Annotated in this window: 92 protein-coding genes and 1 CRISPR repeat array (2 of these 93 only partly in view); of the genes, 60 read left to right on the top strand and 32 right to left on the bottom strand. The window is 50.1% G+C overall.

All coding sequences use genetic code 11. The features are described from left to right. From M0L20_RS22190 to M0L20_RS22175, 4 genes are all read left to right on the top strand, one after another. On the top strand, positions 1 to 1,157 hold the final stretch of the coding sequence (locus tag M0L20_RS22190) for a PA14 domain-containing protein (protein ID WP_248479099.1). The gene continues 3,706 nt to the left of window position 1, outside the view; 1,157 of the gene's 4,863 nt are visible here — the last part of the coding sequence; its start codon lies off the left edge, out of view; its stop codon occupies positions 1,155 to 1,157. 309 nt (positions 1,158 to 1,466) lie between these two features. Further along, positions 1,467 to 1,883 (top strand): hypothetical protein, encoded by a 417-nt coding sequence (locus M0L20_RS22185; RefSeq protein ID WP_248479098.1) that lies wholly within the window; start codon positions 1,467 to 1,469, stop codon positions 1,881 to 1,883. 147 nt (positions 1,884 to 2,030) lie between these two features. Then, positions 2,031 to 2,465, top strand: coding sequence for an energy transducer TonB (locus tag M0L20_RS22180; protein ID WP_232558779.1), 435 nt, complete (start codon positions 2,031 to 2,033; stop codon positions 2,463 to 2,465). A 101-nt stretch (positions 2,466 to 2,566) separates the two neighbouring features. Then, on the top strand, positions 2,567 to 3,298 hold the full coding sequence (locus M0L20_RS22175; RefSeq protein ID WP_248479097.1) for a hypothetical protein: 732 nt from the start codon (positions 2,567 to 2,569) through the stop codon (positions 3,296 to 3,298). A gap of 115 nt (positions 3,299 to 3,413) precedes the next feature. Here M0L20_RS22175 and M0L20_RS22170 read toward each other — a convergent pair whose 3' ends face one another. Then, positions 3,414 to 3,692, bottom strand: a complete 279-nt coding sequence (locus M0L20_RS22170) for a hypothetical protein (protein WP_232558777.1) — start codon at positions 3,690 to 3,692, stop codon at positions 3,414 to 3,416. 449 nt (positions 3,693 to 4,141) lie between these two features. On the opposite strand from M0L20_RS22170, the gene M0L20_RS22165 reads away from it, so the two are divergent. Together M0L20_RS22165 and M0L20_RS22160 are read left to right on the top strand one after the other, a co-directional pair. Then, the gene (locus tag M0L20_RS22165) at positions 4,142 to 4,405 is read left to right on the top strand and encodes a hypothetical protein (RefSeq protein ID WP_248479096.1); all 264 of its coding nucleotides are present in this window, start codon (positions 4,142 to 4,144) and stop codon (positions 4,403 to 4,405) included. A gap of 33 nt (positions 4,406 to 4,438) precedes the next feature. After that, on the top strand, positions 4,439 to 4,585 hold the full coding sequence (locus tag M0L20_RS22160; protein ID WP_248479095.1) for a hypothetical protein: 147 nt from the start codon (positions 4,439 to 4,441) through the stop codon (positions 4,583 to 4,585). Positions 4,586 to 4,588: 3 nt separating this feature from the next. On the opposite strand, the gene M0L20_RS22155 is transcribed toward M0L20_RS22160, so the two are convergent. Continuing rightward, a complete protein-coding gene (locus M0L20_RS22155) occupies positions 4,589 to 4,792 on the bottom strand; it encodes a hypothetical protein (RefSeq protein WP_248479094.1) in 204 nt (67 codons plus the stop codon). Between the two features lie 266 nt (positions 4,793 to 5,058). Between M0L20_RS22155 and M0L20_RS22150 the strand changes: the two genes are divergently transcribed. Together M0L20_RS22150 and M0L20_RS22145 are read left to right on the top strand one after the other, a co-directional pair. Beyond that, complete coding sequence (locus M0L20_RS22150; protein WP_232558774.1) at positions 5,059 to 5,571, top strand: pyridoxamine 5'-phosphate oxidase family protein; 513 nt, start codon at positions 5,059 to 5,061, stop codon at positions 5,569 to 5,571. A gap of 287 nt (positions 5,572 to 5,858) precedes the next feature. Further along, positions 5,859 to 6,176, top strand: a complete 318-nt coding sequence (locus M0L20_RS22145; RefSeq protein WP_248479092.1) for a cupin domain-containing protein — start codon at positions 5,859 to 5,861, stop codon at positions 6,174 to 6,176. 132 nt (positions 6,177 to 6,308) lie between these two features. Here M0L20_RS22145 and M0L20_RS22140 read toward each other — a convergent pair whose 3' ends face one another. Beyond that, the gene (locus M0L20_RS22140; RefSeq protein ID WP_248479091.1) at positions 6,309 to 6,722 is read right to left on the bottom strand and encodes a nuclear transport factor 2 family protein; all 414 of its coding nucleotides are present in this window, start codon (positions 6,720 to 6,722) and stop codon (positions 6,309 to 6,311) included. A gap of 93 nt (positions 6,723 to 6,815) precedes the next feature. Between M0L20_RS22140 and M0L20_RS22135 the strand changes: the two genes are divergently transcribed. After that, complete coding sequence (locus M0L20_RS22135) at positions 6,816 to 7,613, top strand: AraC family transcriptional regulator (protein WP_248479090.1); 798 nt, start codon at positions 6,816 to 6,818, stop codon at positions 7,611 to 7,613. Between the two features lie 49 nt (positions 7,614 to 7,662). Here the strand turns inward: M0L20_RS22135 and M0L20_RS22130 are convergent, their stop codons facing one another. Further along, entirely contained in the window at positions 7,663 to 8,208 is a 546-nt protein-coding gene (locus M0L20_RS22130) for a hypothetical protein (RefSeq protein WP_248479089.1), read from the bottom strand. Positions 8,209 to 8,494: 286 nt separating this feature from the next. Between M0L20_RS22130 and M0L20_RS22125 the strand changes: the two genes are divergently transcribed. After that, positions 8,495 to 8,887 (top strand): VOC family protein, encoded by a 393-nt coding sequence (locus tag M0L20_RS22125; RefSeq protein ID WP_248479088.1) that lies wholly within the window; start codon positions 8,495 to 8,497, stop codon positions 8,885 to 8,887. A 25-nt stretch (positions 8,888 to 8,912) separates the two neighbouring features. Here M0L20_RS22125 and M0L20_RS22120 read toward each other — a convergent pair whose 3' ends face one another. Both M0L20_RS22120 and M0L20_RS22115 read right to left on the bottom strand, forming a co-directional pair. Next, entirely contained in the window at positions 8,913 to 9,245 is a 333-nt protein-coding gene (locus tag M0L20_RS22120) for a hypothetical protein (protein ID WP_232558768.1), read from the bottom strand. Between the two features lie 118 nt (positions 9,246 to 9,363). Further along, entirely contained in the window at positions 9,364 to 9,696 is a 333-nt protein-coding gene (locus M0L20_RS22115; RefSeq protein ID WP_248479087.1) for a hypothetical protein, read from the bottom strand. Positions 9,697 to 10,066: 370 nt separating this feature from the next. Between M0L20_RS22115 and M0L20_RS22110 the strand changes: the two genes are divergently transcribed. The 6 genes from M0L20_RS22110 to M0L20_RS22085 all read left to right on the top strand — a co-directional run bounded on the left by M0L20_RS22110 (position 10,067) and on the right by M0L20_RS22085 (position 21,815). Continuing rightward, positions 10,067 to 12,826 carry a substrate-binding domain-containing protein gene (locus tag M0L20_RS22110; RefSeq protein ID WP_248479086.1) on the top strand — a complete coding sequence of 920 codons (2,760 nt, stop codon included), beginning with the start codon at positions 10,067 to 10,069 and terminating at the stop codon, positions 12,824 to 12,826. A gap of 241 nt (positions 12,827 to 13,067) precedes the next feature. After that, positions 13,068 to 14,387 carry a sugar porter family MFS transporter gene (locus tag M0L20_RS22105; protein WP_248479170.1) on the top strand — a complete coding sequence of 440 codons (1,320 nt, stop codon included), beginning with the start codon at positions 13,068 to 13,070 and terminating at the stop codon, positions 14,385 to 14,387. Between the two features lie 12 nt (positions 14,388 to 14,399). Continuing rightward, positions 14,400 to 15,293 carry a carbohydrate kinase family protein gene (locus M0L20_RS22100; RefSeq protein WP_248479085.1) on the top strand — a complete coding sequence of 298 codons (894 nt, stop codon included), beginning with the start codon at positions 14,400 to 14,402 and terminating at the stop codon, positions 15,291 to 15,293. Positions 15,294 to 15,335: 42 nt separating this feature from the next. After that, on the top strand, positions 15,336 to 18,494 hold the full coding sequence (locus tag M0L20_RS22095) for a SusC/RagA family TonB-linked outer membrane protein (RefSeq protein WP_248479084.1): 3,159 nt from the start codon (positions 15,336 to 15,338) through the stop codon (positions 18,492 to 18,494). Positions 18,495 to 18,511: 17 nt separating this feature from the next. Further along, positions 18,512 to 20,230, top strand: coding sequence for a RagB/SusD family nutrient uptake outer membrane protein (locus M0L20_RS22090; RefSeq protein WP_248479082.1), 1,719 nt, complete (start codon positions 18,512 to 18,514; stop codon positions 20,228 to 20,230). A 73-nt stretch (positions 20,231 to 20,303) separates the two neighbouring features. Next, complete coding sequence (locus tag M0L20_RS22085; protein WP_248479080.1) at positions 20,304 to 21,815, top strand: glycoside hydrolase family 32 protein; 1,512 nt, start codon at positions 20,304 to 20,306, stop codon at positions 21,813 to 21,815. A 179-nt stretch (positions 21,816 to 21,994) separates the two neighbouring features. Here the strand turns inward: M0L20_RS22085 and M0L20_RS22080 are convergent, their stop codons facing one another. Beyond that, entirely contained in the window at positions 21,995 to 23,113 is a 1,119-nt protein-coding gene (locus M0L20_RS22080) for a helix-turn-helix transcriptional regulator (RefSeq protein ID WP_248479078.1), read from the bottom strand. Between the two features lie 114 nt (positions 23,114 to 23,227). Between M0L20_RS22080 and cas6 the strand changes: the two genes are divergently transcribed. From cas6 to M0L20_RS30340, 12 genes are all read left to right on the top strand, one after another. Next, on the top strand, positions 23,228 to 24,034 hold the full coding sequence (gene cas6 / locus M0L20_RS22075; protein ID WP_248479076.1) for a CRISPR-associated endoribonuclease Cas6: 807 nt from the start codon (positions 23,228 to 23,230) through the stop codon (positions 24,032 to 24,034). Between the two features lie 416 nt (positions 24,035 to 24,450). After that, complete coding sequence (gene cas8a1 / locus M0L20_RS22070) at positions 24,451 to 25,866, top strand: type I-B CRISPR-associated protein Cas8b1/Cst1 (RefSeq protein WP_248479074.1); 1,416 nt, start codon at positions 24,451 to 24,453, stop codon at positions 25,864 to 25,866. Positions 25,867 to 25,868: 2 nt separating this feature from the next. Next, positions 25,869 to 26,942 carry a type I-B CRISPR-associated protein Cas7/Cst2/DevR gene (gene cas7i, locus M0L20_RS22065; protein ID WP_248479073.1) on the top strand — a complete coding sequence of 358 codons (1,074 nt, stop codon included), beginning with the start codon at positions 25,869 to 25,871 and terminating at the stop codon, positions 26,940 to 26,942. Beyond that, complete coding sequence (gene cas5b, locus M0L20_RS22060) at positions 26,942 to 27,616, top strand: type I-B CRISPR-associated protein Cas5b (RefSeq protein ID WP_248479072.1); 675 nt, start codon at positions 26,942 to 26,944, stop codon at positions 27,614 to 27,616. The genes cas7i and cas5b overlap by 1 nt, the downstream gene beginning before the upstream one ends. Then, positions 27,609 to 29,945 carry a CRISPR-associated helicase Cas3' gene (cas3, locus tag M0L20_RS22055; protein WP_248479071.1) on the top strand — a complete coding sequence of 779 codons (2,337 nt, stop codon included), beginning with the start codon at positions 27,609 to 27,611 and terminating at the stop codon, positions 29,943 to 29,945. The genes cas5b and cas3 overlap by 8 nt, the downstream gene beginning before the upstream one ends. Next, complete coding sequence (gene cas4, locus M0L20_RS22050) at positions 29,942 to 30,454, top strand: CRISPR-associated protein Cas4 (RefSeq protein WP_248479070.1); 513 nt, start codon at positions 29,942 to 29,944, stop codon at positions 30,452 to 30,454. Before cas3 ends, cas4 begins: the two co-directional genes overlap by 4 nt. A 65-nt stretch (positions 30,455 to 30,519) precedes the next feature. Beyond that, complete coding sequence (locus M0L20_RS22045; RefSeq protein WP_248479069.1) at positions 30,520 to 30,924, top strand: GxxExxY protein; 405 nt, start codon at positions 30,520 to 30,522, stop codon at positions 30,922 to 30,924. 124 nt (positions 30,925 to 31,048) lie between these two features. Next, entirely contained in the window at positions 31,049 to 32,080 is a 1,032-nt protein-coding gene (gene cas1b, locus M0L20_RS22040; RefSeq protein ID WP_248479068.1) for a type I-B CRISPR-associated endonuclease Cas1b, read from the top strand. 67 nt (positions 32,081 to 32,147) lie between these two features. Next, the gene (cas2, locus tag M0L20_RS22035; protein ID WP_248479067.1) at positions 32,148 to 32,411 is read left to right on the top strand and encodes a CRISPR-associated endonuclease Cas2; all 264 of its coding nucleotides are present in this window, start codon (positions 32,148 to 32,150) and stop codon (positions 32,409 to 32,411) included. A gap of 217 nt (positions 32,412 to 32,628) precedes the next feature. Then, positions 32,629 to 36,800: direct repeats of the CRISPR family, unit length 30 nt; unit sequence CTTCTAATCGTACCTGAGTGGAATTGAAAT. Positions 36,801 to 37,102: 302 nt separating this feature from the next. Next, complete coding sequence (locus M0L20_RS22030; RefSeq protein ID WP_232558760.1) at positions 37,103 to 37,423, top strand: hypothetical protein; 321 nt, start codon at positions 37,103 to 37,105, stop codon at positions 37,421 to 37,423. 378 nt (positions 37,424 to 37,801) lie between these two features. Beyond that, positions 37,802 to 38,164, top strand: a complete 363-nt coding sequence (locus M0L20_RS30345) for an alpha/beta hydrolase-fold protein (protein WP_354004251.1) — start codon at positions 37,802 to 37,804, stop codon at positions 38,162 to 38,164. 45 nt (positions 38,165 to 38,209) lie between these two features. After that, positions 38,210 to 38,914 (top strand): alpha/beta hydrolase, encoded by a 705-nt coding sequence (locus M0L20_RS30340; RefSeq protein ID WP_354004250.1) that lies wholly within the window; start codon positions 38,210 to 38,212, stop codon positions 38,912 to 38,914. 75 nt (positions 38,915 to 38,989) lie between these two features. On the opposite strand, the gene M0L20_RS22020 is transcribed toward M0L20_RS30340, so the two are convergent. The 3 genes from M0L20_RS22020 to M0L20_RS22010 form a co-directional block, all read right to left on the bottom strand. Beyond that, positions 38,990 to 39,394, bottom strand: a complete 405-nt coding sequence (locus M0L20_RS22020; protein WP_248479066.1) for a response regulator — start codon at positions 39,392 to 39,394, stop codon at positions 38,990 to 38,992. Between the two features lie 817 nt (positions 39,395 to 40,211). Further along, positions 40,212 to 41,897: a RagB/SusD family nutrient uptake outer membrane protein gene (locus M0L20_RS22015; RefSeq protein ID WP_248479065.1), complete on the bottom strand. Its 1,686-nt coding sequence runs from the start codon at positions 41,895 to 41,897 to the stop codon at positions 40,212 to 40,214. 101 nt (positions 41,898 to 41,998) lie between these two features. Then, positions 41,999 to 44,947 (bottom strand): SusC/RagA family TonB-linked outer membrane protein, encoded by a 2,949-nt coding sequence (locus tag M0L20_RS22010; protein ID WP_248479064.1) that lies wholly within the window; start codon positions 44,945 to 44,947, stop codon positions 41,999 to 42,001. 672 nt (positions 44,948 to 45,619) lie between these two features. Here M0L20_RS22010 and M0L20_RS22005 point away from each other — a divergent pair. Further along, entirely contained in the window at positions 45,620 to 47,446 is a 1,827-nt protein-coding gene (locus M0L20_RS22005; RefSeq protein WP_248479063.1) for an alkaline phosphatase, read from the top strand. A gap of 154 nt (positions 47,447 to 47,600) precedes the next feature. Beyond that, complete coding sequence (locus tag M0L20_RS22000; protein ID WP_248479062.1) at positions 47,601 to 47,819, top strand: hypothetical protein; 219 nt, start codon at positions 47,601 to 47,603, stop codon at positions 47,817 to 47,819. A gap of 25 nt (positions 47,820 to 47,844) precedes the next feature. Here the strand turns inward: M0L20_RS22000 and M0L20_RS21995 are convergent, their stop codons facing one another. After that, positions 47,845 to 48,579 carry a DUF72 domain-containing protein gene (locus tag M0L20_RS21995; protein WP_232558753.1) on the bottom strand — a complete coding sequence of 245 codons (735 nt, stop codon included), beginning with the start codon at positions 48,577 to 48,579 and terminating at the stop codon, positions 47,845 to 47,847. A gap of 106 nt (positions 48,580 to 48,685) precedes the next feature. After that, positions 48,686 to 48,877 carry a hypothetical protein gene (locus tag M0L20_RS21990; protein WP_248479061.1) on the bottom strand — a complete coding sequence of 64 codons (192 nt, stop codon included), beginning with the start codon at positions 48,875 to 48,877 and terminating at the stop codon, positions 48,686 to 48,688. A 443-nt stretch (positions 48,878 to 49,320) separates the two neighbouring features. Between M0L20_RS21990 and M0L20_RS21985 the strand changes: the two genes are divergently transcribed. Next, entirely contained in the window at positions 49,321 to 49,752 is a 432-nt protein-coding gene (locus M0L20_RS21985) for a response regulator (protein ID WP_232558751.1), read from the top strand. A 16-nt stretch (positions 49,753 to 49,768) separates the two neighbouring features. On the opposite strand, the gene M0L20_RS21980 is transcribed toward M0L20_RS21985, so the two are convergent. Beyond that, positions 49,769 to 50,725: an alpha/beta hydrolase gene (locus M0L20_RS21980; protein ID WP_248479060.1), complete on the bottom strand. Its 957-nt coding sequence runs from the start codon at positions 50,723 to 50,725 to the stop codon at positions 49,769 to 49,771. A 435-nt stretch (positions 50,726 to 51,160) separates the two neighbouring features. Between M0L20_RS21980 and M0L20_RS21975 the strand changes: the two genes are divergently transcribed. Both M0L20_RS21975 and M0L20_RS21970 read left to right on the top strand, forming a co-directional pair. Further along, the gene (locus tag M0L20_RS21975) at positions 51,161 to 51,763 is read left to right on the top strand and encodes a DUF3244 domain-containing protein (protein WP_248479059.1); all 603 of its coding nucleotides are present in this window, start codon (positions 51,161 to 51,163) and stop codon (positions 51,761 to 51,763) included. A 227-nt stretch (positions 51,764 to 51,990) separates the two neighbouring features. Next, positions 51,991 to 52,341 (top strand): hypothetical protein, encoded by a 351-nt coding sequence (locus tag M0L20_RS21970; RefSeq protein ID WP_248479058.1) that lies wholly within the window; start codon positions 51,991 to 51,993, stop codon positions 52,339 to 52,341. A gap of 295 nt (positions 52,342 to 52,636) precedes the next feature. On the opposite strand, the gene M0L20_RS21965 is transcribed toward M0L20_RS21970, so the two are convergent. Continuing rightward, the gene (locus M0L20_RS21965) at positions 52,637 to 53,092 is read right to left on the bottom strand and encodes a DUF2147 domain-containing protein (RefSeq protein ID WP_248479057.1); all 456 of its coding nucleotides are present in this window, start codon (positions 53,090 to 53,092) and stop codon (positions 52,637 to 52,639) included. Between the two features lie 337 nt (positions 53,093 to 53,429). Between M0L20_RS21965 and M0L20_RS21960 the strand changes: the two genes are divergently transcribed. The 3 genes from M0L20_RS21960 (at position 53,430) to M0L20_RS21950 (ending at position 57,406) form a co-directional block, all read left to right on the top strand. Beyond that, entirely contained in the window at positions 53,430 to 53,639 is a 210-nt protein-coding gene (locus M0L20_RS21960) for a hypothetical protein (RefSeq protein WP_232558745.1), read from the top strand. Positions 53,640 to 53,731: 92 nt separating this feature from the next. Beyond that, positions 53,732 to 56,761, top strand: a complete 3,030-nt coding sequence (locus M0L20_RS21955) for a sensor histidine kinase (protein ID WP_248479056.1) — start codon at positions 53,732 to 53,734, stop codon at positions 56,759 to 56,761. A 6-nt stretch (positions 56,762 to 56,767) separates the two neighbouring features. Then, complete coding sequence (locus tag M0L20_RS21950) at positions 56,768 to 57,406, top strand: response regulator (protein WP_232558743.1); 639 nt, start codon at positions 56,768 to 56,770, stop codon at positions 57,404 to 57,406. A gap of 48 nt (positions 57,407 to 57,454) precedes the next feature. On the opposite strand, the gene M0L20_RS21945 is transcribed toward M0L20_RS21950, so the two are convergent. Together M0L20_RS21945 and M0L20_RS21940 are read right to left on the bottom strand one after the other, a co-directional pair. Beyond that, on the bottom strand, positions 57,455 to 57,844 hold the full coding sequence (locus tag M0L20_RS21945) for a DUF779 domain-containing protein (RefSeq protein ID WP_248479055.1): 390 nt from the start codon (positions 57,842 to 57,844) through the stop codon (positions 57,455 to 57,457). Positions 57,845 to 57,952: 108 nt separating this feature from the next. Further along, positions 57,953 to 59,479 (bottom strand): aldehyde dehydrogenase family protein, encoded by a 1,527-nt coding sequence (locus tag M0L20_RS21940; protein ID WP_248479053.1) that lies wholly within the window; start codon positions 59,477 to 59,479, stop codon positions 57,953 to 57,955. 283 nt (positions 59,480 to 59,762) lie between these two features. Here M0L20_RS21940 and M0L20_RS21935 point away from each other — a divergent pair, with 283 nt between their 5' ends. Beyond that, positions 59,763 to 60,692 (top strand): AraC family transcriptional regulator, encoded by a 930-nt coding sequence (locus M0L20_RS21935; RefSeq protein WP_248479051.1) that lies wholly within the window; start codon positions 59,763 to 59,765, stop codon positions 60,690 to 60,692. 89 nt (positions 60,693 to 60,781) lie between these two features. Next, positions 60,782 to 63,250: a TonB-dependent receptor domain-containing protein gene (locus M0L20_RS21930; RefSeq protein ID WP_248479049.1), complete on the top strand. Its 2,469-nt coding sequence runs from the start codon at positions 60,782 to 60,784 to the stop codon at positions 63,248 to 63,250. 42 nt (positions 63,251 to 63,292) lie between these two features. Here M0L20_RS21930 and M0L20_RS21925 read toward each other — a convergent pair whose 3' ends face one another. The 4 genes from M0L20_RS21925 to M0L20_RS21910 all read right to left on the bottom strand — a co-directional run bounded on the left by M0L20_RS21925 (position 63,293) and on the right by M0L20_RS21910 (position 70,499). After that, complete coding sequence (locus M0L20_RS21925; protein ID WP_248479047.1) at positions 63,293 to 64,432, bottom strand: efflux RND transporter periplasmic adaptor subunit; 1,140 nt, start codon at positions 64,430 to 64,432, stop codon at positions 63,293 to 63,295. Continuing rightward, entirely contained in the window at positions 64,429 to 67,671 is a 3,243-nt protein-coding gene (locus M0L20_RS21920) for an efflux RND transporter permease subunit (RefSeq protein ID WP_248479045.1), read from the bottom strand. Before M0L20_RS21920 ends, M0L20_RS21925 begins: the two co-directional genes overlap by 4 nt. 119 nt (positions 67,672 to 67,790) lie before the next feature. Further along, a complete protein-coding gene (locus M0L20_RS21915; RefSeq protein ID WP_248479042.1) occupies positions 67,791 to 69,227 on the bottom strand; it encodes a TolC family protein in 1,437 nt (478 codons plus the stop codon). 183 nt (positions 69,228 to 69,410) lie between these two features. Continuing rightward, on the bottom strand, positions 69,411 to 70,499 hold the full coding sequence (locus M0L20_RS21910; RefSeq protein WP_248479040.1) for a TlpA disulfide reductase family protein: 1,089 nt from the start codon (positions 70,497 to 70,499) through the stop codon (positions 69,411 to 69,413). A 100-nt stretch (positions 70,500 to 70,599) separates the two neighbouring features. Here M0L20_RS21910 and M0L20_RS21905 point away from each other — a divergent pair, with 100 nt between their 5' ends. The 5 genes from M0L20_RS21905 to hemF all read left to right on the top strand — a co-directional run bounded on the left by M0L20_RS21905 (position 70,600) and on the right by hemF (position 75,528). Next, complete coding sequence (locus M0L20_RS21905; protein WP_248479038.1) at positions 70,600 to 71,277, top strand: response regulator transcription factor; 678 nt, start codon at positions 70,600 to 70,602, stop codon at positions 71,275 to 71,277. Continuing rightward, positions 71,274 to 72,569, top strand: a complete 1,296-nt coding sequence (locus M0L20_RS21900; RefSeq protein ID WP_248479036.1) for a sensor histidine kinase — start codon at positions 71,274 to 71,276, stop codon at positions 72,567 to 72,569. The genes M0L20_RS21905 and M0L20_RS21900 overlap by 4 nt, the downstream gene beginning before the upstream one ends. 570 nt (positions 72,570 to 73,139) lie before the next feature. Beyond that, positions 73,140 to 73,610, top strand: coding sequence for a hypothetical protein (locus tag M0L20_RS21895; protein ID WP_232558732.1), 471 nt, complete (start codon positions 73,140 to 73,142; stop codon positions 73,608 to 73,610). Positions 73,611 to 73,962: 352 nt separating this feature from the next. Beyond that, positions 73,963 to 74,592: an AlbA family DNA-binding domain-containing protein gene (locus M0L20_RS21890; RefSeq protein ID WP_248479034.1), complete on the top strand. Its 630-nt coding sequence runs from the start codon at positions 73,963 to 73,965 to the stop codon at positions 74,590 to 74,592. A 24-nt stretch (positions 74,593 to 74,616) separates the two neighbouring features. Next, complete coding sequence (hemF, locus tag M0L20_RS21885; protein WP_248479032.1) at positions 74,617 to 75,528, top strand: oxygen-dependent coproporphyrinogen oxidase; 912 nt, start codon at positions 74,617 to 74,619, stop codon at positions 75,526 to 75,528. A 52-nt stretch (positions 75,529 to 75,580) separates the two neighbouring features. Here hemF and M0L20_RS21880 read toward each other — a convergent pair whose 3' ends face one another. Continuing rightward, positions 75,581 to 76,687, bottom strand: coding sequence for an o-succinylbenzoate synthase (locus M0L20_RS21880; RefSeq protein WP_248479030.1), 1,107 nt, complete (start codon positions 76,685 to 76,687; stop codon positions 75,581 to 75,583). 93 nt (positions 76,688 to 76,780) lie between these two features. On the opposite strand from M0L20_RS21880, the gene lpxK reads away from it, so the two are divergent. The 4 genes from lpxK (at position 76,781) to M0L20_RS21860 (ending at position 82,372) form a co-directional block, all read left to right on the top strand. Beyond that, on the top strand, positions 76,781 to 77,836 hold the full coding sequence (gene lpxK / locus M0L20_RS21875; RefSeq protein ID WP_262923974.1) for a tetraacyldisaccharide 4'-kinase: 1,056 nt from the start codon (positions 76,781 to 76,783) through the stop codon (positions 77,834 to 77,836). A 52-nt stretch (positions 77,837 to 77,888) separates the two neighbouring features. Then, positions 77,889 to 79,883: a putative porin gene (locus tag M0L20_RS21870; RefSeq protein ID WP_248479026.1), complete on the top strand. Its 1,995-nt coding sequence runs from the start codon at positions 77,889 to 77,891 to the stop codon at positions 79,881 to 79,883. A 93-nt stretch (positions 79,884 to 79,976) separates the two neighbouring features. Beyond that, a complete protein-coding gene (locus M0L20_RS21865) occupies positions 79,977 to 81,722 on the top strand; it encodes a GMC family oxidoreductase (RefSeq protein WP_248479025.1) in 1,746 nt (581 codons plus the stop codon). 11 nt (positions 81,723 to 81,733) lie between these two features. After that, entirely contained in the window at positions 81,734 to 82,372 is a 639-nt protein-coding gene (locus M0L20_RS21860; RefSeq protein WP_232558725.1) for a gluconate 2-dehydrogenase subunit 3 family protein, read from the top strand. Positions 82,373 to 82,481: 109 nt separating this feature from the next. Here the strand turns inward: M0L20_RS21860 and M0L20_RS21855 are convergent, their stop codons facing one another. From M0L20_RS21855 to M0L20_RS21830, 6 genes are all read right to left on the bottom strand, one after another. After that, a complete protein-coding gene (locus M0L20_RS21855) occupies positions 82,482 to 82,880 on the bottom strand; it encodes a VOC family protein (protein ID WP_248479024.1) in 399 nt (132 codons plus the stop codon). Next, positions 82,877 to 84,193: a tRNA (N(6)-L-threonylcarbamoyladenosine(37)-C(2))-methylthiotransferase MtaB gene (gene mtaB, locus M0L20_RS21850; RefSeq protein WP_248479023.1), complete on the bottom strand. Its 1,317-nt coding sequence runs from the start codon at positions 84,191 to 84,193 to the stop codon at positions 82,877 to 82,879. The genes M0L20_RS21855 and mtaB overlap by 4 nt, the downstream gene beginning before the upstream one ends. 67 nt (positions 84,194 to 84,260) lie before the next feature. Continuing rightward, positions 84,261 to 85,040 (bottom strand): ethanolamine ammonia-lyase subunit EutC, encoded by a 780-nt coding sequence (eutC, locus tag M0L20_RS21845; protein ID WP_232558722.1) that lies wholly within the window; start codon positions 85,038 to 85,040, stop codon positions 84,261 to 84,263. Then, positions 85,037 to 86,419, bottom strand: a complete 1,383-nt coding sequence (locus M0L20_RS21840; protein ID WP_248479022.1) for an ethanolamine ammonia-lyase subunit EutB — start codon at positions 86,417 to 86,419, stop codon at positions 85,037 to 85,039. Before M0L20_RS21840 ends, eutC begins: the two co-directional genes overlap by 4 nt. Before the next feature lie 36 nt (positions 86,420 to 86,455). Next, positions 86,456 to 87,781 carry an ethanolamine permease gene (gene eat / locus M0L20_RS21835; RefSeq protein WP_248479021.1) on the bottom strand — a complete coding sequence of 442 codons (1,326 nt, stop codon included), beginning with the start codon at positions 87,779 to 87,781 and terminating at the stop codon, positions 86,456 to 86,458. Positions 87,782 to 87,800: 19 nt separating this feature from the next. Then, positions 87,801 to 90,317 (bottom strand): phosphocholine-specific phospholipase C, encoded by a 2,517-nt coding sequence (locus tag M0L20_RS21830; RefSeq protein ID WP_248479020.1) that lies wholly within the window; start codon positions 90,315 to 90,317, stop codon positions 87,801 to 87,803. A 500-nt stretch (positions 90,318 to 90,817) separates the two neighbouring features. Here M0L20_RS21830 and M0L20_RS21825 point away from each other — a divergent pair, with 500 nt between their 5' ends. Both M0L20_RS21825 and M0L20_RS21820 read left to right on the top strand, forming a co-directional pair. Beyond that, on the top strand, positions 90,818 to 91,852 hold the full coding sequence (locus M0L20_RS21825) for a glutamine synthetase beta-grasp domain-containing protein (RefSeq protein ID WP_232558718.1): 1,035 nt from the start codon (positions 90,818 to 90,820) through the stop codon (positions 91,850 to 91,852). Between the two features lie 183 nt (positions 91,853 to 92,035). Then, positions 92,036 to 94,225, top strand: coding sequence for a glutamine synthetase III family protein (locus tag M0L20_RS21820; RefSeq protein ID WP_248479019.1), 2,190 nt, complete (start codon positions 92,036 to 92,038; stop codon positions 94,223 to 94,225). A gap of 29 nt (positions 94,226 to 94,254) precedes the next feature. On the opposite strand, the gene M0L20_RS21815 is transcribed toward M0L20_RS21820, so the two are convergent. Beyond that, positions 94,255 to 95,487 carry an ROK family transcriptional regulator gene (locus M0L20_RS21815; RefSeq protein WP_232558716.1) on the bottom strand — a complete coding sequence of 411 codons (1,233 nt, stop codon included), beginning with the start codon at positions 95,485 to 95,487 and terminating at the stop codon, positions 94,255 to 94,257. Between the two features lie 256 nt (positions 95,488 to 95,743). Between M0L20_RS21815 and M0L20_RS21810 the strand changes: the two genes are divergently transcribed. From M0L20_RS21810 to M0L20_RS21790, 5 genes are all read left to right on the top strand, one after another. Beyond that, positions 95,744 to 99,046 (top strand): SusC/RagA family TonB-linked outer membrane protein, encoded by a 3,303-nt coding sequence (locus M0L20_RS21810; RefSeq protein ID WP_248479018.1) that lies wholly within the window; start codon positions 95,744 to 95,746, stop codon positions 99,044 to 99,046. A gap of 30 nt (positions 99,047 to 99,076) precedes the next feature. Further along, on the top strand, positions 99,077 to 100,786 hold the full coding sequence (locus tag M0L20_RS21805; RefSeq protein ID WP_248479016.1) for a SusD/RagB family nutrient-binding outer membrane lipoprotein: 1,710 nt from the start codon (positions 99,077 to 99,079) through the stop codon (positions 100,784 to 100,786). A 95-nt stretch (positions 100,787 to 100,881) separates the two neighbouring features. Continuing rightward, positions 100,882 to 102,210, top strand: coding sequence for a c-type cytochrome (locus tag M0L20_RS21800; protein WP_248479014.1), 1,329 nt, complete (start codon positions 100,882 to 100,884; stop codon positions 102,208 to 102,210). Between the two features lie 6 nt (positions 102,211 to 102,216). Then, entirely contained in the window at positions 102,217 to 105,600 is a 3,384-nt protein-coding gene (locus M0L20_RS21795; RefSeq protein WP_248479013.1) for a VCBS repeat-containing protein, read from the top strand. Next, entirely contained in the window at positions 105,597 to 106,934 is a 1,338-nt protein-coding gene (locus tag M0L20_RS21790; protein WP_248479012.1) for a vanadium-dependent haloperoxidase, read from the top strand. The genes M0L20_RS21795 and M0L20_RS21790 overlap by 4 nt, the downstream gene beginning before the upstream one ends. Here M0L20_RS21790 and M0L20_RS21785 read toward each other — a convergent pair. Both M0L20_RS21785 and M0L20_RS21780 read right to left on the bottom strand, forming a co-directional pair. Continuing rightward, a complete protein-coding gene (locus M0L20_RS21785) occupies positions 106,922 to 107,854 on the bottom strand; it encodes a hypothetical protein (RefSeq protein ID WP_248479011.1) in 933 nt (310 codons plus the stop codon). The genes M0L20_RS21790 and M0L20_RS21785 overlap by 13 nt on opposite strands. Positions 107,855 to 108,011: 157 nt before the next feature. Further along, positions 108,012 to 108,695: an SDR family NAD(P)-dependent oxidoreductase gene (locus M0L20_RS21780; RefSeq protein ID WP_248479010.1), complete on the bottom strand. Its 684-nt coding sequence runs from the start codon at positions 108,693 to 108,695 to the stop codon at positions 108,012 to 108,014. A 284-nt stretch (positions 108,696 to 108,979) separates the two neighbouring features. Between M0L20_RS21780 and M0L20_RS21775 the strand changes: the two genes are divergently transcribed. The 6 genes from M0L20_RS21775 to M0L20_RS21750 all read left to right on the top strand — a co-directional run bounded on the left by M0L20_RS21775 (position 108,980) and on the right by M0L20_RS21750 (position 114,124). Continuing rightward, the gene (locus M0L20_RS21775; protein WP_232558708.1) at positions 108,980 to 109,543 is read left to right on the top strand and encodes a hypothetical protein; all 564 of its coding nucleotides are present in this window, start codon (positions 108,980 to 108,982) and stop codon (positions 109,541 to 109,543) included. A gap of 78 nt (positions 109,544 to 109,621) precedes the next feature. Next, the gene (locus tag M0L20_RS21770) at positions 109,622 to 110,482 is read left to right on the top strand and encodes an AAA family ATPase (protein WP_232558707.1); all 861 of its coding nucleotides are present in this window, start codon (positions 109,622 to 109,624) and stop codon (positions 110,480 to 110,482) included. A gap of 45 nt (positions 110,483 to 110,527) precedes the next feature. Continuing rightward, positions 110,528 to 111,742 carry a vWA domain-containing protein gene (locus M0L20_RS21765; RefSeq protein WP_248479009.1) on the top strand — a complete coding sequence of 405 codons (1,215 nt, stop codon included), beginning with the start codon at positions 110,528 to 110,530 and terminating at the stop codon, positions 111,740 to 111,742. Between the two features lie 48 nt (positions 111,743 to 111,790). Beyond that, positions 111,791 to 112,498, top strand: coding sequence for a 16S rRNA (uracil(1498)-N(3))-methyltransferase (locus M0L20_RS21760; protein ID WP_248479008.1), 708 nt, complete (start codon positions 111,791 to 111,793; stop codon positions 112,496 to 112,498). Next, positions 112,495 to 113,154 carry a DUF4159 domain-containing protein gene (locus tag M0L20_RS21755; protein WP_248479007.1) on the top strand — a complete coding sequence of 220 codons (660 nt, stop codon included), beginning with the start codon at positions 112,495 to 112,497 and terminating at the stop codon, positions 113,152 to 113,154. Before M0L20_RS21760 ends, M0L20_RS21755 begins: the two co-directional genes overlap by 4 nt. Before the next feature lie 163 nt (positions 113,155 to 113,317). Beyond that, complete coding sequence (locus tag M0L20_RS21750; RefSeq protein ID WP_248479005.1) at positions 113,318 to 114,124, top strand: acyl-CoA desaturase; 807 nt, start codon at positions 113,318 to 113,320, stop codon at positions 114,122 to 114,124. Between the two features lie 115 nt (positions 114,125 to 114,239). On the opposite strand, the gene M0L20_RS21745 is transcribed toward M0L20_RS21750, so the two are convergent. Together M0L20_RS21745 and M0L20_RS21740 are read right to left on the bottom strand one after the other, a co-directional pair. Next, complete coding sequence (locus tag M0L20_RS21745) at positions 114,240 to 114,767, bottom strand: 5' nucleotidase, NT5C type (protein WP_248479004.1); 528 nt, start codon at positions 114,765 to 114,767, stop codon at positions 114,240 to 114,242. Between the two features lie 41 nt (positions 114,768 to 114,808). Then, positions 114,809 to 115,343: the final stretch of a dihydrolipoamide acetyltransferase family protein gene (locus M0L20_RS21740; RefSeq protein WP_248479003.1), read on the bottom strand. The gene runs 929 nt beyond the window's last position; 535 of the gene's 1,464 nt are visible here — the last part of the coding sequence; the start codon falls outside the window, past its right edge — the gene reads right to left on this strand; its stop codon occupies positions 114,809 to 114,811.

Below are 115,343 nucleotides of genomic sequence, written 5' to 3'. Positions count from 1 at the left end.
TTGTGGGCTATGTGCAGGTGACCACGCCGGGTGAGTACACCTTCTACACCGACAGCGATGATGGCAGCAAGCTATGGATCGGTTCGCAGTTGTTGGTTGACAACAACTACGTGCATGCGAGCCGGACGGTGAGTGGTCAGCTGTGTTTGGGTGTGGGGTATCACGCCATCCGGGTGCGGTTCACCCAAGCTTACGAGGGGGCGGTACTGAACGTGAGCTGGCAGGGGCCAGACTTTGCCAAGCAGCCCATCCCCGATAACAAACTCTTCCGTAATAACTGTCCTAGTCCTAGTATTACGGGTAATCTGGTAGTCTGCACCGGTCAGTCAACGACGCTGACGGCCAGTAGTGCCAGCAGCTATCGCTGGAGTACCGGTGCCACCACCGCTTCCATCAGCACCAGCCTGACGGGGACCTACAGCCTGACGGCTACCAACGCCAATGGCTGCTGGGCAACCACCACCGCCACTGTCATCAGCGGTAGCCAGCCCGGCACGGCATCCATCACGGCCAGCCCCAGCCTGAGCCTGTGTGCGGGCCAAACCCTCACCCTGACGGCCAGCAATGGCAGCGGATACCAGTGGAGCAACGGGGCCACCAGCCAAGCCATCAGTGTCACGGCTGCCGGTACCTACACCGTCAGCGTCAGCACCGGCAGCAGCTGCCCCGCCCTGGCCTCGGTCACGGTCATCTCGGCTGGTCGAGTCGCCGACGAGCTGTCCTCGCCGGTGGCAGGCCTGTCCTTCCGCTACTATCAGCAGGCTTTCTCCAACGCCGATGTCGATGCCATGACGGGGCAGACCCCTACGGCTCAGGGCACGGTAGCCAACTTCAACCTCAACGCCCAGGCTAACCACCCGGCTGATAACTATGGCTACGAGTTTGTGGGCTATGTGCAGGTGACCACGCCGGGTGAGTACACCTTCTACACCGACAGCGATGATGGCAGCAAGCTATGGATCGGTTCGCAGTTGTTGGTTGACAACAACTACGTGCATGCGAGCCGGACGGTGAGTGGTCAGCTGTGTTTGGGTGTGGGGTATCACGCCATCCGGGTGCGGTTCACCCAAGCTTACGAGGGGGCGGTACTGAACGTGAGCTGGCAGGGGCCAGACTTTGCCAAGCAGCCCATCCCCGATAACAAACTCTTCCGTTAATAAGTCTCGCTACAATCAGTGACGCAGAACCAACATCTCAAATTTAGCATCCAGCCAGCCGGGTATTAAATTTGAGATGTTGGTTCTGCGTCGGTTGAAGATTGGGCTGGTTGGGGACTCTGTCTTCAAACAGTGCAGAATTTGGACACCTTCAGGGGTCAATAAGAATTAAAAATACGCAGATAGGCTTTCGTTCTTATTTGTAGTTAATAAGCAATGTTCTAATAATCAGTTACTTTATTTGCTGAAATTGGTAAATAGCGGCTACTTATTTGATAAAGATGCTTATTCATAAACCGCATGCTACTCATGATAAAATCAGTATCGATGAAGATGGGCCTCCATCAAGGCGCACGGGCTATATTGATCAATGCTCCTGCCGATGCAGTTCAAGCCATTGATCCTTCTGGTCTTCAGCTCGAAACCGAACTTATTGGCGATTTTGATTACATACACCTGTTTGTCGTCAGTCAGCTTGAACTGCACAAGCAACTCCCAGCGGTAAAGAATCAGTTAAAGCCGACAGGCACGATCTGGGTTTCGTGGCCCAAGGGTGGTCAGAAAGGAACTGATCTGGCGCTACCAGCCGTGATTAAAATAGCCTATGATTACGGCTTTGTTGAAAGCAAATGTCTACGCGTAAACAACATTTGGTCGGCCTTGAAATTAACCTGGCCCAAAGCGGGTAAGGTATATAACAACAAGTACGGCAAACTCAATCTGTGAGCTAGTCATCTAGTATTTGGTTGTATCAATCTGTATTCTTACACGCACACAGCGCGCTACTTCGAAATAGTTAACAGTATGATAATACAGCCAGTGAGTAGTTAGATCACGAAAGTCTGCTTGTTATGTAGGTTAACAGCTGTTCGTATGAATACCTTCCCTGCATGTCAACAACGCCTTTGTCAACAACTGCTGCCTTTGCTGTTTATACTGTTGTTCAGCATGTGCAAAAAAGAAGTCTCCCCCGAAAATCCGTCAGGGGTTGGCGATGTGTATACCGTAGTGGATCAACCACCAACTCCGCAGGGTGGACAAGCCGGACTGGCCGATTATTTGATGAAAAATCTGCGTTATCCTGCCCAGGCGCAACGCGCTAACCTACAAGGCACTGTAGTAGTCGGGTTTGTGGTAACAAGTGATGGTCATATTGCTGACGTACAAATCAAACAAAGTGTTGGCGGGGGCTGCGATGAGGAAGCAATGCGCGTTGTCAAAGCAATGCCCGATTGGACACCGGGTCAACTTAAGGGGAAGCCTGTTAACGTGCAAACCAGCCTACCAATTTCGTTTACTTTACTGTAGCAGTTGAGTGTAATCTAGTCTTTACTAATGTTTTAGCGTATACCTCACAGCACGTAAGCTGTTGGTCAATTGATTCCTGTTTTTATTAACACGCATCCGCCATGAAAAAAGTATTCCTGTTTGTCGTTGCTTTGATAACGGTTCTCTCCTGTGTGCAAAATGACACGCAAGTTGTTAGCCCCGCCGTTACGGCTGAAGATCCTGACTGGATCAAACTGGAAATTCCTACTGGCCGGGAAGCGTATGCCATTGCTGGCGATATCGACAAAACACTGCTGGTAACGACCTGGACGAAGGCGTATTTTTCGACGGATCGGGGAAAAACATGGAAGGAATCAAAAGATTTTCAGGGGAGAATACCGGGTTTGTTGGTCCGAAATGATACCACTTTTGCCTTACACACGAGCAAATTCAATCAGCAGGGAGTTCTGTTGGGGGCCTGGGATGCACTTTACTTTTCGGCTGATTATGGAAAAACCTGGCAGTACTATTTGCAGCATTACAAACACTACCTGGACGATATCAAACCAATCGGCTGGGTTCAATCCGGTACAGGCACCGTTTACACGATTCAGTCGCATAGTACGCCGACCGCTCCCGGTTCAACCACCGCTTATGTTAATCCATCCGAGATCAAGAAACAGGATGCGTCGGGTGAGCACACCGTCCGCTTTCCGTTCAACCATCAGTTGATCAATTTACACCTTGATTCCCAGAACCGTCTTTACGTAGCGGCTTCGGGGGGAAGCTACCAAGCGGAGAAAAACAACTTTTACTGCTGCACCGATACTATGCCAGCGGTTGTTTATGTATCGAAACGACCGCTGCCTTAGCGCCAATGGAGGAGCGTTGTGTTTACGGGCCAATGCTTTCTACTAGGTAAACTTGTTGGGGACTTAATGACAACGTCCAGCTTCATGATGAGTGGCTGGACGTTGTGGCGTTACTCTACAGTTGGGCGGTCTTCTCCTCGGTCTCATTCGCTATCTGAGCGAGTTCCTGTGCACTCGCATCGTCCAGCTTATTTTTCTTGGACTTCTTGCCTGGCTTGCCTTCTTTACCGCTTTGATCCTGTTCGTCCTTTACCTGGTGGTAGAGAGCTTTTACCAAGATTTCGACCTGAGCCAGCTTATCCTCTACTTTGGCCTGAGCCTGAGCGGACTTCTTCACCTTTTTGCGCAGACTTTTTACTTCGTCAAGTAGTTCTTCAATTCGTTTTGTTTTCATCAGTTGACTGGATCAGTACTTTTTTACTTTGTTTTGCTTGATCGCTTTTCAGAATTTGCCGGGAGAATAACCCCGCCCTGCCTTTTCGCTTACCGCTTAGCTAAGTAGTCTTGGTTGTTGTAAGAACACAGGATAACCGGCAGCCGACGTACGACATTGCAACAGATTAAAGTGACCAAGGGAAACAATTGTTTATCGACTCTCCTGAACGGTCTGACGACGTATAAGGACTGCTAAGCGGCAACAGGATCGAAAAGAACAATGATTAATTAGTGGGACAGTTAATAGAAAATGGAGCTATATCGCTTAGCCAACTAGCATACTGGACGCATGGGTGATCCTTATCAAAGCAAATAACTTATAGACACAAACCCACTCACTCGATTAGTTAGTCCATTTTAGGTTCCGGCTAGTTAGGCTACTTGAAAACATTAATCCTAGACAAGCGCATGAAAAAGGGAATCATTCTGGGTGCTTTATTGGTGATAGCGACCGTAAAAGGTCAGGCACAATCTACGGCCTCGGGTAGCAGCAACACGGGCAACACCACAGTGGGCTCTACGCCTGCTCAAAACGGTTCAACGGGCGGTACTGTCTCGCCGTCGAGCAAGGGTAGTTCAATGAGCCAGGGTGGCTCGAAAAGCAACGGTAGAAAAGTAAAAACGACCAGCAAAACGACCCGCAGCCGTTCCTATTCCTCATCGGGCCGTTAAGTTACTTTGATAGCAACGAGTATCAGTCTACGGATGTCCACCTTTAAGACTCAAGCGAGTAGCCTGGGCTTAAAGGTGGATCTGTACGGTTGCATCATCTTAACCGAAACCGCTTTGTTCAAAAAATACGCGGCTGCTCAGGGAAATAAATATGGTAACTCCCTGCTTTCAGTGCGTTAACCGTCAAAGCAGCACCTGGGAAACCGTGAATTCTATCTTACACGTTGGACAGTATACCGACTGATTGTAGTTCGCTATCGGTGTGTAAGCCTCTACCGCTTTAAAGCTTTGATCGGGTAAACACATTTCTTTATGGCAATCCGGACACGAGGCATACGCATGACCGTCATTGTTTTCCGTGTCCCAGTAAGCAAGCACTGTTTTCATTAGACGTTTCTGATGCTGACTGCAAGAAACAACACGTTCGGTTATCTAAAATTAAACAAGCGTTAACTTGAGAAGGCTCGTTGGCTCGCCTTATGTCATCATCAGTCATCTCTGAGATAGGCATAATCGAAAACGCCATGCATCATTAGAATGCGGATCTTCTAGTGAGCGAACCCGTTGGCTCAGTTTATGGGGATTTATCTCTATCGGCTAAACCTGCTTTATAAACAGCGGCTTAGGGTAAGACAACATAAATCTGCAATTCTATGCAAGCTCAACACACGCTGAACGCCATGGAGCTCGATAAGCTTCGGGACAAGATCAAGGATATCCGCATCGCTATGCTTACCACCCAGGAGGTAGACGGCGATTTTCATGCCCGCCCCATGGCTACGCACCAAATGGATGAGGACGGTACCATGTGGTTTTTTACCTACGACAACTCTAATAAAGTGGCCGAGATCCGCAATAATGAGCGAATCGCCCTTGGCTTTTCGGATCCGGGTTCCGAGGTTTATGTATCGACTTCAGGCTATGCCGAGGTAGTCAAAGACCAGGCGAAAATAAACGAATTGTGGAGTGATTTTCTGAAAACCTGGTTTCCTAACGGCAAAGATGATCCGAATATCGCTTTGCTGAAAGTGACCACTCATGCCGGTGAATACTGGGATCGGCCAGGAGGCAAGATGGTTAAGCTTTTCGAGATGGCAAAAGGGGCCATCACCGGGGCGGCTGACAAGACGGGTCGTAACGAGAAGTTTGGAGACGAACCCCGATAAAGTAATTAAATGGTAACGTAAAAGCGTCCGGCTTAACTAAGTCGGGCGCTTTTTTTATGCGCTATTGACGCTGGCTTCTAAGCCATCTGAAGGCTGTCCTTTATCAAAATGGGTGCTTCTGTTGATTCGTGAAACCTAGTTGTAACGTCGGTTCCTGATCCAAACCAGGCCACTGAGTTCTGTAGTTACGATCTGAATTTTCGTTCCGCAGAACTTGTATGTATCAAGCTATGTTGCTCCGATGCGATTTAGATCACCGACGTTCGTCTTGTCACGTACCTACCAACATGTTATTAATCGAAACTAAAGATGGCTCCACACCCGACTGGCATTTTGTTAGTGAAGGAGTCGAAAAATGGCAATTGCGCGCGCAGCCGGGCGAAAAGCGCGTATTGATTCGTATAGGTGCCGGCAAGCAATACCCCGTTCACAGCCACTCCGTACCCGATGAGGTATTTGTTGTGGAGGGAGTGTACGTAGACCCTCAGGTAGAAGGAGGGAAGTCGTTTGGGCCCGGTTCGTATTTATACTACCCGGTCGGTACCGAACATCAGGCAAGTAGTCCCAGCGGCTGCACGATCCTGGTCTGGAACGCCAATCGTTAACCATTCGCTTTACCTGTGCCGGGCTCACCGGTAGGAAAACAGTTGCGGGATTTAAAGCATAATACTCCTTACAAGAAGCACGGTAGAGCTCATCGTGCTTCTTGTCTTTCAAGATAAGCTGTTGGTCAGAGCTCATCTCTGGCTTTCATTACCGTAAACCGTTCGGAAAAACGTGTCTACCTTATGCTGGTCTTCCGGGAAATTATAGACCTTTGTAATTTTTCCGTCTTCGATCTTCCAGAGAAGGCAGGACATCGTCTTAAGATTGACCACGCCGTCCAGTGAACTCCAGTTCTGGTGACAATCAATCACATACTGATCGTTGACGCCCATAACAATCGGACTGGCCTGAAAAGCCGCCTTGCCCAGTTGCGCAAAATAAGCCATCACGGCAGCAATACCGGTTTTGGTGCCACTCAGAGGATGGTCGCCGGGAATATGCCATTGGATAGCCGGTGACAGAATGGTTTCGATAGTCGCCTGATCGTTGGTTGCGTAGGCCTGGAAAAAGCGGTGGACAAGGTCGAGATTGGGATGCGAGATCATGGAAAAAATAGACTGGTGAACCTGCTCGCAAAGCTACCGGGTGCTATATTGGAAAAATTACGCAGAAAGGACTACTTTTTATTCGTATCGGCCATGACTAGACAACAGATAAGCTGTGCATCGCTTATCGACTCGACCCGCACGTCTTTCGTTATTTTTCATCAACAGCTAGGCTGTTTTCAATCCGACTGGCATGGGCACGCGTGGGGCCAATTGGTCTACGCTGAGCAAGGGTGCATTCACCTGAACGGCCAGGGCAAGCAGATACTCATTCCCAGTGGGTATGGCGTCTGGATTCCCGTTGATACCCATCACGAAATCTGGTCGGATAGTCCGCAGCTGCATATGCGGTCACTGTGCTTCCCGGTAGCCCGTAACAAAGAACCGCTGACTGATCTAATTTCCGTATTTCCCATCACCGTTCTACTGCGCGAAATGATTCGGCACACCGAAAAATGGAGCCAGGAGCAACAGGACGATTCACAGGTCACTACGTTCTTGCGGGCGATCCAGGATTTATTACCGGCTGAAATTGAAAAAGCTGTACCGGTCTATCTGCCTTCGACTACTCACGCCAGACTAGAATCCGTTCTTAAATACGTACAGGAGCATTTGTCCGAACAAATCAATTTTGGGGAGTTAGCCCGTGAGTTTGGGTTTTCGGTGCGCACGCTCAGCCGACTATTTACGCAACAACTGGGTATTTCCTTTTCGAGCTACTGCAAAATAGCCCGGGTGATCAGAGCCCTGGAGTTGATTGAAATGGGTAGCGAAAACGTGTCGCAGTTAGCTATGGATGTGGGCTACGAGAGTCTGGCTACGTTCAGTACTAACTTTCTGGAAATTTGCGGACAACGTCCTTTTCAGTTTATCCGGGGAAAAAGACGCTGACCAGTTTACTGGTTACACAATTAGCAACGGGCATATTGCAGTGACAGCCCTAGCGCGTTGGCGACAAACTGGTTTGACGATGCAGATCGCCTAGCAAAGAAATAGTAAGTAAAGCATAGCCAACGATCAGAACGAGGGCCAAATACCGAATGTAGACTGGCCAGCTGAATGTTCCTGCCAGGTATACGTTCCAGAAAGTGCTAAGTGAATAGCGAGGGTAGCCTTCCAGAAGAAAACGGACCGTCTCGGTAACCGGATTAAAGAAGATAAAAGACAGGGCTAGAACAGGCAAAAAAATCAACTTGTAGCCAAGGATAGACCGCCAGTTACTCTCGACCTGTTCAATCCCAAACCAGCGATGGGCCTGATTGAGCAGCCATACAACGATGAGGGCTGTCATTGCTTCAGGAATAAGTAAGCTCCGCAGTACGAGCCACAGGTAAGGTAAAACACCACCCACATAGTGCATTTTGAGCAAATTGATTGGGTACGATGCTAGCCAGCTAACCAACTCCGAAAACAAAAACACAACCAGCATAACCGCTACACCAGTAGTAGGTTTTAGATAGCTGCGCGAAAGTCGAATAGCTCTCATAGTGGTGCGATCAATCCATATAGCGAGTTGCTATGATGCTGAAAGTTAGCACAATCGAATGAAGTTCCTTAACAAAGTAATTAATCGGCGTATCACGAGAAGTGGTTTAGTGGTGTTTATTTCTTCCGTACGCGTGTTGACAAGGGTAGATGTAGCGAATTGCTGAGTAAATTTTCTGTCCAGAGAATACACGACGTAAAAAGGTTACGTTGAGCAGTGCGTAGATTGCCTCTGTCGAGTGGCAATCCAGGTGGGATTGTCCGTAACGCGTATTCGCTAAAAACCAATGGATCAATCAAAAGCAGTGATCAAACAAGTCTGGCCTTATCAGCAGGATAGCCTGAATTTGCCGGTAAGCGACCTTGAATCTGCCCTTTCTTTTTACGAAGAAACGCTTGGATTTCGGCTTGCAGAACGAACCGACATGCCACACAAGTCGGCTACCCTAACCAGGGATGGAATTTTGATTGGTCTGGCCGAAAACGGCGGTGACCCCGCGCAGGATGGTTGTTTCTTTGAGGTTGACGATGTAGCCAAAGCATTTACCGAGTTAAAGACCAACGGATTGCTTATTGACCGGCCTCAATTTACCTTCCAACAACACGGTGATGTCAGTTGGAAGGTTTTTTTTGTCGTAGCTCCCGACGGTCTTTGCTACTGCTATGGCGAACGCCAGTAGTTGTAGCCAAACGCCATAAGCCTTTTTAATGGGTTGCCACAATACTGGGATAATCAGTTGATGTTGCTGTCGGTTCAATGGACGACACTGAAACAATCAGCGTAGCGACGGCCTGCTTCGAATTCTCGTCGATCATGATCACCCAGTCGGTAGCCTGGACGTGGTGCGTTTTGTGGCCAATCGGGTCATGAACGACGGGGTCAGCGGCATTAGGCTTGCTCAGGGTGATGTTGATCGCATCGCCCGCTTTAAAGGTCGGTACAAAGCTAAAATAGCCATCCGCCACGATAGTACCCCGTTCGCCTTCAGCGGCTGGCTGGTAAAAAATCACTTTTAAATTCTCTGACTCTTGGCTCATGATGACTTGGCTGAATTAGTAAACCAAGTCTTTAACTGGCATAACCTACTAAATGTTAAGTATGGGGTTCGAACGAACCTAGGCTACCTTGGGTGAATATATAGAGCGGACAGATGTACTAGTTATCAAGGGTGATTAGCTCCGGCTGGTGAGTCCAGCCGGCAGCAAAGATTGAGTCGGTCTGATGAATCAGCTCACGAATGGCGTCCTGGGTTGGATCATCGCAGTAGCCGATCTCACGCACGTAGTACATGAACTCGGAGGAAGGCAGTTTTCCCGTGTAAAGGGTGTACTTACTGGCAACGAGCATACCGCATCTATACGCTTTCTGCTGGCGTTGAAGCTCCCGTTTGGTTCGGTGCCTTTGCCACTCGTCCCACCAGAACCAGAGGCAAAAGCTAAGGGTACAGACGCAAAACAGAAACCGAAGAACAGCAACAAGATTACTCATGGTGTGGATGATTAGGAATCGGTCTCTAAATAAGCGTGGGCCGATCAGACACCCCAAGACTGTTTTAGTTAACGTAATGCACAAGGCTCGCCTTTTGATTATTAGGTGACAGTCTCGGATTTTGACCATCTCAATTCAAGATAATTGCCCCATTCCGACACCGTGCCCGTTCAGGCTAGTCTAACCTGGATGGGATCGAAGCCGTAGCGGTTAAAACGCGCATATACTGTTCCTTTCGAATACCTTTGTCTGTGACGAATGGAAAAAACAATTGCGTCACCTCGACTTTGTTATAGAACTTATCCAATTATGGATTGTGTATATTCTATAGTATATTTGAGATACATTGCGTGTAGGGCTCCCTGTTTTCATGAATCAATCGAACTTTTGGCTTCTGGCTTTCCGGCAAGTAACATGGGCTGTGCTAGTCAGTGCGGTTCTTTTTTTTCTCCAGCTAAATTGGGGCTGTCAGTCTTCGGACAAACGGTTCCGAATTGGGTTTTCCCAACGCACGCTTACCGATACCTGGCGCAAATCCATGCTGGCGAGCATGAACCAGGAGCTTTCGTTTCATCCGGATGTTGAGTTCATTGTCAAAGATGCTCAGGGACAGAGTAATACGCAGATCCAGCAGATTCAGGAATTGCTTGACCAGCGGGTAGACCTGCTGATTGTATCGCCTAATGCCGCCCAGCCCATCACCCCCGTTGTCGAGCGAGCTTACCAACTGGGTATTCCCGTTATTGTGCTGGACCGACGTACGGCTTCGGATCAGTATACGGCCTATGTAGGAGCCGACAACGTGGAGGTTGGCCGCACCGCCGGTCAGTATGCCAATGCCCTGCTGAAAGGAAGCGGTAACGTCATCGAGATTGGCGAGTCGCCGGGATCGTCGGCGGATATCGACCGGCACCGGGGGTTTTCCCAGATTCTGAAAGCGCATCCGGGCCTGCGATTAATCAAGAAACTGGAAGGGGATTGGGATCGGCGCTCGTTTGCGGACGAACTGACGCAGTTGATTCAGAAGACGCCCAACGTACAGCTTATTTTCGCCCAAAATGACCGTACGGCGCTCAAAGCGCACCAGGTTTGTCAGCAACTGGGGATCGGCCAGCGGATCAAGATTATCGGCGTTGATGGCTTACCCGGAAAAAATGAAGGTATCGATCTGGTGGATCGGGGCATTCTGGACGCTACCGTGCTGTATCCGACCGGCGGTAAGGAAGCCATTCGCACCGCCCTCGCGATTTTGGAAAAGCAACCTTTTCGGCGCGAAAACCGCCTGCTGACCACGCTGGTTGATTCAACGAATGTTCGCATCATGAAACTTCAGAACGAGAAGGTGATCGAACAGCAGACCGATATTGACCGGCAGAACCGGAATCTTGAAAACCTGACCAAAACGTACACCTCGCAGCAGAACACCCTGTACATTACGTTTGCCTGCCTGATCGTGGTTCTGTTGCTTGGGGGCTGGGCGCTGTATCTGTTCCGCTCCAAACAGGCGGCTTACCTGACCCTGGAAAAGCAGAACGAAGAGATTCGGAACCAAAAAAATCAGATCGAAGCGATGTCGCAGCAGGCCCGGCAGGCTACGGAAGAAAAGCTGCGTTTCTACTCCTACATTTCCCACGAATTTAACACGCCCCTCAGCCTGATCCTGATCCCGACGGAAGATCTACTGGCGAAGAAACAAGTGGGGGGGCACGAACTGCGTAACAATTTGTCGTTGGTACAGAAAAATGCCTACCGGCTGCTGAGACTGGTGGATCAGATGCTGGACCTACGCAAAACGGATGCGGGTAAGCAGCGATTGCAGGCATCTGAACAGGATTTGATTGCTTTCGTGCGGGATATCATCGGCGACTTTCAGCGGAAGGCCGAGCGGCAACGCATTGACCTGCAACTGCTGACGAGCTATCCAAAACTGCCTGTCTGGATCGATACTGAAAAACTTGATAAGGTGCTGTTCAACCTGCTGTCCAACGCCTTCAAGTACACACCAAAGGGTGGGCTGATTCACGTCCGCATCGACGTGGTCGCCGGGCAAGCGCGCATTCAGGTGATTGACAACGGGGAGGGGATGACCCCGGATGAAAAGCACCATGCGTTCGATTTATTCTACAGCGGTAGCCAGCCGTTTAACCTGGCGAAAGGCATTGGTCTGGCCATGTCGCAGGAGTTTATCCAACTGCACCGAGGTGATATTGACGTAGTATCGGAAAAAGGTCGGGGAACGACGTTTACCATTCTGTTGCCGCTGGGTAGCGAACACCTGGATGAGACCGAGCGTACAGGCCTTGTGAGTCGGTATCGCCCGTTTATCGAAGCGGAGGTAGCCACCGAAGAACCGCCAATGCCGCTGTCGGCTGGCCGCTCTGCCGGAACGCTGCTAATTATCGAGGATAACGACGATCTACGCACGTTTCTGGTGAATCGGCTGGGCGCCGAATTTGATGTCATTGCCGAAACCACTGCCGAAGCGGGCTGGGAGCGTATTCTGGAAACGATTCCCGACCTTATTCTGAGCGATATCATGCTGCCCGGCATGGACGGGATGCAGCTGACGCAGCGTATCAAAACCGACTGGCGAACATCCCACATTCCGGTGGTGCTGCTGACGGCTAAGAACCAGATGGAGCAGCAAATCGAAGGTACCCGCGCCGGGGCCGACCTTTACCTGACCAAACCGTTTAATTCGACCTACCTGCTGGAAACGCTCCGTACTACGCTGGCGAACCGCCGGAAACAGCAGCAACGTTTCGCGACCGATTCGCTGCCGTCGGGGGAGAATAAGCAGGACCGTAAATTCCTGAATGATCTGACGGCCCTGATCGAAAAAAATATCGGTGATTCGACATTCGGTGTCGAGAAACTAAGTCGCGAGATGGGCGTTTCGCGCGTGCAGCTGTACCGCAAAGTGCAGGCGCTGCTCGACAAGAATGTAATGGATTATCTAACCGAAATCCGGCTGAAAAAAGCCAAGCAACTGTTGCGCGACAGTGCGAAAACGATGTCGGAAATTGCCGAGCAGACCGGCTTCAGCTCCCCCACGTATTTCACAACCTTCTTCAAACAGCATACGGGTAAGACCCCTTCCGAGTACCGCCGGTCGCAGGTGAACGCGTAGCCGATCAAATAGGCGAGAGTAGAGCAGGTGCGGTATAATTTCGGCGGTATCAAAATCGAAAATCCTTGTAACAATACTGAAAGGCATTAGTTTGATTGATTAGATAAATAGCTGATTTACAGTGAGTCTGTATTTGAACTAATTTCGAATCTATTTGAACAAATATCGGAGCGTGCTTCCGTGACTCATCCGCTAAGTTTGACCCATGAACTGCCAACGAAACCAGTTCATGCGGGTAAACATGAGTCAGAAACAACGCATTTTCTTTTGGTCCATTACGGCTGCTTTGGGCGGCTTTCTTTTCGGCTTCGACACGGCCGTCATCTCCGGTGTCGAGCAATCGTTGCAATCGTTGTGGGGGCTGAATGTGTGGGAACACGGTCTGACGGTTTCGATTGCGCTCGTTGGCACGGTGCTGGGTTCGATGTTGGGAGGTATCCCGACGCAGCGCTTCGGGCGGAAGAAAACTTTATTGGGTATTGCAATCCTGTATCTGCTGGCTTCGGTCGGTACGGCACTAGCCCCTAACTGGACCATTTTCCTGATCTTCCGGTTTCTGGGTGGGCTGGGCGTCGGCGCTTCGTCGGTGGCCGCTCCGATGTATATTACCGAAATTTCGCCCGCTAAATCGCGTGGTCGGCTGGTAGCGCTTTTCCAGTTCAACGTTGTACTGGGTATCCTGATCGCTTACCTGTCCAACTATTTGCTGGGCGACATGGGTAGCGAGCCGTGGCGTTGGATGCTGGGTGTACAGGCGTTCCCGTCGCTCATTTTCCTAATTGCCGTTCTGAATATTCCCGAAAGTCCCCGCTGGCTGCTGCTGGTCCAGGGGCGGGTGGCCGAAGCGCGCGATGTACTTTATATGATTGATCCGGCAACCGCCGAAGAAACGCTACAGGCACTGCAACAACACGCCGACCAGCCTCAGAATGCCCGGCTGTTTACGGCCAAATACCGTACCCCAATCACGCTGGCCGTTTTGTTTGCGGTGTTCAATCAGGTATCGGGCATCAACGCCATCATCTATTACGCTCCCCGTATTTTCGAAATGACCGGTCTGGGCAAAAGTTCGGCCCTGTTATCATCGGCGGGTATCGGGCTGGTCAATCTTATTTTTACCTTGATTTCGCTCAATCTGATTGATCGCTACGGTCGTCGGACGCTGATGAAAATCGGTTCTGTAGGGCTTATCATCACGCTGGGACTCGTGGCGCGGGCCTTCTACACCCAGGACTTCGGCATGACAGTACCGCTGCTGCTCTTTGTTTACATCGCCTTCTTTGGTTTCTCGCAGGGAGCGGTCATCTGGGTGTTCATCTCCGAAATTTTCCCGAATGAAGTCCGCGCCAGTGGGCAGGCGCTGGGCAGTTTTACACACTGGCTGATGGCCGCGATCATCACCTTCACCTTCCCGTACCTGGCTGAGCAGATCGGCGGGGGGACTACCTTCCTGTTCTTCGCGTTCATGATGGTGCTGCAACTCGTATTCGTGCTGCGGCTCATGCCCGAAACCAAAGGAACCAGTCTGGAACAAATCGAAAGAACGGTCTTCGCCCATTAAACGACTCTGATCATGACACAAACCATAACCTGTTTCGGAGAAACGCTCTGGGACGTACTGCCAACGAGTAAGCAAGCGGGGGGCGCCCCCATGAACGTAGCCGCTGATCTGCGGAACTTCGGTATCAACGCGCAGATTATCAGCCGGGTCGGTTCCGACGATCTGGGCCGTGAACTGATTCAGTTTCTGGATCAGAAAGGGCTGCCGCTCGATCTGGTTCAGATCGGTCAGACGCACTTAACGGGTGTTGCCAAAGCCAATATTTCGGATACGAATGAGGTCACGTACAAGATCGTTCAGCCCGTCGCCTGGGATTACATTCACCTCGAGCCCAACCTGATCGACGCCGTTCAGAACAGCGATCTGTTCGTGTATGGTAGCCTGGCGGCACGCAGCCCCATGACGCACGAGACTTTACTGGCGCTGCTGGCCGTTGCCCGCCGGAAGGTATTCGACGTAAACCTGCGCGCTCCGCACTACGAACGCGAAACGGTCGAAGAACTGCTGCATCAGGCCGACATCGCCAAGCTGAACGAACACGAACTCATCGAACTGTCAGCCTGGTACGGCGAAGAGAATGATCTGCATCGGGCCATGCACCAACTGCGTGATCGGTATGCACTCGCAACCCTTTGCGTGACGCTAGGCGAGAACGGCGCGGTACTGCTGGACGAAACGGGCCTGTACAGTCAGGTTGGTTTTTCGATCGACGTAGCTGATACAATCGGGAGTGGTGACGCGTTCCTGGCTGCCTTTCTGTACAAAACGCTACAGGGCGAATCGCCGAAAAACACCCTTGAATTTGCCTGTGCAACCGGCGCGTATGTCGCGACGCAACGGGGCGCCACGCCTACGTTCACGGCGGAAACCATCGTGGATAAAATCCTGCGGTCCGAAGTGATCTGACCAACGTAATTCACCATTTCACCTTTTCTTAAACCCAACAACATGTGTAAAAATTACCTGTTTACGCTGATTGCCCTGTTGCTGACCGCCACGTTGGCACTCGCCCAGCAACGCACGGTTACCGGGACTGTCTTCGATTCAAAAACCAACGAGCCACTTCCCGGTGCCAGCATCATCATTCCCGGAACGACGACCGGAACGGTGGCCGATGTTGCCGGGAAGTTTTCGATTGCCGTGCCGCAGAGTGCCACCGGCATTACTGTTTCCTTTATTGGCTACGCTACGCAGACGGTATCGGTTGTGAATACGAATACCGTGACGGTTTCGCTGGCCGAAGGTGGTCAACTGGCCGAAGTGGTCGTGCTGGGTTACACCACGGCCCGCCGTCAGGATCTGACGGGTGCGGTGGCGATTGTGGACGTAGCGGCTACGAAAGCGACCAGCTCGGGTAACCCCATGCAGGCCTTGCAGGGACGGGTACCGGGTTTGTACGTCGAGAAATCGGGTACGCCATCCGGCGAGTCCAGCCGGGTGCTGATCCGGGGTGCCAATACGCTCGGGAATAACGATCCGCTGTACATCATCGACGGCGTACCGACCAAGCGCCCCTTCGTTTTCCAAAGTCTTAACTCCACGGCTATTCAGTCCATCCAGGTCCTGAAAGATGCGTCATCAGCGTCCATTTACGGATCGCGGGCGTCGAACGGGGTGATTATCGTAACCACCAAAAACGGATACAATACCGACGGAAAACTGAATGTTCAGTTCAACACCAGTATCTCGGCCCAGTCCGAAAAACCAGAGCGTTTCAAAATGCTGAACGCCGTTGATCGGGGACGGGCGCTTTGGCAGGCATCAGTCAATGACGGAGCCGACCCTTCTTCGGCCTACGGGGAGATTTACAACTTCGACTGGAATAAAAACTTCAGCAATCCAGTACTCAATAACGTAACGGTGCAGCCTTACGTGGGCGGTAACCAGAACGTACCGGCGGGCAACACCGACTGGCAAAAAGAACTTTACCAGACCGGCTTCATCACGAACAACGACCTGACGATTTCGGGCGGGACCAAAAGCTCGTCGATTCTGGTCAACCTGAGCTACCTCAATACCAAAGGGATGGTTCGGTTTACCGACTACAACCGGATCACGGGACGCGTAAATGGGATGACAAGCCTGGCCGACAACCGGGTGAAGTTCGGGGTCAATCTGCAATTAACGGCCTCCCGCGAAACGCCCGTCACCACAGACCTCGGCGGAGCACCAACACCTGGCCTGGCCGTGACGCTGGCGCCAACCATTCCGGTCTACACCACAACGGGTGACTACGCGGGTCCTATCGGGTCGGGTTATTCGGATCGCAACAACCCGGTGTTTATGCAATACATCAACCGCTGGGACAAAGTCCGCCGGACATTTGCATTCGGAAATATTTTCACCGAGATCGAACCGATCCGGGGGCTGGTGTTCCGGTCGTCGCTGGGGATGGACAATGCCGGTTTTTCGAACAAAAACATCGAACAATCGTTCCAGAACGGCTTTATTGCCCGGTCGCTCAACAGTTTGACGCTCAGCACCAACCAGTTCCTGAGCCTGACCTGGACCAACACGTTACGGTATAACTTCGATGTGGGTCAGCATCGGTTCAACGTACTGGCGGGTGTTGAATCCATCAAGGACAACCTGGACAACGTCGTTTCGTACCGCGAGAATTTCGCCGTGCAGAGCGAAGATTACTTTGTCCTGAGTGCTGCTTCGGGTAATGCTAGCAGCACGGGTACATCGACCGGAAGCCGGTTGTTATCGCAGTTTGCCCGAATCGACTACGGTTTTGGCGACCGCTACCTGGCTGCGCTCACGCTTCGTCGGGATGGTTCGTCCCGGTTCGGTACCGACAATCGGTACGGCTTTTTCCCGGCAGCTTCGGTCGGCTGGCGGATCGACAAAGAAGCGTTCATGCAGAACGTGAAGGCCATCAGCAACCTGAAACTACGGGCGGGCGTGGGCCGGATCGGTAATCAGGACATTGGGGATCTGGCCCGCTTTGGCTTGTTCGAACCCCGCTACGGTACGCTGGCTTCGCAGGTGCCCAATGGCCATAACAGCTTTTTCGATCAGTACTGGAACGTGGGAACGGCTTATGACCTGAACGGTACGAACAGCGGCACGTTGCCATCGGGTTTCGTGCAAACGCAGGGAGCCAACCCGGCTCTGCGCTGGGAAACGACCGACGAACTAAACGTAGGACTTGATTTCGGATTCCTGAACGGTAGCCTGGTTGGTTCGTTCGATTACTTCACCCGCGAAACCAAAGATATTCTCATTCAGCCACCTGTAGCAGCAGCGGTGGGTGAGGGCCAGCTGAAATTCGTGAACGGCGCGACGAAGACCAACAAAGGATTTGAACTATTGCTGACGTATTACGGGAAACCCAAAGGCGATTTCCGGTATAACATATCGGCCAACTTTGCCCGCTTCCGGGATAAGATCACCGTATTGCCTGACGAGGTGCGGTCAGCCTTCGCCGGAAACGCCGTGACGACGATCATCGGTCACTCGCAATTCGATTTGTTTGGCTACCGGACCGATGGGTTGTTCCAGAATCAGGAAGACGTAAACCGGCACGCTCAGCAGGTAGGTGCCGCTCCGGGGCGCATCAAGTACCGGGACCTCAATGGTGATGGCAAAATCGACGCGCTGGACCAGGAATTTTTCGGAACGACGCTGCCCGGTCTTGAGTACGGTGTTCGCGCTGAACTGGGCTACAAAAACTTCGATTTTTCGATCTTCGGATCGGGCATAGCCAGCCGGACCGGTTTCGATCCCTACACGTTCTACAACAACTTTATTCGTGGTCGCGAAAACGTAGGACCGGGCGTATTCAATGCCTGGACACCGCAGAACACGTCGTCCCGCATTCCGGCGCTCACGTTGTCGGATGGCAACAACGAAACCCGGTCGTCGGATTATTTCAACGTCAGCACCGCTTATTTCAAACTGCGGAACGTCCAGCTGGGCTACACTTTTCCACGGGACATGGTAGGCAAGCTGGGCATGACAAGCCTGCGGTTGTACGCGATGGCCGAGAACGTGTTCTGGCTGAAAAACAAGAATTACCTGGGACCTGACCCCGAACGGATCGACATCAATACGGTTCCCGTGCCGCGTACCATCACGTTCGGTTTAAATGTTTCCTTCTAAGCCCAAGACTTACGATCATGAAAAATAAAGTTCTGGTTTCATTGCTTCTGATGGCCGGTGGCGGTTTGTTCTCATCCTGCAAAGAATTTCTGGATTACCAGCCGCAGGGAACGCTTTCGTCCGAAAATATAAAAAGCGCCGACAATGCCGACGCGCTCGTAACAGCCGCTTATGCCTCGTTGGGCAACGGTGAAATGATTGGTCCCATCGCCAGCATGTGGGTGTACGGCAGCGTCCGGTCCGACGATGCGTACAAAGGTGGCGGTGGCGTGTCCGATCTGGAAGACATCAACTTCTACGAGCAGCACAACCTGACGCAGCCGCAGCAGGGTGGCGGGTTCTATCACCCGTACACCTGGGAAAACTACTACAAAGCCATCTCGCGGGCTAACGTAGCCATCCGGTCGATCAGCAACCTGACGGAATCGAGTTTTGCGCTGAAAACAACGCGTTTGGCCGAGTTGCGGTTTCTGCGCGGTCACGCCCATTTCATGCTGAAAATGCTGTTCAAGTACGTGCCTTACATTGACGAAACGCTGTCCAACGATCAGATTCTGGCTACGTCGAACCGGAAGTACACCAACGATCAGTTGTGGGATAAGATCGCCGAAGATTTTCAGTACGCGGTAACGAACCTGCCCGCTTCGCAGTCGCAGGTGGGTCGGGCCAACAAACTGTCGGCGGCTGCTTATCTAGCTAAGTTGCGGCTTTATCAGGCGTATGAGCAGGACGAAACCCACAAGGTTGTCAGCATCAACAAAACAAAGTTGCAGCAAGTGGTTGACCTGACCCAGCAGGTGATTAGTTCGGGTAAATACAATCTGCAATCGGATTTCGCCGAGAATTTCCTGCCCGAATACGACAACGGTGTCGAGTCGGTCTTTGCGGTGCAGTATTCCATCAACGACGGAACGACGCTGGGACGGCTTAATTTTGAGGATGGGCTGAACTACCCCCACGGTGCTCCGCAATACGGTTGCTGCGGTTTCCACCAGCCCAGCCAGAACCTGGCCAACGCCTTCGGAACGGATGCCAACGGATTGCCTAAGTTCGATACGTTCAACGACGCTGTGATCGATTTCAAAACGGCTATGGTCGATCCGCGCGTCGATCACACGATTGGCATCGATGGCCACCCGTACAAGTACAATTCGGCTTCACCGTTCAGCAACAGTTGGGTGCGCGATCCGGGCGTGTACGGGTTCTACCAAACCATGAAATCGCAGCAACTGGCAACCAGTTCGTCGTACAAAAAGCAGGGTCCGTTTATGGGTGTTTCGAAAAATATCGACATTATCCGGTACAGTGACGTGCTGCTCTGGCAGGCCGAAGCGTATATCGAACTGGGGCAACAGGCTCTGGCGCTACCGCTGATCAACAAGATCCGGGCGCGGGCCGCTGCCAGCACAGGCCGTACCAAGAAAGCCGATGGCACTGATCCATCCAAGTACCTGATCAAGCCCTACGATTCGGCCAACTGGACGCAGGCATACGCCCGGAAGGCTTTACAGTTCGAACGTCGTCTGGAGTTCGCTACCGAAAGTCCCCGCTTCTTTGATCTGGTACGCTGGGGCATTGCCGCCGAAACGCTGAACGCATACATCACCAAGGAAAAAACCCGCCGGTCGCACCTGAGTGGCGCTAAATTTACGGCGGGTCGGGATGAATACCTGCCTATTCCACAACGGGAAATTACCTTTACGAAAGGTCTTTACCAGCAGAATCCCGGATTTTAAGGTAATCAGTTAATGAACGAAGCGGGTGGAACGGCATAGCGTCGGCCACCCGCTCCGGTTAACCCAACAGTCTATGAAAAACAGCCTCTTATCCTTCCTCGTCACCCTGCTGACGTTCGCCGGGTCTACGGTACTGGCCCAGACCCACCGGCCCCGGTTTCATTTTTCGCCCAAAGCCCACTGGATCAACGATCCGAACGGGATGGTCTACTACAAAGGCGTTTATCACCTGTTCTGCCAGTATTACCCCGAAAGCTCGGTCTGGGGGCCTATGCACTGGGTCCATGCCACCAGTAAGGATATGGTCCACTGGCAGGAGCAGCCCGTTGCGCTCTATCCCGACAGTCTGGGATATATCTTTTCGGGGAGTGCTGTTGCCGATGTAAACAATACCACCGGATTTGGGAAGAACGGACAAACACCGCTGGTCGCTATTTTCACGCACCACAATCCTAAACTCGAAAAGCAGAAGCCGGAGCAGGTGGAGTCGCAGAGTCTGGCCTACAGCCTCGACGAAGGGAAGACCTGGACGAAATACGCTGGAAATCCGGTCCTGAGTAACCCCGGCATTACTGATTTTCGGGACCCTAAAGTGCGGTGGTACGAAGCCGGGAAGAAATGGATTATGACACTGGCTACCAAAGATCGGATCACGTTCTTTTCATCGCCGGACCTGAAAAGCTGGTCGAAAGAAAGCGATTTCGGGAGTGACGCGGGCGCGCACGGGGGCGTCTGGGAATGCCCGGATCTGTTTCCACTCACGCACAACGGCAAGACCGTCTGGGTACTGATCGTAAACATCAATCCCGGCGGACCAAATGGCGGTTCGGCCACGCAGTATTTTCTGGGCGATTTTGACGGAAAAGCGTTTAAAGCGTATTCGAAGGAAACGAAATGGATGGATTTCGGACCCGACAACTACGCGGGGGTGACTTTCTCCAACACGGGTAACCGGACGGTTCTGATGGGCTGGATGAACAACTGGCAGTATGCGGATAAAGTACCCACCAGCCCCTGGCGTGGTGCCACGACTGTTCCGCGCGAGATGGGCCTCAAAGCAGTCGGTAAAGAATTGTATTTGACATCTACGCCGATAAAAGAACTGAATGTACTGGACGAACCGGGCGTTTCGCTGAAAAACCTGACCGTTAAGGATTCGTACGATCTGACGGCCAAAACCAAAAAGGAAACCTCTCTTTTCAAGCTGGAACTGACGGCTCCGGCCACGGCTGATTTCTCGGTGGTACTCGCCAACAAGCAGGGTAACGAACTAGTGGTGGGTTACGACAAAAAGGCCAATACGTACTACATTGACCGCTCCAAATCGGGAAAAATAGACTTTGAAAAAGGATTTGGCAAACGGCACACCGCTCCTCGGCTATCGGCGGACGCCAATCTGTCCATGACGTTGCTGGCGGATGTGGCCTCGGTAGAACTGTTTGCCGACGGAGGACTCACCGTGATGACGGAAATCTTTTTTCCGGAATCTGACATGACCCAACTGTCGATCAAATCGGCGCAGGGAATAGCTATTTCAAGCCTGAAACTGACGCCCCTGAACGCTTCCCAAAAAGAAGGCATGTAAGCCATCAGTGCCAGCACCGGACAGCCATACCAAGCTTTGTCTGTGTGTTGAATGAGTAACGCTTTTGTGTATACGTTGAGCCGGTGGCATCGTTGTCATCGGCTCAATTGTTTATGGCGGTCAGTGGAGACGTTACTTGACGAGTACGCTAGAAGAGGGTCGTTACCCGGCTGGTTTCTTCAAAGACAATACTGCTGATACGCCTGATGGTGAAACTGGTTGAGGTCGTCGATCAGTCGTTGCGGAGATAACACCTTTACCTCCGGCCCCAACCGAGCTAGTTCAAAGACCAGTTCCTTATTAATGATAATCGACAGCCTGACCCGAAGTTCGGTCGGTGTATCTGCCAACACGTCTTCTTCCTGAAACGGGTAAAACGGTTGCGCTCTGAAATGCAAACCCTGCTGCCGGGTAAAGGCCAGCACAACATCTTCGGGTGGATTATCGTACGCAGCAACCCCCAACGCCTGCCGAAAATAGATATCGGCATCGAACGCCGGGACATCGAAGGAATCGTCTATCGCGTGTACCGAACCGTCGACAACGCGATCCAGACCAAACACCCGAACCTTTTCATAATCGATTTGCCAACCGACGACGTACCAGCGGTTCCGATGCTCCTTGATGGCATACGGAAACAAACGGTGCGATTTCCTGACTTCGGTATCAAATCGCTGGTGGTCGAACTGCACGACCTGTCTCGCGTGAATAGCGGCTAAAAACACCTCAACCCATTCGCTTCCCTTCACATACGGTACCGATTCAAACAGAATGTACTGCCCGTAATCGTCGGCGGGACTCGTCCGAAACCGAACCGCTTTATCGATCTTATCGACCGTGCCGCGCAGATCGGTAAACAAACTGACGTGTTTGAACTGGTTAAGCGTTGCCACGGCTGCGTGGAGGGCGGTCAGGTCTTTATCGGTCAGGGTAACCGATGCCGCCAGATTAAACGGTCGTGTATACCAATAGCCCTTCGGCCTGCGACTGTATTCGATAGGAGCCTCGTAAACATCTTTCAGATAGGCAATATCCTGCTTGATGGTTGATTGGGCCACATCGCACAGGCGGGCTAACTCTTTGGTCGTGGCGGGGCGATTGCTCCAACGGTTCAGGCGGCTGTTGATGGTGTGAAGGCGATCCTCGCGATTTTTGACGATTGGCATGGTAGAAAACGGTTTGTTTTTCGACAGGATTAACAAGATTTTTCTCTTTACAAAAGCATCCTGTTGGCTCGAAGCGTCGGCCTGGCTGTTAATCCGGTCAAAAAAACGGTTTGTTGTTGATTGCGCATACATAGGCTGTACGGTAATGGATAGAACTTTGTACCGTTAGGTGAATGCGGCAGAAAAAAGAGTAGAAAAATAGTGGACGAGCTTCACATCTCAGTGTACACACCTATAAACGAACATATGCAATTTCGACTGAGCCTTCGCCCCACCGCCCAACAGACACTCGTACCCTTCAATTACGCGTATCGACTGAGTGCGTTCATCTACGCCGTATTGGCCGAAGCCGACGGGCAGTATGCTACGTTCCTGCACAGCCAGGGGTACGAATATTCGAGTACGCGCCGGTTCAAGCTTTTCACGTTTTCGGACCTGATTATCCCGAACGCGCGCATCGACACCAAAGCGGGGGGACTGTGGGTGACGACGCCCCACATTGAATGGGTAGTGAGTTTCTACGTCGACAAAGCCGCTCAGCATTTTATCGTCGGCTTGTTTCAGGATCAGCGTTGCGTCATCGCGACACCCAAACACAAAGCGGAGTTTATCATCGAGCGCGTGGAAGCGGTGCCGGTGGAGATAGCGAGCAATACGGTTCAGTTGCGCACGCTCTCGCCCGTTGTGATTGCCGAAAAAGATGGACGAGGTATGGACCAATACCTGCATCCCGCCGACATACAGTTCGGGCCGTTATTAATCGACAACCTGTTGGCGAAGTGGAACAGCATTCCGAGAATGGTTTCGGCTGGCGATCCCTCTGCTCATGACTTTGCCACATCGGCGGTAACGTACCGACTATTACCCGACCGCGAACCCAAATCAAGGTTGGTCGCAATCAAAGAAGATTCGCGAGCAGAGACGAAAGTGCGCGGCTACTATGGCTTCACGTTCGAACTGAGTGGTCCGAAGGAGTTGCTGGAACTGGCGGTGCTAGCGGGCGTTGGAAGGTACAACGCGGAAGGGTTCGGCGCGGTGGGTGTGACAAAATAGCCCAGACAAAGCTGGGCTAATTCCTGGTATGGTACGATTAATCAGTAGTCTTTGCTATTGACTACAAACATTTTTCAATTCCTCTTACCGTACCAAAATTGGATGTTATTTATTTAAAAGGAAAGAAGTTTTTGCAAAGTGTTGAAAATAAGATATATGTATGTGAGTCCTCTAGATTTGGCTGAGATTTAGAATATTTACTACTAACATCGGATTGTTTTTGTAATAAGTGTTTTGTTGCTTTACAAACAGAGGGCAATTACAGTCGAGATGGATGTTAGCCTTACTTCGAGGATGTACGGGTTCCAAGCCGTCTCTTACAAGGTATATGAGGCTAACAAATAGAACGATAATCTTACGCCAACGTAAGGTTAGTAATTGCCTTTCTTTTTTCCTGACTATTTAGCTGTTCGGCTATGATTGATCAAACTAGTTTAATCAAACCTACCGGCGATCCTTTCGCTGACGTGGGCGGGTATGTGATTGAAACGCTTTGGGAAGATCCCAAACTAAAAGAGAAGGATATTCTAGGGTTGATTGACTACGTAGCTAACATCTACATCAATCAATGGAATGCCAATCTGCATGCGTTCTTCCTTAATTCAAAGATTACGCAACCTGCTTTCGATAGCAAGCGCAAATTAGCCGAAACGCTGGCGTACTATAGAAGCATACTTAATGAAACGGCTCCGTCTCAGGTTGGTTATTGCCGCATCTCCGGCCGAAAAGCGAATCTGTTTGCTGCCGGGCGCGACAACCATATTCTGTCTGGATCAAGTACGTTTATCAACTTCCATCATGGATTTGAGAGTGGGTTGTACTTGTCAAAAGAGATCATTATTCGGTTCTTTTTCGTGCCACTGGGCGTCACGCAGTTAGGCGATAAAATTGGGCTTATTAGTAGTAATAATAGCGTTGTTGCAAAATACTACGTACAGCAGTTGCTAAACGGTCCCGATGGACACCTGATGGCTCTCGGGCGTGGACTGGCTAGTGGGGTGGCTCGTTCTGATTACGGAATCGTAGCTAATGCCCTCTTCGCCTTTGCTGATTCCTGTATCAAAAATATCAAACCCGCCGTATTTGCGCGACTGGATGAAAACGTCGTAGAGATTCGTGATACCACGTTGAGTTTGTACCACTTTACCAATTTTGGCGCAAAACCGGAGGTGGTTATGTATCAGCTTCCTGCAACGGTGTTTGGCTTCTACGCGCTTTGTCAAACGGTAGCTTACGCTGAACACTGGCGCCCATTTGTAGCCGCTCATTATCGCAACTCGAAGTATAAGGATGCAAAGTACAATCAGGGCTCAGATACATGGGTATCTGCTAAAGAAGAGCTAGCCTACGATTCCTACAGCACGTGGCGCAATGTCATTTTAGAGCGATTGCTCAACGGCGGAACCTTGATTCCTTACTTTAAGCAATGGATTCGTAAGCATCCGTTTACCTTTCAGATTGTTGAGAACTACCTTTTTTATGTGAAAAATATGGATAAACGAACTCTGCAAAAAATTAAGGATGTCGCGGGCTTTATTGTCAGCCGCGACGAGGATGGTATCAAAAAAGCCATCCTCCGACTCAACCGAGCGAAGTACGTTCAGGAGGTGCGGCACTATCTGCTGAAACTGATTGACGACAACTACAAAGCCAATCCTGCCACGCCCTTAATTCGGCTGGACGATGTGGAATACCTGTTTCCCGAAACCGTTAGCTGGCGGGAAATCAGAGACTTATTGCTGATTGCGATTTACGAGAAGCTTCATGACAACCACATGATTGTGCCAACAGAAATAGAAGAACAAGAACTAGAAACACCAGAAAACGAATAACTATGAATCTGAAAACCCAAGGCTTTGTCCTGCTGGACGTTGACGTTGTCGCGCTGAACAACGCTGGAAAAAGTAGCAGTAGCAATTTTGAAAATGCCGTAGCTACGAAAAAAATCACCAAAAATGGTCGCACCCATACCTACGTGTCGGGACAGGCTTGGCGGTATTGGTGGCGTGAAGCGCTGCAACGTAACGTGGGCTGGTCGTTGTCCCCAATCACTCGTGAGAACAAAATAGCGTTTACCGAAGCCAATCCGTTCCTGTATCCTGATGACGATGTTTTTGGGTATATGAAAGCCGTCAAGGAAGAAGTAATTGACGAAAAGGGAAAAGCGAAGAAGGTTGATGCTACGGTAACGCGCGTTTCTCCGCTAAAAAATTCGGCCATCGTTTCGGTCGGGTCGGCACGGACGGTTGAAAACTGGTCAAGTATGGCCCGTCAGGACGGTGATTCCGTACCGTACAGTAAAGAGGAGTACAGTGCTATCATGAAAGGAATGTTCTCACTCGATTTGGCTCAGCTTGGTACGTTTGCCAGTTACAACAAAACGGGGTTCAAGAATATTACGCAAAAGCTGCGGACCGAAGCACTTAGTCAGGGGTCGATAGAGATTGACGACCCATACGTTAAAGACAGCAAGGGTAATCCGCAAAAACTGGTTCAACTAGCTAAAGACGTTCGTTTGGAGCGGGCGAAGGGAACTATTCAAGCGCTGAAAACCATTTCGGGCGGAGCCATGCAAACGAACAACATGGGCGACGTCACCCCAAAGTTCATTGTATTGGCAACAACGAGCAGTGGTAATCATCCTTTCTCACATATCGTTACGAGCGAGGGCATGAATAGTGACCGAGTGGCGCTGAATCTGGAAGGGCTGAAAGAGGTACTGAAAGATTACAAAGAGCAATTTATTGGAACGGTCTTTATCGGTAAACGCAGTGGGTTTTTAAATGAATACAATGACGACCTAAAAGAGTTGCTGACGCTTGGCGAAGGATACCCGACCATTCAGCTTGGAACAATCAACGAAACGATTGATGCATATTGCAATCAACTCGAAAACCAGCTATCCTGATGCAAGTTCATGTTGTGGACATAAGCAGTTGGACGGCTAGCTTTCGCTATCCTAACCTGATTAGTGGCGTTCAACCAACGCTGGACGTGCCGCCAGTCAGTACGGTGCTGGGGTTGATCAATGCAGCCGCTGGACAGTACTTGAGCCATCAGAAACTCGAATTAGGCTACTATTTTCAGTTTGAAGCGAAAGCGTTCGATCTGGAAACCATCTACCAGATTGACAGTAACAACGGTCGAGCGACGAACAACGCCAAGTCGAATATTATCCGGCGTGAGTTCGTGTATAGTGCACAGCTCAAAATCTATCTGACCGATGAAAGCCTGGCTGATTTCTTTCGGCAACCTTATTATCCTTTGGTGCTTGGGAGAATGAATGACTTGGCAACTGTTGATCGAATAACGACAATTGACTTGCCGGAAGTCGTGTATTCGTCATGCATAGCTGGTCAGGTAATCCCGTTCCGAGAGAACCACTTAGCTGGTCAGATTCAGGCATTACCTAAATATTTTACGGATACATTCCCTCGTCAGAACGTAGGTACGGAGCCGTATTCGGTTATTAGCTACCTCACGCCAGTGAAGGGTAATCTACCGGCTATTCATGACGAGAAGATAGGCAAAGAAGGAGTTGATATTTATCTACACCAATTAGATTTCTCCGAGTATGACTAAGCCATATGATGAAATTCTAGCTAAGTCAGAACCAAGGCTCACCCTACAGGAACACGTTGATGACTGCTTGTTGATTTGGGAAAGACTACAAACTATTTTTCCGCAAGTCAGCAAGCTACAACTCTCCTATGATTTCTGGCGAGTGCTGCGTCTGGCTATCGTTTGTCATGATCTGGGAAAAGGACACGTTGACTTTCAGAAGGTATTACGTGGCGAACCGAATCAATGGCGCAAGCAACGGCACGAATTGTTTTCTCTACCGTTCATCAATGGGTTAGAAGAAGACAAGCCTGTACGGGATTTGATCCGATTAGTAATTGCTGGTCACCATAAAGACTATGAACAGCTTTGGCTACGGTATATCTGTGATTTCTATCAATCCGATGACGATGCATTCGGGCTGCCTGGGGCTACTGGTCGCCTTGATTACGAAGGCGAATTTCGCCGAAACGTTCGTGAGAAATTACTGATTCAGTTAGCCGCTGACGAGTATGGTGTTAAGCTTGGTAAGTTTTCCGTTCAGCATCCAGAGCAAGTAATCCTGTCTTATCAGGGGCAGATCAGCAAAATGAATACGTCCAATCCAGCGTATTTTGATTTGCTGCTTTTATTCGGTGGCCTAAAGCATTGCGACCATCTGGGTTCTGCCCGAGTTCAGGAGTTGTTACACATCTCGGATGAGCAGTTTCAGTTTTTAGACCACAAGCGTACAAGTCTTCAAGACAAAGGGGCTGATTTCTACGATCATCAATTGGCTTGTCGTGATGTGGTTGGCAATCTGATTCTTACATCGCCGACTGGTTCAGGAAAGACGGAAAGTGCCGTTATCTGGCTACGTCAGCAAATGAAGCACTTTGGCCAAGGGCGGGTTTTCTACATTCTGCCATTCACAGCTTCCATCAATGCGATGTACGAGCGGCTAGGGAAGGAGATGGGAGAGCCCTACGTTGGAATGCTACATGGCAAACTCAGCGATTATCTGTATGATTACTTCGATGATTTTCAATATTCGCTCAGTCAGAAAAAAGAGAAAATTGATGAGCTGAAAGATAAGTTCAAAACGCTCGTTACACCCGTTAAAGTAGTAACACCATTTCAGCTACTGAAACACCTATTTGGGTTAAAAGGCTTTGAGCAGGGTTTATTTGAGATGGTGGGTAGCTACTTCATCTTCGACGAAATTCATGCCTACAGCCCTGATGTATTTGCCCAAATCAAAGTGTTGCTTCAATACGCTGTGAAGCATCTGCACGTCAAGGTAATGGTCATGACGGCAACCATGCCAACGTTTCTGAAAAAAGAATTGGAGGAAGCCATTGGTGAGTTTACGGAGATCAAAGCATCGGATAGTTTGTACAGCCAATTCGTTCGGCATCGGATTCAATTACAGGATGGACTATTGACCGAAAATCTTGGCCTGATTCGGCAAGCGTTGAATACCGGTAAAAAAGTGCTGGTTGTATGTAATACCGTCAAAAATGCGCAACTAGTTTTCAATGAACTGAGTGAGGATGCCGACAACGCCGTTCTTTTGCACAGTGCGTTCAACGGTGTAGATCGAACTCAACATGAATTGGCGTTAAAGCGTGGAGAAGAGGACGGATCGATAAAACTTTTAGTTGGAACGCAAGCTATTGAAGTCAGCTTAGATATTGACTACGATCTAATTTTCACCGAGCCCGCTCCCATTGATGCACTCATTCAACGATTTGGTCGCGTAAATCGAAAGCGAGAAAAGGGGCAAAGCCCAGTGGTTGTTTTTCGGGAATCTAATCCGACAGATCGATACATTTATCCTTCCAAAATCGTAGCACTTACGGTTAATTCCTTTGAGAAAATCATCGCTGAAAATGAAGGTATCATAGAGGAGGGGAAACTACAGCAATACATTGATTTCGTTTATCCAGACTGGCAGACCAAGCAAAAAGAACAGTTCGATCTAATTTATAATAGGCTGTCTATATCAGCAGAGCTACTCGTTCCGATGTATCGGTCCAAGTTGGGAGAGGATGATTTCTATAAACAATTCGATGGAATTAAGGTACTGCCGGTAATTATAGAAGAAGCTTATATTCAACGCCTAAGCCAGTTCGATTTCATTGGTGCAGAGAGTCTCAAAGTTCAAATACGCAAAAATAAGTTTGCTCAGTTGCTCCGCGAAAATGACCAAAATCTTCAAGCAAAGGTATTCTCTATAGAAAAGAAAGACGGTTCGCTTCTTGAAATAAAGTACTTTATTCTGACAAAAAAATACGACAGCCAGCTTGGATTGATATACGATCAGCAGGAAGAATGGATTGATAACTTCAATTCCTCCGACTTCCTATGACAATCACCGGCACGTACATCAAGTATTACAAAGTCTGTCATCGGAAAACGTGGCTGTTTCATCACAAGATCGAGATGGAACATACCTCTGAGCTAGTGGCAGAAGGCTCGTTTATTGGCGAAAAGTCATATCCGCAACGCGCCGAACGATACCGAGAAATCCTGTTGGATGGCTCTCGAATCGACTTTTATGACCCATATGACAAAGTCGTGCACGAGATTAAAAAGTCGGATAAGCTGGAGCATTCGCATGTGGCGCAGGTGCAGTTCTACTTGTATCTACTCCGTAAAAACGGCATCGAAGGCGCTACGGGTCTGATCGAGTACCCAAAATTGCGGCAGACGCAGACTGTCCGGTTGGAGGAGGAAGATGTGTCATTGGTCGAGGCTTGGGTGCAGGACATCGAACGTATAGTGAACTCCGAACAGTGCCCGGAACGGATCACCAAAAGCAAATGCCGGTCGTGCAGTTATTTTGATTTTTGTTACGCAGCAGAAGAGGTTCTTTGACAGGATTTACATGATTAACAGGATTACTTTTCTATGTAAACATTCGTCTTACAACTAGTAAAATCATGTCAATCATGTTAATCCTGTCAGAAAAGAAAATGCATGACAATCTAACCCACCAGATTATTGCAGCGGCTTACGCGGTTCATAACACGCTTGGACCCGGCTTTCTGGAAAAAGTATACGAAAACGCGCTGTCTATTGAACTACAGAATCGGGGAATTTCAGTCGTACAACAGTTGAGTGTTCCTGTTTTTTACCGGCACGTTCAGGTAGGCGATTATGTAGCCGATATGCTTGTTGAACGAAACGTATTGATTGAGTTGAAAGCTGTAGAAACGATACACCCCAAGCATGAAGCGCAATTGGTCAATTACCTGACGGCTACCGGACTGGACATTGGCTTACTCATCAATTTCGGGAGTAGCGTGACGGTTAAACGGAAATATCGAACTTATAAAAATTTCTGACAGGATTTACAGGATTGACATGATTTTTTATCTAATCATGCTGTCCGATAAAACTTTGGCTCATAGCGGTGTAAAACATTAAATCCAATCCTGTTAATCCTGTAAATCCTGTCGAATAAAAAATATGAAACAGCCCAAGTATCTGTTCAACGCCGGTCGCATGAGCCGGAAAGACAATACGCTTAAGTTTACGCCGGTTGATGAAGACGGGAACGAGGGGCAACCGCGCTACCTACCCATTGAGCAAGTGGGCGACCTGTACGTATTCGGTAGTCTGGACGCCAATTCGGCTCTGTATAATTTTCTGGGGCAGGAGGGGATCGCCGTTCATTTTTTCAATTACTACGAACATTACACCGGGTCGTTTATGCCTCGTGAATACTTGCTGGCGGGCAAGATGCAAGTTGACCAGACGAAGCATTACATGGCCCCTAAAAAGCGGATCGAGATTGCCCGGCGGTTTGTGGAAGGAGCAGCCAACAACATCCTGCGGGTGCTGAAATACTACGACAACCGTACCCGTTCGACCCCTGGTTGTGCCGATTCTACACTTTCGGAGGACATTCTGACGGTCGAGCGATTGTTGGCGAGCGTGCCAACGGCTACGGATGTGCCGATGCTGATGGGAATCGAAGGCAACATCCGGCAGACCTATTACGACACCTTCGACGCCATTGTGGGCGCTACGTTTTGTCTGGATGGGCGTAGTAAACGGCCACCGCGTAATGAGTTGAACGCCCTGATTTCGTTTGGCAATATGCTGTGTTACACGGCCTGTCTGAGTACCATTTACCACACCCAGCTGAATCCGACGATTAGTTTTCTGCACGAACCGGGAGCCCGTCGGTATTCGTTGGCGCTGGACATTGCCGAAGTATTCAAGCCGATTCTGGTAGACCGGCTAATTTTCCGGATGATCAACAAACGGCAGTTGCAACCGTCGGATTTTCAGGTCGAGATTGGCGGTTGTGTCATGAAAGAGGCCGCCCGAAAACGGTTTGTACAAGGCTTTGACGAGCAACTGAAAGAAACGATCAAACATCGCGTCCTGGGTCGCAGTGTCAGCTACCGGCATCTGATCAAGCTCGAATGCTATAAACTCCAGAAACATTTGCTGGGTGTAGAAGAATACCGGCCTTTCAAGGCGTGGTGGTAGGCTCAATGATGATTGGGCGAATAGCCATCCGGTAGCCACAATCCATTCACTCAATCACAAATCGGTTATGTACGTAATTTTGGTGTATGACATGGGGCAGAAGCGAGTCGGGAAGATGCTCAAGCTCTGTCGGCGGTATTTGAACTGGATTCAGAATTCAGTTTTTGAAGGCGAGATGACAGAGGTTCAGTTGAAAGAGTTGCTGTACGAAGCCCGGCGTATTATGAACGAGGACGAAGACAGTTTAATCCTCTTCAAAAACCGAGACCAGAAGTGGCTTGATAAACAGATCGTGGGCGTCGAACGTCAATCGACGAATGATTTTTTATAGGTTGTTTTAGCGTCGATCGACCAAATACGTTCTTTGATCAGCTGTGTAAAAAAAGTGTTAAGCGAGATTTCGGGCTTTAATTAGTTGATTATCAGATTGTCGTCGATCGGTAGGGGTTTTCGTATCATTGTCGACCGACGATAAAAGGGGCTTTGCGAAGTAATGTAAAACGGTGTTCAGGCTTCGCAAAGCCTATTTTTTTGCATTAAATTTACGGCTTCTAATCGTACCTGAGTGGAATTGAAATAGCAGTCAATTGATTGAAGGGGCGAGAGAAACCGGGCTTCTAATCGTACCTGAGTGGAATTGAAATAATACCAAGCAGTCATTGCCGCGTGGCATCGTCAACTTCTAATCGTACCTGAGTGGAATTGAAATACGGTAAAGTGATGAAAGCTACGGGCTACTCAAAACCTTCTAATCGTACCTGAGTGGAATTGAAATTATTGATTCGTGCGGTAACCCAGCGTACAACTTCCGCTTCTAATCGTACCTGAGTGGAATTGAAATTATTGATTCGTGCGGTAACCCAGCGTACAACTTCCGCTTCTAATCGTACCTGAGTGGAATTGAAATATGATGTCCTTTGTTGGCTTTCGCTGGGTATTAATCCTTCTAATCGTACCTGAGTGGAATTGAAATCGAATTGCTGCTGTCCGCCCATCTTGATAGTCAATTCTTCTAATCGTACCTGAGTGGAATTGAAATCTTAATAATTATTACGGCGGGATCGTTTGCCCGGTCCTTCTAATCGTACCTGAGTGGAATTGAAATTTTACAGCCTTTGCACCGCTGACGCTGCTTAGATGACCTCTAATCGTACCTGAGTGGAATTGAAATATTTACTGGCCATCTACTTGTTCCCGCACTTAGGCCTTCTAATCGTACCTGAGTGGAATTGAAATATGCATGAGAAGCAGGAAACTGTATACCTGAGTCAGCTTCTAATCGTACCTGAGTGGAATTGAAATATGTGGAATCTGGGCCTTAAAATCTTTGTGGGTGCGCTTCTAATCGTACCTGAGTGGAATTGAAATAGTAGCCCGTATCGCGTATACCGAGGGCTTTTTGGCCTTCTAATCGTACCTGAGTGGAATTGAAATCTGCCACTTTAGCATTATGATCTCCATCGCCGTCGCCTTCTAATCGTACCTGAGTGGAATTGAAATAAAAAAGCCCTTGAACGCAACGCCCGCCCGGTCCAGACTTCTAATCGTACCTGAGTGGAATTGAAATCTGGTCAAAAAAATACGCCTGCTGGTGATTCGGGCCTTCTAATCGTACCTGAGTGGAATTGAAATTACGGTGTTTTGTTTTCGTGTCAGAACGTGCTGAATTCTTCTAATCGTACCTGAGTGGAATTGAAATGCACGCAGACCATGCCGTATATCTGGTCGCGGATGTCTTCTAATCGTACCTGAGTGGAATTGAAATAAAGGATATACGGCTCAATAGGCAGGAGGTTTCTTTCTTCTAATCGTACCTGAGTGGAATTGAAATTTAATGACTCTACACTCAACCGTGAAGTTGCGGCCTTCTAATCGTACCTGAGTGGAATTGAAATCTCTTTCCACAATTGCATCTATCCGGTCGCTCACTTCTAATCGTACCTGAGTGGAATTGAAATTAACTCAGGACAAGAAAGCGCCGAAAGTAGAGGCATAGCTTCTAATCGTACCTGAGTGGAATTGAAATAATACTAAAACAGAAATCAGCGATATCGTCAATTTCTTCTAATCGTACCTGAGTGGAATTGAAATGTCATTAGCCGGAATAATATTGACCTCATCATCACCTTCTAATCGTACCTGAGTGGAATTGAAATCTCCAAAAACATGACGTACTGGGTGCCCTTTAGCCCTTCTAATCGTACCTGAGTGGAATTGAAATTTTTGGGAGTAACTTTGTGATGAAATCATACTAATCTTCTAATCGTACCTGAGTGGAATTGAAATGCGAGCAATAGTGAATACACCGAGCTACCTAGCTCACCTTCTAATCGTACCTGAGTGGAATTGAAATGACAATCGTCGTGTACCAGTGCGCATCAATGATATCTTCTAATCGTACCTGAGTGGAATTGAAATCCCTGATCTGATCGCCCGTGCTGAGCGAACTGGCCTTCTAATCGTACCTGAGTGGAATTGAAATGCACGACGGTTGAAGAATTTGTATGTCGGGACGGCACTTCTAATCGTACCTGAGTGGAATTGAAATGAAGCATAAAAGACAATGAAGGTTGCATAAAGAATCTTCTAATCGTACCTGAGTGGAATTGAAATTTATGCCATACTGCGGACCTGGCTTTCTGGCCGTAAACTTCTAATCGTACCTGAGTGGAATTGAAATCTAAGTAGTCCGACAATGAATGCACCACTGGCCCACTTCTAATCGTACCTGAGTGGAATTGAAATCTCGTTAATCTGCTTGACAGAAGCATCAATAACCACCTTCTAATCGTACCTGAGTGGAATTGAAATCAGTATTCCGGAATGACGGAGGTAGAAACTTATCAGCTTCTAATCGTACCTGAGTGGAATTGAAATTTAATGGTGAGAATTAGGTGTACGTGTATGGTACGCTTCTAATCGTACCTGAGTGGAATTGAAATTTGTAACGGTTCGGGTTGTAAAGTAGCGTGTGGTCTTCTAATCGTACCTGAGTGGAATTGAAATTTCTCTCAGTTAATGGAACGGGTTATTGACTAACCTCTTCTAATCGTACCTGAGTGGAATTGAAATACAGGGCCTTAACCATACGAGTAGTGTGGCCGCTTTCTTCTAATCGTACCTGAGTGGAATTGAAATACCTATCCAAATTCTTCGGACGCGAACGGTTGGAACCTTCTAATCGTACCTGAGTGGAATTGAAATCCGTACTTGGCCGAAGGCGTCACGACCCAGTACGGGTCTTCTAATCGTACCTGAGTGGAATTGAAATTATGTTCTACCCTATTGGCATAGGCTTATTTAGTACTTCTAATCGTACCTGAGTGGAATTGAAATGTTTACTTAGTTTAACAATCGGGAAAAGCCTAAAAATCTTCTAATCGTACCTGAGTGGAATTGAAATTATTGAACGGCGCGGCAGGCTGGGCAAATACATCGCCTTCTAATCGTACCTGAGTGGAATTGAAATCTTCGTCGATCTGCTTGGCCTGCTGTTCGACAACCTCTTCTAATCGTACCTGAGTGGAATTGAAATTAGGATCAAAGCCTTTCCCATCCCTTGTGTCGTCACTTCTAATCGTACCTGAGTGGAATTGAAATGCCTAGAGATTATTATTGCCTCTGTCGAGGGAGTTTCTTCTAATCGTACCTGAGTGGAATTGAAATTTCGGATCAAGAACGCAGCGGCACAGACAGAAGCTACTTCTAATCGTACCTGAGTGGAATTGAAATCTTCCCAGCCAACGGTTTTCGATGTCGTAGCAACGCCTTCTAATCGTACCTGAGTGGAATTGAAATCAAACTGTTTGACTTGATACGCAACCCAATTAGGTCCTTCTAATCGTACCTGAGTGGAATTGAAATAGTAGAAGCGAGAAGTACAAAAGGGTTTACAAAGCGGCTTCTAATCGTACCTGAGTGGAATTGAAATCTACAGTCCTTTGTTCAAGCCGGTTGTCATTAACGCTTCTAATCGTACCTGAGTGGAATTGAAATCGTGGGATAGCGTTATGGCTGCCCTGAACGGCACCACTTCTAATCGTACCTGAGTGGAATTGAAATTTGAGAATCCCAGGGCTTTCCAGCGGCCAAACTCGCTTCTAATCGTACCTGAGTGGAATTGAAATATAAGCCACTTTTTGCGAATCTGTTACACATCGGGACTTCTAATCGTACCTGAGTGGAATTGAAATTTTCGAAATCGTGTTCGAATTTCAGGCGCTTATTGTCTTCTAATCGTACCTGAGTGGAATTGAAATTAAGACTTTGCCCCGGTTCATAAACCTTTTAAACGCTTCTAATCGTACCTGAGTGGAATTGAAATTTCTGGCCTGCCCCGTTTCGGTTATTTGGCCCAAGACTTCTAATCGTACCTGAGTGGAATTGAAATGTTACAGTAACTTTAAGCGTTGTAATAGCCGTGAACTTCTAATCGTACCTGAGTGGAATTGAAATTTCGGCGACCAGTTCAGCAAACCGGTCGAATTTAAGCTTCTAATCGTACCTGAGTGGAATTGAAATAATCCAGGCAAACGCGTAAGTTCTACCGGCTTGCTTCTTCTAATCGTACCTGCTTGGAATTGAAATGTGTCGTCTTTGTCGTTGGGGTCGCCTAATGTCCAGGCCTTCTAATCGTACCTGCGTGGAATTGAAATCAGGTTACTACCCAGATTACCCGCCAGCTCCGACACTTCTAATCGTACCTGAGTGGAATTGAAATATGTGAAGTGACCACGGGGAGACTCGAACTCCCATGCTTTACAATACATAAGTGAAATTGAAATAATAACCTTACGGGTGTAATACTAGATTTCCTGTAATTTCTACTCGTAACGGTGATGATTGGCGTTTGATACGTATTGCTTGGTAAGCTTCCGCTATGAATTAACCGGAACTGATGAAAACGTGAGGTAATGGTTTATTTATAAGAGTGCTTACTACCGTAAACAAAGATTAAAGTTGTATACCTTATATTTTCGGTTACCTTTAGTAATTCACGGAGAGCTAGCCAGTCAAACCATCATGAGAGCTATTGTCGATACGTTTGAACACGATGAGTGGGTAATCCAAGAGTGGAAGGTTCGCTTCTTGCTCTCCGAAAAGCAACTTCATTTCATCAAGAAGCACTCAACAGTTTTTAATTGGTATGAAGATCAGCTTATCGCCGATACCTGGGAAGAAAAGCTGAAAATATGCTTCAATAGCATTCACAAGTTTTACAGGACGTTTGGTGTGTTGCCGCAAGTGGGTGACCGGTTGTTTGATGAAGATACAGGCTTGCTTATTCTGGATCGATCAATTGATGGCGGGCTGATGACGGTTACCTTCACACTCAGCAACTAATCTCAAAACGCGCTTCCCACCTGTAACAATGGCTACGTTGCCTACTAACCGGTTCGCCCTGATCACCTAACTCCATTTAGTACGCGCCAAGGTTTTTGCTCGTTGGGTGTTTCGATCGCTCGATGATCCAGACCGTACTGGTGTTTTACTGGTCCAGACAAAAGGACTGTTTCATAACTGGGCAAAAGCCGCTTCAATCGTACTGTCTCTACACAAATAAGCCAGGCAGCAATCTGTGTCTGGCTTACTGTAACTCATACTTGTTATAACCTTACCTGTAAACGGTTTCTGTAGCAGCAGGGGTTGCGGAAGTGAGGCAATGGCGGTTAAAACGCTTCGATAAGCAGTAAAGAGATTTCTTTTCGTTCTTCTAAAGACATGAATCAATCGACTACTTCTTTGGCTCGGCAATGTCGGGCGTTTGTGTTGACGACGGTCTGTTGTCTGATCGGTTCGTTGTCTGGCTTTGGTCAGGATAACGCCTTGAAGACGGGAACGGTAGAGCGTATTAAAGTGCATGGGAAAGGGCTGGAGGGCAATCTGGCTGGCGATTCGCCTGATCGGGATGTGTCGATTTATCTGCCGCCGAGTTATAAAACCGACAAGAATCGACGCTACCCCGTTATTTATTTTCTGCACGGGTTTACCGACAGCGATGACAAATGGTACGGGTTTACAAAGCACTGGATCAATCTGCCCGCTACTGTTGATAAGGCGTTGGCAGACGGAAAATCAAAATAGTTTATTATCGTGACGCCGAACGCCTATAACCGTTTTTTCGGTAGTATGTACTCCAACTCGGTCACCATTGGCAATTGGGAGGATTACGTAGCCAAAGAACTGGTTGCCTACGTCGATGGGCATTACCGGACGATCCCGCAGGCAACCAGTCGAGGGTTGGCCGGTCACTCGATGGGAGGCTACGGCTCGATTCGAATTGGCCAGAAACACCCGGAGATTTTTTCCAGCCTATATCTATTGAGCCCCTGTTGTATGCTGCCTAATCTGGATGCTACACCCAATCCGCAGCAGGCCGCCAAGCTGGAAAGCGTCAAGACGGTAGCCGATCTGGAAAAAGCTGACTTTGGCACAAAAGCCGCTTTTGCGTCAGCAGCAGCCTGGTCGCCGGACCCCGGTCAGGGCGTTTTTCACCTGGACTTACCGGTAAAAGATGGGCAGCCCCAGCCAATCGTTATGGCTAAGTGGATAGCCAATGCGCCGTTAGCCATAATCGATCAGTACATTTCAAACATCAAGCAGCTGAAGGCGGTGGCGTTTGATGCCGGCGATAAGGATGTGAGTATTGCGGCCAACAACAAGCGGCTGGATGGGGTGTTGACCAGTTATGGAATTGCGCATACGTACGAAGAATACGAAGGCGATCATATCAACCGCATTGCTGAACGAATCGAGCAGAAGATGCTTCCTTTCTTTACCACCAACCTATCGTTCGATCAAGCCAGCGGAATGCGGGCTGCGAAAAAGAAGTAAATACCTATCGCGCTAAATGCGAAGCGAAAACGACGCCTGATTGACCGGAATACCGTTGATCAGGCGTTTGCTTGTTTAGAGCGAGGAGAAATAACCCGCCAGGCAAAGTTCATCGGCAAAATTACGCCATTCCTGAAAGGTGGTAGGCTTGTTGGTAACCTGATAAACGTTTAATTCCTGCGCCTTGAACACCACATCCGACTTTAAATTCTGACTGAACAGAACGGTTTTCAACGTGCTGGTCGATGGGTTTTCTTTTAGTCGCTGGATGAGTTGTAAACCATCCGTACCGGGCAAGTAATAATCGACAATCAGCAGGGCTGGGAGTGAAGCGGCCTGCGTAATAGCTTCCAGCAACGCTGTGTCACTGGGAAAGCTAACTATTTGACAAGTCAACTGCTCGAGCTTGAAGGCTCGTTGGATGATGTCCGTAACTTGTTCGTCATCGTCGACAAGCCAGATGGTTGCTTTTTGTTGCATGATTGTCAGTAAAAGAGAATAACGCTAGTATCCGCGTGTACTTGCGCAAACTGAAGCGCTTCAAAACGACAGCCTGGTTTAATAAAGTAACGTATTAAGTCAGAAACCGGTATGATTGTTGGACAATCACCCGAACAATAGCGGTTTGTGACACTTGCAGGATTGTCCGTTAATCAAGAGATAGTAGTTTGACTTGTGTGTCGATCAATTTTCTAGATTAGTGTTAAAAATCGATTAGAATTACTTAAGTATAAATACAAGTTTGGCTACTGTGTATTTACTTTGCATGGTCATCTATTAGTTTTTGAAATAGTGGCGCTAGCTAAACCAGTTGAGTGTACTGAGGAGTTTGGGTTCGCTAGAGGTATCTACAACTGCTACAAAGGCGGTCGTAATCTGATTTGCTTATGATTGAGTAATTATATTTTTATGTTGAAGGTAGTAGTGTAATCCCTTCTGGCCCTGCCGGTAGGGATTTTTATTAGTCGCTGGTTACTTCTGCCTGTTTTGTAGCCGATTTACTTCTGCAATTACTTAAATTGGTTTCCCTAAAGTTTACCCGTACTTGCTTAACCCTACTCGTTACTAACCTATGGAATTCAACAGTTCTAATTTCTTCTATCGACTCGTCGATTTGTCTGTGCACGCACTGGTCTACTCGTTCTTGCTACTGCTGCTAGTCTCCGGATTCCACGTGCTGTGGCAATTGTCGAGTTAGTGAAAAACCTATTTGAACGACACCGTAACAAAACAGCGGCTAATCAGGTGATGATTAGCCGCTGTTTTACTTAGCAGAATACGGATCGGCGATAGTTGTTTAATAGCTTTCGTTCTGCACTAGATAACCGGGCAAGTTCGACGCGCCATCGATGGCGGTTTGTGGAATCGGGAAGATGCGCTTGCGGGTATTGTTGTTGGTCTTTTCGGTCCAGGTCCCTTCGTATTTACCAAAGCGGATCATATCCGTCCGGCGAACCATTTCCCAGTACAATTCGAAACCGCGCTCCCGGAACAGCAGGTCCAGATCCATCGTCGTCAGGGCAGGTGGGGGCGTTGTCAGCGTACGCGCTGCCCGAACCGTGTTTACGTCGGCGAGGGCGCTGGCTGCATCATTGCTCTTGCGGAGTTTGGCTTCCGCACGCATCAGATACACATCGGCTAGTCGAACAATCGAAATGTCTGCGTCGCCCAGGTTCCGGCCACTCGTCGATTTCTTGCTGAACTCGTATTTTTCGACCCGGTAGCCCGTGCTGTAATCGCTGCCCGCTACGGTGAAATCGACCTGCTCGGTGAAAATTACGGGTACGGTGGGGCGGTTGCGGGTTACGTTGGTCAGCCTGCCAACTTTGTATTTGCCATCGGGGCAACGCAAGAAAGCGCCGTTCACCCGCAGCAGGCCGTACTGCTGGCCGCGTAGAATACCCCGGTTGATGTTGAAGTCACCCTCGGCTACGCACGAATCCGCCGGGTTCGAGTAAATCGACAGGTTTTGCTTGTAAAAACGCGGGTCAACGGACGGATCTTTTGGTGAATACGCGCTGGTCCAGCTTCGGTAGTAATCGGGCGTGATGGCCGGACCGTCGGTGCCGTTAGCCGCCGGGTAAGCAGGCAGCGGAAACTGGTCGCCCGAAATCGAGAAATAAGCCAGTCGGTTTGTGCCGTTCAGTTCGGCCCGCTGATCGACGGCAAAGATCAACTCCTTGTTGTCGTGGTTATTCGAGTTGAAAATCGAAAAGTAATCCCTCGACAGCTGGTACTGACCCGAGTTGATAATCTTGTCACAGTATTCCACCACCTTATCCATATCGGCGGGTTGAAACGTAAACTGCGTAGCGTACCGGTCGCGATACACGGCGGCATTGAGATAAAGCCGCGCCAGCAGACCCCAGGCTGCCCCTTTGCTCATCCGGCCAGGACCAACCGAAGGGGATAGACTAGGTTCGGCGGCTAATAATTCGCTCAGGATGTAATTGTAGGCAGCCTCTCCGCGTAAAATTTTTGAGTTGGCCTGTGGATCGTCTTTGACGAATACAACCCCAAACAGATCAAGCATCAGCATGGAGTAGTAAGCCCGCATACCCCGCGCTTCGGCCAGGTAGATAGCCGCCGACGGGTCTTTAAGGTTCGGCAGCGTATTGACGGCCGATACGGAACGCGAAAGGCTTTGCGCCAGTAGGTTCCAGGTATTGAGCAGGTTGGGATCTGTGCTGGTGTGTGTATGCTGGTGCAGGGCCAGATAAATGCCATTGTCGCCCCAGTCTGTGCCGCCCCGGTAGGGTAGAATCGCTTCGTCGGTCGAAATTTCCTGAACGGCGAAGTAGTTCGTATGCAGGAAAATGTTGGGAAGCAGCGCGTAAACCGGGGCAATGTTACCGTCGGCAAGCTGCCGGTCCGATAAGCCCGACACCGACGCTTCATCGAGTACGTTTTCTTCGAGTTTGGTACAACTGTATGTTCCCGACAAAGCAACGAGCGCCAACGCGGAAAAGATTATTTTTTTCATGGCTAAAGAAGGTAAGTCATTGATTGTCGTTTATCCTGCTGTTGCCAACGTTCCAGACAGACGAATAGCAAGACGTGAAAAGACAATCAATGACAGGATGATTAGAATGTAAGGTTCAGACCAAAGATGACCGAGCGCGCTTTGGGGTAGCTGAGGTAATCGATACCAAAAGACGAAATACCATTTACGGCACGGTCGGTGTTAACCTCTGGATCATACCCGTCGTATTTGGTAATGACGAACAGGTTCTGAGCCGTTACAGAGATCCGAATGCCGTTGAGCCAGCGGTTGATACCTATCGACTTCGGATTCAGGTTATAACCGAGCGCGAGGTTGTTGAGCCGGAAAAAGCTGCCGCTCTTTAAATAGCGTGTCGATACCGGGGCCGAGTTGTTGATCGACTCTTGCGCGTACTGAATGGCTTCGGGCGTCGAGTTCAAGCCTTTCGACAGACGCAACTTGTAAAAACTCGCGTTGGCCGTATTGTCGTAAACTTTATTGCCCGACACGCCATTGAAGTTGATCGCTAAGTCGAAGCCTTTGTATGCCAGAGTACTGTTGATATTGAACTGCTTGGTAGGCAACGCGCTGCCAGCCGCAATCCGGTCTTTGTCCGTGACGATACCGTCGCCGTCTGCGTCGCGATACGTGCTGATGCCTTTCTCGTCAAAGCCCGTGAATTCTTTCAGGAAAAACGTACCGATGGGTTGCCCGTTAATGTAGCCGTTAACCGTTGCCGACGTGAGGCCCGAACCCTGCGCCGATCCCGACGTGATAACCGAATAAGGGGAGTTGCGGACTACGTTGTCAATGAACGTGATGTTTCCCCCGATGTCGAATCGGAAACCGCTCAGGCTGGCGTAACGGTAGTTCAAGTCCAGTTCGACCCCTTGGTTCGTGATGCTCATGTTCGGCACGTTGGTCCAATAGGTGCTGGCGGGTTGAACGGGATCGGCAGGGATTACTTCCAGCAGAATCTTGTTCGATACTTTCCGGAAATAATCGACCGAACCCGACAATGCCCCTTTGAACACGGCAAAATCAAGTCCTAAATCGGTTTGCGACGATACTTCCCATTGAATGTCGGGATTCGCCAGTCGGGTGTACGAGATACCGGCGGGGTAGCTGGTCGAACCGTCGAGGGGGTAGCTGGTCGTGTTGGACACCTGAGCCGTAAACAGGGCCTGCGTGATTTTAGCCGGAATTTCCTGGTTGCCCGTCTGGCCCCAGCCCGCCCGTAATTTCAGATCTGTGAACGGTCCCGATTTCAGAAAGCTTTCTTCCGACAGCCGCCATCCCGCCGAGAACGATGGGAAAACGCCGTATTTGTTGTTGGCACCGAACTTCGACGAACCGTCGGCCCGTACGGTAGCTGTTACCAGATACTTGTCGTTGAACTGGTAATTGACCCGGCCAAAAAACGATTGCAATTCATTCTTCAGCGCGAAACCCGTTGGGCGGTTATTCGCTAGCGTCAGTTCCTGCCCTAAACCAGGGTTGTAGATTGGTTCGACGGGCGTAATCGGGAATTTGTTGATGCTCCAGTTGCGCTCCTGCACAAAGAAATTCTGGTAGGAGTGACCCAGCAAAGCCGTCAGATTGTGGTTGGTCTTGGTGAGCGTGTACGTGAAGTAGTTTTCTACCAGCACGTTGCGGTTGGTGGTGTAAGTGCTCAGCAGCCGTCCGTCCTGTTGCGGAACGGCGTTGGCCAGTGACTGTTGATCGCGAACCGCACTGGAGTTGTCGATGCCGAAATTGAGCTTGTAGACCAGATTCTTTAAAATCTTGTAGGACGGTGAAATATTGGCTACGATCCGGTTCGTGGTCGTTATGTCTTTCTCGAGCTTCAACGTGATCAACGGGTTTGTAGCTCCTTGGTACTGAAACGGATCACCTGCCGAATCGTAAGCGGGAAATGTGGGATTAGCGGAGATGGCACCGCCAATGGTCGTCACTCCGCTACCTGCCGAGTTTCCGGGAGGCCGTTGATTATTTGTGTACGATGCGTTAAGGTTTACGTCCAGCGTCAGCCGGTCATCCAGCATCCGTTGTGTTGCGTTGATACGACCCGTATAGCGGTCGAGCTGGCTGTTTTTGAGAACGCCCTGCTGGTTCTGTACGCCGACGGACCCGTAATAGGTTAGCTTATCCGATCCGCCACTAAACGACAGGTTGTGGTTCTGGGTGTAAGCGGTCTGGCTGATTTCTTTTTGCCAGTCGGTTGATCCACCTTTATCATCTAGAACACCACCAAGCGCTTTTACTTGCTCCCGAAACTCATCCGCCGTAAATACCGGCAGCGGGCGCGCCATTTTGGAAATACCCAGACTCGACGAAAGAGTCAGCGACGCGGAGCCCGATTTCCCTTTCTTGGTCGTGATCAGGACAACGCCGTTGGCGCCCCGCGCTCCGTAGATCGCCGTTGCCGAGGCATCTTTCAGTACGTCAATCGATTCGATATCCTGTGGATTCAGAAACGTCAGTGGGTTGGTAACCCCGCCCGTGCTGGAATTGTCCAGGGGTAAACCGTCGAGTACGAAGAGGGGAGTACTGCCGGTCCGAACACCACCGGGTCCGCGAATCGTAATAGTTTGCGAACTACCGGGTTCGCCACTCGCCGACGTTACATTTACCCCGGCTACTTTACCCTGGATCAATTGCTCCGGCGAGTTGATGATCCCCCGGTTAAAATCAGTGCTTTTCACCGATTTGATGGACCCGGTCATATCTTTCTTGGTGGTGCTACCGTAACCAATCACGACGACCTGGCTCAATTCGGACGCTGACGAGCTAAGGGCTACGTTGATCGCCGTGCGATTGCTGACCGCTACTTCCTGCGATACGAAACCGATAAAACCAAAGACCAGTACGGCATTGTTCGCGTTGGGTATGGTGATCCGGTATTGCCCATCAGCGTCGGTAGTTGTGCCGCGCTGGGTTCCTTTCAGTACGACGCTGCAACCGGCCAGGGCTTCGTTGGTGGTTGCATCGGTCACCCGACCAGTGATCGTGACGTCAGCCGTCGTTTTTGCGTTTGTTGAATGAGCCATTGCGCTTACCGCCAGGGGCAAATTTGCTGCCTGGGCGGATAGTGAAACGGTAACGGCTAAAGCTAAAAGCAATAACCGCCAGCAACGCCCATATTGAGAAGTCAATTTGTAGATGGATGGCATACAGAGGACATGAGATTAAGATGCAAAATTGAATGTATTGTCTGATTGTGACGAGCCGTATTTCCAGAATTAAAAATATCTTAATAAACAGGAGCGTCCCAAGCACTCAAATGCAGAGAGACCTGATTTATACTATAGTACTTTATACGGATTATAGTAATATTGTAATTATACTCTTGATAGTCAGTATTTTAATTTACTAGTTGAGCGGGAGTCGAAATAGGTAGTTTCACCAGAGCTGGAAATTTTAGACTTTAAGTAAGTTTGCCAGATGCGTAAAGTTAAAGTAGCTCCCGGAATAGAAATAAAGTGGCAAGACCAGCAGAAGGGCGCTAATTATACTTATTTAAAGAAAAGGGGCGTGTTACTAAATCATTAAGAAGTGACTTGAGTGCCGGCAAATAATAACAGTTACTTCACCGGACGATGCGGTGCGAACGCGCAATTGATCGTAGTTTTGTGGCTGGTTTACGGCTACCGTAGTAGCTCATTCATCGCCGTCCGGCGACTACAAACTCCCCCTGAGAGTCCAACTGTCTCGTTTATTGCATGATTTCTCGATTTCACTTCTTCTGCTTAACTGTATTTTTAATCAGCCGTTTCAGCTTCGCGCAACCGACCGGACTGTATACCACCGCCCAGGCACATTCGCACAACGATTACGCGCAGAACATCCCATTCCTGGCGGCTTATTACGCCAATTTCGGATCCATTGAAGCTGACGTTCACGCGTATCGGGGCCAGCTTTATGTGGCGCACGATTCATCGGATGTCGATAACAGCCGTACACTGGAACGACTGTATATCCAGCCAATCCTTCAAAAGATGCAAGAGCAGGGCGGTAAGATTTACAAAGATGGTGCTCCCTTGCAACTGCTGATCGACCTGAAAACGCCGGCAAGCCAGACGCTTCCTTTACTGATAAAACAGTTGGGCGCGTACCCCGCTGCTTTTGGCGTGAACGGACAGGTTCGTGTGGTGGTCAGCGGTACTATTCCGGCTCCTGATCAGTTCAACAACTTCCCCGACTGGCTACTCTTTGACGGACGGCCCGATGTAAACTACACAGCTGACCAACTCAAGCATATCGGACTGATCAGCCAGTCGTTTCTGGCGTTCAGCCGCTGGAATGGCAAAGGGCTCGTTGTGAAGAAAGAAGCGGAAAAGCTACAGGCGTTTGTGCGAAACGGGCATCAGCTGGGCAAAAAAATCCGGCTCTGGGCGACACCCGACAACATCAATACCTGGAAAGCGCTGGTTAATCTGGGCGTCGATTACATCAATACCGATCAGATCAGTGGACTGGCCGAATTCCTGAACTCACGACCCACCGCCGAATTTCAAAGTACGGATTTTCATGCCGTCTACGAACCGATCTATCGGAACAACGATGCCCGTAGCCGGGTGCGCAACGTGATTCTGCTGATTGGCGATGGCATGGGGTTGGCTCAGATCTACACCGGGCTGACGGCCAACCGGGGTAACCTCAATCTGGCTAAAATGCTGAACATTGGTTTTTCGAAAACCAGTGCCGCCGATACCTACATTACGGATTCGGCAGCGGGAGCAACGGCCATGGCTACCGGACAGAAAACTAATAACCGGGCTATTGGCGTGGATTCGCTGAATCGGCCTCTGTTGGCCTTACCAGCGCAGCTAAAAAAATATGGCATAAAAAGCGGCTTGATCACGGCGGGTAGTGTAACCGACGCTACACCTGCGGCCTTCTACGCGCACCAACCCGACCGGTCATTCGAACAGGAGATTGCCACCGATTTTCTGGCGACCAAACCCGATATTCTTATTGGCGGTGGGTTGCGCTATTTCAAGGATCAGCATTTGCTTGATTCGTTGCGGAAAGACGGATACCGCGTCGGTGAACAGTTCAGCGACCTTACCCAGTTGAAAGCACCCTTCGTCCTGCTTGACGATAAAGCGGTGGTATCCATCGACAAAGGCCGGGGCAATTTCCTGACGAATAGTCTCCAAAAAGTAGTTGCGGAGTTGAAAGGAAATCAAGCTGGTTTTTTTATGATGGTCGAAGGTGCCCAGATCGACTACGGCGGTCATGTCAACAACATGAGCTACGTAGCGCGCGAAATGCTCGATTTTGACAAAGCCATTGGCGAGGCCATGCGTTTTGCTGACGCCGACGGGCAAACGCTGGTAATCGTTACCGCCGATCACGAAACGGGCGGGTTGACGTTGCTTGATGGAAACCTGAAAAAAGGATACGTCGATGGGCATTTTAGCACCAACGACCATACCGGAGTGATGGTGCCGGTTTTTGCCTACGGACCGCATTCACTGGACTTTCGGGGTGTTTACGAAAACACGGATATCTACCAGAAGATCATGGCGGTGCTGAAGAAATAGCTGTCTGCCCAATCTACGGCAGCCAGCCAGCGAACGGGCTATTTCAGGCAGTGTTTCTGTCAGGCCATGCTTCGATGAGTACAGTTCGCGCAGACACCCGTTGAGGCAAGGTGCCTCAATCGATTAGTTTTGGCGAACTCAGTACACATCGGTTATGAAACGCTTGCTTTTGCTTACCTGCTTTTCGGTTCTGTTTTCCTGCAAACCTTCGTCGGTCGGGAAACTCTGTTATAGTTGCACGGTATACACCACGGACAATCCACAGTCAACCATAATCACCCAGGAACTGTGCGGGCAATCCGAAATGGAGCAGTACGTCGAGGACATGAGAGCCAAGCCAGGAACGGGTCTTATCTATTGCGTCAACAAGTAAAGACAAGGATGAGCAAGCAGGCCAATCAATCAAGGTTGTCCTGCGATTCCAGTATGGTTTTGAATGCCAGTGCATCCTGCATCATGTGGATATTGTTGAAAAATACGTATGACGGCTGCTCGTGAGGCAGAAGTTCCAGAAGCTCCGTCAACTCATGCGGTTCGTACTTGTATCGCCAGCCCTGCCGGCCGTGCAACCGGAAATAACACCGCTCAGGAGTTGTTGTTGTATTAACAAATGGATCAACGACGTGCCACAGGTCGAGGTCGTGACACAACGCACGAACGACCTGCCGGTCCCAGTTTCCTCTGGGTTCCCAGCATAACCGGAGTCCTGTCCGGTCGATTCGGGAAAAGAAGCCGACCATGTGGGCGATGTGTTCCGACGTCTGGGTAAAACTGGCTGGACACTGAAAGAGAATTGTCCGGGCTTTCAACGCATGGGCGCAGGCCAGGGTAAGCTGCCAGGCTTCTTCGACAATGGTAGTAGGACGGAAAAAACCAGCATCCGCCAGTTCCTGATCGGTGAGTTTTCGCCTGAGACGTTTGTAGGTTGGGCTCTTGGCTTGATGAGTAATTAGCTGCCAGGCTTTTAGGGTAAACTCAAAGTCGGCGGAAACATCATTGCGCCATCGGTGCAGGGTCGTCAGTTGCGGAGGTTGATAGAAGGTATGTTGTACTTCCACGCAGGAAAGACGTTGCTGATAGTTGGCTTTTGTGCCGTTGAAGCCGCAGGTGCCAACCCTGACGCTACTGCTCATGTGATGGTATGTTATCTGTTAACGTTACGAAGTTAGTTTTCTAATTGAGTCTTGGCTTATGAAGTATTTCCAACACCGGTTAGCCAGGGAACAAGGCGCTGGTAGTTTACTCCGGCCAATTTTCGATTCCTGCCGCAATGCGCAACGCCCGCTGAACGTCATCCCAGTAAAAGCCATTATCGTAACCCGTTGATAAACGGTCGCATGTTTCCAGGAAATTAGTAGCGGCCTCAACCTGCTGTTGGGCAGGTTGAGGTTGTTTATCTGCGGACGTAGAGTGATCGGGCGAGGTTTCCATGATGAAACGTAAGTACCAGCCGCAAAAGACTGTTCCCGGTAGTGAGTGAACGGAGCAGGCCCTACCTAATTCAATGTTTTCTGATCTCGTTCAAAACAAAGACTAAATACAGCAGGATTGGCATAGCACGACAGACGTTTATTGCCAGCGTTACGTTTATAGTATAGGAGTAGTGCAGTCTAAATCCGTGTATCTACGAGATTGTTGTTTATCCTAATTGATAGATTCAACGTAAGCCTTACCGAAGAAAACCGCGTATTCAGCGGTACGCACTGCTTGGAATCGTTTTTGACAGAAAGTAGTACTGTGCATGAGGCAATTGATCCGCCAAAGCACAACTGCTTATTATAAATAGATGGAGATTTTGTTACTTTTTAATTCATAATAAATCTAAAGTATGAAAGTTTTCTCCAGTTTTACATCTCAATTGCTGCCCGTTTGTTATGAACAAACCGTTTCCTATCTTATTGATAGATGATGATCCAATGGTTTTGGATACGCTAGAATATGCTGCGAAATACAGTTTTGAAGAAGCCACCTTCACCTATCTTGCCTCTTATCGGGAAGCCGTTAATTACCTGCATAGCCTAAAGGGTCCGGGTCCCAGGCTGATACTACTGGATGTGGATTTAAAGACAGAAGAGAACGGGTTTACTTTCCTGGAAGAATTACGGGCTCACCCGCAAGGCAAATCGCTGCCCGTCGTTATGCTGTCGGCTTACAAAACAGACGAAAACGTGGAAATGGCCAATGAATTAAATTCGACGTCGTTTGTTCAGAAACCATTTGTCTTTAACGAATGGAAAGCCTGCATGAGCTCGCTGAAAAATTACTGGGTTAACACGGTCACGGTGCCCCAGGTCTGGTTCAATTAGTGTTTGTTGAATGAGTTTAGCGCAGAAAACTCAAGACGGCTTTCTGAAATTCCGCCAATGACTGCACATGCGGAATGTGGCCCACACCCGGAAGCTCCACCAATTGGCTGCCCACGATTTGTTGATGCGTGCGTTTGCCCAGTTCGGGGTATTGACCGTGCTGATTGACCAGCGCTTTAGGTACCCGCGCTTTCCCGACAATGGTCCGGTCGGCCTGACCGATAATTAATAGAGTGGGAGCTTTTAGGTTTTTGAATTCGTAACAAACAGGTTGCTCATAGATCATTTGGTATGTCAGGGCGTTGACCCAGGCAATCTGTTTGAAACGCGGATCTTCCAGTGCCGACGCTTGTACGCGCACCCATTCTTCGTATTTGGCTTCCCAAGTCGGGTAATAGCTCTGCTGGTACTTCTTGTACGACGCGTAGGTGGCCCCTAATTCACCTTCGTACAAACTATCAATGGGCGAATACGGAACAAATGTCCGGTAATCTTCTAATCCGATCGGATTTTCCAGGATCAGCTGACGTACCCGCTCGGGGTAACGTAAAGCGAAGCGCGTCGCCAGCATACCGCCCATTGAGTGGCCCATAACAACCACCTGATCGACCTGCAATGAATCAAGCAATTGCTTGTTATTCGCAGCCAGCGCATGGAAACTATAATGTAAATCAGGAAAATCCGACCGACCCCAACCAACCTGATCCGGTGCAATAACCCGATAGCCTGCTTTGCTGAGAAAGTTAATTACGTCCCGCCAATAAATACCGCTGAAATTCTTACCGTGGAAAAGCAATACCGTTTTGCCGGTTGGCTTACCTATGGGTGCAACGTCCATGTAAGCCATACGCATCGTTTTTTGCTCCTGGCGGAGCGTAATGTACCGAACAGGATGAGGGTAAGAAATAGACTGAGCCATTACGGAATAATTGACCAATCCCAGCATCAGCAGAAAATAGATAGACTTTTTCATAATGGATAAAGGAGATCAACGGGCAGGGAGTGGCTTGTTTTTCTGCCGTTTTAAGCATTCAGTTATGAATTATAACGGCAACTAAAGGGTGTTGGTTAAGGGCATCACCCTGATTTAAGCAAATGCGAAGCCATCAAATCAGCCTCGACTCGCTAATCTAAAAAGACGCTTATTATTTATAAATTGTATTTTTTTTGTAAAGTGTAAAACTAGCAAACAGTTTAGTGCAAAAAATTAGAATTATTGGAAAAATACAAATAATAAGCTATATGGATGGACTTGTTGTACTTTTTTGATAAAATACCCATTATATTGATAAATAATTGTCTTTTTAAGGGAAGTTTTCTTGTTTTTGTACAACATGGCTTGCTTGCTATTGCATTGAATAGGCTTTATCTAGCACCTTTGTCACGGAAAAATATAAATTAAAGTCCAATGAAACAGTTCCGTTTATCAATTGCTGTACTACTTTCAGTATGGGGTCTGGCAGGCATGGGAGATGCTAAAGCTGACAATGGTTTAGTTATAAACGGGGTGAGTGTTGAGAAGTCCGAGCAAAAGAAAGTACGTTTATATATTCAAACGGCTGAGCCGGTTGACGTGGCTATTATTGATGCCGACGGCAATCTGCTTTATCGTGGTGTTGTTGCACGCAGTGAGAAAGGAATTACCTCGTTTAACCTCAACGGTCTGTCTGATGGTCAGTACTACCTGACAGCCAGTAACGACTCGTACTGGATGTCGCAGGGGTTGACAATCAAAGGTAACACGGTTATTGTTGACGAAAGCAGCCAGAAACAACTGGTGCAGCCAACGATTTCGGCCTATGATAAAAACAAGTTCGAAGTGACACTGCCTGCCCAAAATGTAGAAGCAAACGTAGCTATCTACGACTCACGCAATGTGCTAGTTCAAACCGGTTCGTTGAATGGCTCGGCTCGTCGGTTCGATTTGTCTGCTCTGCCTGATGGTGCCTACACCTTCATCGTTGGCCCGGATCAGAAACAGTTTTCAACGCGCGTTGACATTAAACACTAAGCCGCTGACATAGCAAAGTTTAGACTCGTTCTCAACTAAGGCGATCAGGTTTTTCGGACAAACCGAGTCGCACCCCAATTGCCCGCTGTACCTCTCAGGTGCAGCGGGTTTTTTGTACGTCAAGGATACATGCCTGCGCTGCGTTATGACGCGTGCTGATTTTTGTAAAATAATAGAGTGACTACAACCTATTTACAATCTGACGGATCATAGTACAAAACGACAAAATGATGGGGCGCATTTTCATTCTGGCTGGCTTGCTGCTGTGTTTTGCTGGCTGTAAACAACAAGCGGTTGATGCATCTGTATCGGCTTGCTATGCAAACATCGGCCAACTGACTCGGTCTCAACGAGTGGTTGATGCTCCCGTAACGGTTGTGGTCTCCGGAGGTTTACGAAGCGGGGGGCAACTTATCCCAGCTAATGGCGTACCCTGGAATGCCTGTAACCTACCGTTTGAATTTCAACGGGACAGTTTAGCGATTTACGTGAGTGGTTATTTTCTTACCTCGCCTGAGTTAGAGCGGATGAATGTAAGTCTGTTACCCTTCGAAGTGACTTCTTCGAGGTTGAGGTAAGGATGCGGTCGTATGCGTCTATAAATTATTTACACTAACCATAAGAGATAGCTGGTAACTCCTTGGTAGGCTATTTCTTTTCCGGTTTCAATTTTTCTTTAGGGCTGTAATACCTACCTTTGCAAGGTCAAAATGGGTGAAACTCCGACGGCTTGCCGCAACGGTTAAACTCTAAGCCCGGCTGGTCCGAACAGCCGGGCTTTTTTATGTCCTTGATTTAGAGAGCATTTCCCTCGTCGCTCCATGTGCCCATAGGCTGGGTAGTCAGAAAGCCATTGAGTGGTATATCAGCGTTTTATCTGACCCGAGTCCAGGTTTTGGTTTTGCCTAATAGAGGAATGCCCATCACGTAGCCGTGCAAGTCCAGCGAGTTGGGATCTTTAAGCGTTAAATCACAACTGTACGTCTTCCCATCCTCAGGATTATAAATCTGCCCGTCGGTCCAGACGTTGTTTCCTTTGTAAGTTAAATTCGTCATGATGACCAGGTTCAGTAGTGGACGGTTGCGGAGCTTTTCGTCAGGGTTCTCCCTGTCGGTCTTAGGCCGGTTCGTTTCCGGGTCATTCGGTTCAGCCATCCAGACGATCCTCCCAAAGTACTTGTTGCCCTGTTTAAAAATCTGAACCTGATTTTTCTTTCTGGCGCTAAGCCATTTGCCTTCTACTGCATCGGGATTATCGGGTAGGGGTGCGTACGCTGACAGCGTTAGCAGGCACAAGAACACAAAGATAACCAGGCGGCAGGGGTTCATAAGTTGATAGATGATCAATGATTTGTTGTATAAACTCAATTAAAGACAATTTAGTCGGATAAGTTACCCGAAACATCATTCGGTTATACTGATCGGGACTGCTTCTTCTGCTTTGTTAGAGTCGGCAACAGCCAAAAAGATTAAACTCGTTCCACTGCGTAAGGCTATATAATTTTATCCTGATTACATTTTAACCCCACCTATTGACGATCTATTCGGTATTCTGCTCAATTCGATAACGATCCGGTAGTTATTCGTGTCCGGTAGCGTGAAGTTTAGGCTTACAAAAGGCGTTTGACAACGTCATTAGTCATTCTTCGCGAAAGTGCCTGAAACTATGAATATCGAAGCTGTTTATTATGTGTATCGAGTGCACCGCTTCCTGAATTCGGAGGAGCCCCGTACGAGTGGACCCAGGTTATTCGATCTACCCAAAACGGAACCCAATCCGCACAGAACCGAGCAGGCCGCTATCGATTACATCAATCGGCAGAATGAAGCGTTGCACGCCTTTACAATCGTGAAGGTATACGAACCACGAGGGTGATTTCCGCAATACGCATTTCACATCTTTATGCGAGCCAATTGAGTTGACTTTGGACAAGACGCTGGCAACCTTTGTAAGATGTTGAGGTAGCTATGGGAAAAGGCATCAGATGGCTCGCTGTGCTAGGGATTGGCTGGTTGCTTGCGGTTGGTCCCTCGGAGAAAACTCGTGCGCAATCGGCGGAGGCCGCGTTTGTTCGCTATACAACCAATCAGGGGTTGTCGAACGACGTTGTTACAGCCATTGCCAAAGACCAGCGTGGTTTTATGTGGATCGGGACGATCAACGGGCTAAACCGCTTCGACGGCGTTCAGGTCAAAGTTTACAAGCGGACGGGACGACCAGATGGTTTACCCGGTAATTATGTCGTGCCGGGCGGAATTACTCCCGACCAGAACGGCCATTTATGGGTATCAACAAATCGGGGCCTTTATCGCTTCGATCCCACCAAGGAGAAGGGGCAGACCATAGCGCTGCCCCAATTGCGCGATCGCCAGGCTGATAATGATTTTGTTTCGCCGGTTCGGTTCGACAAAGCCGGGATGGGCTGGTTTTCTTCTGTTAATCGGCTGTATCGAATAGACCCCCATACACGTCAACTGACGGCGTATGCATTACCTCATATAATGCCTGCTGCCTACGCTAGCCCATTTATCGACCGGCGGGGAAACGTGTGGGTTGCTGTTGCGGGGGCTTTGTATCAGTTTGACCCCGCCCGCCGTCGGTATGCCTATGTTATTGGGAAAGATAAACATCATCCCAACGCTTCTCTTGAGGTGAATGGATTGGCTGAAAGCAAATCCGGAACGCTTTACGCCTACACGACGCAGCGCTTAATGCGGTATGAAGTCGCTACCAATCGCTTCGTTGAATATCTGGGTAAGTCGGGGATTATAACCGAAATGGCAGAAGGGAAAGGAGCCGATGGCAAACCGATCTTCTGGCTGGGCGGGCTTACCCAATTGACCCGTTACGACCCCGTCAGAAATAGCTACACTACGTTTGAACGAATTGCTGACGACCCAACCAGCTATCCGGGGGGGATGACGGGATCATTGTATAGTGATTCCTTAACGGGGGCGCTCTGGGTCGGTACCAAGTACGGTCTGGCTGTCATCGATCCGGTAGCGACCAAATTCGGTCGTCAGTTGGTGCGGGACTCGGTAGATAATAGAACCGTAAGTAGCGTAACGGTCATTCTTCAGGATTACCGTACGGATTCGTTATTCTGGGGTGTAACCCAAAATGCCCGTTTGTTTCGCTGGAACCACCAAGGAACGCTGCAAACGGTTGCCGCCATGACAGATAAAGTGTCCTACGCGTTAACACAAGATCAGTATGGGCGGCTGTGGGTTGGTCTGGAAGACGGTGTTGGTGTGTATGATCCGACGCGTAAGCAGTGGCAGTACAAACGAGTTTCTCGTTCCGAAAACGTTGATAGCCCGTCGCCACCCGTTCCGATCCGGGGCTTCTACAACGACCGGCAGGGGCGGCTGTGGTTAGGCTCTGGTCGGCAGGGGCTGTACTGGTATGATCCGGCTACGGACCGAATTCGTGCCTGGCGGCTGTCTACCGAAACGGATCAGTTGTTTAGTGTAAGCCGAATGCAGGAAGATAACCAGGGGCGACTCTGGGTGCTGACAACACGCGGTCTGGTTCGCATTAATTCGACGCGGAGTCAGGCCGTTCGCGTTGAGATACAGAGTTCTAAGCCCGTCGTTCAGCCATCGAACCAGTTACAAAGTACCTTTCTGATCGACCGCCAGGGAAACCTTTGGTTGTCGGGCATCGATTTTATGGTCAAAGCGGATACGAACGGGCACGTTTTGCAGACATACACGCTGGAAAACGGCTTGTTGGCCGATCATATTTTTGGAATAGCGGAGGACAAACGGGGGCATCTCTGGCTGGCCACCGATGAGCAACTGCACGAGCTTGATCCTGTAACGAAACGGTTTCGCTACTACAGCAAAGCCAGTGGGCTGTTAACGAATAATCTGTTTCAACCCATCACACAAAGCCGTCAGGGCGAGTTATTTATTGGCGCAGAAGGGGGATTTGTTTACTTCCAACCCGAACAGCTACGAAAAAATAAGATGCCGCCCCCGGTCGTCGTCACCGAAGTCCGGGTAAACAATCGTCCGCGTAGGCTTGAACCAGGCCAGTCTGTTCAACTGGAACCCGACGAAACGACGGTAACGGTTGCATTTGCCGCGCTCAACTACAGTCAGGCTACAAAAAACCGGTATGCGTACAAACTACTGGGATTTGACGAGGAATGGATTACAACCGATGCCCGTACGGCAACGTATACCAATCTGGCTCCCGGCAATTACCAGTTACGCATCCGGGCGGCTAACAGCGATGGTGTCTGGAATCAAACCGGGACTACGGTACTCATGCGTGTCATCCCGGCTTTTTATCAGACCATTTGGTTTAAAGCATTGGTTCTGGCGACAGTGCTTATTATCCTGTGGGGAATCTACCGAAATCGTCAGCTTCAGCAGCAGCGACTGACCCGAATCCGGGATCGAATCGCTACGGATTTGCACGACGATATTGGATCGACGCTAAGCAGTATTCGTATTTTCAGTGATGTAGTACAGAGCCAGATTGCTGACGTTCGGCCTGAGTCTGTCCCATTGTTGCAACGCATCAGTGCCAACGCCACCACCCTCGCCGAGTCTATGCAGGACATTATCTGGACGATCAAAGCGCGCAACGATGGATTGGACGATGTGGTGAGCCGGATGCGTGAATTCGGGCTGCGGCTTACGGAAGCAAAAGGTATCAAGTTTACTATGACCGCAACGGAACCCTTTCCCGCGCTGAAACTAGATGTCGAACAGCGCCGTAACTTATACCTGATCTTTAAAGAAAGCGTGAATAACGCCGTCAAGTACGCTCATTGTTCCCGGCTTGATGTATCGTTGAGCGTTGTTGGGCGGCAGTTGCACGTCAAGATTCAGGATGACGGACAAGGGTTCGATCCGGCAACGGTGCGGTCGGGCAATGGGTTAGCGAATCTACAGACGCGTGCGCGCGACATTCGGGGGAAACTAGCTATTACGTCTGCGCCGGGTGCCGGTACATCGGTGGTATTAACGACCCCGCTTTCCTAAACGACTATGACGGATATTGGCATTATTTACTACGAAGATAACCGCGAACTGCGCGAAGGACTTTCGTTTCTGATTCAGGCGACGCCGGGGCTAACCTTGCTGGGCGCGTTTGGCAACTGTCAGCACCTGCCCGAAGAAATACGTTCGCTTCGACCCGATGTGGTGCTGATGGACATTGACTTGCCCGGCATTAGCGGCATCGAGGCCGTACCGATGGTTAAAGCTGTTTTGCCAGCCACGCAGGTACTGATGCTGACGGTGTTTGACGATGAAGACAAAATTTTTCGGGCGATTCGGAACGGAGCCAGTGGCTATTTGCTCAAGCATACGTCGCCCGCCGAGTTGGTAGCAGCTATCTTCGATCTGCACCGGGGCGGATCGCCGATGACCGCGAGCATCGCCCGGAAGGTATTATTGCATTTTCAGCAACCAAAGGCGCAGCCAAGCGATGACTACAAGCTGTCGGTACGCGAACTGGATATTGTGAAAGGATTGGTCAGTGGGTACAGCTACAAACTGATTGCCGACGAACTGCACATCAGCATCGATACGGTGCGGTCGCACATCCGCAGTATTTACGATAAGCTACAGGTCAACTCAAAAACTGAAGCCGTTCTAAAAGCCATGCGGGAAGGACTTGTGTGAACCGCTATTAGGTTGGTAAATTACTGACCGATAGTTATTTGACTGATGTTAACTATCGCCCCCTACCCGAACCGGTGGCAGATGATTCATTTCGTCCTCGCTGAATAGGCGTGAACGGATCAGGAAGCGAATGCCCAGTGGAATTTCGAGAGAGAAACTGGCTCCCCGCCCCGGCGTCACATCGACGGTCAGGTGCGTGTGTCGCCAGTATTCGAACTGATCTTCCGACATCCAGAAATCACAGTCCACAATCGTACCCAGCCACACATCAGTCGAGCCAATGATAAAATCACCCACGGCGTAACACATAGGCGATGAGCCATCGCAGCACCCCCCGCTCTGATGAAACATTAACGGTCCGTGCTGGACCTTCAGGTTGTCGATAACGTTGGCGGCTGCCGGGGTTACATCGACGCGGGAGGTGGTTTGCGTGGTCATAAAAAAATCAGTGGTACGCACTTAGCTGTCGGATAAAATCTGAGTGATTACTAAAAGGGGACTGAATCGAGCAACTAATTTTAGCGCTCGACCCAGTCCGCTTCTCCACTAAAAGAACCCTAATTTGCTCTTGCTGTACGAAATCAGAATGTTCTTCGTCTGCCGGTAATGATTGAGCATCATGTGGTGATTCTCCCGACCAAAACCCGACTTCTTGTAGCCGCCAAACGGTGCGTGCGCCGGATAATTGTGGTAGCAGTTCACCCACACACGGCCCGCCTGAATCTGACGAGGAATCTGGTACAACTCGTGCGCATCCCGAGTCCACAAACCTGCCCCGAGCCCGTACAGCGTATCGTTGGCCGTCGCGATGGCTTCGTCAGCATCTTTGAAGGTCGTCACTGATACGACAGGCCCGAAGATTTCCTCCTGAAAAATGCGCATTTTGTTGTTGCCTTTGAAGATGGTGGGCTGGATGTAATAACCACTTTCCAGCCCGTTATCCACTAAACCGGCGGGGCCGCCACCCGTCAGGATCTCGGCCCCTTCTTGCTTGCCGATATCGATGTAAGAGAGAATTTTTTCGTATTGATCGTTACTGGCCTGGGCACCCATCATCGTATCCAGGTCGAGCGGGTGGCCTAACTTAATGGCCTTGGTACGCTCAACAACTCGTTCGATAAACCGGTCGTAGGCCCGCTCATGAATGAGCAGTCGCGAGGGGCAGGTACAGATCTCGCCTTGGTTCAAGGCAAACATCACCGCACCTTCTACGCATTTGTCGAAGAACTCATCGTCCGCATCGGCGATGGACTCCATGAAGATGTTAGGGGATTTACCGCCCAACTCCATCGTTACCGGAATCAGGTTTTCCGACGCGTATTGCATGATCAGTCGGCCCGTCGTCGTTTCACCCGTGAAAGCTACTTTCGCGATGCGCTTGGACTGAGCCAACGGCTTGCCTGCTTCGGGGCCGAAACCATTGACAATGTTCACCACGCCGGGCGGAATCAGCCCTTCGAGCACTTCCATCAACACCAGAATCGACGTTGGCGTCTGCTCGGCGGGTTTCATCACCACGCAGCAGCCAGCGGCCAGCGCCGGAGCCAGCTTCCAGGTAGCCATCAGCAGCGGAAAATTCCAGGGGATAATCTGCCCGACAACGCCAATGGGTTCCTTAATGATCATCGACACCGTGTCTTTATCGAGTTCGGCCAGGCTGCCTTCTTCGGCCCGGATCACCCCGGCGAAGTAGCGGAAATGATCGACAACCAACGGTAAGTCAGCGGCCATCGTTTCGCGAACGGCTTTCCCGTTTTCGACCGTTTCGACGCGGGCCAGAAATTCAAGATTTTGTTCGATCCGGTCGGCAATCCGAATCAGCATGTTGCTGCGTTCGGTCGCCGACGTACGGGACCAGGCTGTAAAAGCCTTGTGTGCCGCATCGAGTGCCAGTTCAACATCGGCGGCTTTGGAACGAGGAACACGGGCGATTAAGCTATCGTCGATAGGCGAGTTGTTCGCAAAGTATTCGCCGTCTACCGGAGTCACCCATTTACCGCCAATGTAGTTCTCGTACTGGCTCTTAAACTCAGGCCGGGGCAGAATCTTGCTTGGAGCTTCTAATACTTCCATGTTCGTAACGAAGAAAAGTTAAATTGGATTTGTTACAAAGTTTGGATAAATTGTTCTATAAAAATTGACCAATCGTATCGTCTCCCTGCACTATCCTATCAAAATGGCGGCTAAAGTATAATGCGTTAATGGCCCGAAAACTGCTATGCACTTAGGATCACTTGAGGCTACTGTCTTTTAAATACACTAAGATTTGTGATAATAATACTAGTTAAGTATCAGTAAATGACTAATTTGCGCATGCTGAACCCGGCAATACGCTCGTGTAACTAGACCATTCTTCATGAAACGCGTACAGAAAACTCCGCTAGACATTTCGTATCACCTGAAATCCCGGCGGCTGGAACAGGAAGTAGAGAATCGGACTGCTTATACCATCGATACAGCAGAATTAAACATTTACGAAACGCAGCACGTAGCCGAAAAGGTGGAGCTGACGTTTACCAATCCGGTACTGGCCAGCATGATCCGGGGAAAGAAAGTAATGCATCTGCCCGGAACGCCTTCGTTCGATTTGCTTCCTGGCGAGTCGGTCATTGTACCCAGCGAAGAAACCATGCGCATCGACTTCCCCGAAGCGCAAAGCCAGAATCCTACCCAATGTCTGGCACTGGCGATTGATCCCGATAAAGTAAAGCAGGTTACGGATATGCTTAACGACCGGACTCCGCTCGTGGATAATTCGCAGGGATGGCAGTTTGGGCAGGCCAACTTTTTTCTGACCAACGACGAACCCATTCATCAGTTGATTGCTCGCCTGATCTACATCTTCACCGAAAATAATCAGGCCAAAGATGTGTTCGCCAATCTGGTGTTGCAGGAACTGATGGTTCGGCTGATGCAAACCCAGGCCCGGACACTGCTGTTGAGTTCATCGAGTCCTCTGGTTAATGAGAACCGTTTAGCGCACATTGCGCAGTACATCAATAAAAACCTAAGCCGTAGCCTGCACATCAAGGAGTTGGCCGACGAAGCCTGCATGAGCGAGCCGAATTTCTACCGGACGTTCCGGCAGACGTTTGGCATAACGCCCGTCGATTTCATCAACCAACAGCGCATTTCGCTGGCGTCCAAGCTGCTGCGGACCACCAGTCGCTGTCTGGCGGATATCAGCGTCGATTGCGGGTTCAATAACCTTACTTATTTTATGAAGCTGTTTCGGCGCGAGATGGGCATGTCGCCCGCCCAATACCGTAAACAAAGCCTGTTCTAATCGCACGACCGCGTTCTATTTTCACATCTTTGTGCGATTGATGGGCGTGGTCTGACTGACCAACTTTGCAGTGTTAAACAACAACTGCAATGAAACGCCAACCTCTACTATTCTGTCAATTAACGTATTGCGTTCTACTAATGTTAGGCGGTAGCCTGATGTCATCCTTGTCCCTGGCTCAGTCGTCGGTTCGGACGGCTGTTACGGGTAAGGTGCACGACCCGTCGGGAAAGCCGCTTGAGTTTGCCACCCTCATGCTGGTAAAAGCCAGTGACTCTACACTGGTGAAAGGTACTATCGGAGATGCGGAGGGCGGCTACACGTTCGACAATGTTAAGCCGGGAACGTACCAGGTCACGGCTCAGGTTGTGGGTTTTCAAAAGACTTTATCCAGGCCGTTTACCGTTGCCGCCGATCAACCGCAAACGGATGTGCCGACACTTGTCCTGAACAACGCTACGAAAACGTTAGGCGAAGTAACCGTTACAGGGCAAAAACCGTTTATCGAGCAACTGCCGGACAAAACCGTCGTCAACGTCGAAAACAGCATTGTTTCGGCGGGAGGAACAGCGCTGGAAGTGCTCGAAAAAGCGCCGGGCGTCGTCGTTGATAACCAGAACGACCGTATCAGCTTCAAAGGACGTGAGGGCGTACTAGTGATGATCGACGGTAAACCAACGTATCTGTCTGCTCAGGAAGTGGTTAATCTGTTGCGCAATACGCCCAGTAACAGCGTTCAGACAATTGAGCTGATTACGAACCCTTCTTCTAAATACGATGCTGCCGGAAACGCGGGTATCATCAACATCCGACTTAAGCGCGGCAGTCGTGCTGTCGGTGGCGGTACGGCGGGGAGTGCTACGTTCGGGGCAGGATATGGTCGGTACCCGAAAGCCTCGGCGGGGGCAACGCTCAACCATAAAGCAGGAAACTGGAACCTGTTTGGTAACTACAACTACGATTATCGCCAGCGGTATTCGTCTGTCGATGCGCTGCGCCGTTTTGGGGCGGGGGATTCGCTAACGACGGTGAACAACCTGGGCACGCAAATCAGTACCGAGCGGGTGCATACGTTTAAAGCGGGTGCCGATTATACGCTGAGCCGCAACACAACGGTCGGGGTTATGATCAATGGGTTGCTGACCGATCGGGCGTCTGGTATCGACAATACCAATTTGATTTACAACGCACAGCATAAGCTTCAGCAGACCGTAACGATGACGAATACGTCGACGCGACCCATGCAACGGCTGTCGGCCAACGCCAATCTCAAACATACGTTTGATACGCTGGGGCGGGAATTGACGATTGATCTGGATTACGGGCAGGTACACGTCAACGGGCAGGATAACATGCGGACTCGCTATGTGAACGCGCAGAACGAAGAAATTCGTCCTCCGCTGCTTCAGCTGAATCAGACTCCTTCCGCTATTTTGATTCAGGCCGTAAAAGCTGATTACGTTCATCCGATGCGTGGAGGACTGAAATTAGAAACCGGGGGTAAAATTAGTTACGTAACATCCGACAATGATGTACGTTTCGGGACCGTGACGGAAAGTGGTTATGTGGCCGACCCGCAGCGAACGAATCATTTTCTGTACAAAGAAACAATTGGCGCTGGTTATCTGAGCGGAAGTCAAAGCTGGGCTAAATGGTCCGTACAGGCTGGGGTTCGGCTGGAATACACGCGTTCCGTTGGCAATTCGGTGACGCTCCAGAAAGTCGTAGACCGCAGTTACCTGAATGCATTTCCGAGTGCGTTTCTAACCTACAAAGCCAGCCCGGATCATCAGTGGACCAGTTCCTACAGTCGCCGGATCGATAGACCGAGCTATCAGGATCTCAATCCATTCATCTACGTGATGGACCCGTATACCTTCGCGCAGGGGAATCCCTTTCTACGGCCTCAGTACACGAATGCGTTTCAGGTAGGCTACACCTATAAAAATGAAACGAACGTCAGTCTGGGTTACAATCACACGACGGACGTCATTACAGGCGTCAATGAGCAGCAGGGGCAGGTCCTGAAATCGACCACGGTCAATCTGGCGGTGCTCAACAATATCGTATTAAGTCTGAGTACACCGCTAAAACTGACTGCCTGGTGGACCGTCCGACAAACGGCAGATATTTTTCTGAATGCTTACGACGCGGAATACCTTGGCGAGCGGTTAGACTATCGGCGCGTGTCGGCCAACTTTACGATGAACCACCGGTTTACGCTTGCCAAAGGATTTACCGCTGAACTGTCGGGCTGGTACAACACCGCGTCAATCTACGGTCAGGGCCGATTCGGTGGTATGGGGCAGGTGAACGTAGGTCTTCAAAAAACAATGCTGGCGAAAGCGGCCACCTTGCGTCTGAACGTAAGCGACATTCTGGATATCACGCGGAACCGGGGAACGATCCTATACGCGGGTACGAACCTGACCTTCACCAACCGCTGGGAAACGCGCGTAGCCCGACTGACGTTTACCTATAATTTCGGCAATCGTAACTTAAAAGTAGCCCGCCAGCGTCAGTCCAGCGTAGAGGACGAACAAAGCCGGGTAAGGTAGGATTCTGTTCCTCTCCGACGGATCGGAGAGGAACAGAACAAGCTATTTTGTTTTAATCGCCTGGCCATCGCGAATTTCTTCCGAAGCGATTTTGACAATCGGTTCGCCTTGCTGAACGCTGCCAAATACTTCAACCAGACTATCAACGACGTTGCCTTTCTGCACCGATACCCATTGAGCCCGGTTGTCGCGTACCCGAATCACAAACATTTTTTCGCTGGAACTCACGACGGAAGTAGTCGGTACGAACATCGTTTTGGCCGACCGTTCAACGGGCAATGTCACTTCGGCGTACATCCCGGATTTTAATTCGCGAGCCGCGTTGTTGACGTCAAATTCGGCCATCATCGCCCGGTTCGCTTCCACCAGACTCTCCGCACTCCGGGCCAACTTAGCGTTGAACTGGCGTTCGGGAATGGCATTGACCGTAAACGAAACGGCGCTGTTGTTTTTGAGCTGGTTGGCAAAGGTCTCGGGAATCGCTACCGTCAATCGCAGGGTACGGCTATCTTCCAGCACAAACAACGGACGACCGCTATCGCCCGCACCGACCAGCGCGCCGGGACTGATATTCCGCTCGGTTACCATGCCATCGAACGGAGCGGTGATCGTTAAGTACTGTCGGAGCTGGGTTTTAGCCTGATAATTCGAACGGGCGGCCTGTACGGTACCTTTACCCATGACCACCATCGCGCTATCGGCCTGCATTTTGGCCTGCGCCTGATCGAGTTCATTGGCCGACACGGCACCTTCCATCTTGGCCGTTTGCAGCAGTCGGTTATAGGTCAGCCGACTGGCGCGGGCGCGGGTCGTTTGCTCAACCAGCGTTGCTTCCTGCGCCTGTAGCTGGGCCTGCGCCTGACTGAGTTCCGAAAGAACTTCGGGGGCATCAAGCCGGGCCAGCACTTGCCCTTTGCGAACGAACGTGCCCCGGTCTACCGGAATCTCCCGCACGAAACCTTTTACTTTGGCGTAGATATTGACCCGATTCCAGGGTTTCAATTCACCCGGCAGGGTTACCCGTTTGCTGGGTTGCAAGGCCTGAACCGTTGTCATAGCCACCTGGGGCGTTTCTGGTTCTTTTGTGGCAGCCTGTTTGGTGTCGTGATTGCCGGATGTCGAGCAGGCAGCCAGGCCAGCCAGAACCGATACCGGCCAGATTACTCTCAATAATGGTTTCATATGGAGCGGACCGCAGGAGCGGGAGTCAGTTGGTTGTCGAAAAATTTGCTTTCTGGATCTTCGGGGTCGAGCGATACGGATTGCGTTGTTGCTTTGGCCTGTAGTTGGCTGAATACACATGGTAAAATAAGAAGTGCCGCCAGTGTGGAAGCGATCAAACCGCCAATTACGGCCTGGCCAAGTGGGGCAATCTGATCACCACCCTCGCCAAGTCCCGACGCCATCGGTACCATCCCCGCAATCATGGCGATACTGGTCATCAGAATTGGGCGAATCCGGCTGTTGGCCGCCAGCACCACGGCTTTACGGGTATCGCCAATTTCCAATCTGAGATTTTCGGCATTCGTCACCATCAGAATCGCATTAGCGACCGATACGCCGACGGACATAATCAGACCCATGTACGATTGGAGGTTCAGCGTGGCACCGCAGGCCAGCAGCATCAGCAGGGCACCCGCCACTACGGCAGGAATAGCCGATAAAATCACCAGCGACAGCTTGAACGACTGGTAGTTGGCCGCCAGCAGCAGGAAGATAATGACGATAGCGACCAGCAGACCCGTTTGCAGGCTACTGAGCGTATCGGTCAGCAGGTTGGTTTGACCACCCATCTCGACAAGGACACCGCGTGGTGGTTCGCCCGCGTTCTTGATGGCATTTTGCACGGCTTTCTGGGCCGTACCCAAGTCTATGTTCTGCAAGTTGGCGGTAATTGTAACGAGTCGGTTTGGTCCGGCGCGGTCGTATTCGCCGGGAGCAGTGCCTTCCGAAAACGTAGCCACGTCTGACAGCAGCGGATGCATTTCGCCACTGCGCAGCGGAATATTGCCAATGTCATTGGTGCTGCTCATCTGGTATTCGGGAATCTGCACCTGCACCTGGTAAGCCAGTCCCTTCGATTCGTCGAGCCACAGATTTTTATCCGTAAACCGGCTTGACGACGTAGCCGCTACCATCGACCGGGCGACCTGCGTGGATGTAACCCCCAATTGTCCAGCCCGTTCGCGGTTCATCGTTACGTTCAGCACCGGGTAGGCCAGCGGTTGCGCAATCTGCACGTCGCGCAGGAAATCGATTTTGGTCATCTGCTCCCGGATCTTATTGGCAAAGCGTCCCGCTTCGGTCAGGTCTTTAGCGGCTATCGTTACCTCAATTGGCGTCGAAGCGCCCTGACTCATAATTTTTTCGGTCAGCTCGATGGGTTCAAACGAGATGGCTGCATTGGGTAATGCTTTGGCAATCCGCGACCGAAGATCCTCTTTGAGATCATCCATTTTTACGGGATGCTCTTCATTTAATGACACCTGCAAAACCGCTTCGTGTGGACCGCTGTTGAACACGAAGATGTTGGACGTACCGTAGCTGGACGGAACCGTACCGACATACGCCGACGAGATCTCAACGTTCTCGGCACCCACCGCATCCTTGATGATGTCGAGTACTTTTAGCGTGGCCGTTTCGGTTCGTTCTACCCGCGTTCCATCAGGAATCCGAAGCCGCATCTGAAACTGGTGGCTGTTGCCGTGGGGAAGAATGTCCGTTCCGATAACCAGGAAGCAGACCACGATAATCGCCAGACTACCCAGCAGATACCCGCCAACAACCAGCCCCCGACGATTCAAAGCTTTATCGAGAAAGGTTGAATACCGCTGTTTGAACTTGTCGAAACCCTTTGCGTTGGCTTCTGGATGCATATCCTCTTCTAGTATAGCGTGCCGTTCCTGCGCGTCGAGAGCCAGCGTTGGCGCTTCGTGGGGCGGATGGCTTTTTAGAAGCCAGTTGGCCAGTACGGGCACAAACGTTTGCGACAGGAGAAACGACGCGATCATGGCGAAACCAACCGATAACGACAAGGGTAGGAACATGGATCGCGGTACGCCACTCATAACAAACGCAGGCGCAAACACGGCCAGAATCGCCAGCAGGATGAGGAATTCAGGGAAGACGATTTCTTTACAAGCGTCCCAGATCGCTACGGCTTTGGGTTTTCCCGTTTCCAGATGCTGGTGGATGTTTTCAATCGTCACCGTTGCCTGGTCCACCAGAATACCAATCGCCAAAGCCAGTCCCGACAAGGTCATAATATTGATCGTCTGCCCAAATAAATTAAGCATGATTACTGCCGACAGAATAGAAATCGGAATGGTGACGACCACGATAATCACGCTACGCCAGTCGCGCAGGAACAGCAGTACCATCAAGCCGGTTAGTACGGCACCCAAAATCCCTTCCGTGACCAGACTTTTCAGGGCGTTCGTGACGTAAACCGACTGATCGAACTCGTACGAAATCTTTACGTCTTCGGGCACGGCGGCCTGTAATTCGGGCATCGCTTTCCGGATGTTGTTAACGACATCCAGCGTGGAAGCATCCGACTTTTTTACCACCGGAATGTATACCGCCCGGCGACCGTTGACCAGGGCATAACTCACCGTCACGTCAGCGCCATCTTCAACCGTACCAATGTCGCGCACAAACACCGTCGGACCCGAACCAACCCGAATTGGAATGTTCAAAAAGTCTTCGGGACGTTTTACGAGCGAGTTCACCGGCGTCATCAGGGCTTTGTCGCCAATGCGGATATTCCCGGCGGGCGACGGCTGGTTGTTCGTAACGATGGATTTGATGACTTCTTCGGGCGTCAGTTGATAGCTGCGGACCAGCTGCGGATTGACTTTGATGATGACCGTCCGCTGGTTACCACCGAAGGGGGGAGGGCTGGACACGCCCGGAATACGCGAAAACATCGGTCGTACCCGCGACGATGCGTAATCCTGAATTTCGTTGAGCGAGCGGGTGGGGCTTTCAAACACCAACTGACCCACCGGTACTGAACTGGCATCGAAGCGCACCACCTGGGGTGGCACGGTGCCTTCGGGCATGTACGCTTTCGCCCGCGAGACGTTGTTGGCTACTTCGGCGGCAGCCTGAGCCATGTCGGTTCCCGGATAAAACTGTAGTTTGATCAACGATAGTCCCTGAATGGTTTTTACGTCGATGTCGCGGATCCCCGACACGTACAAAAAGTGGTCCTGGTAGCGCGTGGCAATGAACCCGTCCATCTGGTCGGGGGCCATACCGCCGTAAGGCTGAACCACATAAATCGTGGGCAGATCGAGGTTTGGGAAGATATCGACGGGGATGGTAAAGAGCGACATCACCGAAAAGAAGAGAAGTCCCAGAACCGCTACAACCACCGAAATTGGTTTTCGTAAGGCAGATCGAATGAGTTGATACATAACAGGTTTCGGTAATTAATGATCAGCCTGTAGTTCCCGGTGCTGGGTTGGTCGGACGTTGCGCTGTCAATCCCAACTACGCACAACCCACCTACCGGAAACTACAACCTGGACTTTACTTAATTGACTTGATTCATAAATAGCGATAGGTCGCCCTCAGCGGCTGCTTTGAGGAGCAGATAACGCCACACGTTGCTAATCGACACGTAGCCATCTACTTCGGCGCGGTTGAGTGTCAGAACACTTTGCAGCAGGGTCGGTAAATCGGTCAGGCCGCTTTCGTAGCGTGACTTGGCCTGGTTATAAGCCTGCCGGGCCGCCCGCAGCTGGATAGGAGCCTGCCGGGCTTGCTCCAGCGCGACCTGATACTGCGTTTCGGCTTCCTGATATTGTCGTGAAATTTGCAGCCGTTGCGTATTGAACAACTGCCGCGACCGCTCGATCTGAAATTGATCGGCCCGGTAATCCTGGTGAGCCCGTAACAGGTTCGTCAGGTTCCAGCGTGCAACAACGCCAACCAGATAATTGCCAACCTGATAGCCGAGTCCATTAATCTGGTTGTTCAGAAAGACATCGCCCTGATTGGAGAAACCCGAACCTCTGGCGTTACCCGCGCCAACCAGCGAAATAAGCGGCATCCCCGACCGCTGGGTAGCTAAGCTCCGGGCTGCCGACAGGTTAATCTGCGACTGAAACAAACGCAGGGTTGGGTTCTTCGGTGAAAGCGAATCCGATAGGAAAACACCGTTGGGAATCGAGGTGTAGAAGCCCATGCTATCGACCTGCATCCCGCTTTGAAGCTGACCCGCCAGTTCGGAAAGTCGAAGGCGCTGCACCTGTTCCCGCTGCTGGCTTTCGAGCAAGAGTAACCGGGCGCGTACCGATTCCGCCGTCGCTAGCGCACTATCGACGCCCGCCCGCATCCCCGACCGAACGCCTGAATCGACGACGCGCTTGAACGTCTGCGCCCGATCTAGATTACTCCGCTGAATCTGAACCAGTTTCTGATTGATCAGTAAAAGAAGATAGGCGTCAATGGTGCGGACCTGATGCTGAAAAAGTTCGTTTTCGTAATCGGCCTGGCTGCGCTGAAGGTCAGCTTTGGCTACGTTGATACCCGCTTTTACCCGCCCGAACGCAATGGCTCGCCACTCGATAGAAGCGCTGGTGTAGCTGCCGAAGCTGGCTTGCGAAAGAGCAACGGGCCTGACCCCACCGGAGGTGGATATATTGGTGCCTTCGTTGGGGAAAAACGAATTGTTGAGGCTATTGCTCGTGGCGTAGTTGTACTGATCCTGGAGCATCACAATCGGCAGCAGATCCGTGCGGCTGGCCTGCAATCGTCGCTCGGCACTGCTGACTTCGGCCTGTTTGGATTTCAGGAACGGATATTGCCGAACGCTCTGGTCAAGAACCTGATTGAGGGTAGGTTGCTGCGCTACGGCCTGGGTTGTGAGAAGACCGGCACTCAGCCAGAGCAGCCAGCCCGTTGTTCGTCGGTACTTTGTGGAGGTGGACCGTTGCTGGTGAGACTCCAGAAAATGCGGGTAGATCATTGGCGTCAACCTGTCCGGCTATCATCTGGCTCCCGGACAAGTGTAGGCAAAACACGATCTCAATTCTGGAAACATTTGGGAAAACTGGGCTTTATCGATAAAAACAAGCGTTCAAGCTCAGTTTCATGCAGATAAGTACCGCTCGTTAGCGGTTAGAGCATTCGTTAAGAATGTACAGGATTATCATTTTTTCAGTAGACGACTGAGCGTGGCTTCAATTTCGCTCACGGACATATCTCGACCGAGTACCGTTTGACCGGCGCTTAGTAGAATGGTATCCGGCATCTGTTCAACGCCGAATTGGTTGCTAATAGAAGTTGGCCCCATTAAATCCAGAAGGTGAATCCACGGTAAGTTTTCCTGCTGCATATCGTTCCTGCTAGCTGTCGAATCAAATTCAAGGGAGACCGTGACAATCTCCAGCCCACGCGGATGATAGGTTCTGTAAATTTGTTTTAGCGCGTTATGCCGTCTGTGGCAGGCTGCGAAAAAACGGGACGAAAAGTCGATTAAAATATACGTTGCTTTTAGCGTTGATAGCGTAAAACTTTGCCCAGTGACTGTTGGTAAAGTGAAATCAGTAACCTTAGTATCAACTTGATTTTTTGCCAATTTCGCCTGTATTCGTTTGAACGATGGATAGGAAGAAAAGGCGGAGAGTTTACCAAACAAATCAAGTGTCCGGTTGTAAGAAAAGTGATTCGAGGCAAAAAGGAACCAGCTTGATGCCGATGAAGGATGATCTAAAATTTGTTTGACGAGCTGATTGGTATGGGCTGTTTTTAGGGAATCGTCCAGTTGCTCAAGATTACGTATAGCTAGTGAATCGTTATCGAAGAAAGCATGCGCGAGTTCGGTTCGTAGATCACCTTCGGACTCTTGATTGGTAGTCAGCATCGCTAGCTGCTCGGCCCATAACTCACTGCTGGGAGAACCCGTGACGAACGCTGTTTGGTCGAAACTGACATAGATAGCCGGTGAGTCAATAAAGAGCTGGTAATCCTCTTTTTTCCCTTCAAGCCAGATATAGGCCGGACTGGGCTCGGGCAAGGTAATCGTAAAATCGGCCTTTCTGTTGAAAACGGTCGCTTTAACAATAATTGGTGGCTGGTACAAAACCTTTACTACCAGCATAGCTTGTTTGCCTTCCCAATCCTGAGAAAATAAACAATGAACGGTGGTCGTATCGTGAGCGTGTACAGCTGCCGAGCGAAGACAAACCAGGCAACATACCACTAGAAAGGCTATACGTTTAGAGGATATTGTGCCCATAGTCTATAAAAGGTTGATTGGTATAAAGTAACGTCGAAAACTTCCAAATTCTTTCCAGAATTGGCGGCTATTTTCGTGTACTATTTCGCTAAGCAGTCGTATGAAAATTCTGGTAGTTGAAGATGAAAAAGGGTTGGCTGAAAGTATCACCGATTACATGGAAAAGGAAGGATACATCTGTGAAACAGCCACGACCGTGCAGGAGGCCGACGAAAAAATATACCTCTATACCTACGATTGTATTATCGTTGATCTAACCTTACCGGGGGGCGACGGCTTTCAGATCATTCAAACGCTGAAGCAACTGGTTGTTACGACAGGAATTATTATTATTTCTGCCCGCAACGCGCTGGAAGATAAATTGAAAGGTTTGGAAATCGGATCGGATGATTACCTGACTAAGCCGTTTCATCTCTCCGAATTAAACGCCAGAGTGAAGTCATTGCTGCGACGTAGACAGTTTGGCGGGCATACCGAAATTCGTTTTCAGGAGATCGTCGTCGTACCGCAAAACCGGAAGGTTTACGTTAACCATCAGCTTACGACTTTGTCGCGGAAGGAATACGATTTGTTACTTTATTTTTTGTCAAATATCGACGTTGCGCTCACAAAAGCGTCTATTGCCGAGCATTTGTGGGGTGACAACATCGATTCGGCGGATTCATTTGATATCGTTTATTCGCACATCAAAAATCTGCGTCGGAAATTGATCGAAAAAGGAGCTGCTGATTACGTACAATCGATCTATGGTATCGGTTATAAATTTAGTCAATCGTGAAACTGCTCGCTAAAACCAATCGCATTTATCTGGCGTTCTCGCTGATTATTTATTTACTGACGGCGCTGGCTTTCTACCAGATCATTCGCTATTTGATTTATGACGAAGTGGAAAGCCGATTGCAGATCGAACGACGCGATTTCGAAACGTACGTTCGTATTCATAACACCTGGTCGAGCAGTCCTTATTTTGTCGAAAATAAAATTGAGGTTGCGCCGGTGAGTCAACCGCCCACGTCAAGGCGAGCCTTTTTTGCTGATACGTTGATTCAAAACCGCTATGACGACGAGCTAATTCCGTTTCGACAGCTTACATTCTACGTGCCCATCCATGGAACGCTTCATCGGGTATCTATTCGAAAATCGCTGATTCAAACGTACCGACTTATTGAAGCCGTAACGTTTACAATGGCTACATTTTTGGGCTTGTTGTTAATAGGGACGTTCTGGTTTCAGGGAAAGTTATCCGGGCGAATCTGGCTTCCATTCTATAATACGTTGTCGCGCATCAAACATTTCAATTTGAATAGTGAGGCTCCTTTGCAACTGGCTACATCCGAAATAACAGAATTCAATGAGTTGAACGAAGTGCTGCAAAAAATGGCTGATAAGATGCGGCAGGATTACCAAAGTTTAAAAGAATTTACGGAGAACGCATCGCACGAGATGCAAACGCCACTCGCTTTGATCAATGCTAAAGTAGAGCAACTGATCCAGAGCGAACAATTAACCGAGATACAAACGCACTGGATACAAACAATCTATGAAGCCTCCCGGCGCATCGTACGCTTAAATCAGGGATTGTTATTGTTGTCGAAAATTGAAAATCATCAGTTTCAGGGCATCCAACTCATCGATTTATCCCAGTTGCTCGTCGAAAAATTGCAGGATATGGAAGAGGTACTGTCGTTCAAGGAACTGACGGTTCATATTTGCTCGCATGATTCGTTTGAAGCGGAACTGCCAGTTGCTTTGGCTGATATTCTGGTGACGAATCTGGTAAATAATGCTATAAAACATAACCAGTCCGGGGGCTTTATTGAACTGGATTCGAGCAATGAATTCTTATGTTTGAGTAATACAGGAGGGACGCTGGTTTCGGAGCCACAACGACTTTTTGAACGATTTAAAAAAGAAGGAACCGGAACGGATTCCATCGGACTTGGTTTAGCAATCGTTAAACAAATCTGCGATAGTTACGAACTGTCCATTAGCTATAAGGAAACGCAAGGCAACCATCAATTCCGCATTTCGAGATTGTTACCCGCTGATTCAAATAAAATGATAACCTAGTTAGCTATTAAAACATATGATTAGCCTAACGGGGTAATACTTAAGTTTAGAAGAACATCTTTTCTTTAGAAGACATTGGAAGGCTAACGACGAATGCAAAGGTTTGTTGAAATTTAGTTACAAGTATTGTGGTGAAGTAGGTACTAACTTATTAACAAGTACTCCTTTTTTTATATACTCCTGGCCGTAAAAAGTAAATATACTATCGATAAATTCATGCTATGAATAGAAAATAGAATAGAATCTTGCAAAAATAGAACACTACTTTAGGATTATTATTATCTATTTAGTCCTGCTTTATTTTATAACCCATTTTAAGAAACTCGTTCATTAATTCGCTTATAGGAAGGGATATAGTATTAGCAGTAAGAAGAATAGTAGGGATGAATTAGTGAAAATGCTTTTTTTGTTATTTGTACTGTGTAAAAATAACTGCACTTAATTCGATGTGTAGCGCTCTGTTCATGTAAATAAAACGGCAAATTGATCCTAGCCTATATTTTTTATATAATTGTGAACTGTATATTCGCGCTTGAGTTCTAGTAGGACCATGTTAAACAAGAAATCTTCATGAAAGCAGCCCAAATTAGGTTCTTCTCGCCCCAGGAAAATAGTACGCCTAAAGAGAAAAAAGCAAAAAAAGTAGCACCAGTAACGGGATATATATCAACCGCCGGTAAACTTGTTTTTCCCGCCAAATCCATATCGCAATTAGATTTCGATCCTGAAACCGCTCAGTTTAGAATCGGAACTCAGGAAGGAAAGCGAAAAATAAAATCACTATACGTAATTCCGGTTACCGATGAGCAGGAAGGAACGTTTGAGCTGGAAAAAGCGGCAAAAAGTTATAGCATTTCCCTGCCGATTATTTTGCAGAAAGGTGGAATCGATTACTCGAATTCAAAATATGTTTTCACCGTTAAGCCATTTGATTACGAAGAAGGCGTAGTTGGGTATGAGCTACAATTAGAAGATCAGGCTCCCAAGCCTGCTTATACCGGCAAGCCACGTGGCCGTAAGCCTAAAGCCAGTGAAGAATAAATAAGAGTATTCCCCCGTAGCCAGTAATTGTTTGCGGGGGAGTATAAAATCCCAAAAAGGTTAGGCGTCAGAGAAGTAAGTAGATAAAGAGAAAGTCAATCAATTGCTGAGAACATAGATGCGAGTATAACGAATAGAATTCATAGCGTTACTAATCCATCTTAGCCCATAAAATCTGCTTCCTAAATCTGGCCGTGGTGCTAAGTCCATATCCTCATTTCAGAATTACATAAAGAGCCGGTAAAGTAATCCGGCGCGTTTAAACGAGAACATTTGATTCGTTAGGATAACTATATTTACGCAAAAGTCTCGATCCGTATAGCCATATGCCCGATCCTTTTGTTAGTTAGTTATGACTCGGAATGATCTCGACGATCTTATTGCACAAGGCGAAAACACGCGCTTAGAATTCAAACGATCCTTATCGTCGGCCTACCGCATTGCCCGGACGTTGGCTGCCTTCGCCAATACATCGGGTGGCACGTTGTTGATTGGAATTGCTGATGATGGGAAAATAGTTGGCGTACCTTCTGAAATAAGAGAAGTTTACAAAATAGAAGAAGCTTCTGATCGGCTTATCGAGCCTGGGCTGACGGTGAGTTATGAGGTGCTGCGCCCTGACGGACGGATTGTTTTGGTGGTGCGCGTTGCCGAAAGCGACGAAAAGCCCCATTACGCGATCAATGAGTCAGGGCAACGAACAATTTATGTCCGGGCAAAGGATAAATCGGTTCCGACGAATAAATTGATCATCACCCAGGAAACGGCAGAAACCCCAGATTTGCTTAAATCGCCTACTGCCCGGACGTTGATTCAGTATCTCCGCAAAAATGACGACATCACGGCTGACCGATTCGCCAAATTGATCAACATTTCGGATTATCGGGCGGGTAAATTATTACGTCAGCTCGCCGAACAGGGATTGCTGATTATGATCGACAAATCCCGACCTGTACGTTTTGCGCTGAAGCTTGCCGAATAATCCTGTCGTATCTTTGCGTTTACTATGACGTCGGAACAACTGATTACCCGAGAAACAATTACTGCATTTTTTACGGATCTACAGGACCGTATCTGTCAGGCGCTGGCGGATGCGGACGGCATGGGTCAGTTTCGCGAAGATGCCTGGGAGCGGCCCGGTGGTGGCGGAGGCCGTTCGCGTACAATAGCCGACGGAGCTGTCATTGAAAAAGGGGGCGTCGGCTTTTCGGCGGTTCAGGGTGCCGCTACCGAAGCGACGTTACGCTCGCTGAACCTGACCGAGCCTGCCGAATTTTACGCGACGGGCGTTTCAATTGTGCTACATCCACTAAATCCGATGGTGCCCATCATCCACATGAATGTGCGCTATTTTGAAATGAGTACCGGGCAGAGCTGGTTCGGTGGAGGTATTGACTTAACGCCCCATTACGTTGTTGACGAAGACGCGCGCTGGTTTCATGCACACCTGAAAGCCGTCTGTGACCGACATGATCCAGCTTATCACCCTAAGTTTAAAACCTGGGCCGACGATTACTTTTTTATTCCGCATCGGCAGGAAACACGCGGAGTTGGCGGCATTTTCTTCGATTACCTGAAACCGGCCGATGCAAGCCACAAAGCTGAATTGTTTGCCTTTGTTCAGGATGTCGGCAATGCGTTTGCTCCCATCTATACCCACTTCATGCGTCAGAATCGTGACCTGCCATTTGGTGAGCGCGAAAAACAGTGGCAGTTGCTACGTCGGGGCCGCTACGTCGAGTTCAATCTGGTCTGGGACCGGGGGACTAAATTTGGCCTCGAAACGAATGGCCGTACAGAATCTATCCTGATGAGTATGCCACCACAGGCCAACTGGACGTATGATTTCAGACCCGAACCAGGCAGCCAAGAAGAACGTACGCTGAGCTTGCTGCGGAAAGGAGTTGATTGGGTCTAGCCCTTTAATCGGATCACAGCAAGAACGAACAGTCTAAAAAGATTGCGACGCTTTACCGTGATTGGATACTGCTGCTGGCCAATTGAGCGAAGTCCCAGGGTTTGGATGAATCGTACCGCAAATACCCCTGTTCGATCGTTAGCGGACTATCGACGTTGTTGTGATACAGTTGTCCCGTACCCAGTCCCTGTGGAATAAGGTTCTTGAACTGCGCCGTGTACTGAGCGATGGCGTTCAGACCAATGTTGGATTCGAGCGCCGACGTTATCCACCAGCCAATATTGAGTCGTCCGGCCAGTTCGATCCATTCGTCGCAATGGCGCATACCCCCCAGTAGGGTCGGCTTGAGGATAATGTACTGCGGCTGAATCTTTTTCAGCAACCGAAACTTGTGAACATACTCCATCTGGCCGATCAGTTCTTCGTCAAGGGCAATCGCCAGGGGAGAATGTTGGCAGAGATCAGCCATTAAGTCGGGCTGACCCGCTCGAATGGGTTGCTCGATCGAATGAAGCGCGTAAGTAGCCAGCCGTTCGAGCTTGTTCATGGCTTCTTCGGGCTTAAACGCGCCGTTGGCATCTACCCGCAACGTAATCTGCTCGGGCGTGAAGCGTTCGCGGATCATTGCCAGCAGATCACATTCCTGCTCAAAATCGATAGCGCCAATTTTCAGCTTGAGGGTCGTGTATCCGGCCCGCAGTTTGTCTTCAATCTGCTGCCGCATAAACTCCGGACTGCCCATCCAGATTAAGCCATTGATGGGTAATGAACGATGGCCGCTGGCAAACTCGTTTTCGAGAATAACGTGTTGACCGCCCGATAAAAAATCGAGCATGGCCGTTTCGAAACCAAATAAAATGCTCGGAAACTGAGGACTGATGAGCTGGTTGAGTACAATGGGAACGTTCCAGCTAAAGAGCTGCAAATCCAGATTATTGAACTCCTGACAGTTTTGAGCCAATTGTTCCTCAAAATCAGCCCGGTCGTCGTAGCTTAGTCCTTTCAGTGGGCCGCATTCGCCATAGCCGACAACCGCCGGATTCTCGTCGTCAAATAAGCGAATGATGTAGGATGTTTTTTCCGTAAGAATACCACGCGACGTACCCGCTTCAAAGCGAAAATGCAGAATGTATTTCAGGTAGTCGGTTTTTAGACTCATTGTACCGTACGGTATGGCGGGGGTTCACAAGCCTAAAAGTACTACTTTTGACTGCTCAATAAAGGCAATGTTACGAAATTATTAGCGAAGCAATTGGCCGCCAACTTACCTCTCTTACCTTTTAGTAGTATTTACGGATTGATTACGGATGCCCGTAATTGGTTGTACGATAGTAAATTATACAGCAGTTTTGAAGCGGATTCCTGCGTTATCGCCGTGGGGAATTTGACCGTTGGCGGCACGGGCAAAACACCCATGATCGAATATTTGATTAAACGGCACCTACCAAAAGACGCGAATAATCACTTCGAATCGGTTACGTTAAGCCGGGGGTACGGTCGTCGTACCAAAGAATTTCGGGAAGCTACTAACCAGGACACCGCCGAAACCATCGGTGACGAACCTCTGCAACTGTATCGAAAGTTTGCCCGTTGGGTGCGTGTGTTTGTGGGCGAGCGCCGAGCTGATGCCATTCAGCAAATTTTGGCCCAGTATCCCGAAACAAAGCGAATTCTGCTTGATGATGCGTTTCAGCACCGGGCCGTACAGCCACAACTGAACGTGCTGCTGACGGATTACAACCGGTTGTTTTACACCGATCATCCGTTTCCGGCGGGGCGTCTGCGCGAACGTCGGCACGGAGCTCGGCGGGCCGATGTCGTGATCGTTACTAAATGCCCCGATACCCTTTCCAAAGACGAACAGGAGACTATCAGAAGGGCTATTCTGCGATACACCCGTCCGAAGACGCCAGTCCTTTTTTCCCGGTTGCAATACGGCCAGCCTACATCGTTCGCTACGCATAAGGCTACCGACAAACTGTCATCAGTCGTGCTCGTTTCCGGTCTAGCCAACGCAACTCCGCTAGAAACGTACGTTCGGCAGGTATTTTCGATGGAGAAACATCATCGTTTTGGCGACCACCATGCGTATACCCGTGCCGAACTTGATCGGCTGACTCAATCCTTAAGTGCTGTCGATGGGTTGCTGACAACCGAAAAAGACTGGGTGAAGATCGACGCGTTGCTAACCGACGAGGAACGACTTCGGCTACCTTTATATTATTTGCCCGTTGAAATGGCGTTCTTATCCGGTTATGAAGCCGAATTTGACGACATTCTAAAAAATATTCTCCTTAAAAATCCTTAACCGAGGGACTTCCGTTCCGGCCATCCGGCGGTTTTGGCGTACTTTTGACTTAATGAATCGAAGCGTACTTTTTCTGTTCTTTTTGATAGGGCTGGCTGTCATTGGTCGGGCGCAGCAGTTTCCGGGTGCAACGCAATTGCCGGGCGGATTTGGCCAGGGTGGGTTTGGGCAAACAACAAGTCCGGGAAGCGCTACTGGTGGTAGCTTCGGCGGTATCGACGACTCAACCCGGGTTATCTACGGACCCAAGACGACCCGCTACATACTGGAAGACGATATTTTTAATAACCGGAAGAAGCTCTACACCATGGATACGACCATGGATGACGCGCACCGGTTTTTGTACGTCCAGCGGGCGCAAAATCTTTACCAGGATTTAGGTAATCTGGGGACGCCGATGCGAAACGTGTTTGTGCCGGTACCGCAGCAACTCGGTGCGCAAACGGGCTATTCCGTTTTTTCGCCTTATGCGTACCAGACCATGCAGGTGAAATATTTCAATACCAAGTCGCCATTTACCGATATGTATCTGGCTTTGGGCGGGCGTAACCAAAACATTCTCCGATTCGATTTTGCGCAGAACATAACCCCCCGCTGGAACGTAGGATTCAACGCCCAGCGATTTACGTCGCAGAAGCAATTTGGAACCAGTGGCGCTAACGATCCAACGAAACTACTGGCCCAGAACTGGGGTTTTCTGGGGCATACCAACTACCAGTCTAAAAACGAAAAATACACCCTGCTCGCGCACTTCATCAACATGAACCATAGCGTCGAAGAGCAGGGGGGAGTATTGCCTGGAACAAATCTTGACGGAAGCCGGAACGACTACGCTTACACGGGTGATGCGCTTTTAACGAACGGTTCGGCGTCCGCTACGTCATCCGCTCTCGGGCCTCGCGGCAACGAAATTCGCAACGACTGGCACATATACCACCAGTATGTTCTCGATCAAGGGTTCCAGATCTACCAGCGGCTCGACTACAATCGCCACAAGAACTCGTACCACGATGAGTACTTGCAGGCCAATTATGCGTTCTACCCCACTATTCTAGGTGATACATCCACGATTTATCAGGATGCCCGGTTTCGGTTGGTCGAAAACCAGTTTGGGCTGAAAGGAATCTACGACCGTCGTGGATCGGCGTTCAATTACCGGGCTTACCTCCGCAACCGGATTTATGGGCAATACACACGCTACAATACATCGGGGGCGAACGAAAATGAATACGAAACCCGTCGAACCGAAACGTTTCTGGGTGGGTGGCTAGGCTATTATTTCCCGGACAGTCTGTCGCAGGTAACGGCGGAGGCCGAGTATCAGGTTGGCGGAGGTTATCGGTTGCAGGGGCAGTTTGAGAGCAAGTACTTGACGGCTGGCTACTCGTCTATATTTGCGAATCCAACGCTGTTGCAGGAGCGCTTTCAAAGTCATATTTTCTTCTGGCGAAACAATTTTAATTTAAGGGGCTACAACCACGCATACGGCAAGCTTAACCTTCGTTACAAAAAATTACTGATACAGCCCGGAATCGATTATTACCTGCTTAGCAACTACATCTATTTCGATACGGCGGCTGTAGTCCGTCAGCTTAACGGATCATTTAGTGTGTTGCGAACAGGACTCGGATACCACTTCGAAGTGGGTAAGTTTCTGGCGTCGGGTCAGGCGTACTACACGGTTCAATCACGTAGAGATGTACTGCGGACACCTCCGTTTTTTATGAATGCCCGGTTCCAGTACGAACTGCTTTACGCCAAGGTACTGTACATTCAGATCGGAGTGGATCTGCATTACAAATCGCCCTACTACGCGGATGCGTACATGCCCGTCACGCAGCAGTTTTATGTTCAGAATGAAAAGAAAGTAGAAGGATACGTGTTAGCGGATCTTTTCGCCAACCTACGCGTCAACCGGACCCGCTTGTTCGTAAAACTTACCCACGCTAACCAGGGAGTATTTCAACCCGGCTACTTTGTCGCCCCTGATTATCTGGCCATGCGTCGAAGTTTTGCTTTTGGTGTCGATTGGTATTTATTCGACTAACCAATTAGAAGGGTATCAAGCACCATTTTTGCTCTTTATAGTGTATATTTAGGCTATTTTTTAGAGTACTCATAATAACCTCAACATTTTTGCATGGACCCCTTTCAGATTAAAAAAGCCCCAGCTCAGTACGATGTAGCTATAGTCGGCTCCGGTGCTGGTGGTGGCATGGCTGCCTATACGCTCGCTAAAGCGGGGGCTAAAGTCGTGTTGCTGGAAGCTGGTGGTTACTTTGACCCCGCTGATCCCAAGTACATTACGCAACTGAAATGGCCTTGGGAATCGCCCCGCCGTGGTGCTGGAACGACGCGTGCGTTCGGTGATTTCGATGCCGCATGGGGCGGTTGGGATATTGAAGGTGAACCCTATACAACGGCGAAAGGCACCGAGTTCCACTGGTTCCGTTCCCGGATGCTGGGCGGACGTACCAACCACTGGGGTCGGATTTCGCTTCGGTTTGCTCCCGACGATTTTCGGCGTAAAAGCATGACCGGTGTTGGCGAAGACTGGCCGATCGGCTACGATGATATCAAACCTTTCTATGACCGGGTTGACCGATTGATTGGCGTTTTCGGCTCGGTCGAAAATATGCCTTCCGAACCCGATGGTATTTTCCTGCCCCCGCCTAAGCCTCGTCTGCACGAGCTGATGATTCGGAAAGGGGCGCGGAGCATTGGTATTCCGGTTATTCCATCGCGGCTGTCGATCCTGACCAAACAGATCAATGAAGAACGGGGGCAGTGCTTTTACTGTAGCCAGTGCGGTCGGGCGTGTCAGGCGTATGCCGATTTCTCGTCGTCGTCCGTATTGGTTAAACCGGCGCTGAAAACGGGCAACGTGACGCTGATCAACGGAGCAATGGTCCGCGAAGTACTGACCGATCCGGCAACGGGTCTGGCGACGGGCGTGAGCTACGTGGACACGCTGTCGTTGCAGGAAAAGTCAATCATGGCGAAAACGGTTGTGCTGGCTGCCAGTGCTGGCGAAACAGCCCGCTTGCTGCTTAATTCTAAATCGAGCCGCTTCCCAACTGGCCTTGCCAACTCCAGCGGTGTTGTTGGTAGATACATCAATGACTCAACGGGCGCATCGCGTTCGGCGTTTGTTCCGGCCTTGATGGACCGCAAACGTTACAATGAAGATGGCGTGGGCGGTATGCACGTCTTTACGCCCTGGTGGCTTGACAACAAGAAACTGGATTTCCCACGTGGTTACCACATCGAATACTGGGGTGGTATGGGTATGCCTGCCTACGGATTTGGTTGGGGCGTTGAAGCGCTCAACGGCATGATTCCCGGTCGCGACGGTAAAATGAAACCAGCGGGTGGCTACGGTGCCGGCCTGAAAGATGACTACCGCCGGTTCTACGGAGCCTACGTTGGTATGGCCGGTCGTGGTGAGCCCGTCCCGCTCGAAAGCAACTACTGCGAAATCGACCCGAACGTTGTCGATAAATACGGTATCCCGGTACTTCGGTTCAACTACAAGTGGTCCGATTACGAAGTCAAGCAGGCCAAGCACATGCAGGATACCTTCGAAGAAATTATTCACTCGATGGGTGGTATCGCGCTCGGTAACAAACCCGGTCCTGAGAACAGCTATGGTCTGGAAGCACCCGGTAAAATTATCCACGAAGTGGGTACGGCCCGGATGGGGAAAGATCCAAAAACATCGGCGCTCAACAGTTTCCAGCAGGCGCACGACGTAAAAAATCTGTTTGTCGTCGATGCCGCTGCGTTCCCGTCGCAGGGTGACAAGAACGTTACCTGGACCATCCTGGCCAGTTCCATGCGCACATCCGAGTACCTTATCGATCAGGTCAAGAAGAAAAACATTTAACGTTTTCACCCATGAAACGCAGAGACACCCTTAAAGCCTTTTCTCTTGCCGGATTCGGTCTGGCAGTTTCGCCCGTGGAAGCCGCTGTGCCCGCTCCACCGGACGTTAAACCACTTAAGATTCCGGGTGGCCGGCAGAAATTTGAAGCGGAACGCGACGCGAAGCTGAACGCCGAAAAATTCTTTACGCCCCACGAACTACAGACGGTGACGGTGTTGTCCGACATCATCATTCCTGCCGATGAGCGGTCGGGAAGTGCGTCGCAGGCGGGCGTACCCGCTTTCATTGAATTTATGATGAAAGATCAGCCGAATAACCAGACCCCCATGCGTGGTGGTATTCGCTGGCTGGACAATACCTGCGTCAAACGGTACGGCAAACAGTTTGTGCTGTGTACCAAAGCGCAGCAGATTGACCTCGTTGAACAAATTGCTTATCCGAAGCAGGTGAAGCCGGACATGACGCAGGGTGCTGCCTTTTTCTCGATGATGCGTAACCTGACGGCAACGGGTTTTTACACCAGCCAGATGGGCATCAAGGATATCGGTTACGTGGGTAACGTCCCAAACCAGTGGGATGGCGTTCCTGACGAGGTGCTGAAACAGTATGGTCTTGCCTACGAAGAGCGCGAGTTGACGCAGGGCAAATAAAAGTTCTTTTTTACGAAGACGGGCTTGAAAACTTCATCAAATTCATACGCCATATCTTGGAGATATGGCGTATGAATTTGATGAAGTTTTCAAGCCCGTCTCTTTTGCTTTAATCCGTATTCTTTGGTTCCAGTAAGTCCCACTGATTACCGTATAAATCCTCGAAAACGGCAACCGTACCGTAGGGTTGCTCGACGGGTGGTCTCAAGAAGTTAATACCCGCCTGTTGCATCGCGGTATAGTCGCGCCAGAAGTTGTCCGTGTACAGGAAAAGAAACACGCGGCCCCCCGTCTGATTGCCAACACGGCTTTTCTGCTCCTCGCTGTCGGCCTTTGCCAGTAGCAAACAACAGCCAGCAGGTCCTTTGGGAGCCACCAGAACCCATCGTTTCGTTTCGCTCAGAGCGGTATCTTCGATTAGATCAAAGTTGAGCTTGTGCGTGTAAAAGTCAATGGCTTCGTCGTAGTCATTGACCACGAGCGTCAAATGCGCTATTCGCTGGTTCATGCGTACGTTACTTCGGCGACTTCCATCAGACCATCGGCGTTAACGGTGGTGAGGTGAACGGGTAGCGTTTCGTTGATAAGCAGCGGATCGTATTTAGCCACAACACGAACGTAGTTTTCTGTAAACCCCTGCATCATACCGTCGGCTATGTCTTCTTCGAATAACACAGTCGCGTCACGTCCCACCTGCGAATCGTAAAACGCCCGCCGTTTCTTTTCCGATAGAATGTGCAGCATCTTTGACCGCTCGGCCCGAACGTGACCCGGAACCACAGGCTTGATCGAAAGGGCGGTTGTGTTGGGCCGTTCGGAATAGGTAAACACGTGCAGGTATGATACCGGCAGCTCGTTCAAAAACAGATACGTTTCTTTGAACGCTTCCTCGGTTTCGCCGGGGTGGCCCACGATTACATCGACACCGATGCAGGCATGGGGCATCAACTCCTTAATTTTCTGTACCCGGTCGGCATACAACTCGCGTTTGTAGCGACGGCGCATTAAGCCCAGTACGCGATTACTGCCCGATTGCAGCGGTACGTGAAAATGGGGGACGAACCGCTTCGACTGAGCAACAAAGGCAATAATCTCGTCGGTCAGCAGGTTTGGCTCAATACTCGAAATACGAAAGCGCTCGATGCCTTCCACTTCATCCAGGGCTTTGACCAGTTCGAAAAACGTTTCCTGCCGCTCACCGTTGACTAACCCAAAATCGCCGATGTTTACGCCCGTCAGCACAATTTCCTTGACCCCTCTACCGGCTATTTCGCGGGCGGCTTTTACCACGTTCGCTACCGTGTCAGAGCGGCTTTTGCCCCGTGCCAGTGGAATGGTACAGTAGGCGCAGGGGTAATCACAACCGTCCTGTACTTTCAGAAACGTACGGGTCCGGTCGTTGAGCGAGTACGATGCGTGGTAATCGATGGCTTCTTCGATGGGCGAGTTAAATACCTGCGCAGGCTGACCGGTCGGTACTTTCTCGAACGTCGGCATCAGTTCATGCAATCGGAATTTTTCGGCGGCTCCCAACACCGCATCTACACCCGGAATCTCCGAAATTTCTTTCGGCTTCAATTGAGCGTAGCATCCCAGAATAGCCACGTAGCCGTCGGGGTTGATCTTTTGCGCTTCGCGGACAATCTTCCGACATTTCTTGTCGGCATTGTCTGTCACAGAGCACGTGTTGATGATAAAGATATCCGGCTGTTGGTTAAACTCCACCCGTTCGTAACCCTGCTGCTCCATCAAACGGGCAAGGGTCGAGGTTTCGGAGAAATTCAGCTTACAGCCAAGTGTATAAAAGGCGACTTTTTTCACAGTAAATGACGTATCCCGCAAAATTACAAAAAAACGGCGGGGTCGGTTCCGTTTCGAAGCCTGAATGTCACCCGATTGGTAAACGGTCGGCTTCCGAACCGTCAGTATCTTTCAGCGCTATACCCGTGAGTTGCAGCCGAAAAGCCGAATCAATCAGCCACATCAGTTTGCTGACAGCCAGGGCGGGCGGTAATCCCTGATCGCGGATATTGGAAAGACAGTTCCGGCGTTCATCCGTAAGACCCGGTTGGGGCGCGTAGGTCAGATAAGCGCCCATACTATCGAATGAACTCAGGCCCGGTCGTTCTCCAATCAGGATGATCGCCAGGCGAGAGCCAAGCAGGTGGCCGATGACGTCCGAAATAGCGACGCGGCCTTGTTCGACCAGCACGATAGGAGCGAGGGTGTAGCCAGCCTGCCGGGCCGTTTCGACCAGCATGTTGACAACCGGCGGAGCGTAGGTATTCACCGCGCTGGCCGACAGCCCATCGGCAATAATTAGGCATACATCAGCGGGCGGGGCGTTCAGGTTTTGAAGCAGTTGAGCCGATTCGTCGCATAAGAGTCGTCCGAGGTCAGGCCGTTGCAGGTAAATATCGCGGTTTTCGGCCCGGCTGTGAACAGGGCAAATGGGTACGTTTAGGTCTTGTAGCGCATCTTGTAAGCCGCTGATAGCTAACCCGGAATAGACCGCATCCTTGGCGTGAGCATGAGCAAGTTTAAACTGTAAGGATTCGCGGAGCGGGATGGATATACCCGTCCTGCCCAGTGCGATACGAGCCGTTGTGTAGGCTTTCAGGCGCTGCCACTCATCGGTTTGGTCAGGTAGTTTTTTTGGTTCGTTCATCCTTCGATCAACTCCGTGTAGAACTGTTTCTGAGCGCTTGTCGATAAGCGGTTTCCCTGCGCATCCATAATGTTTTGCCGAAGCATCCATTCTTCAAATTCGGGCGCTGGTCGCAGACCGAGTACCCGGCGCAGGTACAGCGCATCATGAAACGACGTAGACTGGTAGTTGAGCATGATATCGTCGGCACCCGGAACGCCCATGATGAAGTTGATGCCAGCTACGCCAAGCAGGGTCAGAAGCGTATCCATATCGTCCTGGTCGGCCTGCGCGTGATTGGTGTAGCAAATATCCATGCCCATCGGTAAGCCCATGAGTTTGCCGCAGAAATGATCTTCAAGTCCTGCCCGGATGATCTGCTTTCCGTCGAACAAATATTCCGGACCGATAAAGCCAACGACTGAGTTGACAAGAAACGGATCGAAATGACGGGCGACGGCATAGGCGCGTACTTCGCAGGTTTGCTGATCGACGCCGTGATGGGCACCCGACGATAACGCGCTACCCTGACCCGTTTCGAAATACATCAGGTTTTGACCAAGTGTGCCGCGTTTCAATGAAAGCCCGGCTTCGTAGGCTTCCTGCAACAAGGAAAGATTTACACCAAAACTGGCATTCGCTTTTTCGGTACCGGCAATCGACTGGAACACCAAATCGACAGGAGCTTGCTGCTCAATCAGTTGCAGAGTGGTTGTTATGTGACTCAGCACGCAACTCTGGGTTGGTATGGAAAAACGCTCGCGAATACCGTCGATCATGTGCAGCAAACGGGCCGTTGCCGCCGGACTGTCGGTGGCCGGATTGATGCCGATCATAGCGTCACCGCTGCCGTAGAGCAAGCCGTCGATCATACTGGCGGCTATGCCCCTGGCGTCATCGATGGGGTGATTGGGTTGCAGCCGAACGGATAAGTGCCCTCGTAAACCGACCGTATTTCGAAAGCGGGTGACGACTTCACATTTCTTCGCTACCAAGATCAAATCCTGATTCCGCATGAGTTTCGAGACCGCCGAAACCATCTCAGGGGTTAGGCCGGGAGCCAGTTGACGAAGTGCCGTCGTATCGGCCTCGTCGCTCAGTAGCCAGTCGCGCAGATCGCCGACGGTGAAATGACTGATCGATGAAAAAGTGTCGGCATCATGCGTATCCAAAATCAGCCGGGTTACCTCGTCGGACTCGTACGGAATTACGGCCTCGTTCAGAAAGGTAGGTAGCGGTACATCGGCCAGCGTCAACTGAGCAGCCACCCGTTCTTCGTAACGTTCAGCCGCTAGTCCTGCCAGCGTATCGCCCGAACGCAACGGACTTGCTTTAGCCAGCAGTTCGGTTAAGTTCTTGAACCGATAGGTGAAGCCCCGGATCGTGCAGTGATACAGCATACCTATTGCGTTAGTAATGTACTCAGAAAACGTATTTTAGGGCACGTCGACGCGCCATTCCTGCTTGCTTTTCTCATACCGACCCGAAGCGTAAAACAAGCCCGCAATGACGACTAGCCCGACAAAAAACAGCAGACTCAGCCAACTGTAGAAATAAATCATGGCCGCCAAAGCGATACCGGCCAGCAGCAGCGCCACCGCCGGAAAGACCGGATAAAACGGCGCTTTGAATGGTCGGTTGAGGGTCGGATCGCTCCGGCGCAGTTTAAACAGGGCGAGCATACTGACTATGTACACAACCACGGCCCCAATCGTTGACAGAATCACGAGTTTGCTGGTATCGAGCACACAGAGTGCCGCAATGCCGAAGAAGGCTCCCAGCAGCAACGCCCAATACGGTACCTGTTGACGAGCGCTAACGGTTGCTAAAACCGTCGGTAAATAGCCGCTACGGGCCAGCGCAAAAATCTGCCTGGAGTAACTAATAATAATACCGTGAAACGAAGCGATAAGACCAAACAGACCGACGCTGGCAAATAGCTTGGTCAGTGGATTGTCGCGTCCTAGTACAATCCCAATCGATTCAGGTAGCGGATAGTCGAGCGAGGCTAGTTTCTCCCATTCGGCAATACCACCGACGCAAATCATCACAGCCAGCGCCAGAATCGTTAGTGTGAGCAGGGCCGAAATATACCCTTTCGCAATGGCGTTCTTTTCGTTTTTGACTTCTTCGGCTACCATCGCGACGCCTTCCAGACATACGTACAACCAGATGGCAAAAGGAAGGGCCGCAAAAACACCTGACCAGCCAAAAGGCATAGGATTGTGCAGGAAGTTGTCCAATTTGAAATCAGGGGCAACCACACCGATAAACAAAAGGAGTTCCGCAATCGCCAGCAACGTCATGATAAGCGAAAACCAGGCTGCTTCCTTAATACCGAGCAAGTTGATCAGCGTAAACAGAATGTACGAACTCACTGACGTTGCGATAACCGGAACGGACGGGTACAGAAAGTGGACATAGCTTCCGAGGGCAAGTGCAATGGCAGGCGTGGCGAATAGAAACTCAATCAGCGTGGCGTATCCTGCAACCAGCGCCCCCATCGGCCCGAACGCTTTCAGCGCGTACGCAAACGGCCCACCTGCGTTCGGAATAGAGGTAGTTAGCTCGGTAAAACTGAAAATAAATGTGAAATAAAGTAAGGTGATCAGCAGGGTTGCAACCAGCAACCCAACCGTACCCGCAACTCCCCAACCGTAATTCCAGCCAAAATACTCCCCGGATATAACCAATCCGACGCCAATCGCCCAGAGGTGAATCGGTCTTAAGGCTTTCTTTAAGGTAGGTTGTTCGTTCGTCATAGAAAGTAAAAATTAAAGTCTAAACTGAGTTAACCTGACCCATCAGCGGATCGCTGTAGCCTGCTTTGCCCGTCTCGACCCGGCCCGCGTACCGTTGGTCAAAAGCCGCGAAGCCAGATACATTCAGACTGAAATCATACCAGTTGTGGCTATTCTTTAAATTCAGAATCACAACAGCCTGCGCTCCTTTCGTTCCGGCCTTTTCCAGTGTACGCTGCTCCGCCTTGGCGTGGTAGGCATTGTCAACGAGTTGAACCGAATACGCGCGCTGCGAATCTGTGTTGGTGAGTTTAACCCGCACATTGCCGGTAAACTGATTCCGGGCGTCTCGTTCGTACTCGCAGGATAAAGCAATGGGCGGATTGTCAGCCCCTCCTTTGAACTCACGCATGAAACCGTTGGGACCGTACACGCGCAGGTGATAAGGCTCCGTGAGCGGCCAGGAGTCGCTTAACTGATCGCCGGGGGCAACGGTGTAGGATCGGATCGCTGCATCGTTGGTGCCAATCGGGTAAACCTGAAACGGCGACCCGGCGGCCTGTTTGCCAAACACGTCGTTTTTAGCCGCCAGCGTCAGGACGAAACGGTTGCCTGCTGTGTGCCCGTCGGCATATAGTTCGTAGGGCAGCGCGTTGGCGGGGCGAACCCCTTTCTCTTGTCGGGTTAGCTGAGTTGCCGCCAGCGGATCGGCGTTGATCTGCCGGATTTCTTCTGGACTGAATGCCTGATAACCCGTCGGCAAGGGGGCGAACTGGGCTTTATGAATGTGTTCAATGAAAGCGTCTTTCGCTACGGGCGTCGGGAGTTTGATTTTTTCGCCCTGATAGGGTCGGAACGCCGAAGTAAGATCGCCACAAATGGTGCGACGCCAGGCACCAATGTTCGGCTCTTCAACCTTCTGGCCTTTCTTGTGACTAAGAAACGTTTCCAGAAACTGAAGCGTCGAGGTGTGATCGAATACTTCGGAGCAAACATAGCCACCCCGGCTCCAGGGCGACGCGATCACCAGCGGAACCCGAAAGCCTAGTCCAATCGGACCGGTTCGACCGTGATTTTGCCGCTTACTTTCCTGCTCCTGGGTAACAAATTCGGTTCGAGTATCGATGCCTTTACTGGTCAGACCTGTTGCAGGCTGGTCGGGATGAGCCGGAACAAACGGCGGAACGTGATCAAAATAGCCGTCGTTTTCATCGTAGGCCAGAATAAAAATTGTTTTTTTCCAGACGTCGGGATTCTGCGTCAAGATGTCCAGCACTTCCGAAATGTACCAGGCTCCGTACCAGGGGGCCGATGGGTGATCGGAAAAGTTCTCGGGAGCCACGAGCCACGAAACGGTTGGTAGCTGTCGGTTTTTTACGTCTGCTCTGAACTGATGCAGGACATCACCCTTTGGTACTTTTACGTCACGCTTGGTCGCTCCATCCTGATACGTAAGCGTAGACAGGGTGCGGTAATCCGGATCGTTGCTGTTTGTCGTAAACGCTTTCTCGAACAGATTTTTGTCCCGCTGCGAAAGCTGTTTAAACTTCTCCGGGGTGTAGTTGACCAAATCCGCCTGAATAAGTTTTAGAAAGTGCTGCTTACTGGCTAATTCGCGCTTCGTTCGGGCATATTCCTTGTCGGTTTCCGGTAGCGTTTTAAGCGTTGCTTCGAGGGCCTCGATGCGTTTCGGGACAATTTTTTCCTGTTGCTGAATGTAAGCGTAGTAAGCAGGATGAAACCGAACGCGGTGCTGCGAAAACCACTCGATGGGGTTATCGCTGAAATTAGCCAGCCAGCTATCTTCCTCACCCTGAAAACCCGTCGATATGTTGATCTCGTTTTGATAAATGCGCCAGGAAATACCCAGGTCTTCAAGCCGTTCGGGAAAGGTCGTCCAGTTGACTTCCGCTTCGTAATCGACGTTTTCGTTGCGGACGTTGGCCATAGCCTGCGGGTCCTTGGGGTCGCGAAGCGTGCCCGTCCAGAAAAATAAGCGATTCGGTGTTGTACCAGTAAGCGAGGAGCAGAAATTCTGATCGCAAACCGTAAAGGCGTCAGCCAGGGCGTAGTAGAAAGGAAGGTCTTCGCGGTTGTAGTAGCCCAGCGTCAACGGCATTTTGGCGTACTCCTTATTGCCCGACTTTTTGGCTTCTAGCCAGCCATCATACCGACCGCCGTTGCGGGCATCGACCTGATTTTCCCACGAGTGCGGTAACGAACTCATCCAGGTTGCTTTGGTATCCTTTATGTTCAGCCGGAAGGGAGCGTAGGTTTCGTTGGCGGCATTGCTCTGAAGCCAGACTTTGTTTTTGTTTGGCAGGTCAATGGCGCGGGGGTCGTTAAAGCCCCGGACGCCCTGAAGCGTTCCGTACGTATGGTCGAACGAACGATTCTCCTGCATCAGAATCACGACGTGTTCAGCGTCCAGATACGTTGTGCCGGGTTGCGGGTCAATGGCAAATGCTTTCTGGATGGAAGCGGGTAGCACTTCTGATAAGCCCGCAACACTTGATAACAAAGCAGCTTTTTTCAAAAACTCTCGTCTGGAATCCATAAGAACGATGATCAGTTCGTGTTTAACGACATTAGGATTAGAAGCAGCTTCTATTGCAGTAAGGTATCAGTTTGCAGAAGCCTTTTAGACCCTAAAAGTAACGAAAGCAGCCCGCTAATTTCCTGCTTTATGGTTATCAAAATGTTAATCGTCGGGTTTGTTCACCGGACGGGTTTAAAGCAAGCAAGCCCCAGTTAGCTATAGGCGTCAACTGGTTCAAACGCTTTGTTTTCTCGCCAAATCAGGTCATTTTAAAAGTAAGTATCGCTCGCTGACCTTTATTTTTCGGCTTTCCTGTACTTCTTGCAAGTTAGTTAAAATTAGGCGGGAAATATGGTTTGATACAGGATCAAACGAATTTAGATTATAACTTTTCTATAAAATCCATAAGAAATACGGTTAGATGGGGGTAAAGCATTAATAATTTATGGTTACGTCCTTCTATATTTGCCGAAGTATCGTAACAATAACCCTATCTCAAAACAATCCACCTGTATACCATGGTAAAGTCGAAGTTAGAGTACATTTGGCTCGACGGCTATAAGCCCACCCAAAGTCTGCGTTCTAAAACTAAAATCGAAGGCGATTTTTCGGGCAAACTGGAAGACTGCCCTATGTGGTCTTTTGACGGTTCTTCGACCGAACAGGCTCCTGGCGGCTCGTCGGACTGCCTGCTGAAACCTGTTTTTATCTGCCCTGATGCACAGCGTAAAAATGGTTACCTCGTTATGTGTGAAGTATTGAACGCAGACGGTACACCACACGAAACCAACGGTCGGGCAACGATTCAAGATGACGACAATGATTTCTGGTTTGGTTTTGAGCAGGAATATTTCCTGTGGGATGAATCCATCAATAAGCCAGTAGGATTCCCTGCCGAAGGTTTCCCAACCCGCGGACAAGGTCCATACTACTGCTCGGTAGGTGCTAATAACGCATATGGTCGTTACATCGTTGAAGAACACCTCGACGCTTGCCTCGATGCAGGTCTGAACGTAGAAGGTATCAACGCCGAAGTAGCAACGGGTCAGTGGGAATTCCAGATCTTCGCAAAAGGTGCTAAAGAAGCCGGTGACCAGATCTGGGTTGCTCGCTATATCCTAGAGCGGATCGGTGAAAAATACGGTATCTCGATTAACTGGCACTGCAAGCCCCTGGGCGACACCGACTGGAACGGTTCAGGTATGCACGCTAACTTCTCAAACTCGACGCTTCGCACCGCTGGTAGCAAAGAAACGTACGACAGAATTTGCGAAGGTTTCGGTAAAACACCGGAAATTATCAAAGCTTGTATCGACGTGTACGGCGCTGACAACCACCTGCGTCTGACCGGCAAGCACGAAACCCAGTCAATCGATCAGTTCTCGTACGGTGTTTCGGACCGGGGTGCTTCGATCCGTATCCCTATCGCAACGGTAGAACGCGGCTGGAAAGGCTGGCTCGAAGACCGTCGCCCGAACTCGGCGGCTGATCCATACAAAGTTGCCGCTGTTATCATCAAGACCGTGAAAGCGGCTGATGTTGTGGAAGCATAAGACTAAACAAGTAACTGAAGATAGGAGTCTATTTTTTAGTCTTCCCTCGAAAAGCCCGGCAACGAAAGTAGTCGGGCTTTTTGCGTTTGCTGAATTTGTCGTAGTCGCTTTCGTCTATCTATTTGCTTTCCGGCTTTTTTTCTAAGTTTGACGAGTTTTTCATCCTAAACCACCCAGTCTCGAATGAGCAATTTTCGCTTTAAGGCGCTTGAGATTGCCCAAAGCCGTCAGGCAATACCCGTAACCGCTCCTACTGAACGCGTTGGCGATTTTTTTGGCAGTAATACCTTTAGTACCGAAGTGATGCGGGCGCTGTTATCGCCTGAAGCCTACCTGAAAGTAACGGAAGCGATTAGCACCAATGGGCAAATCGACCGGGCCATTGCCGATGAAGTCGCCAGCGCCATGAAATCGTGGGCAACGGCCAAAGGGGCTACGCACTATACACACTGGTTTCAGCCGCTAACGGGCGAAACTGCCGAAAAACACGACGCTTTTTTTGATATTACCATCGACGGAAAAGCCATCGAAAAATTTAAGGGGAGTGCCTTGGTACAGCAGGAACCCGATGCGTCTTCGTTTCCCAACGGTGGGTTGCGCAACACGTTTGAAGCGCGGGGGTATACCGGCTGGGACCCCTCATCGCCCGCGTTTCTGATGGACAATGGGGCAGGAGGGAAGACGCTTTGTATTCCGTCGGTGTTTATCTCGTACACGGGGGAAGCGCTTGACTACAAAACGCCACTGCTTAAAGCGCTTAATGCGCTCGACAAATCAGCTACTGCCGTTTGCCAGTATTTTGATCGTAACATCACGAAAGTCATTCCAACGCTCGGACCAGAACAGGAATATTTCGTCGTGGATCGGGCCCTCTTCTACGCCCGGCCCGACCTGGTGCTGGCAGGCCGAACAGTGTTTGGTCATTCGCCCGCGCGGGGTCAGCAACTGGACGATCACTACTTTGGCTCGATTCCTCCGCGCATCAACGCGTTCATGGTCGATTTTGAATTCGAAGCCATGAAATTGGGGATGCCCGTTCGAACGCGACACAACGAAGTAGCGCCCGGTCAGTTTGAGGTAGCGCCGACATTTGAAGAGGTGAACCTGGCCATCGATCACAATGCGCTGTTGATGGACTTGATGGAGCGGGTCGCCGAGAAGCACAACCTGAAGGTTCTCTTTCACGAGAAACCGTTTGCCGGTATCAACGGAAGCGGTAAGCACAACAACTGGTCGATGGGAACCAATACGGGCGTCAACCTGCTGGCTCCGAGTACCCGTCCCAAAGAAAGTCTGCGGTTTATAACGTTTCTGGTAAACGTTGTGAAAGCCGTTCACGATAATGCCGACCTGCTGCGGGCCAGCATCGCATCGGCGGGCAACGAGTACCGGCTTGGGGCCAACGAAGCGCCCCCCGCTATCGTGTCTGTTTTTCTGGGCGAAACGCTGACCCAGGCGCTTAATGACCTGGAAACCAAATCGGAAATTACGGTCAACAAAGGCGATAACGTGTATTACAAACTCGGCTTGAACCGGATTCCCAGCCTGATGCGCGATAATACCGACCGCAACCGAACGTCGCCATTTGCGTTTACCGGCAACAAATTTGAATTCCGGGCGGTGGGAAGTTCCGCGAACTCCGCGTCGACCATGACGATACTCAACGCGATTGTTGCCGACCAACTAAATAAGTTCAAAACGGATCTGGATGCGCGATTGGGAAAAGGCGAAAAGAAAGAACTGGCCATCGTCGATATTCTCAAAGAATACTACGCCAACAGCAAGCAGATCCTGTTTGAAGGCAACGGCTATTCGGACGAGTGGGTCGAGGAAGCGGCCCAGCGTGGCCTTTCAAACCTTAAATCATCGCCCGAAGCCTTGAGCGTTTTTGTTCAGCCCGAATCGTTGGCCCTGTTCGAGCGCACGGGTGTTATGAATCATGCCGAGGTTGAATCGCGCTATGAAATTGAACTGGAAAAGTACATTAAAAATGTGCAGATCGAGTCGCGTGTGATGGGTGATCTGGCCATGAACCACGTTGTATCAACGGCGCTTAAATACCAGAACAAACTCGCCGAAACCGCCCGGAATCTAATTGAACTAGATATGACCGTCGAAGCGGAACCGATCAAAGATATTCTGCGCGAAATTTCAAGCCGCGTACTGGTTATCAAGAAAGGCGTCGAAGCGATGATTGAATCGCGCAAGAAAGCAAACAACGTCGAAGATACGACCGAACGCGCCAAGCTATACGCAACCGAAGTCAAGAATCACTTCGATAGCATTCGGTATGAGGTTGATAAATTGGAACAAATCGTTGATGACGAAGATTGGCCGCTGGTAAAATACCGGGAGCTTTTATTTGTTAAATAAGGCCATCCCTAACTCACTGAACGGTCGGCTCAATACGTAGCGAAAATGTCTTCCATGACGTACGCATGAGTGCCGAGCCATTTGGCGGTGCCGTTCAGTTGGGTTATCTCGATGGTTAGGTCATTTCGGAAATCGAACAGGCAGTATTTGCTGATTGCCTGTTCGATTGTGTTCAGGATAAAGGACGCTGCTTTGGTCAGAATGCCATCAACAACGATCATTTCCGGGTTGAAGAGGCTAATGGCAACGGCTAGCCCTTTGCCCAGTTGATAGCCTGTTTCGTGCAGCATGTCAATCGCGTAGGAGTCGCCCTGATGGGCCGCGTTGATCAGCTCGTCAATATCGATCTGGTCAACAGTATCACGAAAAGTCGCCAGTTTCGAAATCTGCCCGTCGGTAATATCGCGTTGCACCCGACGAACCAGCGCCGACGCTGATGTAATCGTGTTCAGGCAGCCAATCTTGCCGCAATAGCACAGTTCACCTGCCGGATCGACCTGGATATGGCCTAGTTCACCCGCAAAGCCACTGGTTCCCTGAAAGACTTCGCCGTTGACGACGATGCCCAGCCCAACGCCCCAGTCAATATTGATCGCCAAGACTTGCTTTTTACCCTTCGCCCGCCCAAAGCGACTTTCGCCTAGTACGGTAGCTTTAGTGTCGTTGATTAAATAAACGGGCTTTTGCAATTGCTCCGAAAACCAACGCGGTAACGAGTCGTTAACCTGGCTTAAGTTCTTGTACGTCAGGTTTAAACCGCGACGGGCGTCAACCAGACCCGGCATGGATATACCAACCGCCAATACGTCGGATGGGTCAATTTCTGAATCAGCGAGGGTGTTGGCATAATGACGCACCAGCGTAGACAGAAACGCAGGATTATCAACCAGTCGCAAATCATAATCCCGACGAAAGACCACTTTGCGCAGCGAGTCCATGAAGATGATCTTGGTATCATGCGTACTGATGTCGAGAATAGCCACAAACTGGTTACTCGTATTCAGGCTGAACAGGGCCGGGCGTCTACCGTTATTGCCCGTTGCGGTACCGATGGCGGTTACCCACTGATTACTGACCAATTCATCGACGAGGCTGGTAACGGAAGGGACACTGCTGTGCAGGAGCTTTGCCAGATGAGCTAGTGTACAATTGCCTTCCGCATATAAGTGAGCGAGAACTTTACGTTGCTTTTGCTTTTTCTTATAATCCACAACCGACTGCGAAATCGGTAAATCCTCATCAAGGAATAGAGCTGAATTCATGGTGTAAGCCGATAATACTGCTAAACGGTCGGTTAGCCGAACGAATACTTGGTTAAGAACGCAAAGCCCAACATTTCTTTGAGCTACTTAGATAGCATTGTACTTTGCCGGTTTTTTGCCAAAGTTTTTAAAAAATTATATTAACTACATATTAAATTCGAAATAATTTTCTTAGGATTGCAGTAACGATAGAATTTCTAGGTAATAACCCTGCACTCTTTACCTATTTTATCTCTTTAAATAATCACTAACACGAATGAAAAAATTACTACTAGTAATGTTGCTGGTCATGATTCGGTGTTTGCCGACTCTGGCGCAGGCTAGGGCTACCGTCACGGGAACTGTGCGCGATAGTCAAAACAATCCGCTTCCGGGTGCCACTATTCAAGTGAAGGGCACGACGACGGGAACAACAGCAGGAGCTGACGGAACCTTCCGGCTTAATTTGCCAGCTGCCCGTGCGGCAACGCTGGTTGTGTCGGCCATTGGATTTGTTAGCAAAGAAGTTGCTGTTGGTAATGCCACCGAACTGAACATCAACCTAGCCGACGATTCTAAAACGCTTGGTGAGGTAGTTGTAACCGGATTTGGTATCAAGCAGGAAACGCGTAAGCTTTCCTATGCCGCGCAGGAAGTAAAAGGGGTGGATCTGGAACGTGCTAACAGCGCCAACCTGGTGAACGCTTTACAAGGTAAAGTAGCCGGGGTTCAGATCGATCAGGGCGCGGGCGGACCAATGTCGTCTTCGCGGATTCGTATCCGGGGTAACGCGTCGCTGAGCCCTAACACGCAGCCACTCTTCGTTATCGATGGCGTACTGATTCGCCCGGCCACTACGGGTGCTGACTCTTGGGGTGCTGCTCAGGATTTCGGTAACATCATGAAAAACTTCAACTCCGACAACGTTGAAACGATGACGGTGTTGAAAGGCTCTGCTGCCAGCTCGTTGTACGGTTCAGAAGCGTTGAATGGTGTCGTTGTTATCACGACGAAACATGGTCGTGAACAGAAAGGTCTGGGCGTTACCTACAACCACACGTCTTCGTTCGAAACAGCGTACCGGTTTTTGGATGTACAAAATGAATACGGTGCTGGTATCTCGCCAACGTTTGCCAAATCAGCGAATGGTACGGACTTAGTCGATACCCAGAACTGGCCTTACTCATTCGGTCCTAAACTGGATGGACACATGGTGCAGGACATCGATGGTCGCATGATTCCCTGGAAAGCCAACAATCCGTTAAACTTCTTCCAGACGGGTAAATTCATCAACCATAACGTAGCGGTAGAAGGTGGTAACGACCGGTCGTCGTTCCGGGCGTCGTTCTCGAATCTGTACAACAACACGATCATGCCAGCTGGTGCTGAAATGAAGCGGAACAACTTCAACGTTCGGGCTACGCAGAAATTAGGTAAGCTGGTTAACCTCGACGTTTCGGCTGACTACACCGACAACAACAACCTGAACCCAATTCGTCAGGGTGGTAACTTCAACCCGGTTTTCCGTTTCGTGTACAACCGGCCACGGAGTCTGGACATCGACTACTGGACCAACAACTACGCATCATCGCTGGGCGGCCGGAAGCAGGGGGCCGCTGATCCGTATAATATCACGCAGTTCATGTGGCAGACGTTCCAGTATAGCACGACGCGTCGGGAGAAAATTTTCCGGGGTAACATTGACGTAAGCCTCAACCTTACACCTTGGTTGACCGGTCTGGTACGGGCTAACGTTCAGAACGAAAACTACGCGACCGAAAATAAGAACCTGGGTGATGGCGTCAACTTTGCCGGTGGTGAGTATTCAGTATATTCACAAGCCAACAGCCAGTCACGTATCCAAGCCTTGTTGTCGTTCAACAAGGATCTAAGCCCGCTCTTCCATTTGAACCTGACGGCCGGTGGCGAAACCAACCGGATCAACGGTGGTCGTGACTATCGTCTGCGTACGGATGGTGGCTTACGGATTCCAGGTCAGTTTGCCCTGCCCAATTCGATCAACCCCATTGTCGCTGATATCTCAGGTGAACGTTTAGCTTCATCGAAACGGACGGATGCTATTTACGCCTATGGTGATCTGAGCTATAAAGACGCTCTGTTCCTCAACTTTACTAACCGGATCGACTATTCATCGGCGCTGACCTATGCGAGTGGGGCAGGTCAGTACTCATACTACTATCCATCAGTTGGTTTAGCGTGGGACTTCACGCAGTCGATCAAAAACCTGCCGAAAGAACTATCGTTCGGTAAACTACGGGCGAGCTATGGCTTCACGGGTGGTGACACGGATGCTTGGCGGACAAACCAGACGGGTTTCTACTCGGCAGGAAGTATCTTTACGTCGGTCAACGGTCAGCTTCAGCAGTACGGTTTCCGGGATAATATCCTTCCGAACTATAACTTGCGTAACCGCCTGGCGCGCGAGTGGGAAGTAGGGGCTGATCTACGCTTCTTCAACAACCGGTTGGGTATCGATTTCGCTGTGTACAATAAATTGACAACGAACGAGATCTTCCAATTACCCGTAGCGACGGAAGCCGGTATCGGTTCGCGCCTTGCCAACGGTGGTAAAATTCTGAACCGTGGGGTTGAAATCTTGCTGACGGGTACGCCAATTAAAACTGACAAATTCCAGTGGAACACGTCCTTCAACTTTAGCCGGAACCGCAACAAGATTCTGGAACTGATCGAAGGCGTTGATACGTACCAATTAAGTCTTGCCTTCGGTGCCGACATTCAGTCGATTGCCCGCGTAGGTGGTGATTACGGAACGATCAACACATCGTATGCCTATGCGCGTGACGATCAGGGTCGGAAACTTATCGGTGCTGCCAGTGGTACAACCGGTGGTTATCTGACGTACCTGCGCAGTGGTGCAGCGGGTCAAGGTTCTAAAGACGTTGGTACCATGCTGGAGAAATTCCTGTTGAGCAATGTCAACAACTTCCGGTACGGCCGGTTTGCAGCTACGTTACAGGTTGATTCTAAAATCGGTGGTGTGATGGCGTCGGCTACGCACGCGTATGGATCGGCAAACGGTAGCTTCAAAAACAGCCTTTCTGGCCGTAATGCAGAGTCGGGTGGTATTGCCTTCACGGATGCGCAGGGCGTACAACGCAACGACGGTATCATTCCTGATGGAATCCTGAACAAGGGAGTAACGGCTACGGTAGATGGCAAGCAGGTTGACTTGGGTGGTATGTCGTACAAAGAAGCGGTAGACAAAGGGTACCTAACTCCTGTTCCGGCTTATGCGTACTACGACAACCTGTCGAACTGGGGCTCAGGTATCCGCGAGTATTCGGTGTTCGAAAACTCATGGGTAGCTCTCCGCGAAGCATCGGTTAGCTACGAAGTACCGGCTACGCTGTTGAATAAAGTTAAAATTCAATCACTCCGAGTGAGCGTTGTAGGCCGTAACCTGGGTTACTTGTATCGGACTGCCAAGGACGGCATCAACCCACAATCACTGAAAAGCAACAACGCAGGTGAATTTGCGGAGTACGGCGGTCTGCCTTTCAGCCGCAATATCGGGGTGACGGTCAACGTTGGACTTTAATTCAGCAAGTACTATAATTGAACTTACGCAATGATGATTTCTTATAAAAAATATTTTTCCGGACTACTGATGGCAGGAACGCTGGTGTTCAGCGGTTGCCAGAAGGAAGCCTTTGTGGAAACGAACATTAACCCGGAAGGGTTAACGAGTGTTCCGCCTGCCAACCAGTTTCTGAACGCAACAATCTCACTGCATGGTCAGGATTTTGAAGCGTATTACGATCTGTACCAGCGTATCATGCCGTGGATGCAATATTCGACGGGTGTAAATGGGAACGGGCAGAACTTTACGCAGGTATACGACAACTTCTCGCAGCGCTACGGCCGGTTATACAACGGGGTTGGTAACACGCTGGTTGATGTAGAAAAGCTGGTTGGTAACCTGGCCGCTGAAGAACAGCCTCGCTACGTACACATGATCCGGATTGCCCGGATTCTGAAGGCGTATTACACCTTCTACGTGAGTGATATTTACGGCAGCATTCCATATACCGAAGCTTTCCAGGCTCGTTATGGTGGTACGCTGACGCCGAAGTATGACCCGCAGCAAACCATCTTTGCTACGCTTGATAGTGAACTGAAAGAAGCAATTACGGTCCTGAAAACACCTCAAACGGCGTCACAGGTTGCCCTTGGTTCGAACGATCAGTATTACGCAGGCAATACGCAGCAGTGGGTTAAAGCCGCAAATGCGTTGCGGTTAAAAATCGCGATGCGGTTGGCTAAACGGGATCAGGCTACGATGAAAGCAATTGCTACCGAAGTATTGAGTTCGCCAGCGACTGATCTGATGAGCAGCAATACGGATGGTTGGGTGTTTGTTACGCCTGCCAGCTTTACGGGCGGCAGTGATGCCAACTGGAACCCCGCTAACTTACGAGCCGGAAAACCACTGGTCGATTTCATGTGGGATACGCAGGACCCCCGGTTAGATGCGTACTTTACGCCTAACAGTTATTCGCAGGCTAACATTGATCTGCTGATTTCGGGTGGTCAATTACCCGCTGGCACGAAAGAGTCGCGTCGTTATCTGGGTGGATTTACAAGCCCGGATGCCGCTCGGACTGCCCAGAACGTTCAGCGCTATTATAGCCCTCGTTACCTGACCCTGAATGGTAGCCGTACCGCAATCGATACATTGTCGTACATTCAGCCTCGTTTGTTTCAGGCAGGTTACGCTGATGCTGCCGGTACCGCTGGAACGGGCCGTAACTACTTCCCGGTGATTACCTACGCTGATTTCTGCTACATGCGGGCCGAGCTAGCTGCACAGGCTGTTACGAGTGAAAGCGCGAAAACCTGGTACGAAACGGGCGTAACGGCTTCGTTGGATTGGTACGATGCAGTTGCTCAGGGAGCCCAGTTGACGAATTATACGCCAATGACAGCTACCGAGAAAACGGCTTACCTGTCGAACGCGAAAGTCGCTTTCAACGCAGCAAAAGCAATGGATCTGATTGCCAGCCAGGAATACATTCACTTCCTGCGTCAGCCGTCGGAAGGTTGGGCCACCTGGAAACGGACGGGTATTCCTAACCCATCTTCGACGTTGCCGCTACCAGCGCTGATCTCAAACGGAGCCACGCTGACCGTACCACGTCGTGCACCGCTGGGTATTCCGAACGTCAACGATCCGAACTACGCAAACCGCAAAGCCGCTCTGGATGAAATGGCTAAAGAAAGCGGTTTTGGTACTGATCCGCAGGATGCTACCGGTCGTGTGTGGTGGGATCGTCCGTAGGTGTAATTACCTAATCGGAATAGAAATTTCCTGAATTTTATGTAACTTTATGTCCAACCCGCCAGGCCGGCGGGTTGGCTTTTTTTTGACTAGTTATGAAGCAGTGCCTTGCGCACCTGATTTGGTTAAGTTGGTTTCTGATCGCTCAGAGTGGCTACGCGCAGAAACCAACCTTCTACAAGGATGTCCAGCCGTTAATTCACGCTAAGTGCGCAGTTTGCCACCGTCCGGGCGAAGCGGCACCCTTTTCACTCATCACCTACGAAGACGTAACCAAGCGGGCAAAATTCATCCGGAAGGTTGTAACGACGGGCTATATGCCGCCCTGGCGCGCTGATGATCATTACGTGGCCTTTGCCAACAAACGTAGCCTGAGCCCGGAGCAGATCAAAACACTTACCGACTGGATCGACGCCGAGATGCCAAAAGGGAAAGCCAATACCGACGCCGAGAAAGCATTGCTGGCCCGGGCCGATGCGGGTACGGGCTACCACCGCGTACCCGATCTGACCCTGAAAATGACGCAGCCGTTTAAGCTGGTTGGCGATGGTGTCGAACGATTTATGGTCTTTAAAATTCCGTTTGAACTGGCTCAGGAAGCGAACGTAGAAGCGATTGAGTTCACCTCGACGGATAAGAAAGCTATCCACCACGCCAATTTTGCCATTCACCCGGTTGATGATCCGTCGATTGATCTGAACAACACTGTCTCGCAGGTCAACCTAAACGGCGAAGACGCGTCGCGGTATCGGGAGTGGATGCCTTATAAGAAGCAGATGACCTATTACGGCGGCTGGATTCCCGGCACTACCGTCGACACGTATCCAACGGATATGGGCTGGGTGATGCCCAAACGGGGCGTCATGCTGCTGACGGTTCATTTCGGACCCGCAGCCAAAGACATCGAGAACCTGAGTGGCGTCAATTTTTTCTTTACCAAGAAACCTATCCGACGAACGGTGAAGGTGATCAGCTTAGGGTCGGGCGGCATTGGTGAGAAAGAGCTTACTCCTCCGTTGCTGGTCTTTGGGGGCGACAGCCTAACCACTCGACTCCGCATTGCCTACCGAAATCAGCCTATTACGTTGTTGTACGCCTGGCCGCACATGCACCAGATTGGCAAACGGTTTACCGCTTTCGCGACATTACCCAACGCCGATACTTTGCCACTGGTACGAATTCCGGAATGGGATTTTCGGTGGCAGGAACTTTACCGGTATCAGAAACCCGTCGTGCTGCCGACAGGGGCGGTTATCAACGTGGTGGGCACGTACGACAATACGGAAGGAAATCTGCAAAATCCAAACAAACCCCCCAAACTGATTACCTCCGATGGGCAGATGCGTAGCGATCAGGAAATGCTGACGCTGCTGTTGCTGTACGTAGCTTATGAACCCGGCGACGAAAATCTTCGGCTTGATTAACGCACTATGTGGACATCCCAGACATTGCTGGCTGCGGTCTGCTTTCTGGCAGGCGTACTCTGGCCCGATACTAGTTCAGACCCGGCTCCGCTGTTTACGCTGTTGTCGCCCGACGAAACAAATGTTCGTTTCGTCAATAGCCTGACGGAAACCGATTCGTTAAATATTTTTCGGTACGAATACTTGTACAATGGCAATGGTGTTGGCGTTGGTGATTTCAACGGCGACGGTCAGCCGGATCTATTTTTTTCGGGCAATACGGTTCCGCATAAACTTTACCTGAACAAAGCTGACCGGGCGACAGGCCGTTGGCATTTTGACGATGTAACTGAGCGGGCGGGCGTTGCGGGCAATGGAACCTGGGCAACGGGCGTGAGCGTAGCCGATGTGAATGGTGATGGCCGATTGGATGTGTACGTTTGCCACTCGGGAAAATACCCTGCCGCAAAATTGGTGAACGAACTGTTCATCAACGAAGGCGTGACTGACGGGGTACCCCGGTTTCGGGAGCGTGCTAAGGAGTTCGGCCTCGATCTGCCCGGTACGCAATCGACCCAGTCCGCTTTCTTTGATTACGACCGCGACGGTGATCTGGACGTTTTTGTTCTTAATCACTCTAACCATACCTACAACCCATTTCTGAACACGCGCAAGATCCGGGCGACGCCGGATATGCGATTTGGAAACCGGCTATTGCGAAATGATGCCAACCAATTTACGGATGTAACACTAGCGGAGGGTATTGTCAATAACCCGCTTAACTTTGGACTTGGCGTGGGCGTAAGCGATCTCAACGGCGACGGCTGGCCCGATCTGTACACGACCAGCGATTATACCGAGCAGGATTGTCTGTATCTGAACCAGCACGATGGGGCCGGACACCATACCGGCTTTAAAGAGTCGCTGCGAACGGCAATGACGCATACGTCCAAGTTCTCGATGGGTTGTGATCTGGCCGATTACAACAATGACACGCTGCCAGACGTAGTCACGCTTGATATGTTGCCGGAAGACAATCACCGGCAGAAGATGCTTAAAGGCCCGGATGAGTACGACTCGTACCAGATGCTGATTGACAGCGGCTATTTTCGGCAGCAGATGCGAAATATGCTTCAACTGAATCGGGGAAGTGATAGCCGTCAGCAGGTGCGGTTCAGTGAGATTGGACAGATGGCGGGTGTGGCATCAACCGATTGGTCGTGGTCGGCGTTGCTGGCGGATCTGGACAACGATGGCTGGAAAGACCTATTCGTGACCAACGGCTACCTGCGCGATTTCACGGACCTGGATTTTATGAAATACACCGTTGCCGAAGCGAAGCTGGAAGAAGCCGCCAAAGGCAACCTGAATTTTCAGACTGTCGATCTGGTTCGGAAAATGCCCTCAAATCGACCGACCAATTACGCTTTTCGCAATAACCGCGATTTAACCTTTAGCAATCAATCGGCCAACTGGGGCTTGACGATACCCGCCGTGTCGGGGGCTGCGGCTTACGCAGATTTCGACGGTGATGGCGACCTGGATCTAATCGTTTGCAAGCAAAACGAACCGGTTGCTCTTTATCGGAACAACGCCGAGAAAAACCGTTCGGAAGCGCATTTCTTACGGATTCGATTACAGGGAAAAGGAGCCAATACGCAAGCGGTAGGTGCCCGAATCGTGCTCGAAACAACCGACGGGCGCCAGTTGCAGGAGGCTTATCCAGTGCGGGGTTACCAGGCGTCGGTTGAACCAACGATCCATTTTGGATTGGGTAAACAAGCAACCGTACGTCGCCTGACGGTTTATTGGCCGGACGGGCAGCAAAGTCAGTTGACGAATGTACCCGCTGACCAGACCCTTACGCTGGGACAGGCCGACGCCAGTCCGGCTCGTTCTTTCAACAATTCAGAAACGGCCCTGTTCAGGCCGTTGGTAATGAATCAGTTGTTGCCCTACAAACACCGCGAAAATGATTTTATTGATTTCAAGGTCGAGGTGCTGATTCCTTATGAACTGTCGCGTCTGGGGCCTGCATTAGCCAAAGCCGACGTGAACGCAGATGGTCTGGAGGATATTTTTCTAGGTGGAGCCGTTGGACAGAGCGGTGAACTATGGCTTCAACAAACCAGCGGAACGTTCAAGCGGGCGGATGGGCAACCCTGGCAGGCCGATGCCGCTAGTGAGGATGTCAACGCCCTCTTTTTCGACGCGGATAAAGATGGTGATGCGGATTTATACGTAGCCAGTGGGGGGAATGAGTACGAAGAGGGTTCACCCGAATACCAGGATCGACTCTACTTGAACGATGGCAAAAGTGGTTTTACCCGCGCCATGCAGGCTTTGCCACCGATGCGAAGCAGTAAGCTGGCGGTTGCGGCTGCTGACATGGACGGCGATGGTGATCTGGATTTGTTTGTCGGCGGACGCGGCAAGCCAGGTTCGTTTCCGTTGCCTTCCCCAAGTTATTTGCTGCGGAATGATACACCCGCTGGCGGAGCCGCGCAATTTACCGATGTTACCGATCAGCAAGCTCCTGGATTGCGAACGATTGGTATGGTACAGGCCGCTGTCTGGACCGATCTACACAATGATAAGTTTCCAGAGCTGATTCTGGCGGGAGATTGGATGGCAGTACGTTTGTTCGACAATCAGAATGGCAAACTGTCCGACAATTCAGCTTCGGCTGGACTGGCTGATACCGAAGGCATGTGGGCCAGTCTGCTGGCGGCTGACGTTGATGGGGATGGCGACACCGATCTTATTGCGGGCAATGCCGGATTGAACAATTTGTTTCGTGCCGATGCCAAGCAACCCATGCAGATTACCGCTTCCGATATTGACAACGACGGAGTGGTTGACCCACTCTGGACGTACTACATTCAAGGAAAAGCCTATCCTGTAGCTTCCCGCGATGAGTTACTTGATCAGGTGGTGCCGTTGCGGAAGAAGTTTACCCGGTATCGCCAATACGCGGACGCTACCGTACCTGACATTCTCACACCGAAGCAACTGGGTCAGGCAACGATTGTATCGGTCAAGCAACTGGCTTCGGGCGTTTTCGTGAATACGGGGAACGGGAAATTTCAGTTTGAACCATTGCCAACAGAAGCGCAATTATCGAGGGGGAGTGCGTTGCTATGGGAAGATCTGGATGCCGACGGCAAAAAAGATTTGCTGGTAGCCGGGAATTTCTATCCGTACCGCGTGCAGTTCGGGCCTTGCTCGGCCAGCTTTGGCTGTTTGCTACGGGGGGATGGCCGGGGGAAGTTTCAGCCCGTTGCGCCCCGGCAGGCGGGTATCTGGGCGGGGGGCGATGTGCGGCAGGTGGTTAGCGTTCGGTCGGCAGCGGGTCGCCAGCGATTGCTATTCACTGTCAACGATGGGCCCTTAGTTGGTTTTGAACGATGAAAAAACTGTTCTTATTTCTTACGGCGGGGCTCTTGATGAGCCTGAAAGCGCCAACCCCAGGACCGTCGGTGGTGAAAGAGGTACGCTGGTTGCATTCAGCGCAACAACTGCTGACCAATGTCATTGTGGCCGATGTGTTTTCGCCCCCGGTAGCCTCTCGTATTTACGCTTACGCCCACATTGCTGCCTACGAAACGCTGGTATCCTTTCCGCACAGTGATTATCGCTCGTTGGCTGGACAGATTCGGTCGATGCCCGGATTGACGCTTAAACCAGATGCTGCCTGTGATCCGGCGCTAGCCGCCACCGAAGCTTTTTTGCGGACAGGGCGCGGGATGATCTTCTCTGAAAATACCTTTGACGAGGGCACCGCTCGTCTTTGGGCGCAGGTAAAAGCAGCGGGCTACTCGGAACAGACCATACAGGCGTCGAAAGCGTACGGCGAGCAGGTCGCGCAGCACATTATGGGATGGTCCAAAGAAGACAATTACCGGCAGACTCGTTCGCTCCGGCGGTATGCACCCACAAAGAAGACGGGTGCGTGGGCACCTACCCCGCCCGGCTACATGGCTGCCGTGGAACCCTACTGGGGACGAATAAAACCCTTTACACTCGACTCCGCCAACCAGTGCCGAACGGTGGGGCCGCCGTCTTTCAGCACGAGTGAGAAAAGCCCCTTCCGGGAGTCGGCGCGGGAGGTCTACGAAGCAGTTAAAAACATGACTCCCGAGCAGCGACTGATTGCCAGCTATTGGGATTGTAATCCGTTCTTTCTGAATACTCAGGGACACTTGAATTTTGCCAGTAAAAAACTGTCGCCGGGTGGTCACTGGCTATCCATTGCTGGACAGGTTGCGCGCCAGACCAAAGCGGATCTGATGAAAACAAGCGCTGCCTATACGCTAACCGCCATTGCTTTATACGACAGCTTTATTGGCTGCTGGTACGAAAAATACCAATACAACGTCATTCGGCCCGAAACGTACATCAACGCTCATCTGGACGAAAGCTGGCGACCGCTGCTGCAAACGCCACCCTTTCCAGAGTATCCCAGTGGCCATAGCGTTGTATCGACGGCTTCGGCGGTTGTTCTGTCGCAGGTTTTTGGCAAGCAAGTTTCCTTTGTCGATAGTACTGAGATGGCGTATGGCTTACCGTCTCGCAAGTTTCGCTCCTTCAATCAGGCGGCTGAGGAAGCCGCAATTAGTCGCTTGTACGGCGGCATTCATTACCGGGAAGCCATAACCAACGGGCAGGTGATGGGCAAAGCAGTCGGTGAGCAGGTTTTGCAAAAAATAACGCTTCGTTCGGCTCGTTTAAGTCAGAAGCCCTGATCGTTCTGAGTGCGTTCGTGGCGGTCCGTCTTTTTCATCTCGTGTTGACGCCCGTAGATGTAGCGCAGCGTAATTCCAAAGCCCCAGCCGCTACCGTCCGCCGTGATCGTAGTGTGCTCCGTCGAACGGTTGTTGACGGTGTAGGTCAAATCCGATTTGAGCGCGTTGCCCAGCCCCCAGTATTTTCGTACGTAGCCGCCTAACTCTAAAGACGGTGATAGCCGGGCTGCGTAGTCAAGGCCCAGTTCGGCGATACCCGTAATGCTTTTAAAAACAGCCGTTGTGTTACTTAGGCGGATTGTATCGACCCGGTTGCGGCTGCCGTAGCTGTAACCAATCAGTTTGAAATCGCCGGTCTGGCTGTTTCCGTTGGGCGTGAGCCAGGCTCCTCCGGTAACCCAGAAACCAGTGCCATTCGCTGCCTGCTTTCCCGAACCAAGACGACGTTTTAGGCGTATGGGTACCCCGTAGCCATTGTTGAGGTAGTTGAAAACAAGCGGCTCTGGATTACTGGCAATGGTGATGTTCAAGTGAGTCGGTGCGCGGGTATAGCCTGCTTCGAGGCTCCAGGCATTGCGGTAGGTATAACCAACCAGTACACTCCAGACTACTTTCGTCGGCGTGGAGTTGCTGACCAGGCCGCCAAATGAATTACTCGACCGGCTAATATCGCTGCGCAAGCCACCTTCGGCGCTCACGTACCAGCTTTGAACCTCATTGAGTTGATTCAATAATGTCTGTTGCGCCCGGTTACTTTCTCTGACTTCTCGGCTGCTGGTGTTGTCATCGGGGTCTTCCTTGAGCAATCGTTGGCGTACTACGGGCGGGGGGGCGTAATAGCTGGTATCAATCACGACTTCCTGAGCCTGTGCCGACAACATTAAGCTGACAAAAAAGACAAGAAGCGAGATGTTTCTCATAGTACGCTGGGTAGGTATTACTAGGCTAAGTACGCAGATTATACTGTCGGCGTTGCCGATATGGCTGATTGGCTGGTATAAGCAGCTATACTTACTTAACCGGTTCGCTGGTTCTAAAAACAGGACTCCTCCCGTGAACAAAGCGTTGGATAGAACGTTACGGTTGGTTGTAAAATTTGAATACCGGTTCGCTAATGGTCTTGCCCGTATCTGACAAAACAAAGGCAATGGTTTCACTGATAGCATCCGGGCTAACCCACGTCGCAGGATCTGCGTCGGGCATGGCTTTCCGGTTGGTGGGCGTATCAAGGGTGCCGGGGACAATCACCGTTGCCGAAATGTGTTTGCCGTTTCCGTGCGCGTTGATCAGGTTGGCTAACGCAAAAACAAGGGATTTGCTCAGCGAATAAGCGACCAGGTTTTGACCCATCTCAGGCTCTAGTGCCGGATGAGCACCGATCAACACAAACTGGCCACCGCCCTGCGCTTCGAATGTTGCCAGCAACGGTTTTACCATCGCAAAGGCGGTGACGAAGTTGAGTTGGTACATGGTCGTCAACGCGTCAATATCGGTGTCTTGAATACTACCAGCCGTAAAACCACCCACCAGTAAAGCCGCAGCATCAATGGGCTTACCGGCTATTTTGTCCAGAAAATCTGACACACTGCCTGCATCCAACAGATCGACTACGTAGCTTTCGACGTTGGGAAGGTGATTAAATAGGTCCAGATTCCTGGCTGAACCCAGCGTAGCAATAACGTGATAGCCTTTCTGGTGTAGTACTTCGACGAGGCTGGTACCCAGATTGCCCGAAGCGCCGGTTATTAGGATTGATTTCATACGGTCAGAGGAGTAAAGTTGATAGGTGAGTTCGCGAATGGAGTGCGTTTAACGATAATTTTACGGATACCAAGCTACTACTTTTTAGATAATCTACCGGTTAATCAATTGGTAAGTGGTTGTCGAAAACCGGTTGTTAGAGTTGGCAATTCCTTGTTTTTCAATAAATAGCTTGCGTGACGGTCGTAAAAAAGGCAGTTCACCCGACTCTTTCTGTCTCGCTTGAACAGATAGCGGTCGTTGTTGTTCATTATACATTGTCCATTATCCATTAGCTTTGTTACATGGCAAACTACAAGAATGAGGGATTTAATCCCGAAGAGATAAACGCACTGAAAGAAGAGTGCCGGCAGGAAGGTAAATCGTTCATCTACGTGGAAGACGACGATCTTGATGTGCTGGAATCTGGCGAATGCGTTCATATTCAGTTTCCAGGTAGCTATCAGGGACAGGAAGTAGTCTTTGATGCCTTGGTATACACACTTCGGCTCCATCATAGCAGTCTGGTTTATGAAATGGCCGTTGAACAGGTACAGAAAACGTATCCGGAGTACGTCCCACCCGAAGATCGGACTCCAAACTATAAAATCGCTCCCGAGCTGGAAGAGGAAGCCGAAACGGCTCTGACAGAAATTATCGAGGAAATCGAAGAAACAGAAACCGTTAAGGTGCAGGAACACGTTGAAGTTGACACGGAATTTGACTACGGTATTAGTCTGGACGTGTGCCTGAACGTAGAAGAAATTAACGACGAGGTCGTTGAAAACTTCGTTCAGAATTTCAAGGCAAACTCCTTACACCTGGACAATACGCTGTATTCATTCATGAGTGATGGTGAAGATAATTAGGTAATACGGTCCGTCGTTAGTCATAACCAATCGGTTGTGGCTAACGACTGTTCACCGACGACTAGCAACGAACAAGGAATGACTACTTTTTCGGGCACCAATACCTACGTCGCCACCCGCGAACTTAGTACCGCCGTTAATGCGGCTATCCAGCTCCAGAAACCCCTTCTGATTAAGGGCGAACCGGGTACGGGCAAGACGTTGCTGGCTTATGAAATTGCGCAGTCGTTGGGAATGCCGCTTTACACCTGGCACGTTAAATCGACTACCTCGGCTCAGCAGGGGCTGTATGAATACGACGCTGTTTCCCGATTGCGGGATTCGCAGCTTGGTAGCGGTAGTGAAGGGACGGACCGCATCAATAACATCGAAGCCTACATCAAAAAAGGAAAGCTTTGGGATGCTTTCGAATCCGACGAACAGGCTGTTTTGCTCATCGACGAGATCGACAAGGCCGATATTGAATTTCCCAATGATTTGCTTCAGGAACTCGACCGGATGGAGTTCTATTGCTACGAGCTGAAGCGGACAATCTGCGCCCGACACCGGCCCGTGGTCATTATTACGTCCAACAACGAAAAAGAACTGCCCGATGCCTTTCTGCGTCGGTGCTTTTTCCATTTTATCCGCTTTCCGGATTCGGACACGATGCAGCAGATCGTTACGGTTCATTTTCCCCATCTGGCCCAGGAACTGGTAGCGAAAGCTATGTCGGTTTTTTATACTATCCGCGACGTGAAAGCGCTTAAAAAGAAACCATCGACAAGTGAGCTGATCGACTGGATACGATTGTTGCTGGTTGCTGGCGTAACGCACGACGATTTGAACGATCTGGACACGCTGAATGAATTGCCACCTTACCTGGGTGCATTGCTCAAGAATGAACAGGATACCGATCTGATGACTGCCCTCCGTAAAAAAGGAGGCCGACCGTATTAAGAGCGAACAGAGTAGATCACAAAATCACGTTGCTCTCCACTAGTTATGTTTCTCGATTTCTTTCTGCTGTTGCGTCAACACGCGTTGCCCGTCACGTTGCCCGAATACCTGACGTTGTTGTCGGCTCTGCGGAGTAATGTCGGCAGTACGACTATAGAGGGCTTTTACTACCTGAGCAAAACGACCCTAATCAAGCACGAACAGCATCTGGATTTATTTGATCGACTGTTTGGCGAATACGTGACGGGTAAGCAATCGGAACAGGTAACTAGTTTACCGGAAGTGCCACCTGACTGGCTGACCAATACGCTGGAAAATAGACTGACACGCGAGGAGTGGGAGGCCATCGAAGCCGAAGGGGGTTTGGACGCCCTCTGGCAGCAATTTCGGGAGTTGCTCGATGAACAGGATGAGCGACACGAAGGAGGGAACCGCTGGATTGGGACGGGCGGGTCTTCGTCATTTGGCAACAGCGGCATCATCAGTTCGCCGGAAGGGTTCAACCTGAATCCGGGAGATAAGGAGCCATCAACGGGAAGCCGGCGGGCAACAAAAATTTGGGAAGACCGAGCCTACAAAAACCTCGACGACAACGTTGAGCTGAACACGCGTAACCTGAAAATGGCCCTTCGTCGGTTGCGCATCCTCACCCGTGAGGGAGCTAACGACGAACTCGACATCAATGGAACGATTGACAGCATAAGCCGCAACGCCGGTTTGCTGGATATTCGACTACAGCCTTCGCGCCGGAATCAGGTAAAAGTATTGATGCTTTTCGACGTGGGCGGCTCAATGGACGAGCACATCGACTTGTGTTCACAGTTGTTTTCGGCGGCTCGCTACCAATTTAAACATCTGGAGTTTCTGTACTTTCATAACTGCATTTACGAAACCTTGTGGAAAGACAACCAGCGCCGTCGCGACCGGGTGCCAACCTGGGAGGTGCTGCATAAGTATACTAAAGATTACAAAGTGATTTTTGTGGGCGACGCGGCTATGTCGCCCTACGAGATTACATCAGTCAAGGGAAGCATCGAGCATTATAACGAAGAGGCTGGTCTTGTCTGGCTTGATCGTTTTAAAACTCAGTATCCACATCTGGTCTGGCTCAATCCCAGCATAGCCGATTATTGGAAATACACCCAGAGCACGAAGCTTATTCGCGCGTGGTCGGGCAACCGGATGTTTCCGCTAACCCTGAACGGGCTGGAACAGGCCATGAAAAGCCTGAAAAATCCGAAGGTGGTCTACAAGTCGTAGCGACGCTTGTTGCAACGTCAAACCGACAGAATGTGTATTTTTGCTTCCATGCATTTATTCTATCAGCCTGAACCCGTTTCCTACCTGACCGAAGACGATTCTCGCCATGCTATTAAAACGTTACGACTAGGAGTTGGCGATGCGATTGCCGTAACGGACGGACACGGAAATCGGTATTCCGCCGTTATTACCCAGGCCGACAATCGACGCTGTTCGTATCGGATCATCGACACCCAATCGACGCCATCACGTCCGTTCTCCGTTCAAATCTGTGTTGCTCCGACAAAAAATAGCGACCGGATCGAGTGGTTTATTGAAAAAGCGGTTGAGATTGGTATTGAACAAATTACCTTTTTTTTCGGTAGCCATTCCGAACGGCGCGTGTTGAAGTTGGAGCGGTTAGAGAAGATTGCCATTGCGGCTATGAAGCAGTCGCTCCAGTCTCATCTGCCGCAACTCGACGAAGCCGTTTCGTTTGGGGAAATGCTAAAAACGTTAAGCGATTCGTCCGTAGGGGACAAGCAGCGGTTTATTGCGCATTTACCCGACGATGAACCCGTTGATCATTTGGCTAAAGCCGCTACGACCGGAGGGCATTACGTCGTTTTGGTCGGACCCGAAGGTGATTTTTCAGAACAGGAAATTAAACAGGCCAAGGATGCCGGTTTTCAGATGGTGACGCTCGGCGCGAATCGCCTGCGCACCGAAACGGCAGCCCTAACGGCTTGTCAGGTATTAAACTTTATAAATGTATGAAGAAGCTACTGCTGACGTTAATTCTCCTCCAGGCAACGCTGTCGGTGACGGTTGCCCAGTATGCTTATAAAATTGCCAAACTGAAGTATAACGGCGGGGGCGACTGGTACGCCAACAAGACCTCGATGCCAAACCTGATTAAGTTCGCCAATGCCAACCTACGGATGAACATCTTTCCCGAAGAAGACATTGTGGAGCCCGGCAGCCCCGACATTTTTGGGTATCCGTTTATCCACATGACGGGACACGGGAACGTATCGTTTAGCGAGGCTGATGTGCAAAATATGCGTCGCTATCTGACGGCGGGCGGTTTTTTGCATATTGACGACAACTACGGCCTGGATAAGTTTATTCGGCGGGAGATGAAAAAAGTGTTTCCCGAACTTTCGTTTGTCGAATTGCCTTTTAACCATCCCGTCTATCAGCAAAAGTTTAAGTTCGCTGCTGGATTGCCGAAAGTGCACGAACATGATGGTAAAGCTCCTCAGGGGTTTGGGTTGATTTACCAGGGGCGTTTGGTGTGCTTTTACAGCTACGAATGCGATTTGGGGAACGGTTGGGAAGACCAAAGCGTTTACAATGATCCCGAGCCTATGCGGCAGCAGGCCTTGCGCATGGGCGCTAATCTGTTGCAGTATGCTACTACGACAAATTGATCTGATTTGGCAAAGCCGATAAATGGACAAATCCCATTTAGACTGTTTTCAAATAATTTAAAGTATTATTTGGAGAAGGCAACCCAAAACGGATTAAATTTCGTTAGTTTTGTAGGAGTATTTTTATGTTACTCGGTTGTTCACCTTTTAAACAGTCAATATTGTGATTGTACTGGCCGCATTCCTCGGACATTGGTATCTGTCCCTGTTTTGCCAAACATTTTTCTTACACCGTTACTCGGCCCATAAAATGTTCGCGATGAGCAAGTTTTGGGAGCGGTTTTTCTACCTGTTAACGTACGTATCGCAAGGGTCATCTTACCTGAGCCCACGCGCTTATGCCGTGTTGCACCGGATGCACCATGCCTATAGCGACACGCCAAAAGATCCTCATTCTCCCCATCACACGAAGAACGTATTCACGATGATGTGGCAGACGAAAAATATTTACAACGCCGTTTTGCACCGCAAGCAAGCCATCGAGCGGCAGTTCGACCGGAATTATCCAGAATGGAATTTTATCGAGAAAGTTGGTGATTCGTGGGTTTCCCGGGCTGGCTGGGGCGTTCTGTACAGCCTGTTTTACATTTTCGCCTTCATTTACCTGGACATGCACTGGGCGTTCTTCTTCCTGTTACCAGTTCACTTCGTCATGGGGCCTGTACACGGTGCAATCATCAACTGGAGCGGTCACAAATACGGTTATTCGAACTTCGATAACCATGATCAATCAAAAAATTCGCTGATTCTGGACGTGGTTATGATGGGCGAACTGTTTCAGAACAACCACCACAAACGCCCTAACGCGGCTAACTTCGGTGCTAAATGGTTTGAATTCGATCCTACCTACCCGGTAATTGGAATTCTGCATAAGCTTCACATTGTTCGGTTGAGACCTTCTGCCGAAGCCAAGAAAGCCCAGCACGAAGTCGGTCACGATCGTCTCGTTGATGAAAAAGTAGAAGCGTAGTTTCATCAGGTGTCAATAACAGAAAAGCCCCAACTTGGGGCTTTTTGTTTTGGTTGTAAATCGGTTTGCGGGGTGGTGTCAGTTACGAATAACCGACACCACCCCGCAAACCGATTTACAACAATATTTTGGCTATTTCTTGCCACGACTTCACGCGCCGAAACTGCTGGTCATCGCGGTTGTGAAGTGCGTCGAACAATAACCCTTCACCCTGAAAGGTACGTAGATTACGTGGTAGATCGTCGATCAGAAAATCGGTATTCAACACGCTTTTGTCACCCAAGAAAATATAATTATGCCAGGAAATAGCCGGGAAGTGTTCCTGAAGCCAGTCCCATTTTTCGCGTAGTGAATTAGGAAACTCCTGGGCCGCCGAGGCAACAAAAACGTCGTACTTTTCCATCAGATCGGCAATGACATCCTGCGCACCTTCCATAACCGGAATATCGCGGAAGAAACCTACTTCATAGACGCGCTCGGAGATGGCTTTGTATTCGTTTTCGTCGAACAGTTCATGGAACGATTTTTCCTTTAGCTCTTCCAGTGTGTAGCGGGGCATGTCGCCTTCCAGATAAAGCTTGATGAACTTAGCGTGGGTATCGGCCATGACATCGTCCATGTCAATCGCAATGCGTTGTTTCATACTCGTAGTGAACCGCACGGGCGGTTGGCTATAATCGCTGATTAGAGTTTACGGTTTACGTCAAATTGTTCCAGGTAATCGGCCACGCGCCGGACGAACTGTCCGCCCAAGGACCCATCGACGACACGGTGATCGTACGAGTGCGATAGGAACATCAGCTGCCGAATACCAATAAAATCGCCCTGTGGCGTTTCGATCACAGCGGGTTTTTTCACGATAGCTCCGAAAGCCATGATGGCTACCTGCGGCTGCACGATGATCGGTGTTCCCATGAGGTTGCCGAATGTACCGATGTTTGAGATGGTGTAGGTTCCTCCGGCCAGATCGTCGGCGGTTAATTTATTCTCGCGGGCGCGTTTGGTCAGATCATTTACTTTCTTGGTTAATCCTACCAGGTTATACTGTTCCGCATCGTGAATGACCGGTACAATCAGATTTCCGTTAGGTAGTGCCACCGCCATACCAACGTTGACCGGCTTTTTGACGAGGATCGTATCCCCTTCCACCGAAACATTGATCATCGGAAAGTCCTTGATCGCTTTGACAATCGCTTCGACCAGGATAGGGGTATAGGTC

It is taken from the genome of Spirosoma liriopis, from assembly GCF_023196085.1.
Lineage (GTDB): Bacteria > Bacteroidota > Bacteroidia > Cytophagales > Spirosomataceae > Spirosoma > Spirosoma oryzicola.
This window is presented reverse-complemented; position numbering and strand designations above follow the sequence as displayed.

What these genes read in the sequence shown, in the direction of transcription:
- M0L20_RS21830 (WP_248479020.1), bottom strand. Translation starts at nt 90,317, where the DNA reads ATGGATTCCAGACGAGAGTTTTTGAAAAAAGCTGCTTTGTTATCAAGT.
- M0L20_RS22155 (WP_248479094.1), bottom strand. Translation starts at nt 4,792, where the DNA reads ATGAAAACAGTGCTTGCTTACTGGGACACGGAAAACAATGACGGTCAT.
- M0L20_RS21910 (WP_248479040.1), bottom strand. Translation starts at nt 70,499, where the DNA reads ATGGGCACAATATCCTCTAAACGTATAGCCTTTCTAGTGGTATGTTGC.
- hemF (WP_248479032.1), top strand. Translation starts at nt 74,617, where the DNA reads ATGACGTCGGAACAACTGATTACCCGAGAAACAATTACTGCATTTTTT.
- M0L20_RS21955 (WP_248479056.1), top strand. Translation starts at nt 53,732, where the DNA reads ATGGGAAAAGGCATCAGATGGCTCGCTGTGCTAGGGATTGGCTGGTTG.
- M0L20_RS21770 (WP_232558707.1), top strand. Translation starts at nt 109,622, where the DNA reads ATGACTACTTTTTCGGGCACCAATACCTACGTCGCCACCCGCGAACTT.
- M0L20_RS30340 (WP_354004250.1), top strand. Translation starts at nt 38,210, where the DNA reads ATGTACTCCAACTCGGTCACCATTGGCAATTGGGAGGATTACGTAGCC.
- M0L20_RS22115 (WP_248479087.1), bottom strand. Translation starts at nt 9,696, where the DNA reads ATGAGTAATCTTGTTGCTGTTCTTCGGTTTCTGTTTTGCGTCTGTACC.
- M0L20_RS21785 (WP_248479011.1), bottom strand. Translation starts at nt 107,854, where the DNA reads ATGAGAAACATCTCGCTTCTTGTCTTTTTTGTCAGCTTAATGTTGTCG.
- M0L20_RS21905 (WP_248479038.1), top strand. Translation starts at nt 70,600, where the DNA reads ATGAAAATTCTGGTAGTTGAAGATGAAAAAGGGTTGGCTGAAAGTATC.
- M0L20_RS21970 (WP_248479058.1), top strand. Translation starts at nt 51,991, where the DNA reads ATGATGGGGCGCATTTTCATTCTGGCTGGCTTGCTGCTGTGTTTTGCT.
- M0L20_RS21825 (WP_232558718.1), top strand. Translation starts at nt 90,818, where the DNA reads ATGGTAAAGTCGAAGTTAGAGTACATTTGGCTCGACGGCTATAAGCCC.
- M0L20_RS22180 (WP_232558779.1), top strand. Translation starts at nt 2,031, where the DNA reads ATGAATACCTTCCCTGCATGTCAACAACGCCTTTGTCAACAACTGCTG.
- M0L20_RS22010 (WP_248479064.1), bottom strand. Translation starts at nt 44,947, where the DNA reads ATGGCTCATTCAACAAACGCAAAAACGACGGCTGACGTCACGATCACT.
- M0L20_RS21990 (WP_248479061.1), bottom strand. Translation starts at nt 48,877, where the DNA reads ATGGAAACCTCGCCCGATCACTCTACGTCCGCAGATAAACAACCTCAA.
- M0L20_RS22105 (WP_248479170.1), top strand. Translation starts at nt 13,068, where the DNA reads ATGAGTCAGAAACAACGCATTTTCTTTTGGTCCATTACGGCTGCTTTG.
- cas8a1 (WP_248479074.1), top strand. Translation starts at nt 24,451, where the DNA reads ATGATTGATCAAACTAGTTTAATCAAACCTACCGGCGATCCTTTCGCT.
- M0L20_RS21780 (WP_248479010.1), bottom strand. Translation starts at nt 108,695, where the DNA reads ATGAAATCAATCCTAATAACCGGCGCTTCGGGCAATCTGGGTACCAGC.
- M0L20_RS21945 (WP_248479055.1), bottom strand. Translation starts at nt 57,844, where the DNA reads ATGACCACGCAAACCACCTCCCGCGTCGATGTAACCCCGGCAGCCGCC.
- M0L20_RS21880 (WP_248479030.1), bottom strand. Translation starts at nt 76,687, where the DNA reads ATGAGTCTAAAAACCGACTACCTGAAATACATTCTGCATTTTCGCTTT.
- M0L20_RS22030 (WP_232558760.1), top strand. Translation starts at nt 37,103, where the DNA reads ATGAGAGCTATTGTCGATACGTTTGAACACGATGAGTGGGTAATCCAA.
- cas1b (WP_248479068.1), top strand. Translation starts at nt 31,049, where the DNA reads ATGAAACAGCCCAAGTATCTGTTCAACGCCGGTCGCATGAGCCGGAAA.
- M0L20_RS21915 (WP_248479042.1), bottom strand. Translation starts at nt 69,227, where the DNA reads ATGATCTACCCGCATTTTCTGGAGTCTCACCAGCAACGGTCCACCTCC.
- M0L20_RS22185 (WP_248479098.1), top strand. Translation starts at nt 1,467, where the DNA reads ATGATAAAATCAGTATCGATGAAGATGGGCCTCCATCAAGGCGCACGG.
- cas2 (WP_248479067.1), top strand. Translation starts at nt 32,148, where the DNA reads ATGTACGTAATTTTGGTGTATGACATGGGGCAGAAGCGAGTCGGGAAG.
- cas6 (WP_248479076.1), top strand. Translation starts at nt 23,228, where the DNA reads ATGCAATTTCGACTGAGCCTTCGCCCCACCGCCCAACAGACACTCGTA.
- M0L20_RS22090 (WP_248479082.1), top strand. Translation starts at nt 18,512, where the DNA reads ATGAAAAATAAAGTTCTGGTTTCATTGCTTCTGATGGCCGGTGGCGGT.
- M0L20_RS21795 (WP_248479013.1), top strand. Translation starts at nt 102,217, where the DNA reads ATGTGGACATCCCAGACATTGCTGGCTGCGGTCTGCTTTCTGGCAGGC.
- M0L20_RS21895 (WP_232558732.1), top strand. Translation starts at nt 73,140, where the DNA reads ATGAAAGCAGCCCAAATTAGGTTCTTCTCGCCCCAGGAAAATAGTACG.
- M0L20_RS22015 (WP_248479065.1), bottom strand. Translation starts at nt 41,897, where the DNA reads ATGAAAAAAATAATCTTTTCCGCGTTGGCGCTCGTTGCTTTGTCGGGA.
- M0L20_RS21925 (WP_248479047.1), bottom strand. Translation starts at nt 64,432, where the DNA reads ATGAAACCATTATTGAGAGTAATCTGGCCGGTATCGGTTCTGGCTGGC.
- M0L20_RS22020 (WP_248479066.1), bottom strand. Translation starts at nt 39,394, where the DNA reads ATGCAACAAAAAGCAACCATCTGGCTTGTCGACGATGACGAACAAGTT.
- M0L20_RS21765 (WP_248479009.1), top strand. Translation starts at nt 110,528, where the DNA reads ATGTTTCTCGATTTCTTTCTGCTGTTGCGTCAACACGCGTTGCCCGTC.
- M0L20_RS22125 (WP_248479088.1), top strand. Translation starts at nt 8,495, where the DNA reads ATGGATCAATCAAAAGCAGTGATCAAACAAGTCTGGCCTTATCAGCAG.
- M0L20_RS22100 (WP_248479085.1), top strand. Translation starts at nt 14,400, where the DNA reads ATGACACAAACCATAACCTGTTTCGGAGAAACGCTCTGGGACGTACTG.
- cas4 (WP_248479070.1), top strand. Translation starts at nt 29,942, where the DNA reads ATGACAATCACCGGCACGTACATCAAGTATTACAAAGTCTGTCATCGG.
- M0L20_RS21935 (WP_248479051.1), top strand. Translation starts at nt 59,763, where the DNA reads ATGAAACGCGTACAGAAAACTCCGCTAGACATTTCGTATCACCTGAAA.
- M0L20_RS21805 (WP_248479016.1), top strand. Translation starts at nt 99,077, where the DNA reads ATGATGATTTCTTATAAAAAATATTTTTCCGGACTACTGATGGCAGGA.
- M0L20_RS22175 (WP_248479097.1), top strand. Translation starts at nt 2,567, where the DNA reads ATGAAAAAAGTATTCCTGTTTGTCGTTGCTTTGATAACGGTTCTCTCC.
- M0L20_RS22000 (WP_248479062.1), top strand. Translation starts at nt 47,601, where the DNA reads ATGAAACGCTTGCTTTTGCTTACCTGCTTTTCGGTTCTGTTTTCCTGC.
- M0L20_RS22130 (WP_248479089.1), bottom strand. Translation starts at nt 8,208, where the DNA reads ATGAGAGCTATTCGACTTTCGCGCAGCTATCTAAAACCTACTACTGGT.
- M0L20_RS21855 (WP_248479024.1), bottom strand. Translation starts at nt 82,880, where the DNA reads ATGAACCAGCGAATAGCGCATTTGACGCTCGTGGTCAATGACTACGAC.
- M0L20_RS21995 (WP_232558753.1), bottom strand. Translation starts at nt 48,579, where the DNA reads ATGAGCAGTAGCGTCAGGGTTGGCACCTGCGGCTTCAACGGCACAAAA.
- M0L20_RS21820 (WP_248479019.1), top strand. Translation starts at nt 92,036, where the DNA reads ATGAGCAATTTTCGCTTTAAGGCGCTTGAGATTGCCCAAAGCCGTCAG.
- M0L20_RS22045 (WP_248479069.1), top strand. Translation starts at nt 30,520, where the DNA reads ATGTCAATCATGTTAATCCTGTCAGAAAAGAAAATGCATGACAATCTA.
- M0L20_RS21890 (WP_248479034.1), top strand. Translation starts at nt 73,963, where the DNA reads ATGACTCGGAATGATCTCGACGATCTTATTGCACAAGGCGAAAACACG.
- M0L20_RS22145 (WP_248479092.1), top strand. Translation starts at nt 5,859, where the DNA reads ATGTTATTAATCGAAACTAAAGATGGCTCCACACCCGACTGGCATTTT.
- M0L20_RS21930 (WP_248479049.1), top strand. Translation starts at nt 60,782, where the DNA reads ATGAAACGCCAACCTCTACTATTCTGTCAATTAACGTATTGCGTTCTA.
- M0L20_RS21965 (WP_248479057.1), bottom strand. Translation starts at nt 53,092, where the DNA reads ATGAACCCCTGCCGCCTGGTTATCTTTGTGTTCTTGTGCCTGCTAACG.
- M0L20_RS21985 (WP_232558751.1), top strand. Translation starts at nt 49,321, where the DNA reads ATGAACAAACCGTTTCCTATCTTATTGATAGATGATGATCCAATGGTT.
- M0L20_RS21980 (WP_248479060.1), bottom strand. Translation starts at nt 50,725, where the DNA reads ATGAAAAAGTCTATCTATTTTCTGCTGATGCTGGGATTGGTCAATTAT.
- M0L20_RS21775 (WP_232558708.1), top strand. Translation starts at nt 108,980, where the DNA reads ATGGCAAACTACAAGAATGAGGGATTTAATCCCGAAGAGATAAACGCA.
- M0L20_RS21870 (WP_248479026.1), top strand. Translation starts at nt 77,889, where the DNA reads ATGAATCGAAGCGTACTTTTTCTGTTCTTTTTGATAGGGCTGGCTGTC.
- M0L20_RS22165 (WP_248479096.1), top strand. Translation starts at nt 4,142, where the DNA reads ATGAAAAAGGGAATCATTCTGGGTGCTTTATTGGTGATAGCGACCGTA.
- cas3 (WP_248479071.1), top strand. Translation starts at nt 27,609, where the DNA reads ATGACTAAGCCATATGATGAAATTCTAGCTAAGTCAGAACCAAGGCTC.
- M0L20_RS21865 (WP_248479025.1), top strand. Translation starts at nt 79,977, where the DNA reads ATGGACCCCTTTCAGATTAAAAAAGCCCCAGCTCAGTACGATGTAGCT.
- M0L20_RS30345 (WP_354004251.1), top strand. Translation starts at nt 37,802, where the DNA reads ATGAATCAATCGACTACTTCTTTGGCTCGGCAATGTCGGGCGTTTGTG.
- M0L20_RS22135 (WP_248479090.1), top strand. Translation starts at nt 6,816, where the DNA reads ATGACTAGACAACAGATAAGCTGTGCATCGCTTATCGACTCGACCCGC.
- M0L20_RS22170 (WP_232558777.1), bottom strand. Translation starts at nt 3,692, where the DNA reads ATGAAAACAAAACGAATTGAAGAACTACTTGACGAAGTAAAAAGTCTG.
- M0L20_RS21960 (WP_232558745.1), top strand. Translation starts at nt 53,430, where the DNA reads ATGAATATCGAAGCTGTTTATTATGTGTATCGAGTGCACCGCTTCCTG.
- eutC (WP_232558722.1), bottom strand. Translation starts at nt 85,040, where the DNA reads ATGAACGAACCAAAAAAACTACCTGACCAAACCGATGAGTGGCAGCGC.
- eat (WP_248479021.1), bottom strand. Translation starts at nt 87,781, where the DNA reads ATGACGAACGAACAACCTACCTTAAAGAAAGCCTTAAGACCGATTCAC.
- M0L20_RS21745 (WP_248479004.1), bottom strand. Translation starts at nt 114,767, where the DNA reads ATGAAACAACGCATTGCGATTGACATGGACGATGTCATGGCCGATACC.
- M0L20_RS21800 (WP_248479014.1), top strand. Translation starts at nt 100,882, where the DNA reads ATGAAGCAGTGCCTTGCGCACCTGATTTGGTTAAGTTGGTTTCTGATC.
- M0L20_RS22120 (WP_232558768.1), bottom strand. Translation starts at nt 9,245, where the DNA reads ATGAGCCAAGAGTCAGAGAATTTAAAAGTGATTTTTTACCAGCCAGCC.
- M0L20_RS22160 (WP_248479095.1), top strand. Translation starts at nt 4,439, where the DNA reads ATGTCCACCTTTAAGACTCAAGCGAGTAGCCTGGGCTTAAAGGTGGAT.
- M0L20_RS22140 (WP_248479091.1), bottom strand. Translation starts at nt 6,722, where the DNA reads ATGATCTCGCATCCCAATCTCGACCTTGTCCACCGCTTTTTCCAGGCC.
- M0L20_RS21755 (WP_248479007.1), top strand. Translation starts at nt 112,495, where the DNA reads ATGAAGAAGCTACTGCTGACGTTAATTCTCCTCCAGGCAACGCTGTCG.
- M0L20_RS21840 (WP_248479022.1), bottom strand. Translation starts at nt 86,419, where the DNA reads ATGCTGTATCACTGCACGATCCGGGGCTTCACCTATCGGTTCAAGAAC.
- M0L20_RS21760 (WP_248479008.1), top strand. Translation starts at nt 111,791, where the DNA reads ATGCATTTATTCTATCAGCCTGAACCCGTTTCCTACCTGACCGAAGAC.
- M0L20_RS21790 (WP_248479012.1), top strand. Translation starts at nt 105,597, where the DNA reads ATGAAAAAACTGTTCTTATTTCTTACGGCGGGGCTCTTGATGAGCCTG.
- cas5b (WP_248479072.1), top strand. Translation starts at nt 26,942, where the DNA reads ATGCAAGTTCATGTTGTGGACATAAGCAGTTGGACGGCTAGCTTTCGC.
- M0L20_RS21920 (WP_248479045.1), bottom strand. Translation starts at nt 67,671, where the DNA reads ATGTATCAACTCATTCGATCTGCCTTACGAAAACCAATTTCGGTGGTT.
- M0L20_RS22110 (WP_248479086.1), top strand. Translation starts at nt 10,067, where the DNA reads ATGAATCAATCGAACTTTTGGCTTCTGGCTTTCCGGCAAGTAACATGG.
- M0L20_RS22150 (WP_232558774.1), top strand. Translation starts at nt 5,059, where the DNA reads ATGCAAGCTCAACACACGCTGAACGCCATGGAGCTCGATAAGCTTCGG.
- cas7i (WP_248479073.1), top strand. Translation starts at nt 25,869, where the DNA reads ATGAATCTGAAAACCCAAGGCTTTGTCCTGCTGGACGTTGACGTTGTC.
- M0L20_RS22080 (WP_248479078.1), bottom strand. Translation starts at nt 23,113, where the DNA reads ATGTATGCGCAATCAACAACAAACCGTTTTTTTGACCGGATTAACAGC.
- M0L20_RS21815 (WP_232558716.1), bottom strand. Translation starts at nt 95,487, where the DNA reads ATGAATTCAGCTCTATTCCTTGATGAGGATTTACCGATTTCGCAGTCG.
- M0L20_RS22095 (WP_248479084.1), top strand. Translation starts at nt 15,336, where the DNA reads ATGTGTAAAAATTACCTGTTTACGCTGATTGCCCTGTTGCTGACCGCC.
- M0L20_RS21860 (WP_232558725.1), top strand. Translation starts at nt 81,734, where the DNA reads ATGAAACGCAGAGACACCCTTAAAGCCTTTTCTCTTGCCGGATTCGGT.
- M0L20_RS22005 (WP_248479063.1), top strand. Translation starts at nt 45,620, where the DNA reads ATGATTTCTCGATTTCACTTCTTCTGCTTAACTGTATTTTTAATCAGC.
- M0L20_RS22085 (WP_248479080.1), top strand. Translation starts at nt 20,304, where the DNA reads ATGAAAAACAGCCTCTTATCCTTCCTCGTCACCCTGCTGACGTTCGCC.
- M0L20_RS21810 (WP_248479018.1), top strand. Translation starts at nt 95,744, where the DNA reads ATGAAAAAATTACTACTAGTAATGTTGCTGGTCATGATTCGGTGTTTG.
- M0L20_RS21950 (WP_232558743.1), top strand. Translation starts at nt 56,768, where the DNA reads ATGACGGATATTGGCATTATTTACTACGAAGATAACCGCGAACTGCGC.
- M0L20_RS21940 (WP_248479053.1), bottom strand. Translation starts at nt 59,479, where the DNA reads ATGGAAGTATTAGAAGCTCCAAGCAAGATTCTGCCCCGGCCTGAGTTT.
- M0L20_RS21975 (WP_248479059.1), top strand. Translation starts at nt 51,161, where the DNA reads ATGAAACAGTTCCGTTTATCAATTGCTGTACTACTTTCAGTATGGGGT.